Below are 115,343 nucleotides of genomic sequence, written 5' to 3' on the forward strand. Positions count from 1 at the left end.
ATCCCGCCACTGACGGCACACGGCAGGGAAATTTCTCCGTCGTGAATTTCACCAAAAAGATCATCCTCATTGGTGGCAGCGCCTATACCGGTGAAATTAAGAAAGGTATTTTCACGATCCTGAATTATGAATTGCCGCACAACAAAAATGTGTTAAGCATGCATTGCTCCGCCAATGTGGGCGATGACGGCGACACGGCCATCTTCTTTGGTTTGAGCGGTACCGGCAAAACAACGCTCAGCGCCGATCCTTCGCGGAAGCTGATCGGCGACGATGAACATGGCTGGACTGCGACCGGCGTCTTTAATTTTGAAGGCGGTTGTTATGCAAAATGTATTGATCTTTCTGAAGAAAAAGAACCACAGATATTTCATGCAGTCCGGGAAGGTGCGCTGCTGGAAAATATCAACTTTTTTCCCGGCACCAATACCGTGAATTATGCGGATTGCCGGATCACCGAAAATACCCGTGTGTCTTATCCGTTGCCGTATATCGACAATGCCATGGAGCCTGCTATAGGAGGCATTCCAAAGAATATATTCTTTCTTACCTGTGATGCCTATGGCGTATTACCACCGGTTTCCAGGTTATCGCCCGGGCAGGCCATGTACCAGTTCATTTCCGGTTACACCGCTAAAGTAGCGGGTACGGAAGCGGGCATTACTGAGCCGAAGTCCACTTTCAGCGCCTGTTTCGGTGCGCCGTTCATGCCTCTGCACCCGGCGCAGTATGCACAGATGCTGGGTGAAAGAATGCGGAAATACAACGTAAACGTATGGCTGGTCAACACCGGCTGGACCGGCGGCGCTTATGGCACCGGCAGCCGTATGAAATTGTCGTATACCCGCGCTATGATCACTGCGGCATTGAATGGCAGCCTGGATAAGGAAACATTCCATACGCATCCTGTATTCGGTTTTTCAATCCCCGACCGTTGCGCCGGCGTTCCGTCCAACATCCTGAACCCACGCAATACCTGGGAAGACAAAGCCGCTTATGACAAGCAGTTGAGGGACCTGGCCGGACAGTTCATCCGCAATTTTGAAAAATATGCGGGAGCTGCAGCACCGGAAATCCTGGCTGCGGCGCCTAAAATTTAATAAATAAAGTACTGTGATCCGGCTCTTCCGTTGTATACATCAACAAGAAGATTTATATTTAAGTTTTGCCTTATAATTTCCACTGAACAACTCGTAAGTTCCTGACGGGCGCAATGCCTGAGCAAAGCAAGTTCCTTTACAGGAGCTTGTTTTGCTGGATCTTCGGAAGATGTAAGTCCATAGCTCCCCACTCCTTCTGACAGCGCTTCCCTAAAAAGCTGATTCCCATAGCTGATTACATACAGCTTTTTCTTACCTTTGCACATGCAAATTTTAGACGGTAAACTCGTTTCTGAGGCTATAAAAGCCCAATTAGCCGCTCAGGTGGCTGAATTGAAGGCCGCTGGGAAAAAGGTCCCTCACCTGGCAGCCATATTGGTAGGTAATAATCCGGCAAGTGAAACCTACGTAGCATCCAAAGTAAAATCATGTGCAGAATGCGGTTACAATTCCACCCTCCTGCGTTTTGATGCGCAGATCTCTGAAAAGCATTTGCTGGACCAGATCATTCTGTTGAATGAGAATCCGGATGTGGATGGTATCCTTGTACAATTACCTTTACCAAAACATATTAATGAAGAGCTGGTGATCAACACCATTGATCCGAGCAAAGATGTGGATGGTTTCCATCCCATGAACGTAGGTAAAATGGTAAGCGGTTTACCTGCCTTTATTCCTGCAACCCCTTATGGTATTATGCTGATGCTGGAGCATTACAACATCCCTACCAAAGGAAAACATGCAGTGGTGATAGGCCGCAGCCATATTGTAGGTACGCCTATGAGCATTTTGCTGAGCCGCAATACCAATCCCGGTAACTGCACCGTTACCCTTACCCATTCCCAGACGCACAACCTGGCTGAAATTTGCCGGCAAGCAGATATCATTATTGCCGCTATCGGCAGACCGGATTTTGTGACGGCAGATATGGTGAAAGAAGGCGCCGTAATTGTGGACGTAGGTATTAACCGGGTGGAAGATGCCACCAGGAAAAGCGGATTCCGCCTGAAAGGGGATGTGAAATTTGACGAAGTAGCTCCTAAATGCAGCTATATCAGTCCTGTACCAGGTGGCGTAGGTCCGATGACGATTGCCGCATTACTCAAAAATACCTATCACGCCACTATTGGTTTGAAAGGAAGTATGAATTAAATATAGCCGGAACTAAAAAAACCGGACCTTTGTGAAGTAAGTCATGTCTGTAACAACGATAAATATTAGTACCGATACCCTCCCGCTGATGGAACGCTTTTACACTATCCAGGGTGAAGGCTATCATCAGGGACGGGCTGCCTATTTCATCAGACTGGGTGGTTGTGATGTGGGTTGCGTGTGGTGTGATGTAAAGGACAGCTGGGATGCAGATAAGCATCCGCAGGTAGCCGTTGCCGATATTGTAACTGAAGCTGCGGCTTATCCAGGCCGTATTGCAGTGGTTACCGGTGGTGAGCCTTTGCTCCATAACCTCGATGCACTTACCCGTTCGCTGCATAAGCAGGGTTTTCATACGCATATTGAAACCTCTGGTTCGTCGCCGCTCAGCGGAAAGTGGGACTGGATTACTTTATCGCCCAAAAAGTTTAAGGCGCCCCTGCCGGAAATCTGCAAGGCCGCGCATGAACTGAAAGTGGTGATCTTTAATAAAACAGATTTTGCCTGGGCCGAAAAATATGCAGCCTTAGCCGGCAAACACTGTAAGCTGTACCTGCAGCCCGAATGGGAACGCAGCGCCGAAATGACGCCGCTGATAACGGAGTATATCAAGGATCATCCGGAGTGGACAATGTCATTGCAGATCCATAAGTATATCAATGTTCCATAGCGCGGATTTTGTCTTTCTCGCTGATTACGCTGATTATACTGATTTTTTTGATTTTTACTTTTGGATTTTTTTGATTAATAATAATTAAGGGAGATAAGAGCGAATATCCGCTTCTATCTCCCTTAATCCTTTATAAAATCAAAAGCAAAAATCAAAAAAATCAGTATAATCAGCGTAATCAGCGAGAAAGACAAAATCCGCGCGCACTATTTTCACAGTATTTTCGTTAATTACACTGCGAATACATACTATGAAAAAGACCTCCCTGTTAATACTGATTTGCCTGCTGGGCTTCGGACTGCTGTTACAAGCCCAGACAGTTACCTATGAAAATGCCCCTAAAAAAGCCAAAGCCAGTTTTGACCGCGCTATTGATGCCGTAAGAACTTACCAGACAAAAGCTGCTATCGGATTTCTGCAGGATGCCATAAAAGCGGCGCCGGGATTTACTGACGCATACGGACAAATGGGTTTGTGTTATGTAGAGCTGAAAGAATATGCAGCAGCCACTTCCGCATTTGAGAAATTAAAACAACTAGACAGCAGCGGGCTGCGACCGGTGATGGTGCCCTATTCTAAAGCGATGGCAGGCACCGGTAATTTCGTAGGTGCATTACAGTTAATCAATCAATACATTGCGTCCATAAAATCGAAAAGTGCAAACGCAGAGAAGCTGAAAGTTAATTATGAATTTGCCGTTAACAACAACCGTCAGGCAGTGCCATTCCACCCGGAAAACCTGGGTGATCCGGTAAACAGTAAAGATCCGGAATACTTTCCCTCATTAACTATTGACAGTAAAACATTGATCTTCACCAGGCGCGTAAATGGCCGCAATGAAGATTTTTATATTACGTACCGGGACAACAATATCTGGTCAGCGGCACAAAACATGGGTGAACCTGTAAACTCCTCTTTCAATGAAGGCGCACAAAACATTTCACAAGATGGTACCATGCTGGTATTCACAGGCTGCGAATTTCCGGAAGGCAAAGGCAGCTGCGATCTCTACTACTCCGAAAAAACCGCTTCGGGCTGGACCGCCCCAAAGAATATGGGATCGCCCATTAACACACGCGACTGGGAATCACAACCCTGTCTCAGCGCCGACAAACAAACGCTTTATTTTGCACGTGAAACACCAGATCATGGTGCAGATATATTTGTAACCAGCCGGCAACCCAACGGGCAATGGAGCGTACCACAAAAAATGGGACCCAATATCAATACCAACGGCAGAGAAACCACCCCCTTCATACATGCCGACGGACAAACACTGTACTTCGCCTCCGACGGGCATCCCGGATATGGCGGCCTCGATATCTTTTACTCACGGCGGCAACCGGACGGCAGCTGGGGACCAGCCACCAACCTCGGTTACCCGATCAACACCATCGATGAAGACGCCTCGCTGGTTGTAGAAGCAAATGGTAAAACAGCCTACTTCGCCTCCGACCGCTCCGATACCCGCGGCGCACTCGATATTTACCGCTTTGAACTCTATCCCGAAGCACGCCCCCTGCAAACACTCTACGTAAAAGGCTATGTGTATGATACCCTCACGCAGCAACGTTTAACCGCCAGCATAGATATCATCGACCTCCAGGGCGGATATAACATTGCCACCGTGAAAACCAATGAAACCGGCGACTACCTCGCGCCATTGCCCGTAGGAAAGGATTACGCCATGCACGTAAACAGGAAAGGATATCTCTTTTATTCAGATAATTTTTCACTGAAAGAACATAACCCCGGCATCCCTTACGAAAAAAATATTCCATTGCAGCCACTGGCTGCCAATGCCAGCATCGTATTGCATAATATCTTCTTCGACAGCAAACAGTATAACCTGAAACCCGAATCGGTAACAGAACTTAATAAGCTGGTAAACCTGCTAAAGGATAACCCTACCATAAAAATCGAGATCGCCGGGTACACCGATAATGTAGGCACCGACAAAGACAATCAACTGCTTTCCCAAAACCGCGCAAAAGCAGTAGTGAGCTACCTCGTTGAAAAAGGCATCCCGCTGGATCGCCTTACCGCAAAGGGTTACGGCGAAAACGACCCGGTGGCTACCAACGATACAGAAGAAGGAAGAGCTGCTAACAGGCGGACAGTGTTCCGGATTATCAGCTTGTAGAGCGGCGCGTAGGTTGTCTTTCCCGCTGATTACGCTGATTATATTGATTTTAAGGATTTGAACACTTTGGATTTTAAATGATTTTGGGAGATATAAGTGGATATTTGATTTTACTTTTTTGATTTTACTTTTTTTATAAAAATTTTGGGAGATATAAGCGAAAATACCCGCTTATATCTCCCAAAATCATTTAAAATCCAAAGTGTTCAAATCCTTAAAATCAATATAATCAGCGTAATCAGCGAGAAAGACAATCTACGCGGCAAACCCCTGCATCATTAGTAGTTGCGCAACCGGCTTTGCAGGACGGAGTCTTTTTGTTGGGTGGTTAGTTTGTATTGGAAGTTGTACAATGCCCCCTTCCCAGTCGCCGTACATTGGGTTGGGCAATACGATATAGCGGCTGCCGAAGTTGGGGGCTGCGTGTAGGGCAGCGGTATTTCTTTCTTCAAAAGGTTTTTTATCGAAGGTGGCGGAGAAGTCGCCGAGGTTATCGCCAAACAGCATTACAATTTCGTATTGCTGTAATACCTGTTGCCGGCGGGGTTCTTTGCCGGAGGTGGTGGTTTTCAGCAGCAGGTGCTGATCGTCGGCATCGGGAAACTGGTAGCGTTGCAGGTTTTGCAATGTAACGGCTCGTTCGCTTTCGGCCCTGTTGGTGATGTAAAATACTTTTACGCCTTTAGAGGCTGCATACCTGAAAAAGGAAGGTGCGCCGGGAACGGTGTCTGCGGCGGCTTTTGCGGTCCATTCCATCCAGCTTTTATCATCGTAGGTTTTACCTGCCAGCGCCTGGTGTACGGAGTAGGGGCTGTTATCCAGCACGGTTTCGTCGATGTCGGTAACTACTGCCAGCGGTTTGTTTCCTTTGGCGGCGAGGTATTGATCGAGGCGAAGGGCCGCCAGTTGATAAGCCTGCAGACACAACGCCTTGTATTCTCCGGATTGTTGCTGCCATAATGCCGCCCATGCCGGTCCGCCCGGGATCAGTGGCGATCCGGTGGTTTTCTCTGCTGCGGGCCGGGTAGTTTTGCAGGCAAACAATCCTGCTACCATTACGCCTGTCAGTATCCATTTCATCTTCATAAAAATATCCGTTGGTAGCTGCAAAAATAATTCATGCAGTGCAGAAAAAGTGCCGCAGGAAAATTGTAAATTATGCGGAAATATTGTTTGTTATGCCCCAGGAACTCATGTATCAACTGGCATTAACCCGTATTCCCCTGATCGGAGATGTGATTATTAAAAAACTGCTCGAGCATTTTGGCAGTGCCGGCAACATTTTCAACGCGCGGAAGCAGGAGCTGGAAAGAATTGAAACGGTGGGCGTCATCAGGGCCGCCGCCATCCGGAATTTCCGTGATTTTACGGAGATAGAAAATGAAATCAGTTTTATGGAGAAGTACAGGATACAACCGTTATTTTGTACAGACCCGGCGTATCCGCAGCGATTGCTTCATTGCTACGACAATCCGGCGATGTTATATTACAAGGGCTGCGCGTCGTTGAATGCCCCGCGGATGATCAATATTGTGGGCACGCGCCATCCATCCGCCTACGGGAAGAGTGTTTGTGAAACATTGGTAAAAGGGCTCTCTGAGGCGGGGATTACCATTGTGAGTGGTTTGGCCTATGGTATCGACATCATTGCCCATAAAACGGCCTTAAAAGCTCAAATACCTACCATTGGGGTGCTGGCACATGGGCTGGACCGGATTTATCCGCCGGCGCATAAGCAGGTAGCTGTGCAGATGCTGGAACAGGGTGGGCTGCTGACGGACTTCCCGAGCCAAACGGCGCCTGACCGGCAGAACTTCCCCAAGCGGAACCGGATAGTAGCCGGCATCTGCGACGCCACTATCGTGATAGAAAGCGGGATGCGCGGCGGGTCGCTGATTACAGCTGATCTGGCCAATGGCTACAACCGGGATGTGTTTTGTATCCCCGGCAGGCTTCATGATCCCCAATCTGCCGGTTGTAATTACCTGATCAAACAAAACAAAGCTGCCCTGCTGACGGGAGCGGAGGATGTGCTGGCGCTGATGGGCTGGCAGGAGAAAACAGCTGCTGTTAAGGCGCCGGTAGTGCAACCGGGGCTATTTCCGGAATTAAGCGAGGACGAACAGCTGATTATGTCGCTTTTCCGGGAAAAATCGCAGCGGCACCTCGAAGAATTGTACCTGCAAACCCGTTTATCCGGAAGCCAGGTGGCTACCGCTGTGTTCAACCTGGAAATGCAAAGTGTGCTCAGAAGCTTACCCGGACAGCTTTACGAGCTGGTTTGTTAATGATTTATTAACAACCAGCGGCGCCTGGCGGGAAGTGATTATTTTATTTATTGGGTAATTAGGTGTACATTTGCGTGCAATTATTTTTTAACTGATTAATAGTTGCATCATGCCTGCGGGAAAATCTAAACCCAAATTTGTAGCTGACGGACTTACATTTGATGATGTGCTCCTGGTACCGGCCTACTCTGAAGTTCTGCCTAAAGAAGTAAATCTCTCTACGCAATTAACAAAAAACATACGTCTGAATATACCAATGGTATCTGCAGCGATGGATACTGTTACAGAAGCAACGCTGGCCATTGCGCTGGCGAGGGAAGGCGGAATAGGTATTCTCCACAAGAACATGAGCATCGAACGGCAAGCCGAAATGGTAAGACGTGTAAAGCGCAGCGAAAGCGGAATGATCATTGATCCCGTTACGCTGAAGGTGGATGCCACCATCGGAGAAGCGCTGCGACTGATGAAAGAGAACGGTATTGGCGGTATTCCCATCATTGATGACCACAACAAGCTGGTAGGCATCCTGACAAACAGGGACTTACGGTTTGAAAAAAATAAAAAACGCCTTGTAAAAGAAGTGATGACCAGCGAAAACCTGATCACTGCTCCGGAAGGCACTGACCTGAAAAAGGCAGAAAAAATTCTTCAGCAATATAAAATCGAAAAGTTACCGGTTGTTAACAAGCAGGGCAAACTGGCAGGACTGATCACTTACCGTGACATCCTTCAGCTGACCAGCTATCCCAATGCAGTAAAAGACGAATTTGGCCGTTTACTGGTGGGTGCAGCATTAGGTATTACTGCCGATTTACTGGACCGCGCACAGGCCCTGATTAATGTAGGTGTGGATGTAGTTTGCCTGGACAGCTCACACGGTCATTCTATTGCCGTACTAAACAACCTGAAGAAATTAAAGAAAACATTCCCCAAACTGCAGGTGATTGCCGGTAACGTAGCTACCGCAGATGGTGCGCTGGCACTGGCACAGGCAGGAGCCGATGCAGTGAAAGTAGGTGTAGGACCTGGTTCTATCTGTACTACCCGTATTGTTACAGGCGCTGGTTTCCCGCAACTGTCCGCTGTAATGGAAGCTGCTGATGCACTGAAGAAACTGGGTATCCCGGTAATTGCAGATGGTGGTATCCGCTATACCGGCGACATGGTGAAAGCCCTCGCCGCAGGCGCTTCTACCATCATGGCAGGATCTATTTTTGCAGGAGTGGAAGAAAGCCCCGGGGAAACTATCATTTACGAAGGACGTAAATTTAAATCTTACCGTGGTATGGGTTCTATTGAAGCCATGCAGGAAGGTAGTAAGGACCGTTACTTCCAGGATGAAGATGATATCAAGAAACTGGTACCGGAAGGTATCGTTGGCCGTGTTCCATACAAAGGTATGTTGTCAGAAATAGTACAACAATTTGTAGGTGGTTTACGGGCTGGTATGGGTCTTACCGGTTCCAAAGATATTAAGGCTTTACAGGGAGCGCAGTTCGTAAAAATTACAGCAGCTACCGTAAAAGAAAACCACCCGCATGATGTGGTGATCACAAAGGAAGCACCTAACTACAGCAGATAAACAACTGTTTAGATATAACGCCTGGTATGAAAGTACCGGGCGTTTTTGTTTTCAGTAATTCCCCGCTTATCTTCGTCGTAATTCGTAATTCATAATCCGCAATGCTTACATGAAGAAGCCTTACCTGTTGCTGAGTATACTGAGTGGTTTGATTTGCTGGCTTGCCTGGCCCACCCTGCCGTTTACCCCGCTTATTTTCATCGCCTTTACGCCCCTATTATATATCAGCGATAAGGTGCAGCACCGCTGGAAATATTTCGGGCTTCTTTTCATGGCTTTCCTCGTTTGGAATGTGGCATCCACCTGGTGGGTGGGCAATACCACCCTTCCGCTGAGCGGCGTTTTTGCCAATTGCTTCAACGCCCTGCTCATGAGCATTCCCTGGCTGGGTTTCAAAAACACGAAGCGGAAATTGCCGGAATCTGTGGCTTACTTTGCATTGATCGTATATTGGTTAACGTTTGAATACATTCACCAGACCTGGGAATTCAGCTGGCCATGGCTGGTGCTTGGCCATGCCTTTGCACTGCGGCCGGGATGGATCCAGTGGTATGAGTATACCGGTACCAGCGGAGGCACTTTCTGGGTGTTACTGGCCAATGTTGTTATTTACAATGTATGGAAACGGGCCCGCCTATACGATTTTACGTGGAAACAGATCCTGTTGGGGGAAAGCTGGAAACCGCTGCTGGTAATTGGTTTACCGTTGATTATTTCTGCCTTTATATCTGCCCCGGTGGATAACCCTTCGCGGAAAACAGAAATCGTGATTGTGCAGCCGAATATTGATCCTTATGATGAAAAGTTCAGCGCAGGATCGGCGATGGAGCAGCTTGGAAAGTTTTTACATCTCACGGAAGAAAAAGCAGATAGCAATACCCGTTATATTATATGGCCGGAAACGGCATTGTTCCCGCAGGGCGCCTGGGAACATGAACTGAACTATCAGCCGGAAATTGTGGCCATCCGTGAAATGCTGCGCAAATACCCGAAGGCGAAGCTTATCAGCGGTGCTGCCACTATGAAACGCTACCTCACTACCGATGAAATACCCACCACCGCCCGCACCATGAATGACGGCACCCGTTGGGATGCCTATAACAGCGCGATCCAGGTAGATACTTCCCGCAACGTCCAGGTATATCATAAATATGAGCTGGTACCCGGCGCCGAACTGGTGCCGTATGTAGGCTACCTATCGTTTATGCAAAGTGTGGCGCTGGATTTTGGCGGTATTACCGGCAGTTATGGCAGGATGCCGGGTGTGGAAATGTTTACAAATCCCGCCGACAGCATTAACGTGTTCCCCGTAATCTGCTATGAATCTGTGTTTAGCAATTACATGGCCACCCATATTAAACCCGGTGCTAATTTATTAGTCATTATAACCAACGACGGATGGTGGGGAAACACCGAAGGTCACCGGCAGCATTTACAGTATGCCCGGATACGCGCCATTGAAACCCGGCGCTGGATAGCCCGCTGTGCCAATACGGGTATATCGGCCGTGATTGACCCGGCAGGAAACGTGCATCAGCCACAACCCTATTGGAAAGAAGCTGTTTTTAAAGCAACTGTAACACCGGAGGCAGGTATTACGTTCTATGTAAAAAATGGTGATCTGGTTTCGAAAGCGGCACTAATATTTTGTATCTTGTTTGTGGTACATGCTTTTATTTCACGATTTATTCCCGGCTTAAGACATGCGGAAATCAATCAATAACGGAAACATCACCTGGCTCGACGAAGGCAAGGGTGCAGCGATAGTGCTTATACACGGTTTTTCAGAAAATGCCACGCTTTGGCACAACCAAACAACGCGACTAAAGGAGCATTACCGGATTATTATCCCTGATTTGCCCGGCACCGCATTATCGCCGCTCACTACTCCGCTGACCATTGAATCTATGGCGGAGTACGTATATGCCATCCTGTTAGCAGAAAATATCAGTGAAGCAGTTGTTATCGGTCACTCGATGGGTGGCTACATTGCGCTGGCGCTGGCTGAAAAATACCCGGCACTGCTGAAAGGACTTGGACTCTTTCATTCGACTGCAAAGGCAGACAGTGAAGAGAAAAAAGAAGGCAGGCGCAAATCCATCCGGATGATGGAACAATACGGAGCAGAAACATTTTTACGGCAAACACTGCCCAATATGTTTAGCCCGGCTACCAAAAGTAAACATAACGAATTAATAGACGCCTATGTAAAACTAGGCATGGAATGCCAGCTTCCTGCGCTGATAGCGTATTACGAAGCAATGGCAGTGAGACCGGACCGGACAGCCGTATTGAAAACCCTTCGGGTGCCGGTATTATTTATGATCGGGAAAGATGATAATGCAGTGCCGCTGGATAACGTGTTGCCTCAGATAACTTTACCCCCGGTTAGCAGCATACATATTTTTGAAAACGTGGGCCACATGGGTATGTGGGAAATAGCGGAAGAGAGCAATGTGATATTGGAGCAGTTCATCGCATTTTGTCAACGATAATCTAAAAACACCTGTTGTGAAAAAACTTCTTGTCATCCTGCTATGCATGGTGTGCGCCCTGGTGGCGCAGGCCAGTCATATTATAGGCGGACAGGTATATTACAAGTTTCTCGGGCAGAGTGGAAACAACCTTCAATATTCCATCACACTGAAATTATACCGCATCTGCGGCGATGGGGAGCGGATTGCCAAAATGCCCTCTGCTGTGTATCTTTCTTCTTTTGACAGAAGTGATTACCGGGCGGTAGGCCAGTACAAAATTTCACGTACCAGCTTTGAAGTAAAAAATCTTGCAAAAATAGATCCTTGTATCGTTAACCCACCGGTGATCTGTTACCAGATCGGAACTTACACTACCACTATTTCCATTCCGGTAAACGCCTCGGGGTATACCATTGCTTTCCAGAGCTGTTGCCGCGATCCATATATGGAAAATATAGTGGCAGAACCTATTCCCGGCGGCCGTCCCGGCGACCTGGGCACTGGTGCTACCTACTACGCGGATATTCCCGGCAGCAACTCCGGCGCTACCAATAATTCCAGTCCCGTTTTTAATAAAGAAGAAGCTACCCTTGTTTGTGCAGATAAGAAATTCACGTATGATTTTTCTGCGTCGGACCCGGATGCAGATTCGCTCAGCTACGAGTTCTGCGATGCTTATAAAGGCGGTCAGACCAGTGAAGGAGATGTACCACCTGCAGCGGTAGCGCCTCCCTACAGTTTCGCCAGCTATGTGTCGCCATTCAGCGGCAGCAGTCCGCTGGGATCTACCGTAACCATAGATCCGCATACCGGCATTATTTCCGGTGTGGCGCCGGCGGCGGGTAAGTACGTGGTAACTGTTTGTGTAAATGAATTCCGCCGCGGCCAGAAGATTGGAACGTTGCGGAAGGACTTTCATATCAACGTTACCTCCTGCGTAAAACTGGCCACGGCGGCCATGCCCGAAAAATATGCAGACTGCAACAGCTTAACCGTTACCTTCACCAATAACAGTACGCTCGGAAAACCCTACCACTGGGACTTTGGAGATGGCACCACCCTTGATACCACTACTGCCAATCCTATTCAGCATACCTATGCACGGCAGGGCACTTATACTGTAAAACTTTATGTAGATAAAGCCAGCAATTGCGGCGACAGCGCCACTGCTATCGTATATGCGTACCCGGTATTCAAGCCGGCATTTACCACCGCCGGCGCCTGTGCGAATAAAGAAACGAAATTCAACTCTGCTCCTACCCGGTCCGATGCCGGTGGTATTGCGTATTATAAATGGGATTTTGGCAACGGGGATACTTCCAACCTGGCAAATCCGCCTTACACCTATACCACGCCGGGCACTTATAACGTAAAGCTGTATGCCCGCAATGTGAAAGGATGTGAGCAAACCATTACACAACCGCTGGTGATTTATGATAAGCCGCCATTCACGGCCACCAACGATACCTTGCTTTGTGCAAAAGACAGTTTGCAGATGCGGGCAGGCAGCGCACTTGCCGGCAGTTATTCCTGGACGCCGGATAATTACTTTATCCTGAATCCCAACGCACCAAACGCCGTTGTATTTCCGCCGAAGTCGGCTGTTTATAAGGTAACGTTTACGGATACACAGGGTTGTACCAATTTTAAAGAGGTAAAGGTAGATGTAAGAGATACCATCCGGGTACGGACGATTTCCGACAGCACCGTATGTACCGGTGATGAGGTGCATTTACCGTCCGTTACAGATGGGTTGTATACTTACCGCTGGACGGACCTGGACCGCAACCAGGTAGTGTCGCTGGTGGCCGATGCGTATGTTACTCCGGCTCCGCCCAAACAAAGCTATGAGATACAGGTAGCATTGGGGAAATGCCGTTCTGCCGATACCGTTACACTCAAAGTGGTGGATCCGCCCAGGGCTACTGCGTCTCCTGATACCACGGTTTGTTTTGGTATTCCGCTCACGCTGCGCGCTACCGGGGGCGCTTATTATAAATGGACGCCGGCTTATTATGTGGATAAATCCACATCGGCAGTTACATTGGCCCATCCGCCGGACACCACCTTGTTTACTGTAACGGTAACGGATACACTGGGTTGCCCTAAACCGGTTACTGCCACCGCGATGGTAAACGTGGTGCCTAAAGTAAATGCGTTTGCCGGCAACGATACCATCATCATGCTGAACACGCCGTTCCAGCTGAATGCTACCGGGGGGGTGCGATATACCTGGGCGCCGCCGGACGGATTGAATAACCGCAATATTTATAATCCGGTAACTACGTATAACCGTGATATTACATATACCGTTACCGCCTATACGCAGGAAGGTTGTTCCGGAACCGACAACATTTTTGTGCGCTTTATCAAAGGGCCGGATATTTATATACCTAATGCATTCTCACCCAACGGGGATGGTTTAAATGACCTATTCCGCCCGTTACCGGTAGGTATTGTGCAGATGGAATTCTTCCGGGTGTTTGATCGCTGGGGTAAGCTGATGTTCTCCAGTACGGCGTATCTCAAGGGATGGGATGGAACTGTTAACGGCAATATTGCTGCAGTGGGTACCTATGTTTGGGTAGTTCAGGGGAAAGATATTAACAATAATACTGTTCAACGTAAGGGGACCGTCACACTTGTAAGATAAAGTTGGCCGAATTGAACCGTATATGCTCTTTTTGTGTTAAATTCAGAGAGCAGTATCCCCCATCATGAAGAGAGCAGTTTTACTGATATTGAGCTGCTGTTTGTTCCCTGTTTTTGCGGCTGGATATCATATCATTGGTGGCGAAATTTTTTATAAAACATTAGGAATGACTGAAGATAACTCCCGCTACCGTTATCTCATCACTCTCAAGTTATACCGCGACGCAGATTTTACCTGTGGCGACCGACAAGGTTGTATTGACAGATTTGAGAACCCGGTTACTGCTAACGTGTTTAGTTCCAATGGTTCCAAAGTTTTATCCTCCGTTTACCTCTACATCGCTTTTACCCGTCCGCTGATAGATACTCTGAAAAATCCTTGTCTTGCTCCGCAGGCGCAACACCTTGAAGTGGCTTTTTATACCGCTACCATCGAGCTGCCACCTGTTGCCGGGGGGTATTATGTTTCCTCCCAACGCTGCTGCCGGGGCGAAAAACTGAGCAATATCTATGATTCTGAACACGAAGGATCCACCTATTATACTGTGATACCGGGAATTGAGTCGAGGCCCAATAATAACAGCGCGTACTTCGACCGGGATACTGCTATTGTCATTTGCAGTGCCATGCCGTTTAAACTGGATTATGCAGCGTATGATGAAGACGGCGACAGTTTAACTTATAACCTCTGCAGCGCCTTAACGGATGGTTCCGACGCCAATGAAAGCAACTCCACCACACCGCCGCCTTATAATTCTACCGTAAGTTATATCCCTCCTTATTCGGGCAATAACCCGATGGGAGGCAGCCCGGGAATCTCCATCTCTCCGCAGGGACTGATTACCTGTACTCCTAACCTGGCAGGAAAGTATGTAGTGACGGTATGCGTAAACGAATTTGACCCGGTAACCAAACAGTTCCTGGGTACCCACAGCAAGGATATCTTACTGACCGTATTTAACTGCCAGACAAAAATTACCGCCATCTTTCCATCGGTGCTGAATAACTGTACAGAAGACCCTGCCTTACACGTTCCTATTACCAATTCCAGCGTAGCCGGTTATACATCTACCTATTACTGGACCTTTGGTGATGGTACCGATACGCTCACGGACACCAGAACAATGTTTTATCATCAATATCCCGACACCGGTGTATACAAAGTAAAGATGGTGGTAAACCCCGGGCTGGCCTGTACTGATAGCAGCGAAGGGGAAATATTTAACTACCCGGGATTAACGGCGGGCTTTACCACTACCGGGCACTGCAGGGGTGATCCTGTTCAGTTCAATGATACTTCCTCCTACCGGTATGGAAGTATTACAGGCTATATCTGGGACCTGGGCTTGCTGGACAGTGTGGTTACACCTGGTACACAACGGTCTATGAGATATGTTTTTCCTAAAGGTGACGTATATACGATTTCTTTGACGTTGCTAACGGATAAGCAGTGCGTAAAAACTGTGAGTAAAAACATCAGGATATACGAAGTAAATCCCTTTGCCGGCAACGACACTATCCTGGCGAAGGGGCAGCAAATGGTGATGCAGGGCAGTGGCGGCGAGTTTTATTCCTGGTCGCCGGCAGACGGGCTTGATAATCCCAATATTGCGCAACCCCTGTTAAACTATAATAAGGACATCTCTTTTGCGCTGCGTGTATCTAATCAACAGGGATGTTTTGGTTTCGACTCGGTACACGTAAAATATTACACCGGGCCTGATATGTATATCCCTAATGCGTTTTCGCCCAATGGCGACGGGCTGAACGATTATTTCCGGTTTATTCCTGTGGGCATTACTACCTATACCTTCTTCCGGATCTTCAACCGGTGGGGAGCGGAAATTTACTCCTCAACAAATTTCCGCACGGGCTGGGACGGCACCTTCAAAGGGATGCCGGCTCCGGTGGATACCTATATCTGGATATTACAGGGTACCGATTTCAATGGAAAAGAGATCATGAAAAAAGGAACTGTGACGTTGGTCCGCTGATCCTTAGTAAATTGCATAAAAAAATAACCACTCATGGGAATTGTTCTTATCACCGGCGCAACCGCCGGTTTTGGTCAGGCATGCGCTATTACTTACGCCGGCAAAGGTTATGATGTGATTATTACTGGTCGCCGGAAAGAAAGGCTCGAAGCATTGCAAACCCAGTTAACGCAGGAATTTGGTATCAATGTGCTGGCATTGAATTTTGATGTTAGAAAAGAGGAAGAAGTGAAAGCCGTTTTAGGCACTATTCCGGAAGATTGGCGCAAAATTGATATCCTCGTGAACAACGCGGGCCTTGCTGCCGGTTTAAGCACCATCGACGAAGGCAGTACGGACGATTGGGATGCCATGATAGACACTAATGTAAAAGGACTCCTGTATGTGTCGCGCACCGTTATTCCATGGATGCGCTCCCGCACGATGGGACATATTATCAATATCGGTTCCACTGCCGCCAAGGTGGTATACGCCAAAGGCAATGTGTACTGTGCCACCAAAGCAGCGGTAGACGCTATTTCCCAGGGCATGCGTATTGATCTGCTGCCTTACCGGATAAAAGTAACCGCTATTCACCCCGGTGCGGCAGAAACAGAGTTTTCGATGGTGAGATTTAAAGGAGATGAAGATAAAGCGAAAGAAGTGTACAAGGGATTTATCCCATTAACCGCCCAGGATGTGGCAGACGTAGTATACTACTGCACATCGCTTCCACCGCATGTTTGTATCAACGACCTGGTAATGACGCCATTACAACAGGCCAACGCATATTACATAGATAAAAAATAACACATAGGTGTGATTTCATTACTTGATGATAGTCTTTATATTTGGAAACATTTATATATTTTCTGTACATACCTTACCGTTTCGCAGAAATCAATGCCAATGCAGACTATCCTAAACTATGAAACCATATCCCTATGCTTACATTTATGACTGTGTACTTGCTGCGTCTGTACTATCCCCGGTGGAAAGAAGGCTGGCGCTTCTATTTCGGTAATTCCCGGAAAGGCAATTATGGCCGTTGGGCATCGCGTAAAGATTGGGCCGGACAAAAAGGCTTTTCCCTGGGTTACAGCTGAAACAGGTTTTTAAATTTTGGGATTTAGTTATTTGATTTCCCCTTTTTTATTCCGGGAAACAAACAGCTAAATCCCAAAATTATTTTACGGCATACTCAACAGGCTTACCACTACTTCACTCCTGTTACCTGCTCTTCTTTTATAAGCCACCAGTGTTTTATTATCCTTTACTCCGCTGATCACCGGGAAATTAGCATAGGTGCTGTCGGCAGTAAGGTTGCCTGCCTCCATCGTTTTACCATCTGCTGCTTTATACTGAAAGCCGATCCTGCTATTGAAGTCGCCCTTCCACTTTACCGGTTCATCCCATACAATCATGATATGATCTGCGATGGTAGTCATTTGCGGATGCTTTGCCATAGGTGATTTACTCAGCGATTCCTTTTGCGTATAGGTGTTACCGTTATCAACAGAGCGGCAGTAAAAGGCGCCCTGTCCACCACCCATGGTAAACCATGCAAAGTGAAGACCGGTGCTGTTGGCCGTAAGCGTTGGCCCGGTATGTGGGCAGCCATTTACTACCCAGTTATCTGCACTGATGCGCACGGGAGCAGAAAAGGTGCGGCCACCATCTGCAGATACCTGGTGTACCATATCACGGATAGAGTCGTTGATGATATCGCGGTAGGCCAGGTGAATATTGCCGTTTTCTGCCACATACATTTTAGTGCGGCAGCACTGGCAAATAGTGGATGCTACCGGCATTGCATGCTGAAAACCGTTACGGCCGACTGTGGTAGCGAAGTAAAGCGTAGAGCCTTCAGCGTTAGTATCCTTGCGGTTATCCAGCCAGATGGCAGCAGCTTCTCCTCCCGGCAGTAATGCCATATCAAAATACCGCTGGTCGTAGCCGGCGGTATCTGTTACCATGGGTGCGGCCGGCTGCCAGGTTTTACCATCGTCGAACGACTGTGTGTACATTACTTTGCCTGCATATTTATTCCGCGGATCATTGGCTTCCACACCAAAGAGCGCTATCACCGTACCACCGGGCTTAAACAGCAGCTTGGGTAAATTTTCATCATGCGGGTATACGCCTGCAGAAGCAGGAATAGCAACGGGAGCAGAAAACGTATAACCATTATCGTTAGACACTGCATAGTACATCAAACCGGTATCTGCACCGCTGTTCGTTTCCACCCAGCTGATCACCGGGCGGCCATCTGCATCCTTTGTAATAAACGGACAGGATGCATCTTTCCCTGCATGCGACACCACTATTGCCTGACCAGGTTGTAAGGCGCCGGAGTGGCACGCGGCAATTCCAATCATCATTAATATCCATACTCCTGCTTGCTTCATTTGTTTATTTTTTTCCGGTGAACGTATATGCCACGCCGAGGTTGAAAGTTTGACGCGGACCTACCCTGTATGTTTTACCATAGGCGGATTGCTCTGCGGTGGTGGCATACAACTGGTCTCCAACATTCATGCAGTTCAGCCAGCACTCAAATCCCTTATAAGCATATCCTACCCTGGCATTAAACAGGTTATAGCCATTGTATAAAGAAGTGTTGGCGGGATCCATATAATACTTACTGATATGCTGCCATTCGGCGCCGAGCCTGAAACCATTTAACAGCGCCGGTTTCCACGTAACTTCTGTATTCGTGATCCACTTAGGCGCACCGCTCATCTGGTTGTTATTGTACACTTTACTGCCATCTGCGTAAGCTTTAAAAATATGTTCCGCGTAAGTGCCGCTGGCGCGGATGAACAAGCTACGCAATGGTGTGTACTTTACGTTCCACTCTACCCCGCTGTGCGTGGTGGCGCCGGTATTCCGGTTTTCATACACACCATCCGCATTTCTTACGCTGATAATTTCATTGGTGCCATTCATGCGGTAAATGCTCACATCGGCATAACCCTTCTGCTGTGCAAAAGCAAACCAGCCGCCGGCTTCATAGTTCTGATAAGTAGCTGATTTCAGCGCCGGTACTTTTACGCCTGTATACAATTCTGAGATATTGGGCGGCGCAAAACCTACACTATAATTTGCATACAAACCGCGGTTTTTACCGAGGTTGTAAGTGAGTCCCAGCTTGGGTGTAAGCGCATTAAAATTATTCCGTTCGCTGGGGGCGCCGGTATAGGCTGATGGCGTAAGGTGGTTGTCAAAATTATAATCCATGCGATCATAACGCAAGGCAGCTACCACCCTCATTGCCGGCCATGGAGAAAACTCGAATTGCGTGTATACGGCGCTGTTAAGCAATCCTACACGGTAATCCGTGAGCAGGGAGTCTGTGTTCCGGTAACTCGTATAATAGCCTGCAGCGTCTTTTGTAATATCAATATAATTGGCCACGTAGGTGGCAGGACTGTAATCGGCGCTTACTCCTGCGATGAGTGCCGCCTGTTTCCAGCCGAATTGTTTTTTGTGTTGCGCAATAATGCCATAGCTGTTAAAGCCGTCGCTGTTGATTTGTCCGCCTGCTTTGAGAGTACCTCTTATATCCCTGATGGCATAAAAGGGATTTTGCCCAATGGTATTATTGCGGAAGAAGGCGGTAAAGGTAGTATGGTTGCTGTTATCCCATTCATGTTCCAGCGTACTGCGTACCCGTAATGCCTTTACTTCCCGGTAGGTAAATGTTTGAAAGCTGCGGTAATCTTTTGCAAAGAAATGGGCGCTATCGAGGCCACCGGTTTGATCTGTTTTATAGTTGATGAGTGTAGCGGCATTGGTCCATTTATTCTTTTCATTGACCTGGTACTCCACTTTCGCGGTGAGCGCCAGCTTATGAAAATCGCTGTGATCCATATACCCATTGGTTTGGTTGGCGTAATAGCCGCTCACTGCAAATCCAACTTTCTTCACCGTATTGGATACGCTGAAATCTGTTCTTTTGTATCCCCAATTACTGCCTTCCAGTTGTATCCGGGCGGTAGGCACCAACGTTGGCGAAGCGGTGATGAAATTAACTGCGCCGCCTACCGCTTCGCTTCCATACAGGGAAGAGACCGGACCACGGATCACTTCCACTGTTTTCAATGCGGCCATATTAATTTCAATCAGCGCATTGTGGTTAAAGTCGCCGATGGTTCTGATGGGTATACCATCTTCCAGGTAAAGGAACAGGCTTTTATACCCGATGGGCTGACGGATCGCCATGGTATGCTGTTCGTTGCCCAGGTCTATCATGTATACGCCGCTCACTTTATTCAGTACTTTATCCAGCGTGGTGGCTTTGGCTTCACTCAGTGTTTGGGCAGATATAGTGCTGATAGCTACCGGTGCTTCCGAGCGTTGCTGCTTATCGCGCGAAGATGATACGATGATCTCATTCAGGCTGGTAGTGCTCTGGCGCAGGTAGATCACGGGCATTCCGGCCGCTGATTCAGCGGGTATTTGCACAGGAACGTATCCCACGTAAGATATTTCTATAGAGTCTGCAGCAGTGGCTGTTAATTCATATTTCCCTTGTGCATTGGTATTACATCCGTTGCCGGCATGCAGTAGTCTTACGTTCACACCCGGCAGGGCTTCTTTGGTTTGTGCATCTGCCACGCGCCCATGTATCTGCTGTGCATAACTGTTAGCAACAGCCATGCATGCAATGAGGAGTAAACAACATTGTTTCATGTATGTATATGTCATTGACTGTTCGCCGGTGGCGAACAGCGTTAATCAGGTAGTATAAGTTCCAAAAATCAGGCTACTACCAGCTGTGGTGGGTGGAAAACGGAAAGAATCAGTGTGTGCGGGTGGGGAGCTTTATAATACGAGGTAAAAACGAGCTGATTAACGGGGGGCGTGGTGTGGAAAGATTGTAACGTTTCTACGAACATCACCTCATATTTATCTTTCCCGGTATTATTATTTTTGTCTTGTTGGGCGTCCCGGTCGAGCTCTTTTTTGAGATGGCAGCGGCCGTTACAGTGCATCTGGGGCTTATTCTTATTTTCACAAAGAACGCTGGCGATATAGGACTGGTTCACTTTAAACTGCACAAAAACCACGCTTCTGCTGAAGTTTTGCAGCAGCAGACCCAGAAATATGCATATAATACCCAATCCTTTCACGCCGCAAACCTAGTAAATAATTACCATTCCCCTGCCAGGAAAAAACGGATTTATAGTTAGATAAACGGGACAGTTGCTGCCTTTGTTCATCTAACTATAAATCCGTAAAATATTTTTATTACCTACTGTGATAATACAAACCGGAAGGTAATACCACCGCTGGTGCTGGTTATCGGGTAAGCGGTGGAGATAACCGGTATGGTTTGCCGACGGTCGTAGAAGAAGCGTAAATTCAGGCGGTTATTCACTACGTAGTCGATAGAAGGCGAAATGCCCACTACTTTCTGGCCGCTGGTAGGAATAGACAGGTCGGCATCCAGGCGGTTATTGGCCGTTTTATCGTCCCGGAAGCTCAGATCCAGCCGGAAGTTCATATCGTTTTGCAGTTTTTTGCCACCATTTTTACTGAATGAGAATGGCATCTGAACACCTCTCACCCTGTAGCCTGCTCCAATGATGATTTCGCTGGAGCGTACTTCTGTGAGCTGGTAATCGATGAGGCTCAAGCTGAGGGAACGGCTCTTTCTGAATTCCACCCTCGCATTCAGGCTGTTCACAAAAGTGAGGTCCACACCCAATAACGGGGAGAACGATTCTGTAAGTGTGAGGTTAGGTACCAGGAAATAAGGATAATAATTTCCGGATATAGTATCCCTGAACGCCGGGAACCCGGTGAGCCGCGGATCTTCAAAATACATGGATGTATTATAGGAGTTCATGCTCAGCGTACCGGTATAGGCGTGCCTGATGGTAAAATTGGTGAGGAAGGAACGGAATGGTTCCAGCTTGGTTAAGCCATTGTATGTAATACTCCAGTTCGGTTTTGGAACATAATTACTGAATGGGTTGCTCTTCACATTATCATTGCCTTGTTTCAGCAGTGATACCTTATCCGGGTCGGCGCCGGTATATGCCGCCAGGAAGGCTGGTATCAGCACGTCCTGCGCATACCTTGTATAACCGTATGCATAAGCCGGATCTTTAGGATCGGTGGCTGGTACGCCCGGATCTTTATTGTATGGATTGGCGGCGCCCAGTCGTTTTGAAATGGCGTTGCGGTATGATTCAAAGTTGCGGAAGGTTTGTGAAATACCATCCGACGTATTGATTTTACCGAACATGGTTTTGATGGCGATGTAAGTAATTTCAAAACCACCGGCATCATATGGACTCAGGTGCTGGAAGTCTGTTGGATCTGTGAGATTTTTGAACAGTTCCGTATGTGTTTTGGTAAACGACTTCGTCATGGTCAGATCAATACGCAGATCGTTTAGCGGTTCCAGCTGGGCCTGTAAGTCCCATCTTTGTGTAAACTGTTGTTGTGCCTGGATATTAAACATGGTATCCGGGGTAATGAGTCCTTTCTGCGCAAACCTGTCGAGCCATTTCCTGTCGGGCTGGTAACCAAATACGAAGTTAAGTCCCGGCGCCATGGTGGCCCAGTTCATACCAATAATTTTGGTACTGTCGATATACCCTGGCAAACGGGTACCGGCATTTTCATTGTAGTTAAACCCGATTCGTTTCAGCATCATCAGTGGTTTCAGCAGTCCTTTTACCCACGGTGAAATTTCGCTGGAAGAAGCGGTCTGGTTCTGATTGGACTGTTGATTGCCGTTGTTGTTTTTGTTATTGTTGTTATTATTCTGATTGTTGTTATTCTGTGGTTTCCTCGCATTTATTTCGCGCAGGAATTTCGATTTATTATACAGTTCCGTGAATTTGAATTCCGCCGTCAGTGTTTTCTGCTGAGAGTTTTCGATCGCGTTACCGAGGTATAAAGCCAGCTGGGAGGCGCCTGTCCACCGGTATTCCGTGCTGTAACCGAATGCGATGTTGGTCCAGCTGAGTGCAGGGAACTTCGACGTAGGCAATGTGTACGTGAAGTTGGCGTTGTGCATGTAGTTGGTATTACGCCCGCCTTTGAAGAAGTTACTGCGCACTGTATCTTTCTTCGCCGAGTTATTGATACGTCCGGCGGGTTCGTCGATGCGTGCGTTATTTACTGCGTTGAATTCAAAATTGATACTACGGGTAAGATCCCATTTAACGGTGTAGTACCGGTCGAACGTAAAGTATTTATTATAGGTTTCCGGGAGCTTGTATTTCACGTCGCCGCCTACATTACGTACGCGGGTAACGCCAAACTGCCTGGAAATATCTGCCCTGAAGCTCAGGATAGAAGGTACATAGTTGACATTGAAATCCCGTATCAGGTCGAGCCAGTGCGTTTTACTTTTGATCAGTTTTTTAAACGGTTCAAGGTAGTGCGGCTGACCGGCATAATTATATCCCAGGCCTCCCCTGTGTTTGGTAAGCACATCATTTTCGATGAGAGGGTTGTGCCGCATGATCTGGGAGAAGGAATAGCTGATATCAAAGTTTTCCACATCCCACAGGTGTCGTTTTCCGCCGCCACCCAGGTTGAGTTTCCGGACGTTGGTGAAGTTGAGACTTTTGATAGAGGTGAAGTCCTGTGCATCGCGCCGGATAGAATCTTTTTCCCGTCTGCTTCTGGCCAGGGCAATTTTATCTTTCAGTTTTATATCCAGATCGTAAGGATCATATTCCGGGTTGCTGGCCGACTGTGAGTAACCGGCATATACGGGGATGGAGATACCTGCTTTCTTTGGCAGCAGTTTACCCAGATCCAGGTTGGCTGCGGCATCGTATTGCAGGAAGTTATCGCGGAACCGTTCATTTACGCGCTGATCAATATTTCCGAAGCCGGCGGTATGCATGTTGCCGGAAACAGAGATGGATCCCAGGTCGGAGAGTTGCACATCTACCCTTGCCAATGCAGCGTATCCGCCTTTCTCATCGAAATCGGAGAGACGCAGTTCATCCAGCCATACTTCCGCGCAACGTGGCTGACCGTCATCTTTCGGGTTCTGGATACCGATCATCATGGTACGGGCATCTCCCAGGCTGGGGTTACCGATTACCGTCATAAAGTTTCCGTACTGGTCGGCTACCGGGTTAGCAGGATAAGGCAACAGCGGTGAACAGGAATCGCACATGTTGCGTTGTTGTTTCAGGGTGCTGAGCTGCGACATGAGCAGGTCGAGATTATTACGTTCCGGCCAGATGTCGAGCGCTGTTTTAGGACCGTTCCAATCCGTTACTTTCAGCGGGATGCGGTATTCATAATAGTTGCTTACAAAGTCGCTACCAATGCGGATTACCGCCTGCACCTGTCCATCTTTCAGGGCAGTAGCGGCGCCTACCGCTTCGGCGTGAATATACATCTGCAGTTTTTTATACTGGCGGAGATCCATATTCAGTGTTTTGTACAATGCGCGGATTTCCCCATCCTGCAGATTACATAACTGAACAGACAACGATTGTTCATTCAGTTGCAGGGTGGTGTTATTGGTGCTGATGGTATTTTGCCTTACTACTCCCGGTGGTAACACGTATGGTATTGGTGTACGGGAAGAGTTTTCTTCAATATTAACAGCAGATGAATTAAAGGTAGTGGTATTATCCAACGGGATAGGATCACCGGGACGCAGTTCGTACATATAACGGCGCCATTGGTTACGTACCAGTTCCAGTTTACCAAAACGCACTACGATGGAGTCGTTAAAGTTGGTAAGGAACATACGCATAAACCGGATGGATTTAAAATCCGGTATGCTGCCTATTTTAGCGTTGTATTGGTTCAACGGTACTTTGAACTGGTACCAGGTTTCTGTTGTTTTCTGGTTATTGGGCAATGTCACATCTGCCTCTACTTTATCCACAATAAAGTTGGAACCTACCGCCATATTGGGTTTCAAATCTACCCTATACTGGAAATATTCCTCTGTTTCATTCATGGTATTATCCCTGTTCAGGTCTTCTGATTCAGGAATATTGGTAGCGGCGGAGGAGAATTGTGATTTCGGGTCAGACACCGGGGAGTTACCTTCCGGGTTGCTGTAGTTCTTATAGCGCTGCAGGATGGTGAGACCATTATATACCGGATCGCGGTAATGCTTGTAGTCATCATTGGCCGGGTCTTGTAAAGCGTGGTTATATACCGGGCTGCCGCCGAAATTTTGTCTCAGCGTATCCATGTATCCTTTAAAGAAGGCCCCTTCGTCCTGTGACTTCAAGCCGTCGTAGCCCACATCCTGGTAGTTACGGATATTGGGGTCGTTATCAAAGGCCTGGGTGATCTGCTGCTGGAATTTAGGTACGCGGCCCCATTTGGAAGAGTCAATCTTATTCGGATCCTGGCGGGGATCGGGCATTCCGTTTTCAAAGAACTTTTTGGAGTCTTTGAGGATATCTTCCGACACGTTACCGAGGTTGAAATACAGGGAACCGCCGGTGCTGTTAGGCTGTTTTATAAAGGGGTCCTGTATCCAGAATTCGATGTATTCTATATTGGCTGTTTCGAAATCACTGTTGTCAATAGCCCTCATGATACCGCCCCATTTACCCTGTGGCCGTGCCAGGTGACCGTTATTGTCCATGGCTATGGGGGTATTGGTAAAGTTATAAGGACCTCTTTCCGTAGGATAGTAAGCCAGATCGAGGGTGCTCAGCTGGCTTTGCCCGAAATCGGTAGACCTGTTCTTGAACACTTCTTTCTGGTATACCAGCCTTACCCGCGGGTCCGACTGATCATCTACCGAAATACCTGCCGGCAGGTTGGGTGATTTTGGTAACTGGAGGGTAGGTTCGATAATATACCAGGACAGTTTTGCCCTGTTTTTTCCGTAATCCAGTATATTATTCAATTCTGCTTCCGGGAACATTACCCTGCCGCTGGCGTCTGTAGCGCCTTTTGGCGTAGAGGCGAGCGCCCAGCTGGTAGCAGGGAACTTCAGGTCGTAGCCACTTTTTACACCTTCGAAATCGTCGATATAAGCGGTACCGCTTTTGCTGCCGGGTTCATTAACCAGTTTGCTGTGGCCCGGGAATAAGCGGGCTACCTCACCGGTGAACAGGATATTGGAAGGGGAAGTGCTGTTATAGTTGGGTAGTTTATCCAGGAAGCGGTTAAGTCCTTTCCATTCGGAGGCGTAGTTTGCGTCTACGCCCACCATTGTATTTTTAATGGGGTCTTCGCCGTAGTTCACCTTTTGGTAATAGGGCCGTTCGCTCATGCGCACCACAGTACCTCCGAGGCTTAACTTATCATTTACCAGATAGTCCAGGCGGGTACCAAAATAGTTCCGGACCTGTTGCCCGAACAGGGAGTTATTTTCAAACTGCACGTTGATAGGTACGCCGGAGTTGAGTACGCCTCCATTGATAATTTTCAGACGTCCGAGGTTATAATCAATGATATAGTCCACATTTTCGCGGAGTTGCTGGCCCCCGGCGGTTACTACCACTGACCCTGGCGGGATGGTGGTGCCGGAGCCAAGGTTGATTTCCGAGCTGCTGGCCGATTTATAGGAGCCCCTGATCACGTACCGGTTCAGCTGCGGGAATTGTTGGGCTATAACTTTGATGGAATCGTATAATACGTTGTAGAGATATTGTTTTTCCAGGCTGGCGTCGCCGTTAAAGGCTTTCTTCAATCCGTCGGCAAAGGGTTCCAGTACGGGGAACATGATTTTACCCGACAGGGAGTTGATCGTATAGCCTTCCACGTAGTCGAACACGCCATCCGGCTGCGGATCCAGCTGGTTATTGAGGCGGTCGAGGCTCAGGATGGTGATGATGGGTGCGCCGGCGTAGTCGCCTTTGGCATCGGGGATATACCGCTTATCACTTGGTGGCCTTCCTTCAGCGCCCGGATCTTTATAGTATACGTCCATGCGGAAGTCTTCCTTATTTACCTGGAAGGCGCCGGTGGCATAAATATTTTTCATCATCAGGTCCCAAACCGGGAGGGTAGGACGGGCGGACGTGGCTTTAAGCAATTTGAGGAACAGAACGGGCTGATTGGCGCTGTTGTTCTGGTCCGGCGGTACATCCTGGGAGAACTCACCCACCTGGTACACCCTTCCGTTGTAGGTGTATTGATAAGCTACAGCCAGTACTTCATCCGGTTGCAGCTGTTGGTTAAGGGAGATAAAGCCCAGTTGCCTGTTGTAGATGTATTCGGTAGAATCGAGTTTACGGGCGAATGTTTTTTCGAACTCTGATACCGGCTGCAAGCCGATATTGAGCAGGCGGCTCACCACTGTCCCGGTATTCCGGCTGCCCGGATCGCTGATCAGTTTTGAATAGAGGTCGTTGGTTCCTCTATCCGGCAGCTTGGAGCTGGTGAGTACAGTGATATCATCCTTATTATAAGGCTCCTGTTCTGCCAGGTCCATCAAACCAACGATGTCGCGGGTTTGGGTGGTGGCCCCGGTTTTATTGGTAACCCATACTTCCAGCCTGGTGATATTGACCAGTGACTTGATCACCGGCAGGTTGGACATGGCGCTGTTGAAATTATTGCGGAAGTATTGTGCCAGCAGGAAGTGGCGGTTATCTTCATATTCGTCGGCCCTCAGGTTATAGTCCTGTACCTGGGTACCGCCTTTGAGCATGAGGTTTTGTTTCTGCGACTTCTGATTGGAGAGTACACTGGTAACGGTTAAGCGGCCGAACTGCAACTGGGTTTTCACCCCGAAAAGCGACTGGATACCGGATATGAGGGTACTGCGCAGGGGAAAGCTGACGTTACCGGCTTCAATTTTCTTTATAATTTCATCGTTGTAGCCGGTGTATTCCAGTTTTACCTGGTTTTCAAAATCGAACTGTGACTGGGTATTATAGTTGGTGATGAGTTTCAGTTTATCCCCGATTTTGCCGACTACGTTCATGTTGATGCCCATATCAAAATTAAACCCGCCATTTTTCCTGGCTTGTTCCACCAGCACGGGGTTTTTGATATTCTGGCCCTGGTATCCGAAAGTGAGGTCCAGGCTACCTTGCGGGCGGATATCCACTTTGCTGCCTCCGAAGATACGGTCGAACAGGTTGTTGCCATTGTACAGGGTGGGTCCATTGGCACGTTGGTTCAGGTTACCAAGTGCGCTGGCTCTTTTCTGCCAGTAATCCTGTTCACTTTGTTTGGATTGCAGTTTATAGAACTCGTCGAAGTTCATATAGGTAGGGTTACGGTAATACTGGTTACCTATTTTTTCGGTAACGGTGTATTGTTTGGTAACCGGATCGTATTCTACTGACTTGTTGATATTGGAAGGGTCCTTGAGATCAATAGCATTCCCTGACCCCTGATCCGTTATTTTGGGGCCGCGTCTGTCTTGAAGGGGGTATTTCAAGGTATCTTTTTTCCCGGTAGTATCGATTTTGGTTTGAGGAGTAATGGTGGTATCCGGTTTCCATCTACTTCTCGATAATTTCAGATTCCCAGAACGATCCCTAGCGGCAGTATCAACAATGATAAAAGATACAATTGCTGTCACTACAAATGCACCATAGTATGTCTTTCTTGCCAAGAAAAATAGGTTTTATAGAGGATTTTATTTACTTCTTATAACGTTTTCAGAGCCTTCTTTATCAGTTCTTCCAAATTTTGCAATAGCGGCTCGGTTTTCATGACCTTCTGGATAGATGATTCTGCCATACCCCGGGCTATCCCCAGAGTTATCAGAGCATTTAACGCATCTTCGTGGATTGTATTGTTCACGTTTGCAGATAAATGTATACCGGTATCCTTATGCTTCGTCAATTTGTCTTTGAGTTCCAGGATTATTCTTTTGGCTGTTTTCGCACCGATCCCTTTCACGCTTTCGAGCATTTTTTCATTTTCCATCATGATAGCGCGTTGTACATCTTCCGGTTGTAAGGACGACAACATCATGCGCGCGGTACTCGCGCCTACCCCTGAAACACTGATCAGCAGGAGAAAAAGGCTTCTTTCTGCTTCTTCAAAAAAACCATATAATGTGTGTGCATCTTCTTTAATCTGGAGGAAGGTCAACAGTTTGCAACTTTCCATATTCTGTATCCGGGAATATGTATTCAGGCTAATCTGTACTTCATAACCGATTCCATTCACATCCATATGAACAAGAGCAGGTGATTTATATGCTAATTTACCATTCAGATAAGCAATCATACGAGGTAAAGGTTCAGTAAATTAATTAAACTTTTGGAAAATGGTTAATAATGTATCCGGGAAAACCGGGGCAAAGATGCTAACTTTTAACGGATTGACAATCCCTAATATTTGTCATATGCGACTTTTTTAGGAAATATACGTTTATATCGTATTTTTACGCCTCGTTTTAAACACATATTTAGTTTATATGAATAAAATAACGGCCGCTATTACAGCGGTGGGTGGGTATGTTTCCCGATTACGTGCTAACCAACCAGGAATTAGAAAAATTAGTAGATACAACGAACGACTGGATATTAACCCGGACGGGCATTTCGGAGAGAAGGATATTGAAGGGAGAAGGGAAAGGTACTTCTGATTTGTGTGTTCCGGTAGCATTGGAAATCTGCAAAAAGAGAGGAATTTCCCCCGAAGAAATCGATCTGTTGATTGTGGCCACCGTAACCCCGGATATGACTTTTCCAGCTACTGCCAACGTGGTAACCGACAAAATCGGCGCTAAAAACGCTTTTGGCTTTGATATCAGCGCTGCCTGTTCCGGCTTTTTATACGCCCTCGAAACCGGTGCCCGGTTCATTGAAAGTGGCCGTTACGCCAAAGTAATGATCATCGGGGCCGACAAAATGAGTTCTATCATTGATTATACCGACAGAACCACCTGTATCATCTTTGGCGATGGCGCCGGTGGTGTATTACTGGAAGCTAATACAGAAGGTTTCGGGTTAATTGACAGCATCCTGAAGAGTGATGGTCACGGCCGTGAATACCTCCACATGAAGGCCGGCGGCTCTGTAAAACCTGCCACCATTGAAACCGTAAACAACCGCGAACACTACGTATACCAGGAAGGTAAAATGGTATTTAAATACGCCGTTTCCAACATGGCTGAAGCCGCGAAGGATGTAATGGAACGCAATAACCTTACCTCAAACGATATTTCATGGCTGGTACCCCACCAGGCGAACAAACGTATCATTGCGGCTACTTCCCAATACATCAATGTACCGGATGAGAAAGTAATGATGAATATTCACCGCTATGGCAACACCACCGCGGGCACTATTCCTTTATGCCTGTGGGATTACGAAAAGCAGCTTAAAAAAGGCGACAACGTAATGATGGCTGCCTTTGGCGGCGGATTCACCTGGGGCGCCAACTACATCAAGTGGGCGTACGACGGCGATAAATACGGTAAATAACCTTACTCCCGATATTACAACGGATAACAGTGGCGGATCACCCGCAGCTGTTATCCGTTTGTGTTTTTACGCCTTCCAGCACGGCCGTAAACACCAGGTACCGTCCTTCGCTGGTGGTAGCCAATACAGCCCCTTTCATCTTTTCCATAAAATCCCGGGTAATAGCATAACTGAGGGCATACATATCATACTGCCAGCAGGCCAGTTGCTGTAAGATCTCTTCTGTAGCAGGGCCGGTATCGGCAATGATGCGGATATATGCTACCCCTTCGTTGTTCCAGGCCGACAGGATCAGCAGGCTGCCCGGCTGTGCATACTGTATGGAGAGCCGCAGCAGGTGCAACTGTGCAATACGGAGCATTTCCGGATCCGCCATTACCACCGCCCCTTCCGGCAGCAGGTTAACTACCACCAGTATTTTTTCCTTTACAGCAGCCGCTGTTTGTTTTAATACCTGCCGGAAGATATCACTCAGCTGGCAATGTGTTCCCTGATAAGCAAACCCCGACAACTGCATGCGGATCCACATTAAGATGTTGTCAAATACACAGAGTGTGCTACCGGATACCGACGCAATTTCCCTGATCAAAGCAGCCATGGCGGGCTGGCCGGCCTCCTGATTCCGCAGCTTCATGGCCACCTCCGAAATATAATACAGCGGTGCGCGGAAGTCGTTGGCGATGATGGTAATCAGCTTGTTCTTAAACTCATCATTTGCCCGCAGGGCCACATTTTTTAGCGATACCTGTGTATAACTGTCTGAAATGGCAGCTTCCTGTTCCTGCCAGGTGATGTATTGCCGGTACCTGCTGTAAAGCAGGATAAACAGCAGGATCACAATAATAAACAGGCCGGCTATTACAAACTGGCTATGCTTTTTCCGCAACTGCACCTGTTCCAGCTCCAGCTGTTGCTGCCTGTTGCTGCGCGACAGCTGTTGCAGGGATTGTTCTTTTAAGAAAAAGGCCATGTAATTAATTGGGTCCTTTCCCTGCTGGTAGCGGTGTTGCGCGGCCAACCGCATGATTTCCCGGGCTGTAATAACCGGTTTTCACAACGTTGTTATGCCGTTGGTAATAGTCGTATAACCCCGCCAGCACCAGCAGGTTCAGCTCAATGCACCCGGCCTTCTTCGCCAGCTCATAAGACAGCTCCCTGTAACGGGTAGAATCTGTATGATAGCCGAGCCGGTGATAGTCTTCCAACCGGTTATAAATATCCATGGCCACATAAGGTAGTCCCCTGTTCAGCGCCGCCGCAGCCAGGCTGTTGATCCTGGCCTCTGCCTCTTTTCCACCTCCCTGTATTACCAGCGTATCTGCTGCATAAGCGTCGATGTACAACGGCAACCGGCTTTGCGGATACTTCTTACTGATACGCGCAGCTGTTTGTAATGCCCATTGTACGGAGTCCTTACGGGTACTATCCCTGTAAAAACGCATCGCGTAATTTACCAGTAGTATACTGTAGACAGAATCCTGCGATGCCGGAAGCCTGGCAGCCATATGAAAGGCTTCATAGAAATAGTTATTGGCATCTGCCGGCCGGCCCATATTCCGGTAATAGAGATACAGGTTGCTCAGCGTTTTAGCGATGCGTGCGCTGTCTGATGACGCTTTATGCAGCCGCAGTGCTTCGTAGCCGTAAATGCCGGCAACATTAAAATCTGTTCTCAGGGCGTAACAGAAACTCATCACATCGCAGGCGTCTGCCAGGCCTTGTTTATACTGCCATCGTCCGGCCATTTCATGTTCCCTGACCGCATAGATAAAGCTGCTGTCGAGGTTAATCATCATGTACAGCGCCCCGAGTTTCCCCAGGGTGTTGATATAAGCGATGCTATCCTGCTGAACAGACAACTCATGCAGCAATTCCGGCAGCTGCGGACTTTGGGGTACAGCGCGCTGTGCAGCGCACAACAATGCGAGCGCCAGCAACGTGGCGGATACCCAGCGTTGGTAATATGAGTTGTTTATGCTGCGCGTCATGCTGTTTCCGGTGATTCCGGCAGCTGATAGTAAAAGGTGCTGCCTTCCTCGTAATTGTTTTCTGCCTTTATTTTTCCGTTCATTTTATCTATAAAATCCTTGCAGATGATGAGCGCCAGCCCGGCGCCTTTCCCTGCACGTTCGGGCTCGCTGGTGTGGCTGCTCCAGTTAAAGAGATGCGGCAGTACAGCGGCATCGATGCCGGAACCTTCATCAATAAAAGAAACCGTAAGCCAGTTATTTTTACGTATAGCCTTAATTGTTATTACGCCATAGTCGGGCGAAAATTTAACTGCGTTATGCAAAAAATTCCGGTGGATGAACTGCAACATTTCATAATCTGCCTGAACGGTGGTACCTGCAGGAATGTCGATCGATAACCGGATGTCTTTCGCGGCAAGTAAATGCTGCAGGGCGTTTGCCGTGGCGTTGATCATTTCTTCCAGCAGGAATATCTTCGAATGATACACAAAGCCGGACAATTGGGTACGGATCCATCGTAATATTTCTTCAAAAATAACCAGGGTGTCTGAGGCCGTATGTTCCACCTGTACAATCATGCTGGCGGCATCTGTTACGGTGAGCGCTTTTTCATCTATAAACCCGGTGATATTGACGATGTTATACAGGGGTGTTCTGAAATCATGCGCGATCATGGAAATCAGTTTATTCTTAAAGTCGTCGCTATCCTGGAGCGCTTTATTACCCAGGCGGATCTCCTCCTGCAGCGTGGCCATACTGGCGGCATTTTTCCGGGAAAGGCGGTGGGCGCGCACATAGTAAGTGAGGAGGATGATGAGCAGGATGGCAATGCCCGCAATGATCAGCAGCTGGTAATACCAGAAGTGATTTGCGGCTTTATTAGAGGCCAGTTGCTCCCGTTGTGAGTGGTGTTGCAGCCGGAGAGAGTCCAGCCATTCATCGCCAAAGGCATAGGAAAGATAATCTGCTTCGCCGGCCAGCATATCTTCCTGTTGCTGCTGCATTACGCCGAGGGCGAGGCGGCTGTAACCGTTGGCGTTGGGAGTGTCTCGCAATTGCAGGCAGGTGTTATACAGCCCGGTGATCACGGGAAGCATTAACCCGGTGTATCCGCCTGCTACTGCATAGTCCACCGATTTACGCTGATATAGCAACGAATCTGCCTTTCTTTGCCAGATACAATAGCCTGTTAGTTGCATGCAGGCGTACATGGCGATGTAGTTAAACCCTGCACTGCCGGCCGCGGCCATTACTTCTTTCAGGGTTTCTTCTGCTTTCCGGGTTTCGCCTGCGCGCAGTTGTTCGTGCGCTGCAAATAAGTGGGTGTATAAAATACCCGGGACGTCGTTATACCTGTGTGTGAGGTTGATGGCCTGTTTCAGCGCTTTCTGTGCAACGGGCAAAGCGGTGGAATCCGATTCATTAATAAGGTAGTAACTAACCAGTACCCATGCCCGCAGGGAGTCTAATCCTGCATCCCAGGCTACTTTCAGTGCCTTGTTAATATAGTGCTGGGCTTCCGCATGTTTTTGCTGGTATTGATAAAAGGTGCCAATATTCATCAGCGATACGGTAACCCCTGCGGAGTCGCCGGCAGCGCGGCAGGCAGCCAGTGCATTGTCATAGAAGAGAAAGGAAAGATACCGGTGGGGTCTCAGCGCATAATACCGGCCCATGCCCCGTAATGCGTCGCGTTGCCCTTTGCTGTAATGAATACGCTCCGACAGTTCGTTGGCGCGCCTGGCATATGCCCCGCTGCTGTCCAGCTGTTGCGGCAGATACAACGATGATATCCTGTTTAACGCATCTGCATAGTCAGCACTGTCCGTTAACCGTGGTAACGCATGCTTAATTGCTACAATATCATTATGCTGGGCGCACAATGTCCGCGAAATAAAAAGCAGGGCACACAGGCCCATACGGCGTAAACATGACATAAAAGGGAATCAGCGGCCTGTAAAATAATTTTATTTACAGTCCCTGCTTCCATCCATTTTGTTCATTTTACCACCTAGATTTCAAATACCAATCCCTTACGTTTCAGGGCTTCATATTTTTCGGGATTCGAAACGGTACAGGTGAGCCCCTTTTTTGGAGGAGGTTTTGTCTTTTTCCTCCAGTTTTTCCATCACATCCAGCGACAGGATCTTCTTCCGGAAGTTACGTTTATCGAGGGTTTTCTGGTAGATCTCTTCGTAGAGACTTCTCAGTTGCGAGAGGGTAAATTTCTCCGGCAGCAGTTCAAAGCCAATGGGATGGAACTGTGCATTGTTGCGGAGTGCGGCCAGTGCGTCTTCAATCATTTTTGTATGATCGAAGATCAGTTCCGGTATTTCGTGGAGTTCCAGCCAGTGCGCACCATGTTCACGGGCCAGTGGCTTATCGTGGTTTTTAATACGTATCAGCGCATAATAGGCAACAGATATAACCCTGGCGCCGGTATCACGGCCTACATTACCGTAGCAATGCAATTGGTTCATGTAAATATCATTCAGCCCGGTGGTATGTTCCAGCACGCGGGCGGCCGCTTCATCGGTACTTTCATCTTCCTGCACAAAGCCGCCTACCAGCGACCATTCACCGGCCATAGGAGCAACTTTACGTTGCATGATCAATAATTTCAGGCGGCCCTCATCAAAACCGAAGATGATACAATCTACTGCCACCAGGTGTTTCGGGGCTTTAGCATAAAAAGAAGCAGCATTCATATAGGAATTTTAAAAGGCGGAAAATCTATCAAAAATAACAAAACCAACCTATTTTTTCGGCTTAAAACGACTGTATTCCGTAGCCGGTATCTTACTTATGCCTAACAACTCTAACATATATACGAGTTGACCACGGTAAAAGGTACTACTGTTGCACACCTGCATGATCACATCCTGCACCGCTATTTTATAGTGCTCACTCTTTTTGAGGGTGTAGGCAACGGTGTGGTTCAGCTTTACCTCGCTGGCCTTTTGTACCCATTCTTCCAGTTGTGCCGACTGTGTAAGCCAGGCGGCGCAGGCTGACGCAAAGCTCCCGCTGAAGCCCGCCGTAGGATCGGTTGTTTTCTCCGTGAGCTGTAAACGCTGATACCAGAGACTTTCCGTATGCCACAGGTAATAAACGGCAGCGCGCAATGTAGAAATCCCTCCTCCCAGGTCCCGGTCCAGCTGTTCATCCGTTAGTTTAAGTAACCCCTTTGCCAGCTGCTGGTTTGCCCAGCAATTGTAAGCAGTATAATGCGCAAGCATATTTTTCATGTAAGAAGAGATTAATGCCGTTTCCATCCCAAACAACCTACAAATTACAATATTGTTTGTCATTTTAACCCACCGATATTTAGTTGCCGGTACATGGGCATCCGTGTACCGGAATGCATGACGGCGACGGACTTCGCAATTTTGATTAATTTGCAGCCTGCGGCCGGAGGCCGTTCCTGCAAACGGGTGTGTATAAACAAACGGCCAGGGTACCTGATTAATATATACAGATATGGAAGATATAACGTTAAGGGTTGCACGAAGAGAAGACAGTGCCAGGTTGATGGAACTGATCCGGGAACTGGCGGCGTATGAAAAAGCATCGGAAGAAGTAACGGTGAGCCAGGAACATTTTGAGGAAGCCGGATTTGGTCCCAACCCGGTGTGGAAGGCATTTGTAGCCTCCACTGCAGTTAACGGGCAGGAAGTGATTCACGGGTTTGCGCTGTATTATACCCGTTACTCCACCTGGAAAGGTTGCCGGATGTACCTGGAAGATATTATTGTTACAGAGAACTGGCGGGGCCGGGGCATCGGCAAGCTGCTGTTTGATCAGCTGATCATTGAAGCAAAGGAAAAGCAGTTCAGCGGCATCGTATTCCAGGTGTTGGAATGGAATACACCTGCCATTAATTTCTACCAAAAATATACGGATAAATTTGATCCTGAGTGGATTAATGTCAGCATAGAACTGCAATAATTTTCCGCTCATACAATTCCGGAACGGTATGTCGTTAATCCTCGTTAATATTGATGACATACCATTCCACTATGATTTTTATCCAGGACTTCCGGACACTTCACAACGTATCCACACCCGACCTCTGCGACACTTTCAACGCGGCTTTCAGCGATTATATAGTACCTTTGCACCTTACTCCCTCTATACTGGAACAAAAGATGCAGGGCGAAAACCTGCTACGGGATTATTCTATCGGCGCCTTTGCCGGGAATTCGCTTGGCGGATTCATTTTACATGCTGTGGACGACAAAGTGCATCCAACGGTGTTATACAACGGCGGCACCGGCATTATTCCCCAATACCGCGGCCAGCACCTCGTGCAGAAAATGTATGATCAGTTTATTCCTGCATACCAGCTGCAGGGTATCCGTAAAATAATACTGGAAGTAATCAGCACCAACCTTCCTGCCATCAAAGCATATACGAATACAGGGTTTCATAAAACCCGCACTATTCATTCTTTCAAAGGCAATATAAAAACGCATAAAAACCCGGCGGGCATCTCCATAAAAGAAAATACAACACCCGACTGGCCCCTGCTGGCTACGTTTATGGATATGATGCCCACCTGGTCCAACAGCGTGAACAGCATACAGCGGGAAGCGCCTTTTACAGTGACCTGGGAAGCTACTGTGGACGGACAAACGGCGGGCTTTATCAGTGTTCACAAAGATACCCGCAGAATCAGGAATATAGCGGTTCACCCCGGGTTCCGCAGAAAAGGTGTTGGCAGCGCCTTATTGCAATACGCAGCCGATCAGTTTATGGGTGCGGCGGTGAGCATTATTAATATCGATGAACATTTTCCGGAGATCGACAAATTCCTGCAACAGGCGGGGTTGATGCATTATCTGTCGCAGTACGAGATGGAGATTGTATTATAGCGGATTTTGTCTTTCCCGCTGATTACGCTGATTTTATTGATTACTTTGATTTTACTTTTTGGATTTTTTAAAGGATTTTAAAAGACTATGGGAGATATAAGCGAAAATATCCGCTTATATCTCCCATAATCTTTTAAAATCAAAAAGTGATCAAATCAGCGTAATCAGTGTAATAAGTTTAATCCTGAGGAAGACAAAATCCGCGGCATTAATTAATTCCGTTTACCACCGTTTCCTTGTTGATTTTCTGGATCAGTCCCTGTAATACTTTACCGGGGCCTACTTCGGTGAATTCCTTGCCGCCATCGGCCACCATAGCCTGAACGGATTGTGTCCATCTCACAGCACCGGTTAACTGATCGATCAGGTTTTGTTTGATCTGTGCAGGTGCTGTTACGGCTACGGCTACCACATTTTGGTATACGGGGCAGGAAGGATTATTGAAGGTGGTGGTGTTGATGGCTGCCTGTAACTCTTCTTTGGCAGAAGCCATTAAAGGAGAGTGGAACGCGCCACCTACCGGCAGGATCAGCGCTCTTTTGGCGCCGGCGGCCTTCATTCTTTCGCAGGCAATTTCCACGCCTTTGAGGGTACCGGAAATTACCAGCTGGCCGGGACAATTATAATTGGCAGGTACTACTATTTCGCCCGTTTCAGCGGTAACAGCAGCACATATTTCTTCTACTTTAGCATCATCCAGGGCCAGTACTGCGGCCATGGTGGAGGGTTGCAGCTCACAGGCTTTCTGCATGGCATTGGCGCGGATAGCCACCAGTTTCAGGGCAGCTTCAAATGACAGCACGCCATTGGCTACGAGGGCGGAAAATTCCCCGAGGGAGTGACCTGCCACCATTTCGGGCTGAGAATGTTCCGTGCAGAGGAAGGCGATCACTGCATGCAGGAATACGGCTGGCTGTGTAACGTTGGTTTGTTTCAGGTCTTCCTCTGTACCATTGAACATGATATCAGAAATACGGAAGCCTAAAATGTCGTTTGCCTGTTCAAAAAGTTCTTTTGCTTTTGCGTTGGTGTCGTACAGATTTTTGCCCATACCCGGAAACTGGGAACCTTGTCCGGGAAATACGTAAGCATGCTTCATGTGAATATAAATTAATATTTTTTCAAATATAAATAAGAATTACGGATTTACAGGTAGCTGATAAATATAAATTACTATTATCATCTACCCATAAATCCGTAATCCGTAATATAAATTATTTTATTTGCTGATCAGTTTCATGAATTCGGCCCTGGTGGTACCATGTTCGAACTGGCCACTGAAAGCAGACGTGGTGGTAAGGGAGTTTTGTTTTTGTACACCGCGCATCATCATACACAGGTGCTGCGCTTCAATCACCACTGCAACGCCCTGCGGCTGCAGGGTTTCCTGGATAGCATCCAGGATCTGGTGTGTTAAACGTTCCTGTACCTGTAAGCGGCGGGCATATACATCCACCACCCTGGCTATTTTGCTCAGGCCGGTGATATACCCGTTTGGAATATAGGCTACATGGGCCTTTCCGAAGAAGGGCAGCATGTGATGTTCACACATAGAGTATAACTCGATGTCTTTTACAATCACCATTTCACTATATGCTTCGGTAAACTTCGCTCCTTCCAGTATTTCGCGCGCGTCCTGCTGATATCCCTGTGTGATGAACTGCATGGCTTTAGCCATCCGTTCAGGTGTTTTCTGCAGTCCTTCCCTTTCAGGGTCTTCCCCCAGCAGGTGCAGGCATTCTTTATAGTTTTCTACAAGACCGGACGTGATCTTTTCATCGTAACTCTCGTTCTTATTATACGCCATTCTTATATGATTTAACAAATTTCAAAGGCCGGTAATATACAGGCATTACTTGCCACCATAGTACTCCACGTAGATGCGCGGGGTTTCATACAGTTTGATACAATGCAGCTGCACTTCTGCAGGCAGGTGTTTGGCCAGCTGATCCCAGATAGCGATAGATAAATTTTCAGCGGAAGTGAATTTATCTTTCATAAAATCAACATCCATATTCAGGTTCCGGTGATCGATCTTTTCTATCACCGCATCCCGGATAATTACCCCTAAAGTCTTGGCATTAAATACAAAACCCGTTTCCGGATCAGGATTACCTTTTATAGTGACGTGCAGTTCGTAATTATGACCATGCCAGTTCTCGTTGGCGCATTTACCGAAAACTTCTTCGTTCTTTTCTTTGCTCCAGCCCGGGTTAGATAACTTATGCGCAGCATTGAAGTTCTCTACTCGCGTTAAATAAATCATTATTGCAAAAAATTTTTGCAAAAATACCACTATTAAGTGAGTAGAGCCAATTTATCCTAATTCCTGTCAATTGTTTTACACGGGGAGCAATCATTTTTGCTGTATTTTTACAGGATGAAAATATTGGTGACCGCGGCTACCACGCTGGAAATACAGCCTTTTTTACAGTACATCGACCAGCACATTCCGGCCCTTAAAGCCGCGAACTGCAATATAGACATACTGATTGCGGGTATTGGCATGATGCACACCGCTTTCAGCCTCGGGAGGCACCTGGTGGTAAACCGGCCCGATATAGCCATACAGGCGGGTATTGGCGGTAGTTTCCGCCACAGCTGGGAGCTGGGACAGGTGGTACTCATTAAACGCGAATACCTGGCCGACCTGGGCGCGGAAGACAACGATCAGTTTAAAGATTTATTTGATATACAGCTCTGGCAGCCATCACAGCCGCCCTTTACCGGTACCAGCCTGGTGAATACCTTTGCTGGATTGCCCGAAGTACCTCCCCTGCCCACTGCTACCGGGGTGAGCGTAAACCTGGTAAGCGGCAGCGAACCTACCATAACAAAGCTGGTGGCCAAATACGACCCAGATATAGAAAGCATGGAGGGCGCCGCCTTTCACTATGCCTGCCTGTTGGAAGAAATACCGTTTTTTCAACTGCGCAGCATCTCTAACTATGTGGAAATCAGGGATAAAAGCAAATGGAAGATTCCCCTGGCAATAAAAACACTCAACGACGAACTGATAAAAACCGTGGAAACACTGGCCGGCATTTAACGACAGACTATAAAATTTTGATAGCTATGCATTTATCTTTAGGTTTTTCACCTTGCCCGAATGATACTTTCATTTTTGACGCACTGGTAAACAATAAAATAGACACCAGGGAATTTACCTTCGATACCCACCTGGAAGATGTGGAAACACTGAACAACTGGGCACTACAAGGCAAACTGGCCATTACAAAGCTGAGTTTTGCCGTATACCTCAAGGTAAAAGATCAATACGAACTGCTCAACAGCGGCAGTGCACTGGGACGTGGTTGCGGCCCCTTGCTCATTGCAAAGAAGGATATTCCCCGCGAAGAGATAAAAAATCTGACCATCGCCATTCCCGGAGAAAACACGACTGCCAACCTGTTGTTCTCCATCGCTTTCCCCGAAGCCACGAATAAAAAGGTAATGCTGTTTTCAGAAATTGAAAACGCTGTGCTGAACGGTGATGTGGATGCTGGCGTGATCATCCACGAAAACCGCTTCACTTACCAGCTCAAAGGCCTCGTAAAGCTGATGGACATGGGCGAGTACTGGGAACAAACCACCGGTAATCCCATCCCGCTGGGAGGCATCTTTATCCGTAAAGATGTACCTGAAGCGACCCGTGCACAACTGGATGCGCTAATCCATAAAAGCCTGCAAAACAGCTATACTACTTACCCGCAGCTGTCTGACTATGTGAAATCACACGCGCAGGAAATGGATGAATCCGTGATGCGCCAGCATATTGATCTGTATGTGAATGATTTCAGCTTAGACCTGGGCGAAGAAGGCAAAGCCGCCGTAGTAGCGCTGATGGAAGCAGCGGAAAAAATCCGCCCGTAAAGCAGCCGATTTTTTCGTTCTTTTGTTGCGGTATGATCGAGAATAAGGATACAGACCTGTGGAACAGGTTCCGGCAAGGAGAGGAACAGGCGCTATATACCTTGTATGAAAAGTATTATCACCTGCTCCTTTTCCTGGGCCTTAAAATATGCGCAAGAAGCGAACCGGTAAAGGATTGTATCCAACAGGTGTTTCTTTATTTTTGGGAGAAGAAAGAAGGACTGGATACCGTCACCAATGTACGCAGCTACATTATCACCTCCTTTAAACGCAAACTGTTATTACATCTTCAGCAGGAAAAAAAGGACAATGGCCTGTTGTCGCTATGGATGGAGACCGAAACCGGCAGCGACATTCCTTCTGCTGAACAATTGCTGATGCAGCAACAACAAAACAAAGAAGCCATCGGACGTATACAGGAAGCCATATCTTTACTGAGTCCGAGACAGAAAGAACTAATTAACCTCCGCTTTTACGAAAACCGGAGCTACGACGAAATAACAGGTATCACGGGCCTTACGCACCGCACTGTTTACAATCACTTGTACGAAGCACTGAAATCACTCAAACAATCACTGGAACAGGATCTTAAATCCGGCAACCTGCATTTGAGAACTTTACTGCTGTTACTTCCCTTATAATTTCCCTGTTAGATTATTTTCAATAAAGCCTCTTTAAAATAAAATTTATCAAAATCTGAAAATTTACCGGTCCATACCCGGTAAAAGAGCAATGATTGTCGCTCTACTTTAAAAATAGATGGGGAATGCTGCCAAAGGACCTGACTGAATTAGACCTGCTGCTCGACGACACCTTTCTGCAATATATCCGGCGAAACAACGACACGGCTATTGCTAAATGGGAAAGCTATATCCTGTTGCATCCTGAAATAAAGGATAAGGTGGCAGCGGCAGTGGCGCTATATTATAACATCAATACGGTTGAGGCGGAAAAAGACAGGACGGTACAGCTAAACAGGCTGCAACAGGCGATCAAAGCCACTCACCCAGCGCGTATCCGGCGGATCAACTGGCGGCAGGTGGCCTGGCGCGCAGCAGCAGTACTCCTGCTCGTGGGAGGCGCTACCCTGTTATGGCCCCGGCTAAAGCCACGGAAGCCCGCAACGGCCCCCAACACCTTCCTGGTGTATTCCAGCGAATGGGGACAACGGAAATTGCTCACCTTACCGGATGGCTCTTCAATCATTCTCAACGCCAATACAACCGTTAGGATTCCTTCTGATTACAGCAACCGGCACCGGCATGTAGAACTGGTAAAGGGCGCCGCCCTGTTTGATGTAAAAACAAATTCCGATGATCCCTTTATGGTAACCAGCAAACAGATACAAACCACGGTACTGGGGACTTCCTTCTTAATAAAATCTTATCCGTATGAGCCACAGTCGACCGTTTCTCTGCTCAGCGGAAAAGTAAAGGTAAGTGAGAAATCAGGTAAGGCAGATCCGCTCACACTGGCGCCGGGAGAGCAGGCGCGGTGGAATGAATCTACCCGGAAAATGAGCAGGTCAACATTTGATACCATTGCATTACGCACCTGGAAATCAGGAAAATTAGTGTTTAACAATGCCAGCGCTTTTGAAGTTATACGTGAACTGGAAAATTGGTATGGAATACCATTCGAGGTAACCGGAAATTCATTATATGCCAAACGGTTCTCCGGAGCCTTCGACAACGATAAATTAGAAAAAGTTTTGAACATCTTTTGTTTTACAGCCGGATGTAGTTTTCAAATACAACCGGACAAAGTGCTGATTCAATTTTAATAACAAAGCGTTTCCACCAAAATCGCTGAAACCGGGATCACATGCAGGCTGCCGGCGCCTGTAGTGACCATATCAACCATCATTAAAAAATCTGATGCATGACTTTTAATTATGCGCGCCTGCGTGCGCCGTTAAGCACTGCAGTAAAATGGCAGTTCCCTCTTTTGGTGTTGTTAATGCTGATGATCTGTATGCTATCATACGCCCAGCAAAGAAAATCAATAGCGCTCCGGGATGTGACAATTTCTACCGCCTTCAAAAAAATTGAAAGCACCTACCAGGTAAAGTTCTTTTATGATGCCGCCACCTTGCCCATCCGGCATGTTACCCTGGCCATAAAAAACAGGAACATCCGCGAAGTGCTGGCAGAGCTGGAAAATGCTTCCGGCCTTCAATTCCGGGTAAGCGGTAACATGATCGGCGTAGTAAAGCCTTACAATCCAACCGGCGTTACAAAGGCCCTACCCATGATAAGAGGAAGGGTAACCGACCGTCAGGGACAGCCGCTTCCCGGCACTACCGTGCGGGACATTATTACCGGCAAAGGCACCGTAACAGATGCCAACGGCATGTTCGCGGTAACAGCTGAAGAAGGTCACCCGCTGCTAATCAGCAGCATCGGCTACCGCCAGAAAACGCAAGTAGTATCCGGGAAAGAAAATCATATTTCGATGGAGGAAGATGCTACCAGTCTTGGCGGCGTAGTAGTAATGGGCTATACCAATAAACAAGCGGCTGAACTAACCGGCGCTGTGCAAAAAGTTTCGGGCGACCAGTTGCGCAGCTCTGTTTCTTCTTCCAACATCCTCTCTATGCTGAAAGCCAAAACCACCGGCATGTACATCGTGGAACCCAGCGCCGATGCCGGCGCAAGGGGACAGGTATTGCTGCGCGGCGAATCTTCCCTCCCATCCGGTACCAGCGCTTACTTCGGACCGCTGATCGTAATTGACGGTGTGATTTCCAACTCACAGAACCTGCAGGATGTAGTAAATCCTGCTGATGTGGAAAGCGTTACTATCCTGAAAGATGCTGCGTCTACGGCCATCTATGGTTCACGCGCGGCACAGGGAGTCATTGTGGTAACCACCAAAAAAGCTGCCGCCAACAGCGGGGTGCATGTTACACTCGATACCCGTTACGGCGCTATTAAACAGAACCGCGCCATCCGCATGATGAACACCACAGAAAGTACTGCGCTGATGGATAAAGTAATGCAACGCAGATGGGAGGAAACACCTTCTCTTCAGCAACAATTTCCTACTGCAGCAGATTTTATTCAGCAAAGAAGGATTTATACAGATGAAGATAAATCCAAGAACTTCGACTGGGAAAAAGCCATGTTTGATGATGGTGATTTTTCTGATATCAGCCTGGGACTTAACAGTGGCAACGATAAAACAATGGTGTACGCAGGCGTAAACTGGTACAAGGAGAAAGGCATTAACATTGGTAATACCTTCGACCGCCGTAACCTCCGGCTGAACCTTGTCCAGAACTTCTCCAAAAAAGTTTCCGGCGGATTGAACACCAGTGCCATCATCGATAAAACCATTTCCCGCAACGGTGTGCCGGCACTTTATATGACTCAGCCTTTTGTAACGCCTTACAATGCGGATGGTACACTGGCCGACAGTATCCCGGTGAGGCAATCCAATAATTTTGGTGTTCCTTATACCACCTGGTCACAGAATTTTTTAGCCGAAAAGAAATTCGATAATACCGCGGTTATAAACAACCAGCACTTCACTGGTACCGCGTGGCTTAGCTATCGCGTATTGCCCTGGTTAAGTCTTAAAACCACCAATACTATCGATTATATCAATACCCACCGGAACTCATACCTGGATCCCCGTAGCTTCTCCGGGAAATATGGTGGTTATCCTTACCTGTTTGCTCCTGGCGCTGCTACTCCTAACGGAACGCTTACTATTGCAGATACCAGGTTCTTTAATTTTACCTCCACAAATACACTGAATGCCTCCAAACAGTTTGGACAGCACAGCCTGAATTTCCTGGCAGGAACAGAATGGGCAAGACGTAATAGTGAAACCAGCAGTACAGATATGTATAACCTGCTGCCGGGTGAAAGAAACATGGGCGCAGCGAAAAACTTCGGTAGCGCTATCAATGTGGCGTACAATTCCCCCTACCGGCCCTCCGGCGGGTATACAGAAAGAGCGAGCTTCTCTGCTTTTAGTGAATTAAATTATAACTACCTCGCTAAATATTATGCTGCAGCCTCCCTTCGTACTGATGCCTTTACCAACTTTGGCCGTAATAAAAGATACGGTACTTTTTATGCCGTAAGTGCCGGATGGCTGATCAACAAAGAAGCTTTCCTGGCAGATGTGAAAGCAATAGACCTGCTGAAGCTGAGAGTAGTGCACGGAACTTCCGGAAGGGATGTAGGCGATGGATACCTGAACCAAACCCTTTATGCTGCTGCCAGCAACTATACCTACGACAACGTTAATAGCATTGGCTCCGCCATCACACAACTGGAAAACCCGGATATCAGCTGGGAAACCACTGTTAACAATACCGCCGGGATAGACCTCAGTCTATGGAAACGCGTGGAACTCACGGCGGACCTCTACTCCAAGCTCAGTAAAAACCTGCTGCAACAGGTATTCGTAGGTTCTGCACAAGGATCTTTCCAACAGTATCAGAACGTGGGAGAAGTATTGAACAAAGGGCTGGAACTGATGCTGAACACCCGGAATATAGATGCCCGGAATTTCAGCTGGACCACCAACCTCAATGTGAGCTTTAATAAAAATACGATACAAAAATTATACAGCGATTCTCTTCTTGATAACTACAACCGAGCGTATTACCGTTATGAAGGAGAAGACCTGAACGTGATTAAAGCGATCCGCTATGCAGGGGTAAATCCCGACAACGGCGCTCCACTGTTTGAAAATTATGACGCATCCGGCAAGAAGCAGGTGGTGGAAGGCATTGGCGCCATGTCAGATATCCGCAATTACCAGACAGTGGGTTCTGCTACACCCAAATTCTTTGGAGGTTTTACCAACACTTTTACCTACAAACAATTTTCGCTGAGTGCAGAAATGTGGTTCCAGGCAGGCAACTATACTGCGATGAGCCTTATCAACAACTTCCAGGATCCTGGTGCGCCGTTTCTCGGCAGGAACAATGTCAACTGGCAATCCAGCCAGAAAGTATGGCAACAACCCGGTGATAAAAATGCTAACTACCCTGACGTGTACAGCAGCAAGATGAATACCTGGCGGGCATTCGACAGCCGCTCATCGCTGGTGTATGGTAACGCCAGCCATATCCGCATGCGCAACATCAGGATCGGATACGATCTTGCTCAGAAAACACTGGCAAAGATCCACGCACAGCGTGCAGGCGTATTCGTTAGCATGGACAATGTTTTTGTTATCAAACGTAAAGACTATGTAGGCGCAGATCCCGAAGGTGCCTCCATCGGCACGTCCACTTCCTATGGAGGAGTAGGTATCGGGAACGCAAATCCACGGCGCATTACTGCTGGTCTTAATGTTACATTCTAAACTACTGAAAAATGAAGCGTACAATAATAATAGCCGCCGTCAGCCTTATTTCATTAAGCGCCTGCAATAAACAACTGGATGAATTACGTCCGCATAACGTCATCAACGAAGATGCCCAGTTCAGTACTCCCGAAGGATTTTCCCAGGCAGCACTGGGTTTGTATCCGATGATCACCTCGGGTGTTGCCATGGAAAACAGCAGCTTTGGATATGGTGATGTTACGATGTTCCTTTCGGAAACACACGGCAACAATATCCGTTCACTCGATCTGGGGCCTAATCGTTACTCCGATGCGTTCGATTATACCAATTCGCCCGATAAAGACCACAGCTGGACTTACTACTTATGGAGAGGGAGTTACTTTACCATCCTGCACGCCAACAAGTTGCTGGATAATGTAACCAAAGAGGAACAACGTCCTGCCATTTTACAGGCGAAAGCAGAAGCGTTGTTTGTGAGGGCGTTTGTATACTTTAACCTGGTGCGTTTTTATGCAAAGCCTTATTACCAGGACGCAGCAGGATCGCCCGGTGTGATGCTTATTACCACGGCGGCCAACGGCACCGGCTATAAGCCCGCGCGTGCCAGTGTTAAAGCCGTGTACGAGCAGATAGTTTCAGATCTGGAAACAGCTATCCCCTTGTTTAACCAGGAAAAGTCCAACAGCTTCGCCGGTAAAATGAGCGCCGCTGCTTTGTTGTCACGCGTGTACCTTTATATGGGCGGCACGTTCCAACAACCCGACGCCACTTTTAACCAGCAGGCAGTGAGTTATGCTGACCAGGTGATTAACAGTAACAAGTACACCCTGCTCACCGGCAACGACTACCGGGCCTACTACAACAGCAGCAATGCCGCCAATAAGGAAGATATTTTTGCGGGCAATACGGATTATGGCAGCACCTCTATCAGTCAACAGTACGCCTATCCTCCGCAGATCAATTATACCGGCGGTTACTATCGTCCTTCCCCCGATTTGCTGACGAGGATCAGCACAACAGATCTGCGCACATCGCACTATAAAGTAAACGTAACTCCCGGCTTTCCAAACGACAGCATTGCCACGGCCAAGTACATGTACCTGTACTCAGCCATCTATAGTAAATCGCCGTTCCGGTACATCCGCCTCGCGGAAGTATACCTGAACCGCGCAGAAGCCAACGCCAAGCTCGGCAAAAAAGATCTTGCACTGGCCGATCTGAATATCATCCGTAACCGCGCAGGGCTCGCCTCCGTAGATCTTTCCGGGCAGGCACTGTTGGATGAAATCCTCCTGCAACGGCGCCTGGAACTCGCCTTTGAAGGGCATATCGGTTTTGATTTTTTCAGGAATGGATTACCGATGGTACGCAACTATGCTTCTGCCAGCAGCGGCGCCATGACGATTGCCGCCACGAGCCCGAAGATATTACTGCGCATTCCGCAGGAAGAAATTATCCTCAATCCTAATCTTACACAAAACGAACAATAGCATTATGAAAAAAATAATTTTCGTACTATCGTTACCGTTAGCATTCAGTCAGCTGGTAACCGCACAACAGAAATTCAGTATAACCGGTACCGTTACCGGCAATGCGCCCGCGAAATACTACCTGCAGTATAGCAATGGCACGAAATACATTACCGATAGCGCTGAAGTTAAAAATGGCAGGTTCGGCTTTGCGGGTACCTTATCGCAGCCCACGCCCGGCGTGTTTTCTGCAGCGCTGATCAACAACATGACCGGCAACAAAAAAGAGCAGGCCTACCTGTTCCTGGAACCCGCCGCCATGACGATCACTATCACAAACGGTGACCTCAGTACCACCGTTCTGAAAGGCTCTGTAAGTAATGACGAAAATGTACAACTGGAGAAAGAAAGAGAAATCGCTACTGTAAAATACCAGCCATTACTGGAAGCATTACGGAATGAAAAAGATCACGACAAAGCCGGGGCTATCCGCGAGCAACTGGCGCCTTACTTTGAAACAAACAACCAGTTGTCCAGGAAATTTATCCGGGAACATCCTAATTCTTTCCTGAGTATTTATCTCATGCGTTTCCAGGTAGGCAGCATGACATTGGATTCTGCCAAATATTATTACAACGGCTTAAGCGCCGCTTTAAAACAAAGTAAAAATGGTGTGGAGATAGCCCAGGAGATTAAAAAAATTGAACAAGGTTCGCCGGGCAGCGTTGCGTTTAATTTCAGTAAAGCAGATATCAATGGCCAGCCACTCAGTTTATCCGATTTCAAAGGGAAATATGTATTGGTGGATTTCTGGGCCAGCTGGTGCGTACCGTGCCGCGCGGGTAATCCTCATCTGCTGGAACTATACAAACAATACAAGGATAAAGGTTTTGAAGTGATCAGTGTGTCCGACGACGACCGCAATCATGACGCCTGGAAAAAAGCGGTAGAAAAAGATGGTATTGGTGTATGGAAACACGTACTGCGCGGACTGGACATGAATAAACGCCTGAAGAATGAACCTAACCCGGATGATATCAGTGAACACTTCGGCATTCATTCTTTGCCTACCCAGATATTAATTGATCCGAAAGGGATAATTATAGCCCGCTATGGCGGCGGCGGAGAAGAACATGAGGCATTAGACGTTAAGTTGAAAGAAGTATTTAACCACTAACATTCACCATAAAAAAGCAGTGGAGATGAATGATCATCTCCACTGCTTTTTTTATTATTTCTTCAGCGCTTTTCCATATACTTCCAATGCGCGCCGGCGTGCTTCTTCATGCGACACGATCGGTTTAGCATATTCAAATCCTTCAAATTCCGGCACCCACTTACGGATATATTTTAAATCTTTATCAAACTTCTGCATTTGCAGCGTGGGATTAAATACCCTGAAATAAGGCGCAGCATCACATCCCGAACCAGCTGCCCATTGCCAGCCACCATTATTTGCAGCGAGATCATAGTCTAACAGTTTAGCTGCAAAATAAGCTTCCCCCCAACGCCAGTCGATCAGTAAATGCTTGGTTAAAAAACTCGCGGTGATCATGCGAACACGGTTGTGCATGAACCCGGTAGTATTCAGTTCCCGCATACCGGCATCTACTATCGGGTAACCGGTTTGGCCTTTACACCATTTCTCAAACTCCGCTTCATTATTACGCCATACTATCTTATCATATTCTTTCTTAAAAGAATTTCCTACTACATGCGGAAAATGCCAGAGGATCATCTGGTAAAACTCCCGCCAGATCAATTCCTTTGCAAAAGTGGCATTGAGCTGCATGGCCTGCTGCATTAATACGCGAATGCTTACTGTACCAAAACGCAGATGGACACCTAATTTGGAGGTACCATTCACAGAAGGGAAATCACGGGTTTCATCGTAGTGTTTAATCAGTGCTTCTTTCAGGTCTTTTGCAGGAAAATGTTTTTCACCCGCTGTAAATCCCATCTCTTTTAAGGAGGGAATTTTTACAGGGGATTGTTTAAAAAGATGCTGATAATATTTTTTACAGGGATAAGATTTCAGATGAAAAAAGGTGAGGGTGTCGTGCCATTTTCTGCTGTAAGGCGTAAATATCGTATATGGTTCACCGTTATCTTTCAGTACTTCTCCTTTTTCAAGAATCACCTGATCTTTGTAGTTGTGAAAAGAAACACCCTGTTCGCTGAGCTGCTTTGCTATGGCAGCATCCCTGTTTCTTGCATAGGGTTCATAATCATGATTTGTGTATACGTTGGCAATGTTGTATTTGGCGGTCCAGTGCGCAAAAGCAGCCTGCGGAGTACCATAAAAAATGTCCATTGAGGAACCCAGCTGTTGCAGTTGCTCCTGCATATCCTCCAGTACTTCGTGAATAAAGGTGAGCCTGCGATCGTGTTTATCTTCCAGGTCATTGAGAATGTGGGTATCAAAAACAAATACCGGTACTACCGGGTTTCCGGCACGTAATGCATAATAGAAAGCGGCCTGGTCGTCCAGCCGCAGATCACGGCGAAACCAGCATAAACTGATTTTTTGTTCCATGTTAACGGTGATTTTTACAGCATGCTTTCATGTAATACTTCGTGCAAAATAGCGGCGGTGGCGTTACCATAGCTGCTGTCGCGGAAGAGGCCCACCCAACGGATACCATAGATGGCGTTGGTTAAAAATATTTCATCCGCATTTTCGAGGTCTTCTATATTGAGTGGTTTTTCTTCTATTTTGAATGGCAGTTCTGTTTTCAGCAGGAACTTGCGCATTACGCCGCACACACCGCCTTCAGACAGCGGTGGCGTATAAAGTACTTTATCCCGCACAATAAATACATTGGCGATGGTGCTGTCGGCAACCCTTCCATATGGATTAAGTAATATCGCCTCGTTCAGCCGGTGCTGCTTGGCATACATGGCAGCCATCACATAGGGCAGGCAATTATTTGATTTAATAGCGGATAATTTATCACAGCTCTTTTTTACATCGGGGAAGACGTCAGTTACGAGTCCGTTCTCATTTAATTCCAATACTGTTCTGCTTAATTCCCAGCATTGGATAATGTAGTTTGGTAAGTTATTGATGGGATCGTATAAGCCGCCATCGGAGCGGAAGATAGCCAGCCGTACGCGGGCCATCTGGGATATATCATTTTTATTGCAGAGTTCCAGTATCTGCTTAACAAAATATGCTTTGGTAAAATGTGTGGGGATATCAAAATGCAGCAGGTGTAAACTGGCGAGCATCCGTTCAAAGTGCAGGTCAGCCAGCAACACTTGTCCCTGGTATACTTTCAGGGTTTCAAAGAAGCCATCCCCGTATCTGAAAGATCGATTATCTGCCGTAAAAATCGGGTCGGCTGCAGGAATATATTTACCGTTATAACAGAGAAATCCAACTTGCACCTCGAACTATTTTAGCAGTTTGAAAGGTACCAATTATTTAGGTATTTTTAAGTTTAGAGATTTAGACATTTTGTTTCAGTGAAGTATGTATTCCAAAAACAAAACATCTAAATCCCTATACAGGTTACGTATTATTTACGGAGTTGCAATCCTCCGAAATGCAGACATACAAAGCCATCCGGCTGATGAGAAGATCCTATGCTTCAGCTAAATTTTCATCTCCGGGATATCTCCTTCAATGATCAGCTTACCGGCTGTTTTAGAGCGGATTTCCTCTACGGTAACACCGGGTGCACGTTCCAGGAGCTTAAACCCATCGGACGTTACATCCAGCACCGCCAGCTCTGTAACAATTTTCTTTACACAGTTGACACCGGTAAGCGGTAATGTACATGCTGGTAGCAGTTTGCTTTCTCCTTTTGGATTGGTATGCATCATGGCTACAATGATGTTCCTGGCAGAAGCCACCAGGTCCATAGCGCCACCCATGCCTTTCACCATTTTACCCGGTATTTTCCAGTTGGCAATATCGCCGGTATCGGATACTTCCATTGCACCCAATACGGTAAGATCTACCTTACCGGCGCGGATCATACCAAAGCTTTCTGCGGAATCAAAGAAGCTGCCACCGGGCAGCAGGGTAACTGTTTCCTTTCCTGCATTGATCAGGTCTGCGTCAACGTCATCAGCGGCAGGATACGGTCCCATACCAAGGATCCCGTTTTCAGACTGCAGCATAATAGAAACTCCGGCAGGTATATAGTTGGATACCAGCGTAGGAATACCAATACCCAGGTTTACATACATACCATCCTGCAGTTCCTGTGCAATTCTTTTTGCGATACCATATTTATCGAGCGGCATAAAATATCAGATTTGAAGCGTGGAGAATTGGATGAACTACATCTTAACGGTTCTGCGTTCGATCCGTTTTTCATAGTTGCCGCCTTTGAAAATGCGGCGTACGTAGATACCCGGCACATGTACCTGGTCTGGTTCCAGCTCTCCGGGTTGCACCAGTTCCTCCACTTCGGCAATAGTGATTTGTCCTGCCCTGGCCATGGATGTGCTGAAATTCCTGGTGGTTTTACGGAATACGAGGTTACCCAACGTATCTCCTTTCCAGGCTTTTACAATAGCGTAATCGGCGTGCAGCGCCAGTTCCATCAGGTGAGGCTTGCCATCGAATACCCGAACTTCTTTTCCTTCAGCGATCTCGGTTCCGTAGCCGGCAGGCGTGAAAAAAGCAGGAATTCCCATGCCTGCCATCTGGATACGCGTAGCCAGTGTTCCCTGTGGAATGAGATCTACTTCCAGCTCTCCGGCCAGCAGTTGTCTTTCAAATTCTGCATTTTCACCAACATAGGAAGACATCATTTTCCTGATCTGCCTGGTTTTCAGCAGCAGGCCAAGACCAAAATCATCTACTCCCGCGTTATTGGAAATACAGGTCAGATCCTTCACTCCTTTTTTTACCAGGGCGGTAATACAATTCTCCGGAATTCCACACAAACCAAACCCTCCCAGCATCAGTACCGCTCCATCCCGGATATCTTGTATGGCTTCATCGGCATTTGCTACTACTTTGTTCATGTTTTGGTGTTTTATAGATTAGGGCTGCCGCTTGATAAAAGGCCGGGTTGTATCCGCCTTCGGCAGCAATAGTACGCTGTCTGCATAGGGGAAAATACTTTTCATACGAAACCGGAGCGGTGCATTTTCATCGATTGGATTGGGCAACCGTTGTTTCCTGGAAGCAATATCTGTTTGTACCATCTGGAAAACTTCCTTCAGCCTGTTGGGATGACTTTCGTAATACCGGTAGCTCTCCATAAATTCCTTCACGCTTACTTTATGCAGGTCCAGTATCTGTTTGTAATAGACCTTTACTTTCTCCTGCCGGAGGGAATCGAAATTGGGCGTATAAGTAACCTGCATTTGTTGCTCATTGCTGTAGGCATCTGCAATAGACATATCTACCAGGATACCTGCCATATGTTCCTTTGAAATATATTTACCCGGCACCTGGTCGCTGTTGGCACAGGCAACCAGGAATACCACTAACAAAGCCAGGGAGGCGTATTTCATCATCATGTTCATCATAGCGTTACTTCATCTGTTGATACTTCTGTGCATTGGGCACATCCATCTGGGAGAGCAATTCCGCTGCACGGCTTTTCTCCTGTGGTGTGGCACGGGAGAATATTTTTAATAGCTCCTCTCCTTTGGAAAGGAAGAAGGTTTGCATCAGCATGGAATTGGGGATATCCTGGTGGATGGAATAGAGCATATTCAGGCAGTTCAGAATGGCTGCACGGCCTTTTATCACATCATCATACATCAGGTCCAACCCCTGCCGGTGATACTGGTACATTACATCATGGAACCGGAGGAACTTTGCGTTCAGTAGGTTATCCTGTAACCAGTAACGGTTGCGGTTTCCTTCGAAAGCTTTCCATCCGGAAATCTCCTTTCCATCCGGTGCATTATTTACAATATTAAGCGCTTTCTTAAAATATACATCTCCGCCTTTGGGGGAGAAGGAATCATAATCGAGCCCGAGGATGATATTAACATAATAGGCCAGGATAGCGGTTAAGTTGGAGGCCAGCGGATCATTTCCCACCACCCTGGTATCGCTGAACTCCAGCTGCTGGAATTCCACGTACCGGAACACCACATTGGGATCCTGGATATTCAGCAAACTCGTTACATAGCTGGCGTTATATACCGGCCTGGTGGCCTGTATGGTCAGGGTAGCCTTGTAACTGTCGTTCCCTGAAGTACCGGTGATGTTAAGCAAAAAATTACATTCTATCCGTTCAGCCGGTGTAAAGGCATCGTTTGCCCAATGCCGGTTATTGAGGAAATCCCGGACGGAATTCTGCAGGGTAGTAAATATTTTTTTGTCTACGCCCTGTATCTGTTGGGCAACTACAGACACATTGGCCCTTATTTCCTGGGCTTTAACGGCCGGGTAGCAGCATAGTAAAAAGACGCCTGCAAGCAGCAGGAACAACGGGAAACGATTATGCATGTTGCAATTCGATTATAGCGGAAACAATATCCTGGGCCACGGCCTGTTTGGATTTGAGGGGGAAACTGCGTTCATTCCCGTTTTTGTCAAACAGGGTTACTTTATTGGTATCATAATTAAAGCCTGCACCTCTATCTGCCAGTGAATTCATCACGATCAGGTCCAGGTTTTTATCACGCAGTTTTTTCAGAGCATATTCTTTTTCGTTGTTTGTTTCCAGGGAGAATCCTATGAGCAATTGCCCCGGGCTTTTATTATCGCCCAGCGAGCGTAGTATATCGGGTGTTTTTTCAAGATCGATATGAAGCTGGGCTTCCCCTTTTTTAATCTTTTTGTCGGCCACATTTGCCGGGCGGTAGTCTGCTACGGCGGCGGCGGCCACTACTATTCCGGCGCCGGAATAGCGGGCTGTTACGGCATCAAACATTTCCTGGGCGGTTTGCACATGGGTAATGGTGATACCGGGGTGGGTTGTTTTCTGGGAGGTGGGACCCAGTACCAGCTGTACATCAGCGCCGGCATCTGCCAGGGCTTCCGCAATGGCAATTCCCATTTTGCCGCTGGAGTGGTTGCTGATGTAGCGAACCGGGTCAATATGTTCGATGGTAGGGCCGGCTGTAACAATAGCAGTGGTACCGTTCAGGGCTTTTTTTCCGTTTTTCTGTTGAAAATGCTGTTGCAGGAAAGTCAGAATCTGTTCTGGTTCTGCCATGCGGCCTTCTCCAAAGAGTCCGCTGGCCAGTTCCCCGGATTCCACGGGAATCTGCTGGTGACCGAAAGAAATGAGCTTTTCCACATTGCTGCGGGTAGCCGGGTGATGCCACATGTCTTCATCCATTGCGGGGGCGAAGAGTACGGGGCAGGTTGCCGAAAGGTATACCGCCAGCAGGAGGTTGTCGCACAGGCCCAGGGCCATTTTGGCGAGGGTATTGGCAGAAGCGGGTGCGATGAGCATAATATCTGCCCAGCGGCCCAGCATCACATGATTATTCCAGCTGTTGTGGTCGCTGATATTCAGGGGAACCTCGTTTTTAGAGAGGGTGGCCAGGGTGAGGGGGGTAATAAAGCCGGCGGCGGCGGTGGTCATGACCACTTTTACTTCGGCTCCTTCCTTTACCAGCAGGCGTATGAGGGTAGCGGACTTGTAGGCGGCGATGCTGCCGCTCACTCCGAGCAGGATTTTTTTTCCTTGTAGCATTTTGATAGCGTCCATGGACATATATAAAAACAAAAGCGGCAGAAATCATTCTGCCGCCATGAAATTAATATTTTTATTTTTCGCAATCACGCACCTCACAAAATAATGTGTGGCGGATTAGCTAAACAAATCGTCGTCGTTCTTGCGGAAATAAATTTTGCTGTCCAGGAACTCCTGAGTAGCCTGGATGGCCGGATTTGCCAGTCTTTCATAAAAACGGGAAATCTCAATCTGCTCCTTGTTCTCGTGCACTTCTTCGAGGTTGTCAGTATGACTGGCAAACTCTTCCAGTTTGGAATGGAGCTCCTCTTTCACGGAAATATTGATCTGATTGGCGCGTTTGGCTATTACGGCAATAGACTCATATAAATTACCAGTTCTGTTCTTAATGTCGGTAGTATTTTTGGTTTCTACCCAGGGATTAAGGCTACTGGTTAGACTTCGCTTTAATTTGCTCATTATCCAGTGTTTTTATGTTGTTTTGTGCTAAGGTATAAAATTTTTCGGCATCTGGCTTTAATTTGCTGTTCGGGTAGTGATCCGCGAAGTCCAGGTATTCGTCGAGAACCGTTGCGTAGCGCTCTTTTTGTCTCTCCGGAATACTGTTTTTAGCATAATTATAGTAAGATCTGATGGCCATTACTTTGTAACTGTCGCTTTTATCAGAGTCGGGGTAGTTGCGCATCAGGTTTTTGAAGGCAATACCGGCGGCTTTGAAGAAGCCCAGGTTATAATATAGCTCTGCGCTGGAGAATTCTTTCTTTTCCAGCTTTCGTCTGCACAACTCGATTACCAGGTTGGCTTCCGACACTTTATCTGCGGTAGGGTAGTTATTAATGAAGGTTTGCATGGCAGCAATGGCCTTCATGGTATTGGTTTGATCCAGTGATACCTTTGGCGACTGCTTATAGTAGCAATAAGCCTGCATATAATCTATTTCCACCGCTCTCGGGCTGTTTGGGAACAGGTCCAGGTAGTTTTTAAACTGGAAGGCTGCCTGAACGTAGTCCTTAACGTAGTAAGAGCAATATGCGAAATTGTAATACATGGGCTCAAACTTCTCAGTTCCCTTGTACACCTGAACCAGGTCAGTGTAGAGTGTTATTGCCGTATTGTATTTTTTCTTCTGGAACAGCTGATTGGCGTAATCCAACTTCTTTTCAAAGTTGTTACTTTTTTCTATTCTCCGTAACTGGTTGTTACAGGAGGTAGTTACGACAACCGCAAGAACACTGATGTACAATAAAAATTTCCGCATAAAAGAGTGGCAAAATTAAGAATTAAATGTAAATGTAAGGCAGAGAGATTTTGATTGCTGTTAAAATTTTGCAAAAGAGGGAATTAAATCGCCGAAAGACAGGTTTTCCACCACCGCCGGGGTTGCTGACATTTTTCCCACCCCGATGTGGAAAAATTGATTTCAGGTAACGGATGTACCTGAAAAAAGGGCTCAGATTATAAAAAAAATCCACTCATAACGATTTCTGCACCCCATTTTCCCACCCGCTATGCTATTCGGGAATGTCTTATCCCATGGGGCATCTGCAAGATATAAACACATAATTCACACTTATAAACACGTTATCCACACGTATTATTGTTTAATGCACCGTAAGGGTGCATAAATGAGGGTAAAATGGCTCTGATGCGGGCGCTTGCATCTGTGGAAAAAATTTATAAAGTATTTTTTCGTTAAAAAGTGGGAAAAAGTGTTATTTTGTGTTAGAAAAAGGATTTTCAAGGACTTTGCCCCCATGGTATGACAGGATTTCTCGGTGAATATGAATCGACGCTGGACGCAAAAGGACGCTTTCTGTTACCTGCCGGGTTTAAAAAGCAGTTGACAGACGGGGCCGGAGGACAGTTTGTGATTAACCGTGGGTTTGAAAAATGCTTGTCCCTGTATCCCATGAACGAATGGCAGCCTATTTTCGAACGTATCAGCAAGTTGAATGACTTTGATCCAAAAGTAAGGGAATTCAGGCGGTACTTCTTAAACGGGGCCACCATTCTGGAGTTAGACAGTGCAGGAAGACTGCTGGTACCGAAAAACCTGCTGTCGTACGCCAATCTGGAAAAAGATATCGTGCTGGCAGCAGCATCCAATAAAATTGAGATCTGGGATAAAGGTAAATACCAGGAGTTCTTTGAAAATTTCTCACCAGGGGCGTTCAGTGATCTGGCACAACAGGTAATGGGAGGAGGAGATAATAACATATCAATTTAAAGAGGGGAGCATATGGGCGAACAACAATATCATTTACCCGTTCTGCTGCAGGAAACGACGGAGCTGTTACAGATAAATCCCGATGGGATCTATGTAGACGCTACGTTTGGAGGCGGAGGACACTCAAGAGCCATACTGGAGAAACTGGGTGAAAAAGGACGGCTGATAGTATTTGATCAGGATGAAGATGCTTACCGAAACAGGATTATAGACGAACGTGTCACTTTTGTACAACAAAATTTCCGTCATCTGCAACGCTTTCTGAAGTTACATAAAGCAGACCAGGTAGACGGCCTGCTGGCGGATCTGGGCGTTTCATCGCACCAGTTCAATACAGCAGAAAGAGGATTCAGTATTCGCTTTGATGGCGACCTGGATATGCGGATGGATACCAGAACGGAATTTACTGCCGCTCAGTTGCTGGCAACATGGGGAGAAGCAAGGTTACAACTGATTTTCCAGGAATACGGAGAAGTAACCAATGCAAAAACCCTCGCCCAAACAATTGTAAAGCAGCGCAAAACACACCCCATGCGCACCATCGCAGAATTTAAATCTGTGATTCAGCCCATTGTAAAAGGCAATCCGCAAAAATACCTGGCGCAGGTTTTCCAGGCATTGCGTATAGCCGTTAATGATGAACTGGGCGCACTGAAAGATTTACTGGAACAGGCTACCAATGTGCTGAAACCCGGAGGAAGACTCGCCGTCATCACCTTCCATTCGCTGGAAGACAGGATGGTGAAAAATTTTATGAAGACCGGAAGTTTTGAAGAAGCACAGGAAGACCCGTTTGCAAAAGAAACACCCCCTAAATTGTTCAAATTAATCACAAAAAAACCGGTTACCGCCAGTGATGCAGAATTGAAGCTTAATGGAAGATCCAGAAGTGCAAAACTGCGGGTAGCCGAAAAACAAGCGTGACAAGGTTGTAAACTGCCTGTCACATCCTACCCTATCCTATACACACCCGTTTTGAATTTGCGTTCAGATTAATATTGTCAATTTTTAAAAAGACATAGCGCGTGGGAGACGACTTAGATACAATCCAGGAAAATCCGGCTGAAGAAAGTACCCTTCCCCCGGAGCAACGTAAAGAATGGCGTTTGCGCATCAACTACAAAGCGTTGGTGCAAAACATGCCGTTTATCGGTTTCCTTTCCCTCCTGGCTTTAGTATATATCGCCAACAGTCACCTCGCTGAAAAAAAAATCCGGCGCATTAACAAACTAGGCAAAGAAATTAAAGAGCTGAAGTGGGAGTATATCAATGTGAAAAGTGAGCTCATGTTTCGAAGCAAAATGAGTGAAGTCAGTAAGTCAGTAGAGCCGCTGGGCCTTAAACAACTCAGCTCCCCTCCGCAAAAGATTGTGCTGAAAAAGGATACAGAAAAATGAATTTAATATTGATGCCTGACGCTGCCCGCCTGACCCATCACTCAGGTCGGGGATGCTGGTAAATCAAATCAATGGCAAGCATCTCAATTATAAATGCAGCCAGTGTCAGGTATCTTCTTATAAGTTATCAGCCTTTAGCCGTCAGCTATCTGCCCCAGGGTAAATAACTGACAGCTAAAGGCTAAAGGCTAAAATGCTAATACAACATCGTGGATGTAAAAAAGGACATATTGTGGAGAGTGTATCTGTGCCTCATCGGCATGGCGCTGTTCAGCGTCGCCATCCTGGTGAAAGTGTTCTATATCCAGAACGTGCAGGGCAACTACTGGCGTAGTATGGCCGATAGCCTGCACACCGGCTACGTGGCACTGGACGCAGAAAGAGGCACTATTTACTCGGAGGAAGGCAGGATGCTGTCGACCTCCATCCCTTATTTCGACATCCGGATAGATTTTGCAGCAGATGGCCTTCGGGATAAGAACGGACTGGTGTTCAAGGAAAACCTTGACTCCTTATCCTACCGCCTGTCCCAGATATTCACTGACCGCAGCAAAGCCGCCTGGAAGCAGCAGCTGCAGGAAGGATATAAATCAAAGGACCGTTACTTTTTACTTAAAAGAGACGTACCCTTTAATCAATACCAGGAATTACGCAGCTTCCCGATGTTTCGCCTCGGCAAAAACAAAGGCGGCATGATCGCTGAATCCAAAAGTAAGCGCATCAATCCCTTTAAACTGCTCGCCAACAGGACCATCGGGCTGGCCCGCGAAAATTCACAAAGCGTAGGACTTGAAAGAACCTACAACGAATACCTGAAGGGCGTTACCGGTAAAAGACTGATGCGCCGCATCGCAGGAGGTACTTATGTACCCGTAGACGGTTACGATATTGAACCTGAAAACGGGCGTGATATAGTTACCACTATCGATGTAAACATGCAGGACATCGTGGAAACAGCCCTCATGAATATGATGGTGCAGAATGAAGCCGAACACGGCACCTGCATTCTCATGGAAGTGAAAACAGGCAAAATAAAAGCAATAGCCAACCTCGGCAAACAACCCGACGGCAACGGCTACTGGGAAGATATGAACTACGCACTGCAGGTAGGGGAACCCGGTTCCACTTTTAAACTGGCTACCGTTATCGCAGTGCTGGAAGATAAATACGCCACCATGAACTCTATGGTAAACATGGATGGTGGCCGCTGGCAGGTAGGACGCAGAACCGTATTCGATTCTGAACCTCACCCGGGCCCGCAAAATGTAACGATCAAACACGCATTTGAACTCAGCTCAAATGTGGGTATGGCAAAACTGGCCTACCAGTTCTATAACCGGCAACCTAACAAATTCGTCGGCCATCTGAAAAGATTAAGGCTCGACCAGTTTTCCGGTATAGACCTGATAGGCGAAGGAAGACCGGTTATTAAAACCACCGCTTCCAAAACATGGAGCGCCACATCCCTGCCCTGGATGGCATTCGGATATGAAGTGCTTATCAGCCCGCTGCAAACGTGCATGCTGTACAATGCAGTGGCTAACAACGGTAAAATGATGAAACCCTACCTCGTCAACTCCATACAGGAGTATGGCCAGGTAGTAAAACAGTTTGAGCCTACTGTATTGCTGGACAGCATCTGCACGCAAAGCACGCTGAAACAGTTACAGGCCATGCTGGAAGGTGTGCCCATTGATGGTACTGCAAAAAAACTGCGCAGCCAGTTTTACACCTTCGCAGGTAAAACAGGTACCGCACTCGTGGCAAACGGCAACCGCGGGTATGCAGATAAAATTTACCAATCGTCATTCGCCGGTTATTTCCCGGCAAATGATCCGCAGTACACCTGCGTGGTGGTGATAAAAAATAAACCGCATGCATTGCACTTTTACGGTGCAGGCGTTGCGGGTCCCGTGTTTAGAGAAGTGGCAGATAAATTATATGCCATCGCGGTAGAAAGACAAAAACCCATGCAGGCCACCATGCAACTGGATACCCTGCTGTCACTGAAAAATGGCAAAGGCAGTGAATGGAAACAAATCCTGGGTAAACTGCAGCTGCCCATCGGCAACGCCCCTGCTAATAACAGCTGGGTAAGCGCCAAGGTAACAGACCGCAAAATTGCCTTCCAGCAGGTAGCACAAACAAAAGGCGCAGTGCCCGATGTTACCGGAATGGGCCTCAAAGATGCCCTGTATCTGCTCGAAAATGCCGGGTTACGGGTAGTAATAAAAGGCGCCGGTAAAGTGAAAATGCAATCACTCCCCGGCGGAACTAAAATAGGAAACGAACAAACAATCGTAATAGAACTGAGCTAGATGAAGACGCTGCAAGACATATTGTATAATGTAAGCATCCTGGCAGTGCATGGTAATACAGATATTGCCATTCACGCACTCGCCATCGATTCCAGATCCATCGGGTCCGGAGATGCTTTTATTGCAGTGAAAGGCGTACACACAGACGGACACGTGTACATTGAAAAAGCAATTGCGTTGGGCGCCGCAGCAGTGATCTGTGAAACATTACCCGAACAACTGACAGAAAATGTTTGCTATGTACAGGTAAACAACAGCGCTGTCAGCAGCGGTATCATGGCAGGTAACTTCTATGATAACCCTTCTCATAAAATACAACTGGTAGGCGTTACCGGTACCAACGGAAAAACAACCATCGCTACCCTGCTGTTCCGTTTGTTCACCAAACTGGGATATCACTGCGGACTATTATCCACCGTGCAAAATCAGATAGGCGATACCGTTATACCCGCCACACATACCACGCCTGATCCCATTAACCTGAATGCCCTGCTGGCACAAATGGTGGATGACGGCTGCCTGTATGTGTTTATGGAAGTAAGCTCCCATGCTATTCACCAGCAACGTATTGCCGGGCTAAAATTCGCGGGAGGCATCTTCAGTAATATCACCCACGACCACCTCGATTATCATAAAACTTTTGATGAATATATCCGGGTAAAGAAATCATTCTTTGACAACCTGCCCTCCTCCGCTTTTGCACTCACTAACCTGGACGACAAAAGAGGAATGGTAATGCTGCAGAATACGAAAGCTAAAAAAGCAACGTACAGCCTGCGCACACTGGCAGATTTTAAAGGAAAGATCCTGGAAAATAATCTCACAGGACTGGTAATGCTGACAGGAGATACAGAAGTGCATTTCCGCCTGATCGGTGAATTCAACGCCTATAACCTGCTGGCCGTTTACGGCGCCGCAGTGCTGTTGGGCATCGATAAAGCCAAAACATTACAGGCCCTCAGCGACACCTCCGGTGCAGAAGGCAGATTTGATTATATCATTTCCGATAAAGAACAGATCATCGCTATAGTTGATTACGCACACACGCCGGACGCACTGAAAAATGTGCTGGCTACCATCAAAAACCTGCGCAAAGGCAATGAACAGGTGATCACAGTAGTAGGCTGCGGCGGCGATAGGGATACCACCAAACGCCCTGTGATGGGAGATGTAGCCGTGGAAAACAGCGATCGCGTTATCCTTACCTCTGATAATCCCCGCTCGGAAGATCCGGCGGAAATTATCCGGGAAATGGAAGCAGGCGTTCCTGTTCACCTGAAAAAGAAAGTCATTTCCATTACCGACAGAAAAGAAGCCATTAAAACGGCGCTGTCGCTCGCCAACCGGGAAGACATCATTCTGGTGGCAGGTAAAGGACATGAAAAGTACCAGGAAATAAAAGGCGTTAAACATCACTTCGATGATAAAGAAGTGCTGCTGGAGCTGATGAAAACCCTGGAGAAATAGACTAAAACTAAAGATAGATACTTAATAATCCAATGACTTAAAAGCCTGTACTCCCCGGACAGCGGAGAACAGGTTACGACTAAAACATATGTTATATTATTTTTTAAATTACCTGAAAACAGAATTTAAGATCAGCGTCATCGGCGGTGGTATGTTTCAGTATATCACTTTCCGTGTAACGATGGCATTACTGCTGTCGCTGGTTATTTCTTTGCTGTTCGGTAAAAGGATTATTAAATTTCTACAGAAAAAACAAATCGGCGAAACGATCCGTGAACTGGGCCTCCAGGGAGAAAACACCAAAAAAGGAACCCCTACGATGGGCGGACTCATCATCTTATCTGCCATCGTAATTCCCACTTTACTTTTTGCACAACTGGCAAATGTATATATCTGGCTGATCCTGTTATCTACCGTATGGTTAGGAATGATCGGGTTTGTAGATGATTATATCAAAGTATTTAAAAAGAATAAAGAAGGACTGGCAGGACGTTTCAAGATCATGGGACAGGTGGGACTTGGTTTGATTGTGGGCTGTACACTTTATTTTAATACAGATGTGGTGGTATCCCGTGAGGTAATAGGCGCAAAAACACTGGCGCCTTATGAAAGACAGGTGACTAATCACCCGGAGCGTGTAACCCGCGACGGACACCGTTTTGTGGACGTTAAAACGCCGATTACCACGATTCCGTTTGTAAAAAATCATGAGTTCAACTACTCCAAACTGATCTCCTGGATTCCCGGCGCAGAAAAGTACACATTCGTACTCTATATCCTGGTGGTCATCTTTATTATTACGGCCGTATCCAACGGCGCTAATCTTACTGATGGTTTAGATGGACTGGCAACAGGCGTTTCGGGCATCATCGGGATAGGACTGGGCATCTTTGCCTATGTATCCGGTAACATCCAGTTTGCGGAATACCTGAACATTATGTACATCCCGAACCTCGGGGAGCTGTCAATTTTCATTGCAGCCTTTGTGGGCGGATGTATCGGATTCCTCTGGTACAATGCTTATCCGGCGCAGGTTTTCATGGGCGACACCGGTAGTCTGGCGTTGGGTGGCATCATTGCTTCACTGGCCATTATAGTAAGGAAAGAATTACTGATACCTATCTTCTGTGGTGTATTCCTGGTGGAACTACTGTCGGTGATGTTACAGGTATCCTACTTCAAATACACTAAAAAGAAATATGGAGAAGGCAGGCGTATTCTGAAAATGTCGCCGTTGCATCACCATTATCAGAAGATCGGTTACCACGAAAGTAAAATATCAGTGCGCTTCTGGATTATTACCATCATGTGTGTGGTAGTAGCTATTGCAACACTGAAAATGAGATAAAACAACACTAAAACAAGAAGATAAAACGAATGGAATATAAACTCGTCATATTAGGAGCAGGAGAAAGTGGAATAGGTGCGGCTTTGCTGGGAAAACAGCAAGGGTATGATGTATTTGTATCTGATGGAGGAACAATAAAAGATAATTATAAACAGGAACTGGCGGTAAACCAGATCTCTTTTGAAGAAGGACATCATTCCTGGGATATTATACTGGATGCAAACGAAATCGTTAAAAGTCCCGGTATTCCTGAGAAATCGGAATTGATGAAAAAGGTGCGTGAAAAAGGCATACCCGTGATTTCTGAAATAGAGCTGGCCTACCGTTTCTCGACAGGTAAAAAGATCATTGCCATCACCGGCAGCAACGGCAAAAGTACCACTACGGCCCTCACCTATCACATCTTTAAAAACGCAGGTTTGGATGTGGCGATGGTAGGCAATATTGGCGTGAGCTATGCCAGGCAGGTGGCAACCGCACCAGCGGAGTATTATGTGATTGAAATCAGCAGCTTTCAGCTGGATGACATTAAGGACTTCAAACCCAATGTGGCCATCCTGTTGAACATTACGCCTGATCACCTGGATCGCTACGACTATAGCATGGAAAATTACGTAGCCTCCAAGTTCAGAATTGCCATGAACCAGACAGCTGAAGACTACTTCATCTACTGCATGGATGATCCTGAGATCATGCGACATTTAGCGCAGCAACCCATTTATTCAGCATCAATACCTTTTACCATCATGAAACCACTGAAAGAAGGCGGCTCTATTGCCAACGACCAGTTGCACATAGATGTCAACGGAGAACCGGTTATCATGTCAATGTATGACCTGTCATTAAAGGGAAAACACAATCTGTACAATTCAATGGCAGCAGCAATTGCAGGCAGGACCATGGATATAAGAAATGAGAAGATCCGCGAAAGCCTTGCGTCGTTCGAGAGCCTCGAACACCGCATGGAATATGTGACATCGGTTAGAGGCGTGGATTTTATTAACGACAGCAAAGCGACCAATGTAAACTCCGTTTGGTTTGCACTGGAAAGTTTTGACAAGCCCATTGTGCTGATCATGGGCGGCGTGGACAAAGGCAACGACTATGATGCCATCCGCGACCTCGTGAAAGAAAAGGTAAAAGCAATTATTTGTATGGGTGTGGACAACACCCCCATCTTTACTGCGTTATCAAAAGACACACCGGTGATGATCAACACTACCAGTATGCACGACGCAGTACAGGAAGCATTTAAACAGGCCGCAAAAGGAGACATCGTTTTATTGTCGCCCGCCTGCGCCAGCTTCGACCTCTTTAAAAATTATGAAGATCGTGGCAGGAAATTTAAAGAAGAAGTAAAAGCATTGTAACAGGTGTTGATAAACAGAATAAAGGGTTACATCTTAAAAAATAAATGAAAGCAAAACGCAGCTAATGATGGGATTGCTCTATAGAACAAAAGGCGATAAGGTTATCTGGACGGTAGTATTTTTTCTATCGCTGGTAAGCCTGCTTGCTGTATATAGTGCTACCGGCTCACTCGCTTACCGCGAAAGGGGCGGCCATACGGAGTATTATCTCCTGAAGCAGCTCACGGTACTGGTAATGGGATTGCTGATCATCTATTTTGCACACCGTGTGAACTATACGATTTATTCCCGCGTGGCACAAATCGGTTTCCTGGTATCCATACCATTGCTGATGTACACACTGGCCTTTGGGTCTAATATCAATGAAGCCAGCAGGTGGATCAAGCTGCCGATCATCAACCTTACCTTTCAAACATCCGATGTGGCTAAACTCGCCATATTCATGTATGTAAGCAGGCAATTATCAAGACGGCAAAACCTGATCAATGATTTCAAAAAAGGATTTCTGCCCATCATTATACCGGTAGGCATTATCTGCGCACTGATCATGCCCGCCAATATGAGTACCGCACTTTTGCTGGGTGCCAGCTGTATGCTCCTTTGCTTTATTGGCAGGGTGCCTATCCGGTTCCTGGCCTCTATGGTGGCCGCGGGAGCGGTAATGGTAGTGCTGCTTTTTGGAATCGCCAAAGTAACCGGCATGGAGATGCGTACGAAAACATGGGAAAAACGTATCGATAACTTCCTTCATGGTGATCATACAGAAACGCCCTACCAGGTGCAACAGGCCAACATTGCCATTGCAGGCGGCGGTATTTTGGGAAAAGGACCCGGCAACAGTACACAACGTAACTTCCTGCCACACGCCTATTCCGATTATATCTACGCTACTATTATAGAAGAATATGGCATGTTTGGCGCTTTCCTGATACTGGCGGCTTATATGATTTTATTACTGAGAAGTATCAGGATTTATAAAAGATGTCCATATGCTTTCGGGGCATTCCTGGCAGTAGGACTCAGTGTAACATTGGTCATACAGGCGTTAACCAATATGGCGGTAAACGTACAGCTGTTCCCGGTTACAGGGCTGCCACTGCCTTTGGTAAGTATGGGTGGTTCCTCTGTATTATTTACCAGTATGGCCATCGGTATTATATTAAGTGTATCCCGGAACGTGGAAGAGATGGAAGGTAAACAGGCAGAGAAAGAGCGATTGGAAAGAGTTATTGCGCAATCGGAAACCGCTGCAGTCGCTTAATACGTATTTATAACAATAATTGTAATCAGGAATAGAACATGCAACGCAAAGTGATCATAGCAGGCGGCGGTACGGGGGGACACATCTTCCCGGCGATAGCGATCGCGAATGCGTTGAAAAAAATAGAGCCGGACATCAACATTCTTTTTGTGGGCGCCACGGGGAAAATGGAAATGGAGAAAGTGCCGCAGGCAGGGTATCCGATCGAAGGACTTGAAATAGCTGGTTTTAACCGCAGCAATATTTTCAAAAATATCCTGCTGCCGTTTAAAATATGGAAAAGCCTGCGTCGCGCAAAGGCCATCCTGCAACGCTTTCAGCCTGATGTGGTAGTAGGTGTGGGCGGGTATGCGAGCTTCCCCATGCTGAACAGGGCACAGAAAAACGGTACGCCTACCCTGATACAGGAACAAAATTCCTTTGCGGGTAAAACGAATAAAATACTGGGCAGGAACGCGAAAAAGATCTGTGTGGCATACGATGGTATGGATAAATTTTTCCCGTCAGAAAAACTGGTGATGACCGGCAATCCTGTGAGGAACAGCATTTCCCAGTCGGCCGTAACACGGGAAGATGCCTTGCAGCATTTCGGACTGAGTACGGCAAAGCAAACGGTTTTCGCCGTGGGAGGAAGCTTGGGCGCCAAGTCAATAAACGAAGGATTACAACCACTGTTAAAAGAATTAGTGGCTAAGGATATACAGCTGATCTGGCAAACAGGGAAGCCTTATTACGAAACAGCGAAAGCTGCCGCGGCGCCATACGGATCGCATATCAAGGTATACGATTTCATCAACGTAATGGACTTTGCCTATAAAGCGGCTGATGTAGTGTTATCAAGGGCCGGCGCACTGGCGATTGCTGAATTATGTGTAGTGAAAAAGCCGGTAATATTTGTGCCCTACCCGTTCGCGGCAGAAGATCATCAAACGTCCAACGCCATGAACCTGGTAAACAAACAGGCGGGCCTGATCATTAAAGACGACCAGGTGCCATCACAACTGGGCAACGTGCTGTTCAGCCTTTTGCAAAATAAAGCGCTGATGGAACAACTGGAAAGCAATATCGGCAAGCTGGGAAATCCGCACGCGGATGTGACAATTGCGAACCAGGTTTTAGGAATCATTTAGAAGAGATTTTTTAGAAGAGTATATGGATTTGAACAACATACAAAGGGTTTATTTCATCGGTATCGGTGGTATTGGCATGAGCGCCATTGCACGCTTTTTCAATGAGAAAGGGGTGCAGGTAAGCGGTTATGACCGTACCTCCACAGCGCTCACAAAGCAGCTGGAAGCAGAAGGTATGCAAATCCATTATACAGACGATATTAACTTAATCGACAAAACCGCTAACCTGGTCGTATATACGCCGGCGATTCCAGCTACTCATACGGAGTTGCAATGGCTGCGCGATAATGGTTATGAAGTAGTAAAGCGCAGTGATGTGCTGCAGGAAATTACCCGTTCCCTGTTTGCTATCACCGTGGCAGGTACGCATGGCAAAACCACGGTATCTACCATGATCGCCCACCTGCTTACCGACAGCGGTTATGGCTGTAACGCTTTCCTGGGTGGCATCAGCGTGAACTATAATAAAAATTTCTGGAGCAGCGATAAGGCGGTCGCAGTAATTGAAGCAGACGAATATGACCGTTCTTTCCTGAAATTAAGTCCGGATATCGCGGTGTTAACTGCCATGGATGCAGATCACCTGGATATTTACGGCACTCCGGAGGCAATGGAAGATGCTTTTATCCAGTATACGCACAATATTAAGCCCAATGGCACGCTGATTGCTAGGTTCGGCCTGCATCGCAACAAGGAGCTCAATGCAACAAACAAGTTGTTGTACAGTTTACAAAACGATGCTGCCAACGCTTACGCCTCCAACATCCGCATGATCAATGGCGGATATGAGTTTGATGTAATGCATCAGGACTGGATGATCGATAACATTTCCATGCACATTGGTGGTATGCACAACGTGGAGAATGCAGTAGCAGCTATTACAGTAGCACACCTGCTGGGAATAGATGCGGCTAAAATCCGTGCAGCCATTGGTAATTTCAAAGGGATCAGGCGGAGATTTGAATATGTGGTAAAAACAGATCAGCAGGTATATATCGATGATTATGCACACCATCCGGAAGAATTGCGTGCATTGATCACCAGTGCAAAGGCATTGTTTCCAGGTAAAAAATGCACCGTTATTTTTCAGCCGCACTTATTTACCCGCACCCGTGACCTCGCGGATGGCTTTGCAGAAAGCCTTTCCCTGGCAGACGAGGTGATATTACTTCCGATCTACCCGGCGCGTGAGCTGCCGATAGCCGGTGTTACCAGCGAAATGATTGCAGATAAAATAACAGTACCTGTAAAGATTTTACCGAAAGAAGCAGTAGCGGAATACCTGGACAAACAGGACGTGCCATTACTGATTACCGCCGGAGCGGGAGATATAGACCAGTTAAAAGAACCATTGGCTCATCTTCTTAAAAATAAAACAACACAACATTAAAAATAAAAAGCTTGTCTAAAACTACCACAATATTAAAACGACTGGGTGTCGCCGTTCTCTGGGGAATGGTGCTCACAGGCTTTACAGTATTGCTGGTGGCGGCTATACAGGACAAGGATGCCGGTAAATGTAAAAGTATACAGGTAAAATTTGAGGGGAAAGATGATAACTTTTTTATCGAATCAAAGGATATCAAATCTTTGATCACGAAAGATAAAAATCTGAACCCGGTCGGTAAAAGTATTGCCGATATCAATATCGCTCAGCTGGAATCCATTGTAGACCAGGATCCCTGGGTAAAAAATGCGGAGATCTATTTTGACAACGGTCAGCAGCTGAATATCAAAGTAACACAACGCGAACCGGTAGCAAGGGTATTTACTTTCTCAGGGAACAGCTTTTACCTGGATGGCGCCGGCGAACATATACCGGTATCCAGTCGTTACGCAGCCAGGGTGCCCGTATTCACAGGGTTTCCCACGGATGCAGAAAAGCTGCAGCAACCCGACAGCCTGTTGGCAGCGCAGATAGTAGATATGGGTACATACATTGGTAAGGATCCTTTCTGGATGGCTCAGGTAGAGCAACTCATGATCACGGGCGACCGCAGGTTTGAGTTCATACCGAAACTGGGAGACCAGGTGATTGCATTCGGAGAAGGTATAGACATAGAAAAAAAATTCACCAAACTGCTGGCTTTTTATAAGGAAGGATTGAATAAAGTAGGCTGGAATAATTATACACGCATCAACATCGCATTTGAAAACGAAGTGGTGTGTACCCGTAAGGATGGCGTTGTTCCATTGCAACCAGTGATCAAAACGGATAGTTTGAAACTGGCCGATGCAGATGAACCGCCGATAGCGGACAGCGAAGATTCAACGACGGTAGCACCGGTAGTAGCAAAACCGGTACATTCCGAACCTGCCAAACCGGTAACTAAACCGGCACATGCAGCGAAAGAAAAGGCTAAACCGCAGAAAGCAAAGGTGAAGAAAGAAAAAGCAGCTGCGCCGGCCAAACAACAACCTAAAGCAGTGTATAAGCCAGGGAATAAATCTGTTAACACATCAAAAAAACAAAAAACGCCATGAATCAGGAAGCTCCCATCATTGTAGGACTCGATATAGGTACTACGAAGATTGCTGCCATTGCAGGACGGAAGAATGAATACGGGAAACTGGAAATCCTGGGATTCGGTAAAGCTACATCGTTTGGTGTACAGCACGGTATGGTGCTGAACATTGACCAAACCATTAAAGCTATCAGGCAAGCACTCGAGAATTGTTATGCATCCAACCCTAACCTGGAAATTAACGAGGTATATGTTGGTATAGCCGGTCACCATATAAAAAGTTTGCAAACCCGTGGAGATATTGTACGCAATGACACTGATGCGGAAATATCCCAGAAAGACATCGACCAGCTGATCAACGATCAGTACAAAACAGTTATTCCCGCGAGCGATCAGATCATCGATGTGATTCCGCAGCAATATATAGTGGACAGCCTGCAGAACATCACTTACCCTATCGGTATGTCCGGGGTAAAGGTGGGTGCAAACTTCCATATTATTACCGGCGACAAAAACGCCATCCGTAACATTAACCGCAGCGTGGAGAAATCCGGTCTCAAAATCCGCGACCTGGTGCTTCAGCCACTGGCTTCTGCTGCAGCGGTAATGTGCGACATGGATTTTGAAGCAGGTGTAGCCATTGTGGATATTGGTGGTGGTACCACCGACCTGGCAGTATTTTATGAAGGTATATTGAAACATACCGCCGTTATTCCGTACGGTGGTGAAAACATTACCAACGACATCAAGAACGGCCTGGGTGTATTAAAAACACAGGCAGAACAGATGAAAGTACAGTTCGGTTATGCCCTGGCAGATGAAGCCAAAACAAATGCCTATATCACGATCCCCGGATTAAGAGGTCAAAGCCCCAAAGAGATCTCCGTGAAGAACCTGGCACACATCATCCAGGCACGTATGAGTGAAATACTCGATTTCGTGGTATATCATCTCAAGCAGATCGGTATGGATAATAAAATGTTGAATGGCGGCATCATTCTTACTGGTGGCGGTTCTCAGCTGAAACACCTCATACAGCTGACAGAATACACCACCGGTGCAAGCGCCCGTATAGGATTCCCCAACGAGCACCTCGCAAGCGGCCACATAGATGAATTAACAAAACCTATGTATGCTACCTGCGTGGGCCTGATCCTGAAAGGCTACAACGATTTTGAAAACGATCGAAAAGCACTCGAAGAAAATTATGTAAAAATTAATACCAGCTATCTGGCCAAAGAACAAGCTGCTCAATCGGTAGCTTCAGCCGAAGACTGGATAGAAGAAGAAACCCCCAGCAGTCAGGAAATACAGGACCGGAAAGCAAAAGAAAGAAACGCCTCATTGAAAAACTTCCTGGACAAAATGAAAACAAAAATCATTGATATGTTCACCGAAGAAGAAGATGCAAAACTTTAAAAGTTTAATGGCGCAATTGTTGCAAAAAGCAAACGTTTAATATAATAAGAATTAAGAACGATAATTAATAATGACAGGACAAATGAACCATAGTAACATACAAGCATACACGCACTTAATTCTTAATAGTTCATTATTAATTATTCGTACTAACCCATAAAAGTATAGAGTCATGATACATTTTGATCTTCCTAAGGAAAAATCTTCCATCATCAAAGTCATCGGTATCGGTGGCGGTGGAAGTAATGCGGTGAATCATATGTATAGCCAGCGCATTGAGGGGGTAAATTTCATTATTTGCAATACCGATGCACAAGCTATTGCTAATAGCCCGGTTCCCAATAAAATACAGTTGGGCCCGCACCTGACACAGGGACTTGGCGCCGGTGCAAATCCTGAAATCGGGAAACAGGCGACGGAAGAATCCTTTGAAGAAATCAAAAAAATACTGGAGGTAAATACCAAAATGGCCTTCATTACTGCCGGTATGGGCGGTGGCACCGGAACCGGTGGCGCTCCTATCATCGCACGGATATGTAAGGAACTTGGTATTCTGACCGTTGGTATTGTTACCACTCCCTTTTCTTACGAAGGAAAGAAGAGAATGCTGCAGGCTGATGAAGGCGTTAACCGCCTGAAAGAGTATGTAGATACCCTGCTGATTATCTCCAATGATAAATTACGTCAGAAATTCGGCGACCTGAAGTTCAAGGCTGCTTTCGAAAAAGCAGATAACGTGCTGGCTACTGCCGCCAAATGTATTACCGATGTAATCAACTCTACCGGTCAGATCAACGTGGATTTTGCCGACGTTTGTACCGTTATGCGTAACGGTGGCGTAGCGATCCTCGGTGCAGCACTGGCAGAAGGCGAAAACCGTGCACAAAGGGCTATCGAAGATGCATTAACTTCTCCGCTGCTGAACGACAACGATATACGCGGTGCTAAATGGATCCTCATCAATATCTCTTCTTCTGAAGGTGAATTTGAACACACCCTCGATGAAATGGATATTATCCAGGCATATGTACAAAGCCAGGCGGGTGAAGATTGCGATGTGATCCTCGGTGTTGGCTACGATCAAACACTCGACAGGCAACTGGGCGTAACCATCATTGCTACCGGTTTTGAACAAAAACCCATTACACAGCAGAAAATCACACCCTCCAACCCGGAGCGCGTAGAACCTAAAATTGTAATGCAGTTAGGTAAAGATGGTGACGAAAAAAAGATGAGCGTACAACAGGCACAGGGCACCTTATTCCAGGAGCCGCAAGACCTGATGGCGCCACGCCTGATGGAGCCGGTAGTAAGTCATCCTGAGCCTGTAATGGCTTATACGCCACCGCAGCCACAACAACAGGCGCCTATTGCTCCTGCACGTCAAAACTATGTGCTGAACATACAACAGGTACCACCTGCACAGCCACAACAGCCAGACCCGCAGCAGATACAACAACAAATGCAACAGGCGCAACAGCAACAGATGCAGCAAATGCAGCAACAGCCTGTTCAACAACAGCCTGTTCAGCAAGTGCCACCTGCACATACACAACAGCCTGGTGTAAATATCATTCAACCGCAAACAGGTAATGCGGCCGGAGGATATTTAAACAGACCTGCACATATTTACGTGGAACCAGGCGCTCCTGCTCCCGAAATGAAAATGGTATTTAAAGAGGAAGAAGAAAGTGCGGTAAACGTACCTCCTGCTCCTCCGGAAGTGCCTATGCAACAGGCTTACGAAGACCTGGAAGAACAGAAACGCAAACAAGCGGAAAGAGTGGCCAAATTACGCAGCATCAGTTTCAATGTGAAAAACATGGACAACAACGCGGAACTGGAAAACGTACCTGCTTACCTGCGCAGAAATGTGAACCTGGATAATGGTGCTGGCTCTGCTGAACACCTCTACTCCAACTATACGGTGAGTGGTGATCAGGGCCCTAATAATCATACGGAAATCAATACGATCAATACCTTTTTAGATGGGAAAAAGCCCGATTGATGAACACATTTGATTGTTTTTTAGTTGTGTTAAAAAAAGTCCTCCGGTTCCCCGGAGGACTTTTTTTATGATACTTTTATTCAATTAAAGTTCGTTCAACCCTTGCTTGGCTGTATTCAGTATTTGAGCTGCTGGTGTGGTTTTCAGCGTTTCTTCCTCGAAAGGCTTTACTAAATTATCCAGCTTACTCAAACCCGCCGCGTTGCCGCTTTTTGTAAATGCTTCGCGCAATATTCTAATCTTTTCATAGTCCTGTATACCTTCTATCAGTCTTTCATAACGGATAGAAGACCTTGGTCCCGGATATACGAAATAGGTATCTCCTGCAGCCCATGAGCGGAAACGGGAATCATGCAGCGGATCTGCAACCCAGCAGTTGAAAGCCCAGCGCAAATACCCGTTATATCCTTTGTTTGCAGCATGCCAGCCCATAAAAGCTGCTTCTGCAGGTGGGGAAAAAGTAAAAGTATTGGGGAATCCTTCTGTACAACAGGTGTAAAAAGTAGTGGGCAATCCCTTCTCTAAGCGGGTTTTCATGATGTTGGCAGGAAAAGATTCTTTCAGTGCAATACAGTAATCATGTATTTCATTGGCCAATGGTTCATGATAGCTACCCGCCAGTGATAATTTGAAGTCGCTGCTCGCACCACGGATCACTTTCAGTGTTTGCAGCATGTCTTCCATAGGCCGCTCATCCATAGCGATAGCCGTAATATCAAACCAGCCCTTTGCCTTCAGGTGCTTTACAAAATCAGTCAGCATAGGCTGCCAGTGTTTTGTATATTCCGCAGAGCCAGGCTTCGCTACAATAAAAGTATCCTTTGCAGCTGCCTCATCATAATAATAGAACTTCAGGTTCCAGGGGATCATGCTGTAGCAGTTGATTTCCTTCCGGATGCCCTGGTCCATCATAAACTGCACCCATTTATCAAAGATGCTGTAGTCGTATGTCCAGCTGCCATTTTTCTTCTTTGTCCATTTTACCATTGTGCCATAAATGTCCTGTGTCTGGCTATTCCAGGGATCATAAATAATGGTGGTAGTGATCACTTTCTGACCTGCATTTGCCAGCATTTTCATGTAAGGTTTCATAGCTTCGAAGTGTGCATTACTCCAGGGCTTTACGCCATATACGCGTGCTATTGCATAAGGGCTCTGCCACAAATCAAGATGAAATTGCCAGTCTTTCGGAGCAGGCAGGGTATGTTCCAGCACGGTTACTGCAAAAGGCATATCCACTGTGGTAGCGCCTGATTTTACACTTACCGAGCATTTATATATGCCGGCTGGTGTGTTTGCCGGCACCTGAACGCTTAGCCATACCGGCTGTGTAGTACTGGCGGCAATAGTGCTTTTATTGATGATATCAATGCCATCTGCCACGAGCGAGGAGTCGTAATCCTTCGGGTTGCGGTGCCCGCAGCCGCCGCCGTCTTTATTCAAACCATCTGTGAGTACATATCTAACAAAACCGGTAGTGACTGCCGAAGCCGCAATTTTATTGCCTTTGCTGTCCTGCAGTACAGATGCCCGGAGGCTTACTTCGGGCTGCACAGTGGCAGACCAGATCACCAACTGGGTATGGACCCTTTCGCCTTTCCATGCTTTCGTTTCCCAGGTTGGCGTTAATCTGCTGTTATCGGGTGCATTTCTTTTTTCATAACGGGTATCTGCAGTACCGAATGCAACGTGAAGCCTGGTGTCATTAACAGCCGCCCAGGACGCTTTATTAACGGGTTTGGGATCGGGCAGGTCCCTGTAGCCAGCGGCGGGAGATATTTGCGCCCATACGTTTTGTTGCAGTGCCAGCATTACCAGCACGCCAAAAAATTTGTTCACCATACTAAAATTTAGCGTTTTCAGATATTCGGATAACGTGATTTGTTCACTGATCACCGTCATCCAGAAACCTCAATATCTATAAAAAAAGTGGATTTTTCCCTTTAAAGAGGACGATCGGTTATATAAAACAGAAAAGCCGGATCATAATAAGATCCGGCTTTTCTTGTTAAAGATTTATATTAATGTACGATCCGCTTCAGCTGCAGATTGGTGACCGGCGCTACCACCAATGGGTATTTCTCGATGGTCACATAGCTGGAATCCAGTCCAAAGCCCCTTTCTTCTGACAAACTGATCTTTTTCAGGAAGAAATACATCTTCATCACCATTCTTTCATACAAAGGCAGGTCGTTGTCGTGCGACAGGAATTTCTCCATAACAATAAACTGGAAGTCACCCACCACATTATTCTTACTCAGTGATTCATAGCGGCTGGTGATATTTACTTCCTTGTTACGAACCATATCTTCCACCACCATTCTGAACATCAGGTTAATACGTTGTTCCACTTTGAAGCCCAGGCGAAACTCTACGCGTATCACTTCGTTTGGAATAATTGTTTGTACAGAGTATTCACTCAGGTAAGGTTCGTCTACCACATCCACGTGTACAAACCAGTATATATCCGCCCGTTTGGGTTTTTTATTGAGAATTGAATAGATGATCTTATGTTCTATTTCTTTCGGATTATCGGCACTGCTCATATACACCAGGTGGGTAGCGTATTTTGGAATGGAGGTATCATTGCTCAGTTCCTGGATGATAGGCAGATAATCTTCCAGTCGCACAAATTCCACGTAACGGTTCTTGATCTTACGCGATTTGAACCATACAATCATCACGAGGAAGAGTGCGCCGGCTACAATAACCGTTACATAACCTCCGTGCATGAATTTAATCACATTGGCGAAGAGGAATGAAAATTCTATGGTGAAATAAACGATGAGATATAGCAATATCCAACCTACCCATACCCGCTTTGTATAAAGGTAAAAAGCGAAGAGGCAGGAGGTCATGAGCATACAGATAGTGATGGAGAGGCCATAAGCCGCCTCCATATTCGACGATTCCCGGAAGATCAGCACAATGGAAACGCAACCTACAAACAGCATGGTATTGATACCGGGAATGTAGAGCTGTCCTCTTTCTTCTGTAGGATAGTTTACCCGCATTTTGGGCCACAGGTTAAGCCGCATGGCTTCTGCAATAAGGGTAAAAGAACCTGATATGAGTGCCTGACTGGCAATTACCGAAGCCAGTGTGGCAATTAATACCCCGAAAATGATGAACCATTCCGGCATAATGGTGAAGAATGGGTTCTGATCTTTTGGCAGGATCTGACCTTTTTGCGTGAGCAGCCAGGCACCTTGACCGAGATAGTTCAGGATAAGACATGTTTTAACGAAGATCCAGGATACCCGGATATTGCCTTTACCGCAGTGACCGAGATCAGAATAAAGGGCCTCCGCTCCGGTGGTACAAAGGAATACAGCTCCCAGGATCAGGAATCCCCGGGGATAAGTAGTTAAGAGTTCAATGGCATAATGGGGACTAAATGCTTTTAAAATGCTTAAATCATCTGCTACATGCGAAATACCAAGGATTCCCAGCATCGAAAACCACAATACCATGATGGGGCCAAACATCCGGCCAATGGAAACGGTACCGAACTGTTGCATAACAAAGAGTCCTGTAATAATGGTCAGCACTATTTTGACGATGGTCAACTGGCCCAGGTCTTTAAAGACTTCCAGCGTCCGGAGACCTTCAATGGCGGCAGTAACAGTGATGGGTGGGGTGATGATACCATCTGCGAGCAGAGCGGCGCCGCCAATCATACCAAAAATCACGGTCCATCTGGCGTGGCGTCTTACGAGTGCATAGAGTGAAAAGATTCCGCCTTCCCCCTTATTATCTGCCCGGAGGGTGAGGATAACGTATTTAACGGTAGTTTGAAGGGTTAGTGTCCAGATGACACAGGAAATACCTCCAATTACCAGCAGATCGCTGATGGGGTTCCCTCCTACGATGGCTTTGAAAACATAGAGTGGAGATGTTCCAATATCGCCGTAGATAATACCGAGCGCTACTACCAGGCCTGCCAGGGATACCCTGTTGATGTTAATTCCCACGTAATAATAAGTTTATTAAAAAAGCCTCCAAAATTAGGGGTAATAATTGACACTTCAACAATATTTCGTACAGGAGTGTTTGCTTCAAAAAAAAGTCCTCTCCCGAATGAACGGGAGAGGACTTTTTTTAAGTTATCATCTTAATGAGTGATACTGATTAGTTAGCAGGAGCTAAGTCAACAGTGCCAGACTCACCAGGAGTGTTTTGTTTGATGAAACGACCGCGGTCGATACCTTGTTTGTCAGCCAGGTAGTCGATTACTGAGTCAACACGACGGCTGCTCAGGTCAACACCACCTTTCTTACCTTTAGCACCTGCGTGACCGGTAACCAGTACGTTGCAGGAAGGGTTAGATTTCAGGGAAGCTGCAACAGAAGCCAGGATAGCTTCCTGATCGTTACCTATTTTGGTAGAGCTGCCTTTGAAAGAAACGCTAGGCAGAACCAGGCTTGCGCAAGGCGCAACTGGAGGATTCTTGCAGCATTCTGGATCTGGGCATTTACCAACACCATCAGCATCAACTGGCTGGCAGTAAGTAGGAGTGATCAGTTGTTTGTCTTTGTAATCAGGAACACCGTCACCGTCAGTATCTTTAGCAACACCGTGAACATCCACTGGTGCACCTGCTGGGGTGTTAGGTTCGCGATCGAACTGGTCAGTTACGCCATCGCCATCAGCATCAGGCAGAACCGGAGTTGGAAGTTTCATGTGACGTGGGTTGCTCAGCTCGCTGTAAGCATATTCCAGTGGGTTGATCCACCATAATGGCTGTACACGTTTAGCTGGGTTACCCAGGTTGAAGTTCAGACGTACGCTTGTGTAAGAGTAGAAATCTTTAGAAGCACCGCCTGGTCCAGCATAGCCGTCCATGTATGCATCGAAAGGCATAGTTACTTTTTCTTCAATACCGATGTTGAAACGTTTAGAAACTTTAAACGCAACGCCAGTACCTACATCCAGTGCATGACGGAGTAACTGGTTGTCGTCGTTACGGCCGATGGAAATACGGTTACCCTGAGAAGGAGCATTTTGCTCGTATTTATCATCTCTCAGATCTTTGATCTGTTTTCTGATATCACTGCGTTTTGCATTGAAATTAATACCGGAATAGTTATAGCCATTTCCGCTTGCATCTAATGCATCAACGTCAACGTCAGCCATTACGATAGAGTAACCAGCCAGTAAATACCAGTTAACCTTAGGTTCAGCTCTGTAGAACAGGATGTTGCTTAAAGAAGCAATCACATCCAAAGACAGCTGATGGTTTTGAGACTTGTAGTTAGGAACAATCATGCCGCCGTTTAAAGCTGCAGTTCTTCCCCATGGATTGATACCACCTGCAGCCTGAGTAGGACGCAGTTTGTAGTCCTGACCCTTATCGATGGAACCGATGTACTCAGCTCTCAGGGAGAAAGTATGTCCCAGTGCTTTTCTCAGGGAAACACCGCCACCAAAACCTGGTTGAGGAGGAACGGTTCCGCTGATCAGGTGTAAACCACCACTAAAACCCAGTTCCCACATATCTCTCGGTTTAGCCGGGAAATTTGATTGGTGGTTCGTGAAGTTATTTTGTTGTACCATACGCTTGCTAGACACTTTGGAGCTATCCAGAGCATCGTAGCCGGTTGGTTGAACCTGTGCAAAACTAGTAGATGCTGATAGTAAACCCACAGCGCCTGCCAGTAATAAGTACTTTTTGCTTGCCATAATTGTTTTTTTTATTAAAAACTGTTAAAAATTTACTAATAACCCGTTTTTTACCTAGCAAAGGTAAATATCATAAATGAATATACAAATTTTTCTTGCAATATTATTTTCATTGATAAGTCCTTCAAAATTAGAGCTTAAATGAAAGTATTTATATACCTTAATTCCAGTTAAGTTAAAGATCTGTATAACTCGTGTTAAAGGATTCCTTAACTCGTGTTAAAGGAATGTTATACTCCTTATACAAATTAAAGGCCAAAATGTTAAAATGTGATTTATAAAAGTTAGCTTAGCAATCCTTTTTTATTTAATACATGGACGATATTAAACACCTGATAGGTAAAGAATTACAGGATTTTGAAAGTAAGTTCGCAGATTCAGTAAAAAGTCATGTGCCGTTACTGGACCGGATCATGCATTATATTGTAAAGCGAAAAGGGAAGCAGATCAGGCCCATGTTTGTTTTATTATCCGCCAAACTTTTCAGTGACAATATCCAGGAAAGCACTTATCGGGCCGCCGCTCTGGTGGAACTGCTGCATACCGCCACCCTGGTACATGACGATGTGGTAGATGATGCCAACGAACGCCGTGGCCTGTTTTCCATTAATGCCCTCTGGAAAAATAAAATAGCGGTACTGGTAGGCGACTACCTCCTTTCAAAAGGACTACTGCTGTCTCTTAACAATAATGATTTCCGAACTTTACAGATATTATCAGAAGCTGTTAAAGAAATGAGTGAGGGAGAACTGCTGCAGATCGAAAAAACCCGCAAACTGAATATCAAGGAAGATATTTATTTTGAAATTATCCGCCGCAAAACCGCTTCATTACTGGCTTCCGCCTGCGCTGCCGGCGCATGGAGCAGCAGCAACGATGACCATACCACCGAACAAATGCGCCTTTTCGGCGAAAAAGTAGGCATCGCCTTCCAGATTAAAGATGATCTCTTCGACTATGGCTCCGCCAAAATCGGTAAACCTACCGGCATCGACATCCGGGAAAAAAAAATGACCCTTCCGCTTATCTATACCCTGGAACATGCTTCCACTGAAACACGCAGGAGGATTATTAATATCGTCAAAAATCATAATACAGAAAAAGACCGGGTAGAAGAAGTTATCCGGCTGGTAAAAGCATCCGGTGGCATTGACTACACCAGGAAAAAAATGTTTGAATACCGGGATGAAGCCCTTACCATCCTGAATAAATTCCCTGAAAACGCTGTCAGAAACGGATTAGAATCCCTCGTACGATTTACAACTGACAGAACATTTTAGTAAGAATAAAAAATAATGTAATATGCGGAAGAAGCGAGAAGCTTAAGCCTTTAAAATATAATAATGCAAAAACGCTGGACAGTAAAGGCATATCAACCAAACCAGGAACAGTTACTACAGTCATCATTACGCATACATCCGTTGTTATGCCGGTTACTGGTACAACGCAATGTGACCAACTATGAGGCTGCCCGGCAATTTTTTCGACCTACACTGGAAGATCTGCACGATCCCTGGAAAATGAAAGACATGGACAAAGCCATTTCCAGGATTGAACTGGCTTTTTTCCAGCACGAAAAAATACTGATCTACGGGGATTACGATGTAGACGGCACTACCGCTGTTGCTACCGTGTACGCCTTTCTGCAAAAACTCTACAGCAATATTGAATTTTACATTCCCCACCGCTACCGCGAAGGATATGGTATTTCCATACAGGGAATCGAATACGCCAGGGATAATGATTTTAGCCTGATCATCGCGCTCGATTGCGGCATTAAATCAATCGAACATATCACTACTGCAAAGGAATGGGGTATCGACTTTATTATCTGTGATCATCATTTGCCGGATGCAATACTGCCGCCTGCCGTGGCGATCCTGAATCCGAAACAGCACGATTGTCCCTATCCTTATAAAGAACTGAGCGGATGCGGGATCGGATACAAACTGATCTGCGCCTTCGCACAAAAAAGAGGCCTCCCCCAGTCGGAAGCCAATAAATTCCTGGACCTGGTGGCTACCAGCATTGCAGCCGACATCGTTCCGATGACCGGTGAAAACAGGATACTGGCTTTTCATGGTCTTATAAAAGTAAATGAAGATCCTTTACCTGGTATCAAAGCACTGATTACACTCAGCGCGCTGAAAGAAAAACTGACCATTGCCAACCTCGTATTTGTAATTGCCCCACGGGTAAACGCCGCCGGCAGAATGGACGATGCCCGCAAAGCAGTGAACCTCTTCATCGAAAACGACGTGGAAAAGGCTGCTGCCATCGCAGCTGTACTGCACGCCGATAACTTCGACAGAAAAGAAATAGACAGCACCATTACCCAGGAAGCAATCGTTCTGTTACAAAATGATGTGGATATTGCACGCAGAAAATCAACCGTGCTTTACCAGGCCCACTGGCATAAAGGAGTGGTAGGCATTGTGGCTTCCCGTCTGATCGATAAATATTATTATCGCCCTACTATCATCCTCACCCAGTCGAATGATAAAGTAGCCGGCTCCGCCCGTTCTGTGATGGGGTTCAATGTATATGAAGCCATCCACCAGTGTAAAGATCTTCTCGAAAATTACGGAGGACATTTTTATGCGGCAGGGATGACCATGAAAACAGAAAATGTAAAAGCTTTCCAGGAACGCTTTGAAGAAGTGGTAGCCCGGACCATCCACCCGGATCAGCTGGTACCGGAAATAGTGATAGATACCGAAATCCATTTCACGGAAATCACTGCTGCATTTTATAATATTCTCCGGCAGTTTGAACCACTGGGACCAGATAACCTACGCCCTGTTTTTCTTGCCAGAAACCTTGTTGACAACGGCTACTCGAAGATTGTAAAAGATGACCATATTAAATTCTCCGTCAAACAGGGGAGATATGGTCCCACTATGTCCGGAATTGGCTTTTATATGGCGGAGAAATTTCCGTTGATGGCAGATAAAAAGCCTTTCGATATGGCATTTACACTGGATGAAAATGAATGGAACGGACAAACGTCGCTCCAGCTGAAAGTAATTGATATCAGGACTGCAGCTATCCAGTAGCTTTTATAAAAGAGAGATGAAGGCAGTTACAAGTGTTGCTTCAGCAGCCAGGTATAAACATCCTGGTTGGCGTAAGCCCTTGTCCAGGCATCATGGCCGCCGTTTGGATATTCCGTATACTGCACATTATTACCCAACGCTCTTAATGCCTTTACCAGGACACGTGAATTCTCCACATTTACAGTAGGATCGTCTGCTGAATGGAAAACCCATATAGGCATGGTTTTCAGATTTTTCATACGGTTTATATCACCTCCCCCGCTGATAGGAACAATGGCGGCAAATTTTTCGGGGTGTGCAGAACTCCAGTCCCAGGTTCCGTAGCCGCCCATGCTCAATCCGGTCAGATACACCCTTTTGGGATCCACATGATATTTGCTGATCACTTCTTTGTATAATATATCAAGGTACTGTGGATTCCACCATCCGCTCAGGCATTGTGGTGCAATTATCACAAATGGCTTTCCTGCTGACACTTTTACCAATCCAACATTCCTTATCATATCAATATTATTCCCCATTTCCCCTACCCCATGAAGAAATATCACGATCGGCCATTTGTAATCTTTCTTCTCGTTATATCCATCAGGGATATAAAGCAGGTAGTTACTGATGTTGCCTCCTTTGGTGTCTATTTTTTTCGCAGTGATGCCTGTTTGCTGTGGAGGAAAAGTATCGCCTGGCGGCGGCGTTACCGGTATAGTATCCCCCGGCCGATTAGTTACCGGATTAGTCATTTCTGTTTTTGAACAGGAAAAAAATGCGAGCGCACTCAGCACAAAGACATGGCACAAAATTTTAATTGCTCTTTTTTTCATATAACTAGTACAAACTAAAGTCCCCCGGCCTATGGCCGGGGGACAGCTTTACAATATTTTTCGTTTCAGTTTTTCTATTGCAACAACTGCAAATAAAAGACCAAAAGAGCAAACACCGTTATTTTTTTTATTGTGCCCGTCTTATTATTTTTTGTCGCCCATCAATTCCACACTTCTATTCACAAATGCTGTAAGATCTGCACCTGTCAACAGGTTCTGGGACAACAGCGCCAGGTCTGCCAGGTTCTTTATCTGCTTCTGTTGCAATGCGTTGTCTCCTTCCTTAAGAATTTGTGTGTATACCGGGTGGTTGGCGTTGATGGTCATATTTATTTCATCAGGCATACTCGCATACCAGCTCATTCCGCCGCCGCCCATGGCTGCCATATCTTTCATACGACGCATCAGCTCCGGACGGGTTACAATTACCGGTTGCGCTTCTGCGCTGAGCCCTTTCATTTCTACTTTGATATTGGGTTGCGTTACCTGGGAGCCAAACAACTCTTTCAAAGCACCCTCCTGTTCTTCAGATAATACGGTAGTAGTATTTTCTTCTCTATCAATCAGGTTATCGGCAATATCTGCATCCACACGGGTAAAGGAAACGTTATCCCATTTGATCTCCATGTTGTTGATGAATGCAGCATCCACCATTGTTTCCATCTTTACTACCAGGAAACCTTTATTTTTTGCGGCCTGCACATAGCTGTCCTGCTGTACAGGGTTGGTAGCATATAATACCACCAGTTTCTGTTCTTTGTTGGTTTGCAGGGCTGCTGCGGCAGTACGGTATTCTTCCTGTGTATAGAATTTACCGCCTTCCACATCTTCCATTATCAGGAACTTATTGGCTTTTTCCATGAACTTGTCGTCGGTCATCATACCATACTTCACAAACAGTCCGATAGAATCCCATTTATCTTCAAAGGAAGCGCGGTCGTTACGGAATATTTCATCCAGTTTGTCCGCTACTTTTTTGGTGATGTGAGCATTGATCTTTTTTACGTTAGGATCACCCTGCAGATAGCTGCGGCTCACGTTCAGCGGAATATCCGGGCTATCGATCACACCATGCAGCAACATCAGGAATTCCGGAACAATATCCTTCACTTCGTCTGTTACATATACCTGGTTGGAATACAGATTGATCTTGTCTTTCTGCATCTCATAGCTCTTGTTGATTTTCGGGAAATACAGGATACCGGTGAGATTAAAAGGATAGTCTACGTTCAGATGAATCCAGAACAAAGGAGGTTCTGCATATGGATATAATTCTTTGTAGAAATTCTGATAATCTTCAGTAGTCAACTCGCTTGGTTTCTTTGTCCAGGCAGGAGTGGTGTTATTAATCTGCGTGCCTTCAAAAGTTACCGGAACAGGCAGGAATTTACAGAACTTTTCGAGGATAGTGCGGATGCGTCCATCTTCCAGGAATTCTTCGCTTTCCTCGTTGATGTGCATTACAATTTCAGTTCCCCTGTCGGCCTTGCTGATTTCTTCCAGTTCATACTCAGGGCTTCCGTCGCATTCCCAACGTACAGCTGGAGCTTCTTCTTTCCAGGATTTTGAAAAGATTTCCACCTGGCTGCTTACCATAAAGGAAGAATAAAAGCCGAGGCCAAAATGACCAATGATATTGGTACCATTTTCCTGTCCTTTATATTTTTTCAGAAACTCTTCTGCACCGGAAAAGGCGACCTGGTTAATATATTTATCCACTTCTTCCGCAGTCATACCGATTCCATGATCTGCAATGGTGATGGTTTTCTTTTCCTTATCTACTCTTACATCAATAGCAATGTCTCCCAGTTCTCCTTTAAATTCTCCCACACTGGCCAGGGTTTTCAATTTCTGGGTTGCATCCACGGCATTACTTACCAGTTCGCGGATAAAAATTTCATGATCTGAATACAGGAACTTCTTGATAATTGGAAATATGTTCTCTGTCTGAACACGTATTGCACCTTTTTGCATTGATATCTGTTTTTTTTGGTAAACTTTTTTCAAAGTGTGTGCCAGCGGGATGAGGGCTGACAAGATGACAACACACAAGTTGAAAAAATATTAAATATGAATATTGCGGCTGTGAATATACACTACCTGGGTTTATCCATCATTGTAATTTAATTCTGAAAAAAGGGCAGTGCTAAAAATATCTATAACAAATATTAAAATAAAACCATATTACATTCCGTCAAATTAACAAAATAATCATATTAAAAAAACCGCCGAAAGGGTTTATTCAGTAGATTTATTGTATCGAAACCCGGATTCCCCAATTTTTCAAATATTACTATGGAAAGACCTCTACTCATCTTCTTATTTATGGCTTTTTTTGTTTGTGGTAATGTAAGCGCACAAACCAATCCGGCTGTGCAGCCATTACCATATGAACAAAATTTTGACGCGTTACCATCGACTGCTGTGATATACCCGGCGGGATGGCAGGGATGGCTGCTCAGCGGCGCTCCTTCCGGCAGCTTTAATACAGCGGCACCGGCATCCGATAAACCAATGATCAGTAACGGCAGTGCGTCGGCTACCGCCAATGGTGTTTATAACTACACCGGCAAACTGGGCTTCCTGAACAGCGGCAGCGCCGACAATTCACTGGTGCTTTCCCTTAGTACCAGCGGACAGCAGAATGTACGTTTAAGCTACGATGCCATGACCATCAGGAATCCTTACGATGGCAACTCCAATACAAGGATCAATGAAATGGTTATTCAATATCGTATAGGCGTAACCGGTACCTTTACGAGTATCAATGAAACGGCCTATCAGAATGACACCATTCCGCAAACCGGTTCAGGTGTTACCTCACCACAGCACCTGGTGAATATGTCAGTGATACTGCCGCCGGATTGTAATAACCAGGCAATACTGCAACTGCGATGGGTAAACCGCCAGATCAGCGGCGCCGGCTCCAGGCCGGGATTTGCCATTGATAACATCACTGCATCCGGCAGTGGCAGAGATACCACTCCCCCCGTAATCACCCTCCTGGCACCGGTTAACGCGGCAGCAGACGTGTCGCCTGTTACATCTCCCGAAATTATATTCAGCGAAAACATAAAAGCCGGTAACGGGTACATCAGGTTGCACAACAGTAACAGCGGAATAACAGACAGTTTTCCGGTGACCGGTAACGTTATTGTAATTAATAACAATGTGCTTACCCTGAAACAAATCCTGCAACCCCACAGTCATTATTACATCACGCTGGACAGTGGATTAGTAAAGGATCTGTCGGATAATAACTTAACAGGTATGGCAGATACCACGCAATGGAATTTCACTACTGGCAGCCAGGAACTCAGCTATAACTTCAACGACTGTACGCCAATTGGCAGCAGCCAGTTGAGCGGGGGTTTCACACAATACAGTGTAACCGGCGCGCAGCTATGGGGATGTACAAATTTCGGTCAGCAGAACAGCAATGGTGTACAGATAAATGGTTACAGTGGCGGAGCTGTTGAAAATGAAGACTGGCTGATATCTCCCGTATTTGATCTCACCGGTTTGCAATTCCCGCTGTTACAATTCAGCAGCCGCACTGCGTTTGCCGGCCCCGCACTTAGCCTGCGTGTTTCCACTAACTACACCGGCAGCGGCGATCCGCGCAGTGCTACCTGGACTACGCTGAATGGCCGTTTTCCTGAACCCGGCAGCGACGTGTGGACGTTATCTTCCGGTATTAATCTCGCTGCCTACAAACAGACAGGCGTTTATATTGCTTTTGTTTATACATCCGGCCCTGCCGTTCAGGCGGCACGCTGGACGATTGATGATTTCAGGCTGACGGATACCACCGCTGCGCCGGCGCCGAGTTTGAACAGCAGTCCTGCTGCTATTGACTTCGACTACGTAAAATCCGGGCAAACATCAGAAGCACAGCGTGTTAGTTTCTGGGCCAATGATTTTACCGGAGAGCTGAAAATCACTGCCCCGGCAGGTTTCATGGTATCAGGTGACAGCTCCAGTTACAGCAGCCAGGTTATTTTCACTGCAGCAGCATTGGCTGCCGGTCCGCAGGAAGTATTTGTAAAATTCGCTCCCACGGCTGCTGATCAGGCTTACAGCGGCCAACTTACCTTCAGCGGTCCCGGTTTCCCCAGCCGTTCCATTGCACTCAGCGGCACATCGTTGCGGTCATTAAAAGTGGTGAACTGGAATATAGAATGGTTTGGCAGCCCGGCTCAAAACCCGGCCAACGATAGTTTACAGCAAGCCAATGTAACTACCATCCTGAAAAAACTGGATGCCGATATTTTTGCGTTGGCAGAAGTAGTGGACACCGCCCGTTTCCGTGCGGTGGTGAGCCAGTTACCGGGTTATAGCTATGTGTTATCTGACTTTGGTTCTTATGCAGATAGTACCACGGATGCTGATTATGTTTCGGCGCAGAAACTCGCGTTTGTGTATAAAACGGCTGTGATCCGTAAAATCAGCACTTACGGCATATTAAGACAGGGAGGCAGCAGCAATGCTTATTATAACTGGTCGTCCGGCAGGTTCCCTTATGAAATGGAGGCTACTGCCAAACTGGGTAATGACTCGGCGCGTATCCGGTTTATATTATTGCATGCGAAGGCTAATACAGGTACAAAGCCCGAAAAGATTACTTCCTGGAATCGTCGCAAAGATGGGTTGAAGGAGTTGAAAGATACGCTGGACGTGCAATATCCGTATAGCAATATTATTATGCTGGGAGATTTTAATGACGATCTGTCAAAAACTATTACAACGGAGTTATTACCGGATACTACTACTTCATATATTGACTTCATCCGCGACAGTATCAATTACCGGCCGTTGACCTTGCCCTTGAGTTTATCGGGTCAGCGTTCCACCGTCAGCTACGCCTCGGTGATCGACAATGTGATCGGTTCCAACGAGGTGGGTGTTGCTTATTTACCGGCATCCGCACGGATACAAACCCAGGTAGCGGGGCTGGTAAGCAGTTATGGTACTACTACCACGGATCATTACCCGGTATTAAGCAGGTATAATCTGGGTATTTTGGGTAATCCTTTACCAGTAGAAAACTTCGATGCCCGGGCCGATGGCGGTAAAGTGCTGGTTAGCTGGCATACGCCTTATGAAATCAACAGCAGCAGGTTTGTGATAGAACGTTCCCGGAATCTCCGGACTTATGAGGCGGTGGACACGGTGGCTGCTCATGGCAGTACCGCGGAAGCATCCGATTATATTTCCTATGATGAGCAACCCTGGCCGGGATTTTCCGCTTACCGGTTAAAAACAATTGGTCTGGACAGCAGCGTAAGGTACAGTCCGGTTAAAATGGTATTGGTAACGGACAAGGACTTCTGGCGGAAGCTGTTATGGTGCATATTTGGCCACCAGTTGCAGTATTGGCTGGATTGGCCCCGCAGTGGTGATGCTAATATAACGTTGCTGGATGTGCAGGGTCGTGTTCGTTACCAGGGCAGAACTACCTTTGTAAAGGGCAGGAACTACAGAACTATCGCTACCGACCAGTTACCTGCGGGCATATATTTCCTGAGAGTGCAGTCGGGTGAATTGGTGCAGGTGACCAAGATTCTTATTAATCAGTGATCTTTTTTGAAAAAACCATGCAAATGAGACGCCGCCCTGCTTACCGGGGCGGCTTTTTATGTATGGGTATCAAGTAATTACGTATTATTCTCTATAAAAGGCAAGATATTTAGGGAAATCGGCCTTTCATGCGTGGAAATAAGGAATAGTTCAGTATCTTTGCGGTCCTAATTTTTTAATTAAACCATTTAAAACAGGGAATTATGAACTACGAATTGATGGTGATCTTTACCCCTGTGCTTTCTGAGGACGACTACAAAGCCGCCCAAAAGAAATTCGCTGATATCATTAAAGATAACGGCGGAGAAATCACGCACGAAAATCCCTGGGGATTAAGATCACTGGCGTATCCTATCCGGAAGAAGACTACAGGAATGTATGTTGTTCTGGAATACAATGCGCCATCCGACCTCAATGAGAAGCTGAAAATCCAGCTGAATCGCGATGAAAATGTATTACGTCACATGATTACTGCGCTGGACAAGCACGCTGTTACTTACAACGGTCGCAAAAGACATGGCGTAAATGCTGAATCTAAAACCACTGAAGCTTAAAACTATGGCAGTTAAACCGAAACAAGAAATCAAGTACTTAACGGCCGTAAAAACCGAGAAACGTCAGAAGAAATACTGCCGTTTCAAGAAGTTGGGCATCAAGTACGTAGATTACAAAGACGCGGAGTTTTTGAAGAAATTTTTGAACGACCAGGGCAAGATGTTGCCACGTCGTATTACGGGTAACTCCCTGAAATTTCAGCGTAAAGTAGCCCAGGCTATTAAGAAAGCTCGTCAAATGGCTTTATTGCCTTATGTTACTGACCTTTTAAAGTAAGAAGTTATGCAAATTATCTTAATACAAGACGTAGATAACCTGGGTCAGAAGAATGAACTGGTTAGCGTAAAAAATGGTTACGCCAGGAATTTCCTGATTCCTCAGAAATTTGCGGTAGAAGCAAGCCCTTCCAACATGAAGCAGCTTCAGGAACGCCTGAAAGTGCAGAAAGTGAAAGAAGAGAAACTGCTGGCTGAAATTGCGAAAGTAGTAGAAGTGTTGAAAGCTTCTCCTGTTAAAATTGGCGCTAAAACCGGTACATCCGGTAAGATCTTCGGTAGCGTAACTGGTGTTCAGATTGCCCGTGCAATTAAAGAACAGAAAGGTTATGAAATTGACCGTCGCCGCATCCACATCCTGGATGATGTTAAAGAACTGGGTACCTACAAAGCTCGCCTCGATTTCGGTAAAGGCAACGAAACCGAATTGGAATTTGAAGTAGTAGCTGAGTAATATTCCGACTTGTTTGGAAAGAAGAAAGTCCCGGGCTGAATCAGCCCGGGACTTTTTTTTGTATCAATATGATTGCATTTATGTTTCATTAACGAATGGCAACTGAGTTGTTGATAGATTTGGTTATATTTGTAATGTAACCACAATGAAACCAGCAAAACACATATCAACACCTGATCCTAAATTTGTCGCTATTTTAAAAAGAATGATAGCAGACAAAAAGATAATTCATGAGCATATCCGAAGCGGAAAAAGCTTAAGTGAATTAGAAGCTAAAGGATTTAAGTTTGTTAAGTTCCTATAACGTTTCCCAGCTAAAAGAAGGAGATTATTTATTCACTACCGATTCCGGCATTGTATATAGTGTATATATGCTAGATGAGTCATTATACTTTGATGCATATCCTGAATTTTCAGCTGATGTGCATACACTCGGTTTTGATATGATATCTAATCCCTTAAGGAAAACGCCTTTTGATAAGAGGGTGCGGGTCACTATTTCCAATATTATCATTGATTATCTGACGACTCACCCGGAAAAGGTTTTCTTTTTTGTGTGCGATAGTGCCGATGCCCGGGAAAAAAGCAGAATGAGGATATTCGAATTATGGTATCATCAACGGCAAACAGATACGATTGAAAAATACAACGAATCTATTCATACCGCAGATATGGATATCTATTTTTCTATCATTATTCATTCAAAAACAACCTGAAGAACTATATCCTTTCCTGCTTTCGCCAACTAACCCAATCCACCGCCGAAAAACTCAAATCTTATTAGTATTTTCATACCAATATTCCGCCATGAGTATGAAAAAAATTATCTTCTTCTTTATCGTTGTTGTTACCGCCTCGGCCTGCAGCACCAGGAATCACAGGCCCGGACTTCCCCGGCTGACCACCATCAGCATCCAGGGAGAAAGCATGCCCCAGTATACCTTCCGGTATGATCAGCAGGGCAATCTCGCTGAACTGGTACATCACCGGCCATTAAACGATACCATCAGCACTTTTTCCTATGATCATTCCCACCGGATTACCGGAATGGTATTATCCAACCGGGAAAATAACGTCACAGCAGTAAAAGAGCGCGCTAAAGTCACTTCCTGGGATAAAGATGGTAACATCGCTACCGTACAATACTTTGATGCAAAGGAACAACTGCTCCGCGTTGCCAATGTTCGCTGGAAGAACGGGTTACCCGCTGCCATGAAGTACTCCGATTCCACACAGGCAGTCAGCTGGAATTATGATGCCGCAAACCCTGTAAGAAAAGATATCTGTATCGATAGTTTCTCAGGCAAAAAAGAAGATACCTTAGTTACTTTGAGAACTGCAAAATACGAATGCGAAGATTCTATTAACCCCCTGCATCCCCTGGCCAATCAGTTGCTGCTCAGTCATGCTGTGGCTCCGGTCGTTAACCTTTCTCCCCAGGGTGACTTATCAGACGCTTTTCTGCACCTGAATACCCATAATCCTTTTCTTATCAAGATTACAGAAAAAGAAAAAACACGCTGCCAGCAAGGTTTATTCGAATATGACCGCACTACCACTGTTCAATATGCCTACTATTTCAAACGGCGGCCGCCAATATCCGGCTGGCGCCTGGGTGCATTTACACAGTGAAGGATATACCAAATTGGGAAGCGACAACCATTTTGCACTTGAATATCAATACGAATAACGCGCAATTGGGGATTTTTCATTAACTTTTAGGAGATGAAAATCACAGACCGATTAAAGGCGATGCCGGTTACACTGGTGTTGATCGGCATAAACGTACTCGTATTTCTTTACACCATACTAACAGGAATGAATATATGGTGGGGAGATGGAACCCACCTGCTGCATGCCGGCGCCAACTATTGGTCACTGACCATAGAGCAACAGCAGTACTGGCGGCTGTTCGTCAGCATGTTCCTGCATGCAGGAATGGGCCATCTTTTCACAAATATGCTGGGACTGTTTATTGGAGGCATTTTCCTGGAACCGGTATTGCGTAGTTTCCGTTATGGCCTTGCCTATATGATCACAGGATTAATATCCGACTATGTCAGCATCTGGTATCATAAAGGCGCAGTGGGTGTAGGCGCTTCCGGTGCTATTTTTGGTATTTACGGTGTATTCCTGGCGCTGCTCACCACTCCCCTCTTCCCGGCGGAGATAAGGAAAGCGTTTCTGGCTTATATTGGTTTATTTATAGCATTAAATGTAATCGCTGCTGCGGTTTCACAAGGAGTGGATAATGCAGCGCACCTGGCTGGCTTTCTGAGCGGCGCCCTTACCGGGTATCTTTTCTTTTTTACACTGACAAAAGCAGATGGGGAAAGACTTACCCGCTAAACCTCTTCCGAAATTCTAAATACTTACATTTGTACACTTAAATGCAACAAAAGATGATGAATAAGTTATGGTTTCTGCTGTGTGTATGCGCAATAATGATATTGAGCTGCAAAAACAAAACAGCAGTTAACACCAACGCCACTGCCAACGATTCCACACCGCCTGCTATTAATAAAACTCCCGATGATACCGTTCAGCTGGGTAATAAAACCTTCTTCGTGTACTTTATCGAAAAAACAGATTTCGATAAATTTCCGCTTGCTCCCCCGGATTCCAGCGAAGCAGATGTACTGGCAAAAGACAGCCTCGTAAAAAGGGAAGGTAATAAACTAACCATCCAGCTGGAAAATGGAAAGCAAAAGATCATGGCGAATAACAACAACGACGGCGAAGATTATATCGGCTATACCTATGCCGGCAGTTATCCAGCTATCAAAAGAAAAGGATTTTTTATTACCTACTACGAAGGCAGTGCCTTTGAGCTGGTAAATACCCTGAATGGCGATTCTATGGTAACCTGGTCGGCCCCCGCCGTTTCACCGGATAAAAAGTATATCATCACCGCATCAATGGACCTCGTAGCCGCTTTTGATCCTAATGGGTTTCAACTGTTTTCTGTAAATGGTAACGACATAAAAGCCGTGGGAGAAGCCAGCCTCGACGACTGGGGTCCGGGCCTGGTACACTGGATCAATAACAAAACCATTCTATCTGAATACATTACAATAGACGAGGAAGGAAATACACAAATACGCTATGTAAAAATGGTAATGCAATAACAGTATTTAGTATATTTAGTGAGATATCGCATATCAAATCCACGCTCATGAAAAAACTGTTCACCGCTGGTTTATTAATAGCACTCACCTGTTGCTATACCGCTTTTGCCGCGCTCTCCCCAGTTAATACAAGATTTCAGGCGCCTACCATGAATGTGGAGGGAACTGCCAGTTCAATCGTGAGCAAACTGGATAAATCGTTGATCCTTACCGAAACGCAAAAGCCCAAACTACTTAATATCGTGACTAATTACCTGCGACAAAAAGTCAATATCCAACCACTGCAACAAAGTAACCTGAAAGCTTATACTACCAAGATGAACAGTATGCAAAATGGATTGCATGCAAAGCTGAAACCCCTGCTAACACTCACACAATACACAGAGTTCCTGGGGCTAAAACCTAAATCCTTCGACGACACAAATGTTTTGTCGCAATTATATTACTGAGCAACGCGGATGTTGTCTTTCTCGCTGATTATACTGATTACTTTGATTTTTACTTTTGGATTTTATAAAGGATTAAGGGAGATAGAAGCGGATATATTCGCTCTTATCTCCCTTAATTATTATTGAATCTAAAAATCTAAAAAAAATCCAAAAGTAAAAATCAAAGTAATCAGTATAATCAGCGTAATCAGCGAGAAAGACAACATCCGCGGTCCTCAGATAATAATCTGCCGGTCGCGCGCTACGATACGCCAGTTGGCGCCCACCGCATTGCGCTCCGCTACATATGCTTTTTCATATAGCGCCACGGTGGGGCATATATGTTTTGGTACTCCATACAACACTGTGCCAACGGGATATTGGGTTGCATCCGCTACTTTCAATACCAGGTGCTCTTCACTCTGCGATACAGGTTCTGCTGCCGGTGCATTCAGGAATTGCACCCGTGGCTGCGGATTCTCTGCTGCTACGGATTTATGCCCGAGATCAACGCAAATATGCTGTTCATCGATAACAGAAATCACGCGGCTGATTACCAACGCAGCCCATTTAAACGGCTGCTCCGGCAGATTGGCTGCATAACCCGCATCCCAGAAAATGAAAGTACCCGGACTGCAAGTGATACCTTTCCTTGCTGCATGTACCGGGAACGTGGGTGTGCCACCTGCAACAATCTCCGGCTGTGGTAACCCACTATTTGTTACAGCCGCTGCCAGTGCAGCAACAGGTGCATATGCTTCATCACAACGCCGTTTTCGTATATCCATATCCGTATCATGCAGGTGACCGTCGTATGCGTGTAACCCTACAGGCACTACTCCCGGCAAAGTGTTAAGATATTGGTATAACTCCAGCGCGTCGGACCCGGGCCTGATACCGGTGCGGTTCATTCCTACATTAAGATCCACATATACGGGCAACCGGCGCCCCTGCGCAGCGAAAACAGTACTGATAGCCAGGGCAGCATCAGCGTTGTCGGTAACACAGGAAAAAACGGTATGCGGATACTTCTGTACCAGTTCCAGCAAACGCACAATCTTCGGTCCCACCGGCTGATAAGCCATTAAAGCATCAGCTGCATTTACCATCCCCAGCATCTCTCCTTCGGCAATGGTGGCAAACTTAAAACGCGTTATTCCCTCTTCCATGATCAGCTGTATTACCTCAGCGATCTTACTCGTTTTTACGTGTGGGCGTAACCGTCGTATGTCATCGATCATTGTTTTTAGCAATGAGATGTTATCCTTTATCCTGTCTTTATAAATAACAATTGCCGGAGAATCAATCTGCGCAGCATTTGTAAGTTGATACCATTCCATGCAGAGAAATTTAAACTATACTACGTATAATCATACACGTTATACAAACAAACTTAGGATCAAACAGCCAATTAAACCTGTTACTGATACAATAGTTTCCATTATCGACCAGGTTTTAATAGTGTCTTTCACAGACAAGTTAAAGTATTCCTTAAACATCCAGAAACCGGCATCATTTACATGGGAAAACATCAGGCTGCCCGCACCGGTAGCCAGTACCATCAGACTCGGATTTACACCGGATGCAGCAATCATAGGCGCTACAATCCCGGCGGTTGTGAGTCCTGCTACAGTAGCAGATCCTATACACACCCGGATGATAGCCGCAATACCCCATGCCAGGATTAACGGGTGCAGGTGCATATTCTGAAGCGTGGTAGCAATGTAACTGCTAACCTTGCTGTCGTGCAGCAACTGCGTAAGCGCACCGGAGCCGCCTATTACCAGGATGATAACGGCTACATCCCGCACAGCATCATCCATTACTACCATTACTTTTTTTGCGGGCATTCCTCTTCTCAATCCCAATAAATACATGCCGTTCAACACTGCCAGCAACATCACTATCAACGGCTCTCCCAGCCAGTTGGCCAGTCTGAAAAGAAAAGTATCTTCAGGTATCCATAACTTTACCAAAGCCGTCACCGCCAGTAAAAATACCGGTAACAACGCAGCAAAGAGACTCACAAACATACCCGGCAACTGCTCCTCAGGAATCGGTGGCGCCACAAACATTTTTCCCGGGGGATTGGTGTAGTGTTTCAGGAAACGCGAAAATACCGGTCCCGCCAGCACAATAGCCGGAATAGCCACCATAACACCGTACAACAAAGTAAGCCCCATGTTGGCATGAAACTGCTGTATCAACGCAGTTGGAGAGGGATGCGGCGGCAGGTATCCATGCGTTACTGATAAAGACGCGAGCATAGGAATACCGAGATATACCACCGGTAACTTTGTACGTGCCGCCACGGTGAAGATCAGGGGTACCATCAGCACAAACCCGATATTGTAAAACAAGGGAATCCCCACTATAAAACCAGTGAGCATCAACGACCATTGCACATACTTTGGTCCGAACAGGTTCATTAAACCTCCGGCAATCTTTTGCCCGGCGCCGCTTTCCGCCACCAGCTTTCCAAGCATGCTGCCGAAAACAATCACCACAATCAGGGACCCTAACGTTTTACCTATGCCTGTTTGAATAGACTGCGTGATGTCTGTTACGTTCATATGTAACGCCAGTCCCATCAGCAAAGACACTATAAGGAAAGAGAGGAAAGTATTTAAACGCCACCAGGCGACCAGTATTACCAGCAAGAGGATGGCCGCAATAACAATTAATAAGGGCATACAGCTGTTGTTTTACATGAACATGGAAAACAACAAGATAATAAAATATTATTCGTATCTCAAGGCTATAATCGGATCTAATTTGGAAGCCTTATAGGCAGGATATAAACCTGAAACGAGCCCTACTGCAGCACAGATAGTTACTCCAATAATGATCCAGAACCACGGTACAATGAAAGCAGAGCTCAGTAATACGGAAACAATATTTCCCAGGAGCATGCCCATAATTACACCGATCACCCCTCCCATTACACTGATAATAATAGACTCATACAGAAATTGGGTACGCACTACGTGACTAGTGGCTCCCAACGCTTTGGTAACACCTATTTCGCGGGTCCGTTCGGCTACCGATACCAGCATAATGTTCATCAGTCCAATAGCAGAACCAAAGAGCGTAATAAAGGCAATAACAATAGCAAAGAGGTTTACTTTGCCCAAACTGGAAAAAAGCATTTCTGCAATACTATCGCTCTTGCTGATTTCGAAATTATCTTCTTCATTAATGTTCAATCCGCGTATAATACGGAACAGGCCTGTGGCCTCTCCCTGGGCGGCGTCCATTTGTTTGATATCTTTTACGGCTACTGCTATCTGGTAACTGGCGTTGGGCCGGTTAAATACCCTGCGGGTATTGTTCACCGTGGTGATCACCACGTTATCGGCGCTCATCATTTTGCTGCTGCCTTTTGATGCCAGTACCCCTACTACGCGGTACCGGATGTCTCCCACGCGGATCGTACTGTTCACCACATTTTTAAGCTGTTTGCCAAATAGTTTCTCCGCCACATCAATTCCAAGAATAGCCACATTTCTGCCGGACTGAACATCCAGCTGGTTAAAATCCCTTCCCTGTGAAATCTCATAATTGGAAATCTGCAGGTAGTGTTCATCTCCCCCTATCACCTGTACATTGGGATTCGTTTTCTTATCATCTTTGTATACCGTGGCAATACCGGTGGCCTGGAAAGACACACTCACCACAGCCGGGAAGTGATAACGGTCCCGGAAGGCCACTGCTTCCTGGTAACGGATAATTTTATTGCTGTTGGATTTTTTTACCTTTTTTACATGCTTGTTTCCCTTGGAAGCTTTGTTGTTGTCGTCCCCGATATGCACCTGCATCCCCCGGTTACGGATGGAGAAACTGTTGGCGCCCATGCTCGCAAAGCTGCTGTAGATGCTGTTCTTCATACTGTCGATCGCCGTAAGAATACCTACCAGTACCGTGATACCCAATGCAATGATGGACACAGTAAGACCAGTACGCAACTTGTTGCTGGTTACAGAACGGTATGCCAGGGAAAAAATATCTCTTGATTGCATAATAACGGGTTACCTATAAAGTTAACGTAATATAGCTATTTAATCCATTCAATTTGGGATGAACGGCGGGTAACGGCGATCAGTATAAAAGAGAAGACCGAAGCGGATCAGGTAAATCGCTTCGGTCTTCTCCCTATGTTATAAGCTCACAGCTTTTACATCCAGCATAATAACAGGTTCGGGAACAGGCCCAATACCAGCACCAGTGCTATGGCCAGGATCAGGGCAGCCTTAAAACCGCCTGAAACAGGTTCTACTTCGGGTTCACCCTGTTTAAAATACATGGCAATGATCACGCGGAAGTAATAGTACACGCTGATAGCAGCACACAATACTGCTATGATCACCAGCCATAAAATATGACCATGTTCGATAGCCGCGGCTAAAACAAAATATTTTGCAAAGAAACCAGCTGTAACAGGGATACCAGCCAGGGAAAACAGGAACACTGCCACCGCTGCCGCCAGCAAAGGCTCCTTGCGGGCCAGGCCGTTGAATCCTTCAAAGGTATAATCTTTCAGCTTCATCAGTACCGCAAACACGCCGATAGTGGCAATACTGTAAGCGGCGGAGTACAGGATAATTCCCTGTGCGCCCCTGTTATTCATAGCCACTACTGCGAACAGCATAAAGCCCGCCTGCGCAATACTGGAATAAGCCAGCATCCGTTTTACACTCTGCTGGAAAACTGCGCTGAAGTTACCAAGTATCAGGGTCGCCGCTGTGATAATAGAAAGGATCAGTGTCCAGTGTCCGCTGATGCTGCCACCGGCAAAACTGGTGTGGAACATCCGCAGGAAAGCCACAAATCCACCTGCTTTTACTACGGTAGACATAAAGGAAGTGAATACAGTGGGAGAACCATCGTATACATCCGGTGTCCAGAAGTGGAATGGTACTGCAGATACTTTAAAAGACAGGGCAAATACCATCAGGATGATACCGCATAACGCCAACGGATGCACGCTTTCTGCGCCTAGTCCTAATGCTGCAATATCAAAAGTGCCGGCGGCGCCATAAATCAGGGTAATACCCATGAGCAGGATACCGGTAGAAAAAGATCCCATCAGGAAATACTTCAGGGATGCTTCATTACTTTTGAGGCTTTTCTTATCTGCTCCCGCGAGAATATATTGCGGGATAGACATAATTTCAATCGCCAGGAACAACATCAGCAGGTTACTGAACGAGGTAGCCAGCGAAATACCCGCCAGGATAAAGAATACCAGGGCGAAATAATCAGCTACATGTTCTCCTACCTTTTCAAATTCACTGCCCGACAACAGGAAATATAACAAAGTGGCGCCCAATGCTACAGCGTTGAACAACACACCAAATTTGGTCACTTCAATCATGCCATACATGATATACCCGCCCTGCTCTACAGACGGATATTGCGCCAGATTAGCAATAAATGCTATGAGGATGGCCGCGATGGCAAAAAATTTAATATGCTGCTTATTGCGTACAAATAAACCAACAAACATCAGTACAACGCCCGATAAAGCAGTAGAAATTAGTGCATTCATATTTTTGCGTTACAAAACCCCGTTACAAATTTTTCCATTCCGGTATTCAGTTTTTGGCTGAAGATCAGAATAATTTACTTACCACATCAGACGTGCCGCTCACCAGATCCAGCATAGGTTTGGGATAAACGCCCAATACTATGATCATGATCACCACCAGGCTCAGTGCCAGCGTTTCACCCGGCTGCAGATCTGTAGTAGTTTCGGTTAATTCATTTCCTTCGCCAAATATCACTTTCTGAATCATACCCAGGGTATATACAGCAGAGAGAATGATACCTAATCCGGCAAATGCCATAAACCAGTGATTATATTGGAACAATCCGCTGAACATCAGGAACTCACCAATGAAACCATTGGTCAGTGGTAAACCGATGTTAGCCAGACTGATAATAACGAGGAAAATAGCCATGCGTGGCGCCTTCTGTGCCATGCCACCCATCTGGTCGAGGTTCTTAATCCCTAAGCGGTTCTGAATTACTTCCACGATGATCCACAAACCAATGATATTGATACCATGGTTAAACATCTGTACCATTACCCCCTGCAGGCTTTGTTCGTTGTTGGCGAAAATAGCAGCGCACATCAAACCGATGTGGGCAATGGAAGAGTAAGCAATCAGGCGTTTCAGATCATTTTGTACCATCGCAATGCAGGAAGCATAAATGATACCGATGATGCATAATACAATAGCTACATCAGACCACATGGCAGCGCCCTGTGGCACTACCGGCAGCAGCCAGCGGATCACTCCAAATAAACCCATTTTCACCATTACACCGGAAAGGATCATGGTAACAGGAGTGGGCGATTGCTCGTAAGTATCCGGCTGCCAGGTGTGAAATGGAAATACCGGCATCTTGATGGCGAATGCCACAAAGAACAGCCAGAACAGCCATTTCTGGTCATCCGGATTCAATGCCGCACTTGTAAAGGAAGCCCAGCTGAAGGAATGATCCGGTGTTTGAAAGTAGATATAGATAATACCTACCAGCATCAGCAACGAACCGAGGAAAGTGTATACAAAGAATTTAAAGGTGACGGCGATCCGTTTTTCACCACCCCATAAAGAGCAGAGGAAATAAACAGGTATCAGGGCCAGTTCCCAGAATATGTAAAACTGCAGGGCATCGAAAGCGGTGAATACACCAGTTAAGCCAGCCTGCGATAATAACATCAGACCATAAAAGGCATTGGCCTTTTCGTAGTTGCGGTTATAAATAGTAATGAAAACAAGCAGAGAAGCAATCGCTGTAAGTAAGCAAAGCATCACACCCATTCCATCTAATCCAACACGGAATTGACTTCCCAGCTGCGGAATCCAGTCGGCAACAAAGTTCAGGCTGTCGGGAGCAGTACGAAAGCGGCACCACGATCCAATTGCCAACACCACTGTTGCCAGCGATGAGATCATGCCCAGCACTTTTGGCCCGGCCCCCTTCAGACCAAATGCAATAAGGCCCGCTATGAAAGGAATCAATATTAATAAAACTGTCAACATAATTTATCTGCGCTTGTAACTTCTGCTATTGGTTTATAATAAGAATCCGATCACAAATAATACGATCATACCGATGACCATGGCAAAGATGTAAAAACCTACCTGCCCGTTTTGTACCAGGCGGATCTGCTGACCTCCCCATTGTACACCGCGGCCTACACCGTTCACCAGCTTGTCGATACCCGCCTTTTCCACCGTATCACGGAAGAAACGGGACAATTCATACAATGGTTTTACGATAATAGTATCATACAGTTCATCTATATACCATTTGTTTTCGAGCACTTTTGCCAAACCAGTACTTTCTGTACCCGCATCTTCAAACTTCGTAAATTTCTGACGCGCCAGCAGGATAAATACAATCACCAGCACACTGCTCACACCCATCAGCAACCATTCTGTACCATGCGACAGGTGATGTTCCACTGCAAAAGGTGCAGATGGTGCAAACACCGGCGCCAGGTATTCGGCCAGCATATTCTTTGTTCCAAATACTTCGGGTAAACCAACATAGCCACCTATCACGGAAAGCACTGCCAGGATTACCAAAGGAATGGTGATAGCAGAAGGACTTTCATGCAGGTGATGCTCCTGTTCGTGTGTGCCACGGAATTTACCGGTGAAAGTGATGTAGTATAAGCGGAACATATAAAAGGCAGTCATCAGTGCGCCTACCAGGCCCAGTACATATAATACCGGGTTGTTGGCAAATGCCTGTGCCAGGATTTCATCTTTGGAGAAGAAGCCGGAGAAACCGGGAATACCTGCAATCGCCAGGCATCCTACCAGGAACGTCCATGCAGTAGTAGGCATGAATTTTTTGAGGCCACCCATCTTCCTGATATCCTGTTCGCCACCCATTGCGTGGATCACGGAACCGGAACCCAGGAACAGGAGGGCTTTGAAGAAGGCGTGTGTCATTACATGGAACACAGCCGCTCCATAAGCGCCCACACCGAGGGCAAGGAACATATAACCTAACTGGCTCACCGTAGAATAAGCCAGTACTTTTTTAATATCGTTTTGCTTTAAAGCAATAGAAGCTGCAAACAGGGCAGTAGCCAGACCGATGATCGCGATTACTGTCTGGATATGCGGCGCGAGTGTATAAATCACGTTGCTGCGTGCAATCATATAGATACCGGCGGTAACCATGGTAGCAGCGTGGATCAGGGCAGACACCGGGGTTGGACCAGCCATCGCATCCGGTAACCAGGTATATAAAGGAATCTGTGCTGATTTACCCATTGCGCCAACAAACATCAGCATGGCAATAGCGGTGATAACGCCATTGTTCATTCCCAGCGGCGCCGCTTTGGCAAACACATCAGGGAAAGTAACCGTACCAAACTGCAGGATCATGAAGAAGATGGCAATCAGGAAACCAAGGTCACCGATGCGGTTCATCACGAATGCTTTCTTAGCAGCATTGTTATAGCTGGTATTTTTAAACCAGAAACCGATGAGGAGATAGGAACAAAGACCAACGCCTTCCCAGCCAATGAACATCATCACGTAGTTGGCGCCCAGCACCAGAATCAACATGGAAAACACGAACAGGTTGAGATAAGCGAAATATCTTGCGAAGCTTTCGTCACTTTCCTCATGCATGTAAGAAGTAGAATAGATATGGATCAGGGTACCTACGCCGGTGATCACCAGCAGGAACAAGGCACTTAACTGATCTACCTGGAAGGCGAAAGGAATCTGCAGGGAGCCTACAGAAATGAAATCAAACAGGTGTACTGTCTGAGCAGAAAATCCCGGGGCTTTAACTTCCAGGAATATTAATAAGCTAATCACAAAGGACGCCAGAACTGCGCCACTGCCAACAAATCCTACCAGGGACTTGGATAAAAATCTGCGTCCCAATCCATTCACCAGGAAACCCAATAATGGTAAAAATGGTACCAGCCAAACTAGATTAATCATTTATCAATTCTATTTACGACGTCGAAAAATTTAATAATTAAGAAAGCAGAATTATTAATTTTTCAGCCTGTTAAGAATGTTAATATCTACTGAATGTGTGTTTCTGTAGACCATAGTAATTATAGCCAGTCCTACTGCTACTTCCGCAGCCGCTACCACCATAATAAAGAATACAAAGAGTTGTGCAGCCCCTGCATCTACCCGTCCTGCATCTGCCCACATTTTGGAAAATGACACCATCAACAGGTTTACTGCATTCAGCATCAGCTCTATGCACATAAAAATAATAATCGCATTTCTGCGCATCAGTACACCCATCACACCTATGCAGAACAAGGCGATACTCAGGAATATGTAATATTGAACAGGCATAAAATAAATTACGGGTTAGGAATTACGAATTACAACAGGTAATCCGTATTACTATTCTTTTTTACCAATTACCACGGCGCCGATCATTGCGCTGAGGAACAAAATACTGCTCACTTCAAACGGCACCACATATTGTTTGAACAGGATCATACCGAGATTTTTAATTAACCCGATATCAGTAGCATTTGTGCTCAATGCCGGCATGCTGGCATCGCGTAATGCAGCTACCAGTACCACCAGTAAAGCCCCCCCGCTGATAGCGCCGGCGTACTTCAGCCAGTTGCGTTTCTGCGGTTCCAGGTCAGCATTCAGGTTCATGAGCATCAGCACGTACAGGAACAATACCATGATGGCCCCTGCATATACAATGATATGCACTACTGCCAGGAACTGGGCATTCATCATAATATAGTGCCCGGCTATGGTAAAGAATGTTACGATCAGGCACAACACGCTCGTCACAGGATTCTTACTCAATACCACGCCCAACGCTGATACCAGCGCCACGACCGACAGCACCATGAAAATTATTTGTTGTATACTCATTCCCATCTCTGCTATGTTTGACTATTGTATTTTTAGCTAAATGTGCGCTGTGAATAATATTATTTGCCTTCTTTCGGATGAGGAATCAGCAGATCATCTTTTCCGTAGATAAAACCTTTACGCTGATAGTTTGCAGGAGCAAAAGTTTCAGACATATACACTGCATCTTTGGGACAAGCTTCTTCACAAAAACCACAGAAAATGCAACGGAGCATATTGATCTCATATTTCGCTGCATACTTTTCTTCCCTGTACAGGTGCTCTTCTCCCTCTTTCCTTTCCGCTGCTTCCATGGTAATGGCTTCAGCAGGACAGGCTACTGCGCACAATCCGCAGGCAGTACATCTTTCACGGCCTTCTTCATCCCGGTTCAGTACATGTAAACCACGGAATACGGGACTGAAATCACGTGTCTTTTCAGGGAAACTAACGGTAGCTTTCTTCTGAAAAAGGTGCTTAAAAGTGATCCCCATACCTTTGGCAATAGCAGGGATGTACATCTTCTCGGCGAATGTCATCGGCCGGCGGTCTACTGCTTTCGCCCTGTTAGTTAATGCTTGCATAATGAATGCTTTATTTAATCCACACGTTTGGTGTGTATTTTAATCAGATAATATTAATGTTGACGTGCCAATACCAGTGCCCCGGTGATCAGCATATTTACCAGTGCCAGCGGAATCATGATCTTCCAGCCCAAACGCATCAGCTGATCGTAACGGAATCTCGGAACGGTCCAGCGCACCCACATAAAGAAGAAAATGAAAAACAGTGTTTTCAGGAACAGCGCCACAAATCCGAGGATGGTGACCATATTCGGATCCAGTCCCAGCTGATCCATATACGGGAAGGCATACCCGCCGAAGTACATGGTAGAGATCAGGGCAGAACTGATAAACATGTTGATATATTCCGCAAACAGGAAGAAACCCAGCTTCATGGAAGAATACTCCAGGTGATAACCACCGTTCAATTCGTTTTCTGCTTCCGGTAAATCGAAGGGAGCGCGGTTACATTCAGCAAAAGCGCATACCAGGAAGATGAAGAAGCCTAATGGCTGATATACTACGTTCCATAAACCATGACGCTGTTGTTCCACAATATCCTTTAAGCTCAGGGAACCGGTCAGCATCAGTAATGCGATCAGGGCCAGTCCCATTGGCAGTTCGTAGGAGATGATCTGCGAAGCGGCACGTACAGATGCCAGCAAAGAGTATTTATTATTGGAAGCCCAGCCGCCAATCATGATACCATACACACCCATGCTCACTACGCCGAAGATGAAAAGGATTCCGATGTTCACATCTGCTATCTGCAGGGAAACAGGACGGCCGGCAATTACCAGGGTATCGCCCCAGGGAATCACGGCACTGGTCATACAAGCCACCAACATCGCGATGGAAGGGCCCAGCACGAAAAGAAAGCGGTTGGCGTTGGTAGGAATAATTTCTTCTTTGAAGAAGAGTTTGCCACCATCTGCCAGTGGTTGCAGCAATCCCATAAAACCGGCGCGGTTTGGACCTAAACGGTCCTGGATCCAGGCTGCCACCTTTCTTTCACCCCAGGTAGAATACATGGCCACTACCAATGAAAGTACCAGCACCCCTGATATCAGGAGTACTTTTTCAATTATAAAAAACCAATCTATGCTTAATAAGGTCATACTTACACGTAATTACGATTGTTACTTCTTAAAATCATCAGAGTGAGCCGGGCCGTCGATCTTCGACAAATCAATGTCCGGTCTGTTTACCTGGCTTTCAGAGTGAATATTAAACAACAGTTTGGGTTGTCTTCCGTCCAATACATCCACCAGCGGATCTTTAGGTTTTACAGTATTCACGTAATGCCCCTGGGAAATAACGCTGTTACGTTCTATTTTGCGTGGACCTTCAATGATCCAGTCTTTTGCTTCTTTTTTATCAAAGCGGCAAACATCGCAGATAAAGTCTTCCACTTCGCCGTATTTATCTTTACGGGCGGTTACGCGGAATACTTCGTCGCCGCGCATCCAAAGCACAGTTTTACCGCAGCATTTTGGATTTTCGCAATTGCGGTGTGCATCTACCGGTTTCAGGAACCATACGCGGTTTTTGAACCGGAAAGTTTGATCGGTTAAGGCCCCTACCGGGCAAACGTCAATGACGTTACCGATGAAGTCATTATCGAGCGACTGGGAGATGTAGGTGCTGATTTCAGAAGCATCACCACGGCCCAGGATGCCATGTTCGCGTTTTTCGGTAAGCTGATCAGCGGTGTACACGCAGCGGTAGCAAAGGATGCAGCGCGTCATGTGCAATTTGATATGATCACCGAGATCTACTTTATCAAAAGTTCTGCGTTTAAATTCGTAGCGGGTGCTGTCGGCGCCGTGTTCGTAACTCAGATCCTGCAGGTGGCATTCCCCGGCCTGATCACATACCGGGCAATCCAGCGGGTGATTGAGCAACAGGAATTCCACTACTCCTTTACGAGCATCCAGTACTTCCGGGGAAGTGATGTTGGCTACTTCCATACCATCCATTACAGTAGTACGGCAGCTGGCCACCAGTTTAGGCATGGGGCGTGGATCGGCATCGGAACCTTTGGATACTTTTACCAGGCAGGTACGGCATTTACCGCCGCTGCCCTGCAGTTTGGAATAGTAACACATGGCCGGCGGCACTACCTCTCCTCCTATCTTCCGGGCCGCATTCAGTATGGTTGTACCGGGTTCCACCTCCACAGAGATGTTATCGATTTTAACCTTAAATAATTTTATTTCCTCCGCCATCTTAATATCTTTTGTGCTCGCGGGGAGCAACGTTTATTTTATATATTGATTCTTTATTTCAGTATATGCATACCCGTTATACAGCAGCTGGTGTTGGCGCCGGCAATGGGTCTGCGTAATGAGCCAGACCGAAATTGCGGGTCTGTGATTCTTCAGGATTTGCCACATGCCATTCAAATTCATCGCGGAAGTGGCGGATAGCTGCTGCTACCGGCCATGCTGCTGCATCGCCAAGCGGGCAGATGGTGTTTCCTTCAATTTTGCGTTGAATATCCCACAGTAAATCGATGTCGCTCATTTTGCCTTTACCATACTCGATGTTCTGCAGCACTTTCTTCATCCAGCCAGTGCCTTCACGGCAAGGGCTGCACTGACCGCAGCTTTCGTGGTGGTAGAAGCGGGCAAAGGTAAGGGTATTGCGCACAATACACTGGTCCTCGTCCATTACAATAAATCCGCCGGAACCCAGCATAGAGCCTGTTGCAAAGCCGCCATCGGCCAGGCTTTCATAGGTCATCATACGGGTTTCACCTTTTGCTGTTTTCAGCAGCAGGTTAGCCGGTAACACCGGAACGGAAGAACCGCCGGGGATACAGGCTTTCAGGCGTTTGTTATTTTTGATACCACCGCAGTATTCGTCGGAGTAGATGAATTCTTCGACGGAGATATTCATTTCTATCTCATAAACGCCGGGTTTGTTGATATTACCGCAGGCAGAAATGAGTTTGGTGCCGGTAGATTTGCCGGTACCGTATTTAATATATTCGTCGCCGCCGATGTTGATAATAGGCACTACTGCAGCGAGTGTTTCCACGTTATTTACTACGGTTGGCGATTGCCATAATCCTTTTACCGCGGGGAATGGTGGTTTGATGCGCGGATTACCGCGTTTCCCTTCCAGGGATTCTATCAGGGCAGTTTCTTCACCACAGATGTAAGCGCCTGCACCACGTTGTACGTATATTTCGAGATCGAAGCCGGTGCCCTGGATATTTTTACCCAGCCAGCCTTTATTTTTTGCTTCTGCAATGGCCTGTTCCAGGATGTCCGGAATCCAGGCGTATTCACCGCGGATGTAGATGTAGCAACTGTTAGCGCCGAGGGCAAAGCTGGAGATCAGTAATCCTTCAATGAGGAGGTGGGGGATGAATTCCATCAGGTAGCGGTCTTTGAACGTACCTGGTTCCGACTCATCTGCATTGCAAACCAGGTAGCGCGGAACGCCTTCCGGTTTGGCGATGAAACTCCATTTCAGGCCGGTAGGGAAACCCGCACCGCCACGGCCTCTCAGGCCACTCTTCTTCACTTCATCCAGTACGCCGTCCGGCCCCAGGGTTTTCAGCGCTTTTTCAGCTGCAGCATAACCGCCGTTGCTCCGGTAGGTGTCATAGTACCGGATGCCTTCAATATGTGCTTTATCTAACAGTAATTTGCGTCCCATTGTCTTCCTTATGGTGTAATGTTACCGGTATTCCCGGCGCCATTATCAGATTTGTGTATATCTTTTATGCCTTACGTATGCCGTGTTGCGAAATGCGTTCTGCCAGTCTGTAAAACAGGAGCCCGGCACTTACGCCACAAATAACGGAAACCAGCCAGTTATCGATCCGCCATAATGCGGTGAGTAACGCCATCAGCAGTATTGCTTCCGCTACCTGTAATTTGTGGCGCTGATACATTTCCTTAAAACGCATGATCAGGTTATTTTTTGGATGCATCAGTTGGCGTTTGCTTTAGATCTGCATTCTGCGATGATTTCATCTACTTTAGCCGGTGTAAGGTGCTCCCGGTAATGTTTTCCCAATTGCATCATGGGAGCATAACCACAGGCGCCGAGGCATTCCACCGTTTTAAGGGTAAACAGCCCGTCGGCGGTAGTTTCACCTACGCCGATACCCAGCTTATTTTTAATGTAATCAATGATCTGATCAGAACCACTTACCATGCACGGGCCTGTTTGGCACACCTCAAATAAATAGGTGCCTACCGGTTTCAGGTTAAACATGCTATAGAAAGTAGCTACCTCATACACTTCAATTGATTGCAGTTGCAGTAAAGTTGCAACGTAGTCCATTGTTTCTGCACTCAGCCATCCACCAAATGCTTCCTGAGCCAGGTGCAACACCGGTATCAACGCACTTTTCTGCTTCCCTTCCGGGTAGCGTGCAATGATTTCTTTTACTTTATTCAGTTTCTCTTCAGAAAATTGAACCACAGCCATTATTTTATTCAGCTTTAATCTTCGAAATATTCAATAGCGTAACTACGCATCCAGTTCACCTGCGATCAGGTTCAGGCTACTCATACAAACGATCGCATCGCTCAACATGGCGCCTTCCACCAGTTCGGCGTAGGCCTGGTAGTAAATGAAGCATGGACGACGGAAGTGCAGCCTGTAAGGACTACGGCCACCATCGCTGATCAGGTAAAAACCAAGTTCGCCATTGGCGCCTTCCACTGCGTTGTACACTTCACCCGGAAGCATGTCTGCTTCACCCATCACAATTTTAAAGTGATAGATGAGCGCTTCCATCTTTGTATAAACATCCTGTTTTTCAGGGAGGTAATAAGCAGGTACATCTGCGTGGAACACATCTGCCGGCAGGCTTTTCACCTTATCCATGGCCTGGCGGATGATACTGAGACTTTCCCACATTTCTGCGTTACGCACCTGGAAACGGTCGTAGCTGTCGCCGGTAGTACCTACCGGTATGGAGAAGTCGAAATCCTGGTAAGAGCTGTAAGGATTGGCTACACGTACATCGTAATCCACGCCTGCTGCGCGCAGGTTTGGACCGGTGAAGCCGTAGCTGAGTGCCCTTTCTGCAGTGATAGCACCTACGCCCTGTGTACGTTCCATGAAGATACGGTTACGGGTAAGCAGGGTTTCAAACTCTTTCAGTACAGCAGGATATTCGTTCAGGAAGCGTTCTATTTTTGCGAAAGCTGCGGGTGTGAAATTTCTTTCAAAGCCCCCAATACGACCAATGTTGGTAGTAAGACGGGAACCGCAGATCTCTTCATATATTTCGTATATCAGTTCACGGTAGGTCATCACGTATACGAAACCGGTTAATGCGCCGGTATCTACTCCCATTACGGAGCTACAGATCAGGTGATCTGCAATACGCGCCAGCTCCATGATAATAACACGCAGGTAATCCACTCTTTTAGGCGTTTCAATGCCCAGGAGCTTTTCTACGGTCAGTAACCAGCCCATATTGTTAATAGGGGCAGAGCAGTAGTTCAAACGGTCTGTCAGTGGCGTGATCTGGTAATAGGGGCGGCGTTCAGCGATCTTTTCAAATGCGCGGTGAATATACCCTACGGTAGAAACAGCGCTCACAATGCGTTCGCCATCGATTTCCAGAATGTTCTGAAATACGCCATGCGTGGCCGGGTGTGTAGGACCCAGGTTGAGCGTGGTCGTATCTTTTTCTATAGAGCCTTCCGGCAGCTTTATATGTTGTTTCTGATCTAACATAACCTCGTTGTATTAAAGATTTCCTCCCCTTCCAAACATCTCATCATCTTTATCAATACGCATGGAGTCTTCCAGCGGAAATTCCTTTCTCATGGGGAAATAGGTCATTTCGTCCACATTCAGCACACGGATCAGGTTGGGATGTCCTACAAAGTTGATCCCGTAGAAGTCGTAAGTTTCGCGTTCCATCCAGTTGGCCGATGCGTACAGCTGGGTAGCGGTAAAAACGTCCGGTTTGGCTACGGGTGTGAATACTTTCAGACGGAGCCTGATGTTATCCTGCAGGTTGTGCAGGTGATATACTACTGCCAGTTCTTCGTTTTTCCTGTCGGGATAATGCACTGCGGTGATATCCGTTAAAAAACGAAAACGCAATTCCTCATCATCAAACAGGAATTGCATTACTTTCAGGTTATAATCTTTCTGTGCGGTGAGGGTAAGCAGCCCAAACGGCTCTTCAAAGCCGGTTAGCACATCTCCAAACTTCTCCGTCAGGCGTTGCTGTATGCGTTCGTTTGTTAAAGACATTAACAATTTGAAATTTACGATTTACAATTAACCATTCCCCTCTCCTTACTTGATACCGTAAGACTCCATCAGTTCTTTATACCTGTCGGAGTTACGGCGGCGGAGACTTTCCTGGCCTACCAGGGCCTGTATTTTCATGAAGCCATCGATGATACCTTCCGGTCTGGGAGGGCATCCTGGCACATATACATCTACCGGGATCACCTGGTCGATTCCCTGTAATACAGAGTAAGTATCAAATATACCACCGCTGGAAGCGCAGGCGCCTACGGCCATTACCCAGCGTGGCTCTGCCATCTGCAGGTATACCTGGCGCACAATAGGTCCCATTTTTTTGGAAATGGTACCCATTACCATGAGTAAATCGCACTGGCGTGGCGTAAAGGCCATACGTTCTGCCCCGAAACGGGCCATATCGTAAGTAGCCGCCATGGTAGCCATGAATTCGATTCCACAGCAGGAGGTAGCGAATGGTAAAGGCCAGATGGAGTTTTTACGCGCCAAACCTATTACCTTGTCAAAAGAGGTGGCATAAAATCCTTCACCGGAATATCCCTCGGGGATTTCCACCATCTTCACCTTGTTATTATATTGAACCGGACGAGCCATTGGTTTTAATTTAAAGAGTTAATTAATCTTCCCATTTCAGAGCACCCTTCTTTGTGATATAGATAAATCCACACAAAAAGAAGCCCACAAACATCAGCACGGCCGTAAAGCCTTCCCATCCCAATTCCCTGAAATTAACCGCATAAGGGTAGAAAAAGATTACTTCTACATCAAATAACACGAAAAGAATAGCGGTCAGAAAGTATTTGATGGCTACCGGCTGGCGGGCGTTACCCTTTTGCTCGATACCACTTTCAAAGTTGATAAGCTTGTCGCTGGTTTTGCGTTTAGGACCTAAAAAGTGAGTAGCTAACATCGTGATCCCAACGAAACCTAAAGCAGCAATTAATTGCAGTACTATAGGGAAATAGCTAAAAGGAGTAGTCGTTGCTGACAAAAATACAGTTTCTGTATACATAAGCTTCCCGATAAAAACATTGTCCGAATGCGCAAAAATACTGTAAGTTGACCAATTATCAAATCTATTAAGAGTTAAAATATTATCTTTTTTCACCAACCGGAAACTAAAAAACCTCCTGCGGGTACAGGAGGTTTTTAGCAATTATATGTAATTAATAACTATTTCTTGTTCTGACCCTGCTTTGCAGCTGGTTTGGCGGCTGGTTTTTCACGGGCAGCCATATTTTCGTTGATCTGTTTAACAGCGGTGTTATTCGGATCTAAGGCAGTCAGTTTATCAGCATATACTTTTACATTGGCTTTATCTTCCTTAAAGTAGTAGTATAACAGCTCATAAGTGTAAGCGTTGATCAGCGTACCCCTGTTTTTAGCAGGATCAACTTCAGAGATTTCTATGTATTTATCATAGAAAGGTTTTGCTACACCGGCCTGGGCCTGTGGATCTTTAGCAAAATTGCTCTGGCCTCTCCAGTAGTAACCGGTACCCAGCTCAGGTTTTGCTTCAATTACTTTCTGGAAAGCAGAATCGGCTTTAGCCAGCAAAGTAGTATCGAAAGGCTTAACATTTACGGCACCGTAGTAGTAGTTGATACCTACGTTGAAGTAATCGATCGCCTGCAGTTGCTCTTTATTAGCGAGAGATAATTCGTTCGCTTTTGCATACCATTCTGCCGCAGCAGTGTAGTTACGGGCTCCTTTCAGCTGCTCTGCGATCTGGATAAAGGTTTCCGGATCTTTTGTAGTGATAGAACCTGCATATTTTTCCAGGTAAGCCAGGGCCTTTGTATTGTATTGGTTCTGGGTAGCGGAATCAGAAGATTTCAGCTTCATGTAGATGGCTGACAACAGTTTGTAATCCGCAGAATCCAGTTTGCTTTCTCCCACCTGCTGCACATAAGTATCCATTGTTTTCTGCGCGTTCAGGGAATCACCTTTCTGGAGGTAAGAGTCCCCGATCAGCAGTACCAACTGGTTCTTATAGGCGTCGGTGGCATTTGGCAATGCTGCCTGACCTTTACTGATAGCGGCATCATAATCTTTCTTGAAGAAAGAAATAGAAGCTGACAGCAGTTCATTCTTGGTTTTATCAGCAGGATCGGCTACCGCCATATATTTCTCCAGGTATTGCGCTGCATTTTCCCAGGAAAGCTGATCTTTTTTAGGAGTGGTGTAGAACAGGAACAGTTCATATAAGGCCGGACCATATTTCGGATCCATGTTGGTGGCTTTCGTATAATCTGCTACTGCTTCTGCTTTCAGCCTGGCGTTATAGTTCACCAAACCCTGTTTCATTACTGCTTCAGCGTTGTTTGGATCAAGTTCCAGTGCTTTTTCATAAGTGGTGATGGCTTTACCGCCGTTTTCACCACCGAGGAAGCGGTAAGCATCTCCCAGCTCAATATAATCGGCTGCAACGGGAGTATATTGTTCTTTTTTCTTACGGCCTTCGTTGTTCAGGAGTTTCTCCATTACAGTGAGGGCATAAGCGCGGTCGCCACCTTTGATTTCGCTGTTTGCATCAGCAATAGCGCGGGCAACATCTCCATCGCGGCCCTGTGTGGCGGCGCTGGCGGCATCAAATTTCTGTTTTGCGGCGGCGGCATTACCATTGATCAGATCAATACGGCCCATACCAGCCTGCAGTAAAGCAGATGTGGGTACTGCCTGTAAGCCTTTTTGGAAGGTAGCAGCAGCACCTGCAGCATCATCCATTCCGAGTTGGGCTATACCGAGGTAATAATACGCTTTGTCTTCCGTAGGCTTTGCTGCGATCACTTTCTCTAAATTCTGCTTGGCAGACAGGTACTTACCGTAATACAGGTCTTTCAGTCCGTCCTCCACAGATTGGGCCATCACACCGCTTGAGGCGGCGCAAAGCAATGCTACGATTAAACTTTTCCGTTTGTTCATGCAATCTGGTTTTTTAGTTTTAGTTGTGTTTTTCTTCTACTTAAGGTTGGCTTCCCTGAATACTACATTCAATCTCGCCGGGAATAAACGGAACTGCTTCATTACCAGCTGTCCCTCATAACTACCGAGAAAGGTTGCAAATCCACTGCCAAGTCCATGATATGGTTCTTTCAGGCAATAGAAGAAGCCGCGTTTTAACGGATAGGTGCCAATACCAATATAGGCCTGGTATGGCTTAACAAATTCTGAACCATTGTCTGCTCTTAGTCTGACTACAGATACCTCACGTGTAAAAGCCATAGACAATGAATCGTTCGGATCAGAGATCCAGCTAACACCTATAACACCAATCGCGTCTTTGTTTTTTGTCACATAATCCACCACCTCCGGGTTGGTTTTCGCAGCCATTGTATTGGTTGGCAGAGGTTTACCCTTGTTGATGGAATCCATGATATACCGCACGGTGCTTGAGTTGGCATTGTCAAACACCAGTTGCCACTTCCTGTCTTTATTGGTGCCGTCCATAATCTCACGTACCTGATTCATATTCAACACAGAATCAGGATTCTCCTTATTTACCACCAGCGCAAGCGCGTCCCAGGCAAGTAAAAGGCTGTTAGGCGTAATTTTTATTTGCTTGAAGTAATCGCGTTCCTGCTGGTTGAAATCGCGGGTAACGATTACCAGGCGGGCACTATCATTTAAAAGATCTTTAAAGCAATCAGCCTCCGGTTTATAGGTAGGGATGATATGTGCTTTTGGATACAGCGATTGAAAAACTTTTATTTCCGAATCAATCAGCGGCTTATATGTCTCATCCACACTTATATGGATGGTGCCTTCTGTAGCTGTATCTAATTTTTTCGCATTTGGATTCTGTCCGCAAGCGGCCATCATCAATGTAATAGCTGCTAAATATACAGCATTCATTCTTTCTAAACTGAAAAACATATCACACCTCTTTAGTTCCTGTTAAAAAAAAGTTTTCTCACTCCATTATAAACCCTAAAGAGGCCGTAAACTATTAAAACCGCACCAACAATACTCATCATCTGTGGCGATATTCTGAATTCCCCGAATCCCAGTTTCTCCGCAAAGATTGCGAACAAACCAAAGAGGATAAAAAATATTCCCCTGATCAGCTCACCCATTGGCCGATACCTGTTTTCCTGCCGTCTGCTTGTTTGTTCTTCGTGTGTTTCCATGTTGCGAATTACAATTATACAAAAAATAATTTTTTAATCGGTCATAGAGAATTTTAGAGGAATGTTAAAAAACTGACTTAAAACCGCACCCTTTTGCTTGTCCAGCCGCAATTTGAGGCATTTTTTCAACATGTTGTTATTTTTTGATTTACAATATGATCATTTACTGACTATTACAATTTGCGGCAAATACTTCTTTGTAACTCATAAATCCCCGTTTTTTTCTTCTAATTCCTGTTAAAAGATGCAAATACACCCACATTTCCATAATATCTTGTAGGTTTGCGGCCTGATATTCAAATATTCATCCGCATGAAGATATTGATGGTTTGCCTGGGTAATATTTGCCGCTCCCCCCTTGCAGAAGGGATTATGAGGCACCTGGCAGCAACAAGGGGACTGGACTGGGAAATTGATTCTGCCGGTACCGGCAACTGGCACGTGGGCCATTCACCAGATCACCGCTCCATAAAGGAAGCCCGGAAAAATGGTGTGGATATCACCGGCTTACGGGGCAGGCAGTTCCAGACCGCCGATTTTGATACCTTTGACCGCATCTATGTAATGGACAGGAATAATTATGCCGATGTGCTGCGCAAAGCCCGGAACAACTCGG

97 protein-coding genes (2 of these 97 only partly in view) are annotated in these 115,343 nt (G+C 46.4%); 48 read left to right on the forward strand and 49 right to left on the reverse strand.

The features are described 5' to 3' along the window. The 4 genes from pckA to QFZ48_RS06455 form a co-directional block, all read left to right on the forward strand. Positions 1-1,100, forward strand: the 3' portion of a protein-coding gene (gene pckA, locus QFZ48_RS06440) for a phosphoenolpyruvate carboxykinase (ATP) (RefSeq protein WP_429061648.1). The gene continues 502 nt to the left of window position 1, outside the view; only the last 1,100 of its 1,602 coding nucleotides appear in the window; the start codon falls outside the window, past its left edge; the stop codon is at positions 1,098-1,100. Positions 1,101-1,364: 264 nt separating this feature from the next. After that, the gene (gene folD, locus QFZ48_RS06445) at positions 1,365-2,252 is read left to right on the forward strand and encodes a bifunctional methylenetetrahydrofolate dehydrogenase/methenyltetrahydrofolate cyclohydrolase FolD (protein ID WP_079469351.1); all 888 of its coding nucleotides are present in this window, start codon (positions 1,365-1,367) and stop codon (positions 2,250-2,252) included. Positions 2,253-2,295: 43 nt separating this feature from the next. Further along, entirely contained in the window at positions 2,296-2,922 is a 627-nt protein-coding gene (locus QFZ48_RS06450) for a 7-carboxy-7-deazaguanine synthase QueE (RefSeq protein ID WP_429061650.1), read from the forward strand. A gap of 250 nt (positions 2,923-3,172) precedes the next feature. Next, positions 3,173-5,065, forward strand: a complete 1,893-nt coding sequence (locus tag QFZ48_RS06455) for an OmpA family protein (RefSeq protein ID WP_429061652.1) — start codon at positions 3,173-3,175, stop codon at positions 5,063-5,065. A 255-nt stretch (positions 5,066-5,320) separates the two neighbouring features. Here the strand turns inward: QFZ48_RS06455 and QFZ48_RS06460 are convergent, their stop codons facing one another. Beyond that, positions 5,321-6,145, reverse strand: coding sequence for a 5'-nucleotidase, lipoprotein e(P4) family (locus tag QFZ48_RS06460; RefSeq protein ID WP_429061654.1), 825 nt, complete (start codon positions 6,143-6,145; stop codon positions 5,321-5,323). A gap of 98 nt (positions 6,146-6,243) precedes the next feature. Between QFZ48_RS06460 and dprA the strand changes: the two genes are divergently transcribed. From dprA to QFZ48_RS06500, 8 genes are all read left to right on the forward strand, one after another. Continuing rightward, positions 6,244-7,353, forward strand: coding sequence for a DNA-processing protein DprA (dprA, locus tag QFZ48_RS06465; protein ID WP_429044836.1), 1,110 nt, complete (start codon positions 6,244-6,246; stop codon positions 7,351-7,353). A gap of 109 nt (positions 7,354-7,462) precedes the next feature. Beyond that, positions 7,463-8,935, forward strand: coding sequence for an IMP dehydrogenase (guaB, locus tag QFZ48_RS06470; protein WP_370909346.1), 1,473 nt, complete (start codon positions 7,463-7,465; stop codon positions 8,933-8,935). Positions 8,936-9,044: 109 nt separating this feature from the next. Further along, positions 9,045-10,658, forward strand: coding sequence for an apolipoprotein N-acyltransferase (gene lnt / locus QFZ48_RS06475; protein ID WP_429061656.1), 1,614 nt, complete (start codon positions 9,045-9,047; stop codon positions 10,656-10,658). Then, the gene (locus tag QFZ48_RS06480) at positions 10,639-11,430 is read left to right on the forward strand and encodes an alpha/beta fold hydrolase (protein ID WP_429044832.1); all 792 of its coding nucleotides are present in this window, start codon (positions 10,639-10,641) and stop codon (positions 11,428-11,430) included. Before lnt ends, QFZ48_RS06480 begins: the two co-directional genes overlap by 20 nt. 16 nt (positions 11,431-11,446) lie before the next feature. Beyond that, the gene (locus tag QFZ48_RS06485; protein WP_429061657.1) at positions 11,447-14,065 is read left to right on the forward strand and encodes a PKD domain-containing protein; all 2,619 of its coding nucleotides are present in this window, start codon (positions 11,447-11,449) and stop codon (positions 14,063-14,065) included. Between the two features lie 166 nt (positions 14,066-14,231). Next, entirely contained in the window at positions 14,232-16,058 is a 1,827-nt protein-coding gene (locus tag QFZ48_RS06490) for a gliding motility-associated C-terminal domain-containing protein (RefSeq protein WP_429044828.1), read from the forward strand. 33 nt (positions 16,059-16,091) lie between these two features. After that, on the forward strand, positions 16,092-16,847 hold the full coding sequence (locus QFZ48_RS06495; RefSeq protein WP_370909341.1) for an SDR family NAD(P)-dependent oxidoreductase: 756 nt from the start codon (positions 16,092-16,094) through the stop codon (positions 16,845-16,847). Positions 16,848-16,993: 146 nt separating this feature from the next. After that, on the forward strand, positions 16,994-17,143 hold the full coding sequence (locus QFZ48_RS06500) for a hypothetical protein (protein WP_370909340.1): 150 nt from the start codon (positions 16,994-16,996) through the stop codon (positions 17,141-17,143). Between the two features lie 84 nt (positions 17,144-17,227). Here QFZ48_RS06500 and QFZ48_RS06505 read toward each other — a convergent pair whose 3' ends face one another. The 5 genes from QFZ48_RS06505 to ruvA all read right to left on the reverse strand — a co-directional run bounded on the left by QFZ48_RS06505 (position 17,228) and on the right by ruvA (position 29,192). Then, positions 17,228-18,445, reverse strand: a complete 1,218-nt coding sequence (locus tag QFZ48_RS06505; RefSeq protein ID WP_429061659.1) for a sialidase family protein — start codon at positions 18,443-18,445, stop codon at positions 17,228-17,230. Positions 18,446-18,449: 4 nt separating this feature from the next. After that, the gene (locus QFZ48_RS06510) at positions 18,450-20,699 is read right to left on the reverse strand and encodes a TonB-dependent receptor (RefSeq protein WP_429061661.1); all 2,250 of its coding nucleotides are present in this window, start codon (positions 20,697-20,699) and stop codon (positions 18,450-18,452) included. A 101-nt stretch (positions 20,700-20,800) separates the two neighbouring features. Then, positions 20,801-21,172, reverse strand: coding sequence for a hypothetical protein (locus QFZ48_RS06515; protein WP_429044820.1), 372 nt, complete (start codon positions 21,170-21,172; stop codon positions 20,801-20,803). 122 nt (positions 21,173-21,294) lie between these two features. Then, positions 21,295-28,569 carry a cell surface protein SprA gene (gene sprA / locus QFZ48_RS06520; protein WP_429061662.1) on the reverse strand — a complete coding sequence of 2,425 codons (7,275 nt, stop codon included), beginning with the start codon at positions 28,567-28,569 and terminating at the stop codon, positions 21,295-21,297. Positions 28,570-28,604: 35 nt separating this feature from the next. After that, on the reverse strand, positions 28,605-29,192 hold the full coding sequence (ruvA, locus tag QFZ48_RS06525; RefSeq protein ID WP_370909334.1) for a Holliday junction branch migration protein RuvA: 588 nt from the start codon (positions 29,190-29,192) through the stop codon (positions 28,605-28,607). 230 nt (positions 29,193-29,422) lie between these two features. Here ruvA and QFZ48_RS06530 point away from each other — a divergent pair, with 230 nt between their 5' ends. Continuing rightward, on the forward strand, positions 29,423-30,394 hold the full coding sequence (locus tag QFZ48_RS06530) for a beta-ketoacyl-ACP synthase III (protein WP_429061664.1): 972 nt from the start codon (positions 29,423-29,425) through the stop codon (positions 30,392-30,394). Positions 30,395-30,431: 37 nt separating this feature from the next. Here QFZ48_RS06530 and QFZ48_RS06535 read toward each other — a convergent pair whose 3' ends face one another. The 5 genes from QFZ48_RS06535 to QFZ48_RS06555 form a co-directional block, all read right to left on the reverse strand. Continuing rightward, on the reverse strand, positions 30,432-31,364 hold the full coding sequence (locus QFZ48_RS06535; protein ID WP_429061665.1) for a sensor histidine kinase: 933 nt from the start codon (positions 31,362-31,364) through the stop codon (positions 30,432-30,434). A gap of 4 nt (positions 31,365-31,368) precedes the next feature. Then, the gene (locus QFZ48_RS06540) at positions 31,369-32,382 is read right to left on the reverse strand and encodes a hypothetical protein (protein ID WP_429061667.1); all 1,014 of its coding nucleotides are present in this window, start codon (positions 32,380-32,382) and stop codon (positions 31,369-31,371) included. After that, positions 32,379-34,301, reverse strand: coding sequence for a sensor histidine kinase (locus QFZ48_RS06545; RefSeq protein WP_429061669.1), 1,923 nt, complete (start codon positions 34,299-34,301; stop codon positions 32,379-32,381). The genes QFZ48_RS06540 and QFZ48_RS06545 overlap by 4 nt, the downstream gene beginning before the upstream one ends. Positions 34,302-34,412: 111 nt before the next feature. Further along, positions 34,413-35,072 carry an NUDIX hydrolase gene (locus QFZ48_RS06550; RefSeq protein ID WP_429061671.1) on the reverse strand — a complete coding sequence of 220 codons (660 nt, stop codon included), beginning with the start codon at positions 35,070-35,072 and terminating at the stop codon, positions 34,413-34,415. A 48-nt stretch (positions 35,073-35,120) separates the two neighbouring features. After that, positions 35,121-35,612, reverse strand: coding sequence for a DinB family protein (locus tag QFZ48_RS06555; RefSeq protein WP_429061673.1), 492 nt, complete (start codon positions 35,610-35,612; stop codon positions 35,121-35,123). A gap of 232 nt (positions 35,613-35,844) precedes the next feature. Here QFZ48_RS06555 and QFZ48_RS06560 point away from each other — a divergent pair, with 232 nt between their 5' ends. Next, positions 35,845-36,312, forward strand: coding sequence for a GNAT family N-acetyltransferase (locus QFZ48_RS06560; protein ID WP_370909328.1), 468 nt, complete (start codon positions 35,845-35,847; stop codon positions 36,310-36,312). A gap of 71 nt (positions 36,313-36,383) precedes the next feature. Next, a complete protein-coding gene (locus tag QFZ48_RS06565; RefSeq protein WP_429044809.1) occupies positions 36,384-37,238 on the forward strand; it encodes a GNAT family N-acetyltransferase in 855 nt (284 codons plus the stop codon). A gap of 208 nt (positions 37,239-37,446) precedes the next feature. Here QFZ48_RS06565 and fabD read toward each other — a convergent pair whose 3' ends face one another. From fabD to QFZ48_RS06580, 3 genes are all read right to left on the reverse strand, one after another. Further along, positions 37,447-38,337 carry an ACP S-malonyltransferase gene (gene fabD / locus QFZ48_RS06570; RefSeq protein ID WP_429044807.1) on the reverse strand — a complete coding sequence of 297 codons (891 nt, stop codon included), beginning with the start codon at positions 38,335-38,337 and terminating at the stop codon, positions 37,447-37,449. Positions 38,338-38,457: 120 nt separating this feature from the next. Further along, positions 38,458-39,045, reverse strand: a complete 588-nt coding sequence (gene folE / locus QFZ48_RS06575; RefSeq protein ID WP_429044805.1) for a GTP cyclohydrolase I FolE — start codon at positions 39,043-39,045, stop codon at positions 38,458-38,460. Positions 39,046-39,090: 45 nt separating this feature from the next. Next, on the reverse strand, positions 39,091-39,504 hold the full coding sequence (locus tag QFZ48_RS06580) for a 6-pyruvoyl trahydropterin synthase family protein (protein ID WP_079469374.1): 414 nt from the start codon (positions 39,502-39,504) through the stop codon (positions 39,091-39,093). Between the two features lie 114 nt (positions 39,505-39,618). On the opposite strand from QFZ48_RS06580, the gene mqnB reads away from it, so the two are divergent. The 7 genes from mqnB (at position 39,619) to QFZ48_RS06615 (ending at position 49,067) form a co-directional block, all read left to right on the forward strand. Next, positions 39,619-40,287 (forward strand): futalosine hydrolase, encoded by a 669-nt coding sequence (mqnB, locus tag QFZ48_RS06585; RefSeq protein ID WP_429044804.1) that lies wholly within the window; start codon positions 39,619-39,621, stop codon positions 40,285-40,287. Between the two features lie 26 nt (positions 40,288-40,313). Then, positions 40,314-41,111 carry a 1,4-dihydroxy-6-naphthoate synthase gene (locus QFZ48_RS06590; RefSeq protein ID WP_370909323.1) on the forward strand — a complete coding sequence of 266 codons (798 nt, stop codon included), beginning with the start codon at positions 40,314-40,316 and terminating at the stop codon, positions 41,109-41,111. Positions 41,112-41,143: 32 nt separating this feature from the next. Continuing rightward, the gene (locus tag QFZ48_RS06595; RefSeq protein ID WP_429044801.1) at positions 41,144-41,752 is read left to right on the forward strand and encodes an RNA polymerase sigma factor; all 609 of its coding nucleotides are present in this window, start codon (positions 41,144-41,146) and stop codon (positions 41,750-41,752) included. 125 nt (positions 41,753-41,877) lie between these two features. Next, positions 41,878-42,894: a FecR family protein gene (locus tag QFZ48_RS06600; protein ID WP_429061675.1), complete on the forward strand. Its 1,017-nt coding sequence runs from the start codon at positions 41,878-41,880 to the stop codon at positions 42,892-42,894. Between the two features lie 98 nt (positions 42,895-42,992). Continuing rightward, entirely contained in the window at positions 42,993-46,439 is a 3,447-nt protein-coding gene (locus QFZ48_RS06605) for a SusC/RagA family TonB-linked outer membrane protein (RefSeq protein ID WP_429061676.1), read from the forward strand. Between the two features lie 11 nt (positions 46,440-46,450). Next, the gene (locus tag QFZ48_RS06610; protein ID WP_429044795.1) at positions 46,451-47,911 is read left to right on the forward strand and encodes a RagB/SusD family nutrient uptake outer membrane protein; all 1,461 of its coding nucleotides are present in this window, start codon (positions 46,451-46,453) and stop codon (positions 47,909-47,911) included. Between the two features lie 4 nt (positions 47,912-47,915). Continuing rightward, the gene (locus QFZ48_RS06615) at positions 47,916-49,067 is read left to right on the forward strand and encodes a TlpA disulfide reductase family protein (protein ID WP_429061677.1); all 1,152 of its coding nucleotides are present in this window, start codon (positions 47,916-47,918) and stop codon (positions 49,065-49,067) included. Between the two features lie 54 nt (positions 49,068-49,121). Here QFZ48_RS06615 and QFZ48_RS06620 read toward each other — a convergent pair whose 3' ends face one another. The 9 genes from QFZ48_RS06620 to QFZ48_RS06660 all read right to left on the reverse strand — a co-directional run bounded on the left by QFZ48_RS06620 (position 49,122) and on the right by QFZ48_RS06660 (position 56,773). After that, positions 49,122-50,426, reverse strand: coding sequence for a cryptochrome/photolyase family protein (locus QFZ48_RS06620; RefSeq protein ID WP_429061679.1), 1,305 nt, complete (start codon positions 50,424-50,426; stop codon positions 49,122-49,124). 14 nt (positions 50,427-50,440) lie between these two features. After that, complete coding sequence (locus QFZ48_RS06625; RefSeq protein WP_429061681.1) at positions 50,441-51,280, reverse strand: aminotransferase class IV; 840 nt, start codon at positions 51,278-51,280, stop codon at positions 50,441-50,443. 207 nt (positions 51,281-51,487) lie between these two features. After that, a complete protein-coding gene (locus QFZ48_RS06630) occupies positions 51,488-52,144 on the reverse strand; it encodes a 3-oxoacid CoA-transferase subunit B (RefSeq protein WP_429044787.1) in 657 nt (218 codons plus the stop codon). A gap of 36 nt (positions 52,145-52,180) precedes the next feature. Next, complete coding sequence (locus QFZ48_RS06635) at positions 52,181-52,873, reverse strand: CoA transferase subunit A (protein WP_429044785.1); 693 nt, start codon at positions 52,871-52,873, stop codon at positions 52,181-52,183. An 18-nt stretch (positions 52,874-52,891) separates the two neighbouring features. Beyond that, complete coding sequence (locus QFZ48_RS06640) at positions 52,892-53,383, reverse strand: DUF4296 domain-containing protein (RefSeq protein ID WP_429061683.1); 492 nt, start codon at positions 53,381-53,383, stop codon at positions 52,892-52,894. A gap of 4 nt (positions 53,384-53,387) precedes the next feature. Then, on the reverse strand, positions 53,388-54,317 hold the full coding sequence (locus QFZ48_RS06645; protein WP_429061685.1) for a DUF4835 family protein: 930 nt from the start codon (positions 54,315-54,317) through the stop codon (positions 53,388-53,390). After that, positions 54,310-55,530 (reverse strand): bifunctional phosphopantothenoylcysteine decarboxylase/phosphopantothenate--cysteine ligase CoaBC, encoded by a 1,221-nt coding sequence (gene coaBC / locus QFZ48_RS06650; protein WP_429044783.1) that lies wholly within the window; start codon positions 55,528-55,530, stop codon positions 54,310-54,312. Before coaBC ends, QFZ48_RS06645 begins: the two co-directional genes overlap by 8 nt. 102 nt (positions 55,531-55,632) lie before the next feature. Beyond that, a complete protein-coding gene (locus tag QFZ48_RS06655) occupies positions 55,633-55,974 on the reverse strand; it encodes a DNA-directed RNA polymerase subunit omega (RefSeq protein ID WP_079469388.1) in 342 nt (113 codons plus the stop codon). Beyond that, entirely contained in the window at positions 55,943-56,773 is an 831-nt protein-coding gene (locus QFZ48_RS06660) for an outer membrane protein assembly factor BamD (RefSeq protein WP_370909310.1), read from the reverse strand. The genes QFZ48_RS06655 and QFZ48_RS06660 overlap by 32 nt, the downstream gene beginning before the upstream one ends. A gap of 501 nt (positions 56,774-57,274) precedes the next feature. Here QFZ48_RS06660 and mraZ point away from each other — a divergent pair. From mraZ to ftsZ, 13 genes are all read left to right on the forward strand, one after another. Continuing rightward, positions 57,275-57,742: a division/cell wall cluster transcriptional repressor MraZ gene (gene mraZ, locus QFZ48_RS06665; RefSeq protein WP_079469390.1), complete on the forward strand. Its 468-nt coding sequence runs from the start codon at positions 57,275-57,277 to the stop codon at positions 57,740-57,742. 12 nt (positions 57,743-57,754) lie between these two features. Continuing rightward, positions 57,755-58,666 (forward strand): 16S rRNA (cytosine(1402)-N(4))-methyltransferase RsmH, encoded by a 912-nt coding sequence (gene rsmH, locus QFZ48_RS06670; RefSeq protein WP_429061687.1) that lies wholly within the window; start codon positions 57,755-57,757, stop codon positions 58,664-58,666. A gap of 101 nt (positions 58,667-58,767) precedes the next feature. Continuing rightward, positions 58,768-59,139: an FtsL-like putative cell division protein gene (locus QFZ48_RS06675; RefSeq protein WP_429044777.1), complete on the forward strand. Its 372-nt coding sequence runs from the start codon at positions 58,768-58,770 to the stop codon at positions 59,137-59,139. A 239-nt stretch (positions 59,140-59,378) separates the two neighbouring features. Beyond that, positions 59,379-61,457, forward strand: a complete 2,079-nt coding sequence (locus QFZ48_RS06680; protein ID WP_429065477.1) for a penicillin-binding protein — start codon at positions 59,379-59,381, stop codon at positions 61,455-61,457. After that, positions 61,458-62,924, forward strand: coding sequence for a UDP-N-acetylmuramoyl-L-alanyl-D-glutamate--2,6-diaminopimelate ligase (locus tag QFZ48_RS06685; protein WP_429044774.1), 1,467 nt, complete (start codon positions 61,458-61,460; stop codon positions 62,922-62,924). It begins immediately after the preceding gene. Positions 62,925-63,012: 88 nt separating this feature from the next. Next, a complete protein-coding gene (gene mraY, locus QFZ48_RS06690; protein ID WP_370909305.1) occupies positions 63,013-64,272 on the forward strand; it encodes a phospho-N-acetylmuramoyl-pentapeptide-transferase in 1,260 nt (419 codons plus the stop codon). Positions 64,273-64,301: 29 nt separating this feature from the next. Continuing rightward, positions 64,302-65,642 (forward strand): UDP-N-acetylmuramoyl-L-alanine--D-glutamate ligase, encoded by a 1,341-nt coding sequence (gene murD / locus QFZ48_RS06695; RefSeq protein ID WP_429044772.1) that lies wholly within the window; start codon positions 64,302-64,304, stop codon positions 65,640-65,642. Between the two features lie 64 nt (positions 65,643-65,706). After that, a complete protein-coding gene (locus QFZ48_RS06700; protein WP_370909303.1) occupies positions 65,707-66,903 on the forward strand; it encodes an FtsW/RodA/SpoVE family cell cycle protein in 1,197 nt (398 codons plus the stop codon). 38 nt (positions 66,904-66,941) lie between these two features. Next, positions 66,942-68,033 carry an undecaprenyldiphospho-muramoylpentapeptide beta-N-acetylglucosaminyltransferase gene (gene murG / locus QFZ48_RS06705; protein WP_429044771.1) on the forward strand — a complete coding sequence of 364 codons (1,092 nt, stop codon included), beginning with the start codon at positions 66,942-66,944 and terminating at the stop codon, positions 68,031-68,033. Positions 68,034-68,055: 22 nt separating this feature from the next. After that, a complete protein-coding gene (gene murC / locus QFZ48_RS06710; RefSeq protein ID WP_429044769.1) occupies positions 68,056-69,423 on the forward strand; it encodes a UDP-N-acetylmuramate--L-alanine ligase in 1,368 nt (455 codons plus the stop codon). Between the two features lie 11 nt (positions 69,424-69,434). Further along, entirely contained in the window at positions 69,435-70,517 is a 1,083-nt protein-coding gene (locus QFZ48_RS06715; RefSeq protein WP_429044767.1) for a cell division protein FtsQ/DivIB, read from the forward strand. Continuing rightward, on the forward strand, positions 70,514-71,917 hold the full coding sequence (gene ftsA / locus QFZ48_RS06720) for a cell division protein FtsA (protein ID WP_429044765.1): 1,404 nt from the start codon (positions 70,514-70,516) through the stop codon (positions 71,915-71,917). Before QFZ48_RS06715 ends, ftsA begins: the two co-directional genes overlap by 4 nt. Positions 71,918-72,089: 172 nt before the next feature. Continuing rightward, on the forward strand, positions 72,090-73,925 hold the full coding sequence (gene ftsZ, locus QFZ48_RS06725; protein WP_429044763.1) for a cell division protein FtsZ: 1,836 nt from the start codon (positions 72,090-72,092) through the stop codon (positions 73,923-73,925). Between the two features lie 84 nt (positions 73,926-74,009). Here ftsZ and QFZ48_RS06730 read toward each other — a convergent pair whose 3' ends face one another. The 3 genes from QFZ48_RS06730 to QFZ48_RS06740 form a co-directional block, all read right to left on the reverse strand. Then, a complete protein-coding gene (locus QFZ48_RS06730) occupies positions 74,010-75,767 on the reverse strand; it encodes a glycoside hydrolase domain-containing protein (RefSeq protein ID WP_429061689.1) in 1,758 nt (585 codons plus the stop codon). Positions 75,768-75,946: 179 nt separating this feature from the next. Further along, complete coding sequence (locus QFZ48_RS06735) at positions 75,947-77,899, reverse strand: KUP/HAK/KT family potassium transporter (protein WP_370909297.1); 1,953 nt, start codon at positions 77,897-77,899, stop codon at positions 75,947-75,949. 157 nt (positions 77,900-78,056) lie between these two features. Further along, positions 78,057-79,607 (reverse strand): OmpA family protein, encoded by a 1,551-nt coding sequence (locus QFZ48_RS06740; RefSeq protein ID WP_429044756.1) that lies wholly within the window; start codon positions 79,605-79,607, stop codon positions 78,057-78,059. Positions 79,608-79,921: 314 nt separating this feature from the next. Here QFZ48_RS06740 and QFZ48_RS06745 point away from each other — a divergent pair, with 314 nt between their 5' ends. Beyond that, the gene (locus QFZ48_RS06745; RefSeq protein ID WP_429044754.1) at positions 79,922-80,887 is read left to right on the forward strand and encodes a polyprenyl synthetase family protein; all 966 of its coding nucleotides are present in this window, start codon (positions 79,922-79,924) and stop codon (positions 80,885-80,887) included. A 63-nt stretch (positions 80,888-80,950) separates the two neighbouring features. After that, a complete protein-coding gene (gene recJ / locus QFZ48_RS06750) occupies positions 80,951-82,663 on the forward strand; it encodes a single-stranded-DNA-specific exonuclease RecJ (RefSeq protein WP_370909294.1) in 1,713 nt (570 codons plus the stop codon). 26 nt (positions 82,664-82,689) lie between these two features. Here recJ and QFZ48_RS06755 read toward each other — a convergent pair whose 3' ends face one another. Together QFZ48_RS06755 and htpG are read right to left on the reverse strand one after the other, a co-directional pair. After that, a complete protein-coding gene (locus QFZ48_RS06755; RefSeq protein ID WP_429061692.1) occupies positions 82,690-83,400 on the reverse strand; it encodes a prolyl oligopeptidase family serine peptidase in 711 nt (236 codons plus the stop codon). Positions 83,401-83,625: 225 nt separating this feature from the next. Then, entirely contained in the window at positions 83,626-85,455 is a 1,830-nt protein-coding gene (gene htpG, locus QFZ48_RS06760; RefSeq protein WP_429061694.1) for a molecular chaperone HtpG, read from the reverse strand. A gap of 321 nt (positions 85,456-85,776) precedes the next feature. Here htpG and QFZ48_RS06765 point away from each other — a divergent pair, with 321 nt between their 5' ends. The 10 genes from QFZ48_RS06765 (at position 85,777) to QFZ48_RS06810 (ending at position 93,922) form a co-directional block, all read left to right on the forward strand. After that, entirely contained in the window at positions 85,777-89,061 is a 3,285-nt protein-coding gene (locus tag QFZ48_RS06765; protein ID WP_429061695.1) for an Ig-like domain-containing protein, read from the forward strand. 203 nt (positions 89,062-89,264) lie between these two features. Next, entirely contained in the window at positions 89,265-89,615 is a 351-nt protein-coding gene (gene rpsF, locus QFZ48_RS06770; protein WP_227024404.1) for a 30S ribosomal protein S6, read from the forward strand. A 4-nt stretch (positions 89,616-89,619) separates the two neighbouring features. Beyond that, positions 89,620-89,892 (forward strand): 30S ribosomal protein S18, encoded by a 273-nt coding sequence (gene rpsR / locus QFZ48_RS06775; RefSeq protein ID WP_079470050.1) that lies wholly within the window; start codon positions 89,620-89,622, stop codon positions 89,890-89,892. A 6-nt stretch (positions 89,893-89,898) separates the two neighbouring features. Next, complete coding sequence (gene rplI / locus QFZ48_RS06780; RefSeq protein ID WP_079469410.1) at positions 89,899-90,345, forward strand: 50S ribosomal protein L9; 447 nt, start codon at positions 89,899-89,901, stop codon at positions 90,343-90,345. Between the two features lie 145 nt (positions 90,346-90,490). Beyond that, positions 90,491-90,649: a hypothetical protein gene (locus QFZ48_RS06785; protein ID WP_429044742.1), complete on the forward strand. Its 159-nt coding sequence runs from the start codon at positions 90,491-90,493 to the stop codon at positions 90,647-90,649. Then, positions 90,633-91,061: a DUF6169 family protein gene (locus QFZ48_RS06790; RefSeq protein ID WP_429061696.1), complete on the forward strand. Its 429-nt coding sequence runs from the start codon at positions 90,633-90,635 to the stop codon at positions 91,059-91,061. The genes QFZ48_RS06785 and QFZ48_RS06790 overlap by 17 nt, the downstream gene beginning before the upstream one ends. 97 nt (positions 91,062-91,158) lie before the next feature. Next, complete coding sequence (locus tag QFZ48_RS06795; RefSeq protein WP_429061697.1) at positions 91,159-91,977, forward strand: hypothetical protein; 819 nt, start codon at positions 91,159-91,161, stop codon at positions 91,975-91,977. A 93-nt stretch (positions 91,978-92,070) separates the two neighbouring features. After that, positions 92,071-92,694 (forward strand): rhomboid family intramembrane serine protease, encoded by a 624-nt coding sequence (locus QFZ48_RS06800; protein WP_429044736.1) that lies wholly within the window; start codon positions 92,071-92,073, stop codon positions 92,692-92,694. Between the two features lie 53 nt (positions 92,695-92,747). Then, positions 92,748-93,473 (forward strand): hypothetical protein, encoded by a 726-nt coding sequence (locus QFZ48_RS06805; RefSeq protein WP_429044734.1) that lies wholly within the window; start codon positions 92,748-92,750, stop codon positions 93,471-93,473. Positions 93,474-93,520: 47 nt separating this feature from the next. Further along, positions 93,521-93,922, forward strand: a complete 402-nt coding sequence (locus tag QFZ48_RS06810) for a hypothetical protein (protein WP_429044732.1) — start codon at positions 93,521-93,523, stop codon at positions 93,920-93,922. A gap of 215 nt (positions 93,923-94,137) precedes the next feature. Here the strand turns inward: QFZ48_RS06810 and QFZ48_RS06815 are convergent, their stop codons facing one another. The 21 genes from QFZ48_RS06815 to QFZ48_RS06915 form a co-directional block, all read right to left on the reverse strand. Continuing rightward, a complete protein-coding gene (locus QFZ48_RS06815; RefSeq protein ID WP_429061698.1) occupies positions 94,138-95,241 on the reverse strand; it encodes a D-TA family PLP-dependent enzyme in 1,104 nt (367 codons plus the stop codon). A 39-nt stretch (positions 95,242-95,280) separates the two neighbouring features. Continuing rightward, a complete protein-coding gene (locus QFZ48_RS06820) occupies positions 95,281-96,594 on the reverse strand; it encodes a gluconate:H+ symporter (protein WP_429044728.1) in 1,314 nt (437 codons plus the stop codon). A gap of 48 nt (positions 96,595-96,642) precedes the next feature. Beyond that, the gene (locus QFZ48_RS06825; RefSeq protein WP_429044726.1) at positions 96,643-97,920 is read right to left on the reverse strand and encodes an ABC transporter permease; all 1,278 of its coding nucleotides are present in this window, start codon (positions 97,918-97,920) and stop codon (positions 96,643-96,645) included. A 155-nt stretch (positions 97,921-98,075) separates the two neighbouring features. After that, positions 98,076-99,449: an NADH-quinone oxidoreductase subunit N gene (locus QFZ48_RS06830; RefSeq protein WP_429044725.1), complete on the reverse strand. Its 1,374-nt coding sequence runs from the start codon at positions 99,447-99,449 to the stop codon at positions 98,076-98,078. Between the two features lie 64 nt (positions 99,450-99,513). Then, a complete protein-coding gene (locus QFZ48_RS06835; RefSeq protein WP_429044723.1) occupies positions 99,514-100,950 on the reverse strand; it encodes a complex I subunit 4 family protein in 1,437 nt (478 codons plus the stop codon). A gap of 33 nt (positions 100,951-100,983) precedes the next feature. Next, entirely contained in the window at positions 100,984-102,882 is a 1,899-nt protein-coding gene (gene nuoL, locus QFZ48_RS06840) for an NADH-quinone oxidoreductase subunit L (RefSeq protein ID WP_429044722.1), read from the reverse strand. A 54-nt stretch (positions 102,883-102,936) separates the two neighbouring features. Next, complete coding sequence (gene nuoK, locus QFZ48_RS06845) at positions 102,937-103,254, reverse strand: NADH-quinone oxidoreductase subunit NuoK (protein ID WP_429044720.1); 318 nt, start codon at positions 103,252-103,254, stop codon at positions 102,937-102,939. A gap of 51 nt (positions 103,255-103,305) precedes the next feature. Beyond that, positions 103,306-103,800, reverse strand: a complete 495-nt coding sequence (locus QFZ48_RS06850; RefSeq protein ID WP_370909279.1) for an NADH-quinone oxidoreductase subunit J family protein — start codon at positions 103,798-103,800, stop codon at positions 103,306-103,308. Between the two features lie 59 nt (positions 103,801-103,859). Beyond that, on the reverse strand, positions 103,860-104,363 hold the full coding sequence (gene nuoI / locus QFZ48_RS06855) for an NADH-quinone oxidoreductase subunit NuoI (RefSeq protein WP_370909278.1): 504 nt from the start codon (positions 104,361-104,363) through the stop codon (positions 103,860-103,862). A gap of 53 nt (positions 104,364-104,416) precedes the next feature. Continuing rightward, complete coding sequence (gene nuoH, locus QFZ48_RS06860; protein ID WP_370909277.1) at positions 104,417-105,460, reverse strand: NADH-quinone oxidoreductase subunit NuoH; 1,044 nt, start codon at positions 105,458-105,460, stop codon at positions 104,417-104,419. 21 nt (positions 105,461-105,481) lie between these two features. Continuing rightward, positions 105,482-106,570, reverse strand: coding sequence for a 2Fe-2S iron-sulfur cluster-binding protein (locus QFZ48_RS06865; protein WP_370909276.1), 1,089 nt, complete (start codon positions 106,568-106,570; stop codon positions 105,482-105,484). Between the two features lie 76 nt (positions 106,571-106,646). Continuing rightward, complete coding sequence (gene nuoF / locus QFZ48_RS06870; protein ID WP_429044718.1) at positions 106,647-108,011, reverse strand: NADH-quinone oxidoreductase subunit NuoF; 1,365 nt, start codon at positions 108,009-108,011, stop codon at positions 106,647-106,649. Positions 108,012-108,075: 64 nt separating this feature from the next. Further along, positions 108,076-108,264, reverse strand: a complete 189-nt coding sequence (locus QFZ48_RS06875; protein ID WP_429061700.1) for a hypothetical protein — start codon at positions 108,262-108,264, stop codon at positions 108,076-108,078. 23 nt (positions 108,265-108,287) lie between these two features. Continuing rightward, positions 108,288-108,791 (reverse strand): complex I 24 kDa subunit family protein, encoded by a 504-nt coding sequence (gene nuoE / locus QFZ48_RS06880; protein WP_079469428.1) that lies wholly within the window; start codon positions 108,789-108,791, stop codon positions 108,288-108,290. 42 nt (positions 108,792-108,833) lie between these two features. Continuing rightward, on the reverse strand, positions 108,834-110,054 hold the full coding sequence (locus tag QFZ48_RS06885) for an NADH-quinone oxidoreductase subunit D (protein ID WP_370909273.1): 1,221 nt from the start codon (positions 110,052-110,054) through the stop codon (positions 108,834-108,836). 12 nt (positions 110,055-110,066) lie between these two features. Further along, complete coding sequence (locus tag QFZ48_RS06890) at positions 110,067-110,582, reverse strand: NADH-quinone oxidoreductase subunit C (RefSeq protein ID WP_079469430.1); 516 nt, start codon at positions 110,580-110,582, stop codon at positions 110,067-110,069. A 45-nt stretch (positions 110,583-110,627) separates the two neighbouring features. Next, a complete protein-coding gene (locus tag QFZ48_RS06895; RefSeq protein ID WP_142683785.1) occupies positions 110,628-111,191 on the reverse strand; it encodes an NADH-quinone oxidoreductase subunit B in 564 nt (187 codons plus the stop codon). A 22-nt stretch (positions 111,192-111,213) separates the two neighbouring features. Continuing rightward, on the reverse strand, positions 111,214-111,705 hold the full coding sequence (locus QFZ48_RS06900) for an NADH-quinone oxidoreductase subunit A (RefSeq protein WP_325640829.1): 492 nt from the start codon (positions 111,703-111,705) through the stop codon (positions 111,214-111,216). A gap of 65 nt (positions 111,706-111,770) precedes the next feature. Further along, the gene (locus QFZ48_RS06905) at positions 111,771-113,522 is read right to left on the reverse strand and encodes a hypothetical protein (protein ID WP_429044714.1); all 1,752 of its coding nucleotides are present in this window, start codon (positions 113,520-113,522) and stop codon (positions 111,771-111,773) included. A gap of 36 nt (positions 113,523-113,558) precedes the next feature. Further along, on the reverse strand, positions 113,559-114,473 hold the full coding sequence (locus QFZ48_RS06910) for a substrate-binding domain-containing protein (RefSeq protein WP_370909271.1): 915 nt from the start codon (positions 114,471-114,473) through the stop codon (positions 113,559-113,561). 11 nt (positions 114,474-114,484) lie between these two features. Further along, positions 114,485-114,727 carry a hypothetical protein gene (locus QFZ48_RS06915; protein ID WP_370909270.1) on the reverse strand — a complete coding sequence of 81 codons (243 nt, stop codon included), beginning with the start codon at positions 114,725-114,727 and terminating at the stop codon, positions 114,485-114,487. A 312-nt stretch (positions 114,728-115,039) separates the two neighbouring features. Here QFZ48_RS06915 and QFZ48_RS06920 point away from each other — a divergent pair, with 312 nt between their 5' ends. Then, positions 115,040-115,343: the 5' portion of a low molecular weight protein-tyrosine-phosphatase gene (locus tag QFZ48_RS06920; protein ID WP_429044711.1), read on the forward strand. 134 nt of this gene lie beyond the right edge of the window; 304 of the gene's 438 nt are visible here — the first part of the coding sequence; it begins with the start codon at positions 115,040-115,042; the stop codon falls past the right edge of the window.

The sequence above is a fragment of the Chitinophaga sp. W2I13 genome (assembly GCF_050434005.1).
Taxonomy (GTDB): Bacteria; Bacteroidota; Bacteroidia; order Chitinophagales; family Chitinophagaceae; genus Chitinophaga.

Bases quoted from the DNA above. Each gene is read 5' to 3' on its own strand.
- nuoI (WP_370909278.1), bottom strand. From the start codon at position 104,363: ATGCAAGCATTAACTAACAGGGCGAAAGCAGTAGACCGCCGGCCGATG.
- QFZ48_RS06660 (WP_370909310.1), bottom strand. From the start codon at position 56,773: ATGCGGAAATTTTTATTGTACATCAGTGTTCTTGCGGTTGTCGTAACT.
- QFZ48_RS06835 (WP_429044723.1), bottom strand. From the start codon at position 100,950: ATGTTGACAGTTTTATTAATATTGATTCCTTTCATAGCGGGCCTTATT.
- QFZ48_RS06580 (WP_079469374.1), bottom strand. From the start codon at position 39,504: ATGATTTATTTAACGCGAGTAGAGAACTTCAATGCTGCGCATAAGTTA.
- ftsZ (WP_429044763.1), top strand. From the start codon at position 72,090: ATGATACATTTTGATCTTCCTAAGGAAAAATCTTCCATCATCAAAGTC.
- QFZ48_RS06745 (WP_429044754.1), top strand. From the start codon at position 79,922: ATGGACGATATTAAACACCTGATAGGTAAAGAATTACAGGATTTTGAA.
- QFZ48_RS06810 (WP_429044732.1), top strand. From the start codon at position 93,521: ATGAAAAAACTGTTCACCGCTGGTTTATTAATAGCACTCACCTGTTGC.
- recJ (WP_370909294.1), top strand. From the start codon at position 80,951: ATGCAAAAACGCTGGACAGTAAAGGCATATCAACCAAACCAGGAACAG.
- dprA (WP_429044836.1), top strand. From the start codon at position 6,244: ATGCCCCAGGAACTCATGTATCAACTGGCATTAACCCGTATTCCCCTG.
- QFZ48_RS06805 (WP_429044734.1), top strand. From the start codon at position 92,748: ATGATGAATAAGTTATGGTTTCTGCTGTGTGTATGCGCAATAATGATA.
- rpsF (WP_227024404.1), top strand. From the start codon at position 89,265: ATGAACTACGAATTGATGGTGATCTTTACCCCTGTGCTTTCTGAGGAC.
- QFZ48_RS06600 (WP_429061675.1), top strand. From the start codon at position 41,878: ATGCTGCCAAAGGACCTGACTGAATTAGACCTGCTGCTCGACGACACC.
- QFZ48_RS06620 (WP_429061679.1), bottom strand. From the start codon at position 50,426: ATGGAACAAAAAATCAGTTTATGCTGGTTTCGCCGTGATCTGCGGCTG.
- QFZ48_RS06795 (WP_429061697.1), top strand. From the start codon at position 91,159: ATGAAAAAAATTATCTTCTTCTTTATCGTTGTTGTTACCGCCTCGGCC.
- QFZ48_RS06630 (WP_429044787.1), bottom strand. From the start codon at position 52,144: ATGCCGCTCGATAAATATGGTATCGCAAAAAGAATTGCACAGGAACTG.
- mqnB (WP_429044804.1), top strand. From the start codon at position 39,619: ATGAAAATATTGGTGACCGCGGCTACCACGCTGGAAATACAGCCTTTT.
- QFZ48_RS06505 (WP_429061659.1), bottom strand. From the start codon at position 18,445: ATGAAGCAAGCAGGAGTATGGATATTAATGATGATTGGAATTGCCGCG.
- QFZ48_RS06645 (WP_429061685.1), bottom strand. From the start codon at position 54,317: ATGCATAATCGTTTCCCGTTGTTCCTGCTGCTTGCAGGCGTCTTTTTA.
- QFZ48_RS06535 (WP_429061665.1), bottom strand. From the start codon at position 31,364: ATGGCCTTTTTCTTAAAAGAACAATCCCTGCAACAGCTGTCGCGCAGC.
- QFZ48_RS06455 (WP_429061652.1), top strand. From the start codon at position 3,173: ATGAAAAAGACCTCCCTGTTAATACTGATTTGCCTGCTGGGCTTCGGA.
- QFZ48_RS06565 (WP_429044809.1), top strand. From the start codon at position 36,384: ATGATTTTTATCCAGGACTTCCGGACACTTCACAACGTATCCACACCC.
- QFZ48_RS06875 (WP_429061700.1), bottom strand. From the start codon at position 108,264: ATGCGTTTTAAGGAAATGTATCAGCGCCACAAATTACAGGTAGCGGAA.
- QFZ48_RS06510 (WP_429061661.1), bottom strand. From the start codon at position 20,699: ATGGCTGTTGCTAACAGTTATGCACAGCAGATACATGGGCGCGTGGCA.
- QFZ48_RS06590 (WP_370909323.1), top strand. From the start codon at position 40,314: ATGCATTTATCTTTAGGTTTTTCACCTTGCCCGAATGATACTTTCATT.
- QFZ48_RS06490 (WP_429044828.1), top strand. From the start codon at position 14,232: ATGACTGAAGATAACTCCCGCTACCGTTATCTCATCACTCTCAAGTTA.
- mraZ (WP_079469390.1), top strand. From the start codon at position 57,275: ATGACAGGATTTCTCGGTGAATATGAATCGACGCTGGACGCAAAAGGA.
- QFZ48_RS06740 (WP_429044756.1), bottom strand. From the start codon at position 79,607: ATGGCAAGCAAAAAGTACTTATTACTGGCAGGCGCTGTGGGTTTACTA.
- QFZ48_RS06755 (WP_429061692.1), bottom strand. From the start codon at position 83,400: ATGACTAATCCGGTAACTAATCGGCCGGGGGATACTATACCGGTAACG.
- folE (WP_429044805.1), bottom strand. From the start codon at position 39,045: ATGGCGTATAATAAGAACGAGAGTTACGATGAAAAGATCACGTCCGGT.
- rplI (WP_079469410.1), top strand. From the start codon at position 89,899: ATGCAAATTATCTTAATACAAGACGTAGATAACCTGGGTCAGAAGAAT.
- QFZ48_RS06550 (WP_429061671.1), bottom strand. From the start codon at position 35,072: ATGAATGCTGCTTCTTTTTATGCTAAAGCCCCGAAACACCTGGTGGCA.
- QFZ48_RS06530 (WP_429061664.1), top strand. From the start codon at position 29,423: ATGTTTCCCGATTACGTGCTAACCAACCAGGAATTAGAAAAATTAGTA.
- htpG (WP_429061694.1), bottom strand. From the start codon at position 85,455: ATGCAAAAAGGTGCAATACGTGTTCAGACAGAGAACATATTTCCAATT.
- guaB (WP_370909346.1), top strand. From the start codon at position 7,463: ATGCCTGCGGGAAAATCTAAACCCAAATTTGTAGCTGACGGACTTACA.
- QFZ48_RS06555 (WP_429061673.1), bottom strand. From the start codon at position 35,612: ATGAAAAATATGCTTGCGCATTATACTGCTTACAATTGCTGGGCAAAC.
- QFZ48_RS06765 (WP_429061695.1), top strand. From the start codon at position 85,777: ATGGAAAGACCTCTACTCATCTTCTTATTTATGGCTTTTTTTGTTTGT.
- lnt (WP_429061656.1), top strand. From the start codon at position 9,045: ATGAAGAAGCCTTACCTGTTGCTGAGTATACTGAGTGGTTTGATTTGC.
- QFZ48_RS06560 (WP_370909328.1), top strand. From the start codon at position 35,845: ATGGAAGATATAACGTTAAGGGTTGCACGAAGAGAAGACAGTGCCAGG.
- folD (WP_079469351.1), top strand. From the start codon at position 1,365: ATGCAAATTTTAGACGGTAAACTCGTTTCTGAGGCTATAAAAGCCCAA.
- QFZ48_RS06825 (WP_429044726.1), bottom strand. From the start codon at position 97,920: ATGCAATCAAGAGATATTTTTTCCCTGGCATACCGTTCTGTAACCAGC.
- QFZ48_RS06460 (WP_429061654.1), bottom strand. From the start codon at position 6,145: ATGAAATGGATACTGACAGGCGTAATGGTAGCAGGATTGTTTGCCTGC.
- QFZ48_RS06915 (WP_370909270.1), bottom strand. From the start codon at position 114,727: ATGGAAACACACGAAGAACAAACAAGCAGACGGCAGGAAAACAGGTAT.
- murC (WP_429044769.1), top strand. From the start codon at position 68,056: ATGGATTTGAACAACATACAAAGGGTTTATTTCATCGGTATCGGTGGT.
- QFZ48_RS06910 (WP_370909271.1), bottom strand. From the start codon at position 114,473: ATGTTTTTCAGTTTAGAAAGAATGAATGCTGTATATTTAGCAGCTATT.
- QFZ48_RS06895 (WP_142683785.1), bottom strand. From the start codon at position 111,191: ATGGCTCGTCCGGTTCAATATAATAACAAGGTGAAGATGGTGGAAATC.
- nuoL (WP_429044722.1), bottom strand. From the start codon at position 102,882: ATGATTAATCTAGTTTGGCTGGTACCATTTTTACCATTATTGGGTTTC.
- nuoE (WP_079469428.1), bottom strand. From the start codon at position 108,791: ATGGCTGTGGTTCAATTTTCTGAAGAGAAACTGAATAAAGTAAAAGAA.
- QFZ48_RS06850 (WP_370909279.1), bottom strand. From the start codon at position 103,800: ATGAGTATACAACAAATAATTTTCATGGTGCTGTCGGTCGTGGCGCTG.
- QFZ48_RS06890 (WP_079469430.1), bottom strand. From the start codon at position 110,582: ATGTCTTTAACAAACGAACGCATACAGCAACGCCTGACGGAGAAGTTT.
- ruvA (WP_370909334.1), bottom strand. From the start codon at position 29,192: ATGATTGCTTATCTGAATGGTAAATTAGCATATAAATCACCTGCTCTT.
- QFZ48_RS06685 (WP_429044774.1), top strand. From the start codon at position 61,458: ATGAAGACGCTGCAAGACATATTGTATAATGTAAGCATCCTGGCAGTG.
- QFZ48_RS06615 (WP_429061677.1), top strand. From the start codon at position 47,916: ATGAAAAAAATAATTTTCGTACTATCGTTACCGTTAGCATTCAGTCAG.
- QFZ48_RS06595 (WP_429044801.1), top strand. From the start codon at position 41,144: ATGATCGAGAATAAGGATACAGACCTGTGGAACAGGTTCCGGCAAGGA.
- QFZ48_RS06540 (WP_429061667.1), bottom strand. From the start codon at position 32,382: ATGACGCGCAGCATAAACAACTCATATTACCAACGCTGGGTATCCGCC.
- mraY (WP_370909305.1), top strand. From the start codon at position 63,013: ATGTTATATTATTTTTTAAATTACCTGAAAACAGAATTTAAGATCAGC.
- QFZ48_RS06815 (WP_429061698.1), bottom strand. From the start codon at position 95,241: ATGGAATGGTATCAACTTACAAATGCTGCGCAGATTGATTCTCCGGCA.
- QFZ48_RS06640 (WP_429061683.1), bottom strand. From the start codon at position 53,383: ATGATGAACATGATGATGAAATACGCCTCCCTGGCTTTGTTAGTGGTA.
- QFZ48_RS06495 (WP_370909341.1), top strand. From the start codon at position 16,092: ATGGGAATTGTTCTTATCACCGGCGCAACCGCCGGTTTTGGTCAGGCA.
- QFZ48_RS06785 (WP_429044742.1), top strand. From the start codon at position 90,491: ATGAAACCAGCAAAACACATATCAACACCTGATCCTAAATTTGTCGCT.
- QFZ48_RS06500 (WP_370909340.1), top strand. From the start codon at position 16,994: ATGACTGTGTACTTGCTGCGTCTGTACTATCCCCGGTGGAAAGAAGGC.
- QFZ48_RS06610 (WP_429044795.1), top strand. From the start codon at position 46,451: ATGAAGCGTACAATAATAATAGCCGCCGTCAGCCTTATTTCATTAAGC.
- coaBC (WP_429044783.1), bottom strand. From the start codon at position 55,530: ATGGACGCTATCAAAATGCTACAAGGAAAAAAAATCCTGCTCGGAGTG.
- QFZ48_RS06450 (WP_429061650.1), top strand. From the start codon at position 2,296: ATGTCTGTAACAACGATAAATATTAGTACCGATACCCTCCCGCTGATG.
- QFZ48_RS06830 (WP_429044725.1), bottom strand. From the start codon at position 99,449: ATGAATGCACTAATTTCTACTGCTTTATCGGGCGTTGTACTGATGTTT.
- QFZ48_RS06655 (WP_079469388.1), bottom strand. From the start codon at position 55,974: ATGAGCAAATTAAAGCGAAGTCTAACCAGTAGCCTTAATCCCTGGGTA.
- QFZ48_RS06905 (WP_429044714.1), bottom strand. From the start codon at position 113,522: ATGAACAAACGGAAAAGTTTAATCGTAGCATTGCTTTGCGCCGCCTCA.
- nuoK (WP_429044720.1), bottom strand. From the start codon at position 103,254: ATGCCTGTTCAATATTACATATTCCTGAGTATCGCCTTGTTCTGCATA.
- QFZ48_RS06635 (WP_429044785.1), bottom strand. From the start codon at position 52,873: ATGAACAAAGTAGTAGCAAATGCCGATGAAGCCATACAAGATATCCGG.
- nuoH (WP_370909277.1), bottom strand. From the start codon at position 105,460: ATGACCTTATTAAGCATAGATTGGTTTTTTATAATTGAAAAAGTACTC.
- QFZ48_RS06545 (WP_429061669.1), bottom strand. From the start codon at position 34,301: ATGTCATGTTTACGCCGTATGGGCCTGTGTGCCCTGCTTTTTATTTCG.
- QFZ48_RS06605 (WP_429061676.1), top strand. From the start codon at position 42,993: ATGACTTTTAATTATGCGCGCCTGCGTGCGCCGTTAAGCACTGCAGTA.
- fabD (WP_429044807.1), bottom strand. From the start codon at position 38,337: ATGAAGCATGCTTACGTATTTCCCGGACAAGGTTCCCAGTTTCCGGGT.
- QFZ48_RS06800 (WP_429044736.1), top strand. From the start codon at position 92,071: ATGAAAATCACAGACCGATTAAAGGCGATGCCGGTTACACTGGTGTTG.
- QFZ48_RS06480 (WP_429044832.1), top strand. From the start codon at position 10,639: ATGCGGAAATCAATCAATAACGGAAACATCACCTGGCTCGACGAAGGC.
- QFZ48_RS06700 (WP_370909303.1), top strand. From the start codon at position 65,707: ATGATGGGATTGCTCTATAGAACAAAAGGCGATAAGGTTATCTGGACG.
- murD (WP_429044772.1), top strand. From the start codon at position 64,302: ATGGAATATAAACTCGTCATATTAGGAGCAGGAGAAAGTGGAATAGGT.
- ftsA (WP_429044765.1), top strand. From the start codon at position 70,514: ATGAATCAGGAAGCTCCCATCATTGTAGGACTCGATATAGGTACTACG.
- rsmH (WP_429061687.1), top strand. From the start codon at position 57,755: ATGGGCGAACAACAATATCATTTACCCGTTCTGCTGCAGGAAACGACG.
- QFZ48_RS06865 (WP_370909276.1), bottom strand. From the start codon at position 106,570: ATGGCGGAGGAAATAAAATTATTTAAGGTTAAAATCGATAACATCTCT.
- QFZ48_RS06730 (WP_429061689.1), bottom strand. From the start codon at position 75,767: ATGGTGAACAAATTTTTTGGCGTGCTGGTAATGCTGGCACTGCAACAA.
- QFZ48_RS06820 (WP_429044728.1), bottom strand. From the start codon at position 96,594: ATGCCCTTATTAATTGTTATTGCGGCCATCCTCTTGCTGGTAATACTG.
- nuoF (WP_429044718.1), bottom strand. From the start codon at position 108,011: ATGGGACGCAAATTACTGTTAGATAAAGCACATATTGAAGGCATCCGG.
- QFZ48_RS06885 (WP_370909273.1), bottom strand. From the start codon at position 110,054: ATGTTAGATCAGAAACAACATATAAAGCTGCCGGAAGGCTCTATAGAA.
- rpsR (WP_079470050.1), top strand. From the start codon at position 89,620: ATGGCAGTTAAACCGAAACAAGAAATCAAGTACTTAACGGCCGTAAAA.
- murG (WP_429044771.1), top strand. From the start codon at position 66,942: ATGCAACGCAAAGTGATCATAGCAGGCGGCGGTACGGGGGGACACATC.